General features: G+C 68.7%; 101 protein-coding genes, 2 tRNA genes, 1 other RNA gene and 1 riboswitch (1 of these 105 only partly in view). Of the genes, 44 read left to right on the plus strand and 60 right to left on the minus strand.

Translation table 11 applies throughout. The features are described from left to right. Window positions 1-1,044, plus strand: the 3' portion of a protein-coding gene (locus FHW84_RS02450) for an ATP-binding cassette domain-containing protein (protein ID WP_167252520.1). It extends 819 nt beyond the left edge of the window; 1,044 of the gene's 1,863 nt are visible here — the last part of the coding sequence; the start codon falls outside the window, past its left edge; the stop codon is at window positions 1,042-1,044. A 182-nt stretch (window positions 1,045-1,226) separates the two neighbouring features. On the opposite strand, the gene FHW84_RS02455 is transcribed toward FHW84_RS02450, so the two are convergent. The 3 genes from FHW84_RS02455 to FHW84_RS02465 form a co-directional block, all read right to left on the minus strand. Further along, window positions 1,227-1,835, minus strand: coding sequence for a TIGR00645 family protein (locus FHW84_RS02455; RefSeq protein WP_167252521.1), 609 nt, complete (start codon window positions 1,833-1,835; stop codon window positions 1,227-1,229). Between the two features lie 87 nt (window positions 1,836-1,922). Continuing rightward, window positions 1,923-4,631, minus strand: coding sequence for a phosphoenolpyruvate carboxylase (gene ppc, locus FHW84_RS02460; protein WP_167252522.1), 2,709 nt, complete (start codon window positions 4,629-4,631; stop codon window positions 1,923-1,925). Between the two features lie 223 nt (window positions 4,632-4,854). Beyond that, entirely contained in the window at window positions 4,855-7,335 is a 2,481-nt protein-coding gene (locus FHW84_RS02465) for a prolyl oligopeptidase family serine peptidase (protein WP_167252523.1), read from the minus strand. Window positions 7,336-7,483: 148 nt separating this feature from the next. Beyond that, a riboswitch (S-adenosyl-L-homocysteine riboswitch) is annotated at window positions 7,484-7,588 on the plus strand. A 42-nt stretch (window positions 7,589-7,630) separates the two neighbouring features. Here FHW84_RS02465 and ahcY point away from each other — a divergent pair. The 4 genes from ahcY (at window position 7,631) to FHW84_RS02485 (ending at window position 11,805) form a co-directional block, all read left to right on the plus strand. Continuing rightward, complete coding sequence (gene ahcY / locus FHW84_RS02470; protein WP_167252524.1) at window positions 7,631-9,064, plus strand: adenosylhomocysteinase; 1,434 nt, start codon at window positions 7,631-7,633, stop codon at window positions 9,062-9,064. Window positions 9,065-9,321: 257 nt separating this feature from the next. Further along, window positions 9,322-10,149, plus strand: a complete 828-nt coding sequence (gene metF, locus FHW84_RS02475; protein ID WP_167252525.1) for a methylenetetrahydrofolate reductase [NAD(P)H] — start codon at window positions 9,322-9,324, stop codon at window positions 10,147-10,149. A gap of 48 nt (window positions 10,150-10,197) precedes the next feature. Continuing rightward, a complete protein-coding gene (locus FHW84_RS02480) occupies window positions 10,198-10,779 on the plus strand; it encodes a DUF4124 domain-containing protein (RefSeq protein ID WP_167252526.1) in 582 nt (193 codons plus the stop codon). A 108-nt stretch (window positions 10,780-10,887) separates the two neighbouring features. Further along, complete coding sequence (locus tag FHW84_RS02485) at window positions 10,888-11,805, plus strand: branched-chain amino acid transaminase (RefSeq protein ID WP_167252527.1); 918 nt, start codon at window positions 10,888-10,890, stop codon at window positions 11,803-11,805. 169 nt (window positions 11,806-11,974) lie between these two features. On the opposite strand, the gene FHW84_RS02490 is transcribed toward FHW84_RS02485, so the two are convergent. The 10 genes from FHW84_RS02490 to FHW84_RS02535 form a co-directional block, all read right to left on the minus strand. Further along, a complete protein-coding gene (locus tag FHW84_RS02490; RefSeq protein WP_167252528.1) occupies window positions 11,975-13,264 on the minus strand; it encodes a condensation domain-containing protein in 1,290 nt (429 codons plus the stop codon). Then, complete coding sequence (locus FHW84_RS02495) at window positions 13,261-14,238, minus strand: glycosyltransferase family 2 protein (protein WP_167252529.1); 978 nt, start codon at window positions 14,236-14,238, stop codon at window positions 13,261-13,263. The genes FHW84_RS02490 and FHW84_RS02495 overlap by 4 nt, the downstream gene beginning before the upstream one ends. After that, window positions 14,235-15,569, minus strand: a complete 1,335-nt coding sequence (locus FHW84_RS02500; RefSeq protein ID WP_167252530.1) for a condensation domain-containing protein — start codon at window positions 15,567-15,569, stop codon at window positions 14,235-14,237. The genes FHW84_RS02495 and FHW84_RS02500 overlap by 4 nt, the downstream gene beginning before the upstream one ends. Then, complete coding sequence (locus FHW84_RS02505; RefSeq protein ID WP_167252531.1) at window positions 15,566-16,891, minus strand: glycosyltransferase; 1,326 nt, start codon at window positions 16,889-16,891, stop codon at window positions 15,566-15,568. Before FHW84_RS02505 ends, FHW84_RS02500 begins: the two co-directional genes overlap by 4 nt. Then, window positions 16,888-20,913 carry a non-ribosomal peptide synthetase gene (locus tag FHW84_RS02510; protein WP_167252532.1) on the minus strand — a complete coding sequence of 1,342 codons (4,026 nt, stop codon included), beginning with the start codon at window positions 20,911-20,913 and terminating at the stop codon, window positions 16,888-16,890. The genes FHW84_RS02505 and FHW84_RS02510 overlap by 4 nt, the downstream gene beginning before the upstream one ends. 882 nt (window positions 20,914-21,795) lie before the next feature. Then, window positions 21,796-23,079 carry a HAMP domain-containing sensor histidine kinase gene (locus tag FHW84_RS02515; RefSeq protein WP_167252533.1) on the minus strand — a complete coding sequence of 428 codons (1,284 nt, stop codon included), beginning with the start codon at window positions 23,077-23,079 and terminating at the stop codon, window positions 21,796-21,798. After that, window positions 23,063-23,749, minus strand: a complete 687-nt coding sequence (locus FHW84_RS02520) for a response regulator transcription factor (RefSeq protein ID WP_026633768.1) — start codon at window positions 23,747-23,749, stop codon at window positions 23,063-23,065. The genes FHW84_RS02515 and FHW84_RS02520 overlap by 17 nt, the downstream gene beginning before the upstream one ends. Window positions 23,750-24,059: 310 nt before the next feature. Beyond that, a complete protein-coding gene (rimK, locus tag FHW84_RS02525) occupies window positions 24,060-24,950 on the minus strand; it encodes a 30S ribosomal protein S6--L-glutamate ligase (protein WP_167252534.1) in 891 nt (296 codons plus the stop codon). After that, window positions 24,947-25,399, minus strand: coding sequence for a RimK/LysX family protein (locus FHW84_RS02530; RefSeq protein WP_167252535.1), 453 nt, complete (start codon window positions 25,397-25,399; stop codon window positions 24,947-24,949). The genes rimK and FHW84_RS02530 overlap by 4 nt, the downstream gene beginning before the upstream one ends. A 49-nt stretch (window positions 25,400-25,448) precedes the next feature. Then, a tRNA-Gly gene (locus FHW84_RS02535) sits at window positions 25,449-25,522 on the minus strand. Between the two features lie 240 nt (window positions 25,523-25,762). Here FHW84_RS02535 and FHW84_RS02540 point away from each other — a divergent pair. The 5 genes from FHW84_RS02540 to FHW84_RS02560 all read left to right on the plus strand — a co-directional run bounded on the left by FHW84_RS02540 (window position 25,763) and on the right by FHW84_RS02560 (window position 32,010). Then, window positions 25,763-28,189, plus strand: coding sequence for a FecR family protein (locus FHW84_RS02540; RefSeq protein ID WP_167252536.1), 2,427 nt, complete (start codon window positions 25,763-25,765; stop codon window positions 28,187-28,189). A 72-nt stretch (window positions 28,190-28,261) separates the two neighbouring features. Continuing rightward, window positions 28,262-28,462, plus strand: coding sequence for a sulfur carrier protein ThiS (gene thiS, locus FHW84_RS02545; RefSeq protein WP_026633771.1), 201 nt, complete (start codon window positions 28,262-28,264; stop codon window positions 28,460-28,462). Between the two features lie 31 nt (window positions 28,463-28,493). Beyond that, on the plus strand, window positions 28,494-29,294 hold the full coding sequence (locus FHW84_RS02550) for a thiazole synthase (RefSeq protein ID WP_167252537.1): 801 nt from the start codon (window positions 28,494-28,496) through the stop codon (window positions 29,292-29,294). Between the two features lie 2 nt (window positions 29,295-29,296). Beyond that, complete coding sequence (trmB, locus tag FHW84_RS02555; protein ID WP_167252538.1) at window positions 29,297-29,998, plus strand: tRNA (guanosine(46)-N7)-methyltransferase TrmB; 702 nt, start codon at window positions 29,297-29,299, stop codon at window positions 29,996-29,998. 194 nt (window positions 29,999-30,192) lie between these two features. Beyond that, window positions 30,193-32,010: an SLC13 family permease gene (locus FHW84_RS02560; RefSeq protein WP_167252752.1), complete on the plus strand. Its 1,818-nt coding sequence runs from the start codon at window positions 30,193-30,195 to the stop codon at window positions 32,008-32,010. Window position 32,011: 1 nt separating this feature from the next. On the opposite strand, the gene FHW84_RS02565 is transcribed toward FHW84_RS02560, so the two are convergent. Beyond that, window positions 32,012-32,353: a Rieske 2Fe-2S domain-containing protein gene (locus tag FHW84_RS02565; RefSeq protein ID WP_167252539.1), complete on the minus strand. Its 342-nt coding sequence runs from the start codon at window positions 32,351-32,353 to the stop codon at window positions 32,012-32,014. A gap of 78 nt (window positions 32,354-32,431) precedes the next feature. Between FHW84_RS02565 and FHW84_RS02570 the strand changes: the two genes are divergently transcribed. The 4 genes from FHW84_RS02570 (at window position 32,432) to FHW84_RS02585 (ending at window position 36,199) form a co-directional block, all read left to right on the plus strand. Then, window positions 32,432-32,713 (plus strand): hypothetical protein, encoded by a 282-nt coding sequence (locus FHW84_RS02570; protein WP_167252540.1) that lies wholly within the window; start codon window positions 32,432-32,434, stop codon window positions 32,711-32,713. Window positions 32,714-32,791: 78 nt separating this feature from the next. Then, window positions 32,792-33,649: a methylated-DNA--[protein]-cysteine S-methyltransferase gene (locus tag FHW84_RS02575; RefSeq protein WP_167252541.1), complete on the plus strand. Its 858-nt coding sequence runs from the start codon at window positions 32,792-32,794 to the stop codon at window positions 33,647-33,649. A gap of 148 nt (window positions 33,650-33,797) precedes the next feature. Next, window positions 33,798-34,718, plus strand: coding sequence for a drug/metabolite exporter YedA (gene yedA, locus FHW84_RS02580; protein WP_167252542.1), 921 nt, complete (start codon window positions 33,798-33,800; stop codon window positions 34,716-34,718). Window positions 34,719-34,783: 65 nt separating this feature from the next. After that, the gene (locus FHW84_RS02585; RefSeq protein ID WP_208399576.1) at window positions 34,784-36,199 is read left to right on the plus strand and encodes a TIGR00366 family protein; all 1,416 of its coding nucleotides are present in this window, start codon (window positions 34,784-34,786) and stop codon (window positions 36,197-36,199) included. Between the two features lie 102 nt (window positions 36,200-36,301). On the opposite strand, the gene FHW84_RS02590 is transcribed toward FHW84_RS02585, so the two are convergent. Then, entirely contained in the window at window positions 36,302-37,180 is an 879-nt protein-coding gene (locus FHW84_RS02590; protein WP_167252543.1) for a LysR family transcriptional regulator, read from the minus strand. A 91-nt stretch (window positions 37,181-37,271) separates the two neighbouring features. On the opposite strand from FHW84_RS02590, the gene FHW84_RS02595 reads away from it, so the two are divergent. Then, entirely contained in the window at window positions 37,272-38,696 is a 1,425-nt protein-coding gene (locus tag FHW84_RS02595) for an MFS transporter (protein WP_167252544.1), read from the plus strand. A gap of 48 nt (window positions 38,697-38,744) precedes the next feature. On the opposite strand, the gene FHW84_RS02600 is transcribed toward FHW84_RS02595, so the two are convergent. The 4 genes from FHW84_RS02600 to FHW84_RS02615 all read right to left on the minus strand — a co-directional run bounded on the left by FHW84_RS02600 (window position 38,745) and on the right by FHW84_RS02615 (window position 43,258). Further along, the gene (locus FHW84_RS02600) at window positions 38,745-40,076 is read right to left on the minus strand and encodes an ABC transporter permease (RefSeq protein WP_167252545.1); all 1,332 of its coding nucleotides are present in this window, start codon (window positions 40,074-40,076) and stop codon (window positions 38,745-38,747) included. Window positions 40,077-40,088: 12 nt separating this feature from the next. Then, window positions 40,089-41,252 (minus strand): FtsX-like permease family protein, encoded by a 1,164-nt coding sequence (locus FHW84_RS02605; RefSeq protein ID WP_167252546.1) that lies wholly within the window; start codon window positions 41,250-41,252, stop codon window positions 40,089-40,091. A 12-nt stretch (window positions 41,253-41,264) separates the two neighbouring features. Next, complete coding sequence (locus FHW84_RS02610) at window positions 41,265-41,951, minus strand: ABC transporter ATP-binding protein (RefSeq protein WP_167252754.1); 687 nt, start codon at window positions 41,949-41,951, stop codon at window positions 41,265-41,267. Between the two features lie 65 nt (window positions 41,952-42,016). Beyond that, entirely contained in the window at window positions 42,017-43,258 is a 1,242-nt protein-coding gene (locus tag FHW84_RS02615) for an efflux RND transporter periplasmic adaptor subunit (RefSeq protein WP_167252547.1), read from the minus strand. A gap of 268 nt (window positions 43,259-43,526) precedes the next feature. On the opposite strand from FHW84_RS02615, the gene FHW84_RS02620 reads away from it, so the two are divergent. The 3 genes from FHW84_RS02620 to FHW84_RS02630 all read left to right on the plus strand — a co-directional run bounded on the left by FHW84_RS02620 (window position 43,527) and on the right by FHW84_RS02630 (window position 46,396). Then, entirely contained in the window at window positions 43,527-44,213 is a 687-nt protein-coding gene (locus FHW84_RS02620) for a fumarylacetoacetate hydrolase family protein (protein ID WP_167252548.1), read from the plus strand. A 102-nt stretch (window positions 44,214-44,315) separates the two neighbouring features. After that, entirely contained in the window at window positions 44,316-44,726 is a 411-nt protein-coding gene (mscL, locus tag FHW84_RS02625; protein ID WP_167252549.1) for a large-conductance mechanosensitive channel protein MscL, read from the plus strand. Window positions 44,727-44,953: 227 nt separating this feature from the next. Beyond that, window positions 44,954-46,396 carry a M20/M25/M40 family metallo-hydrolase gene (locus tag FHW84_RS02630; protein WP_167252550.1) on the plus strand — a complete coding sequence of 481 codons (1,443 nt, stop codon included), beginning with the start codon at window positions 44,954-44,956 and terminating at the stop codon, window positions 46,394-46,396. Between the two features lie 687 nt (window positions 46,397-47,083). Here FHW84_RS02630 and FHW84_RS02635 read toward each other — a convergent pair. From FHW84_RS02635 to FHW84_RS02645, 3 genes are all read right to left on the minus strand, one after another. Then, window positions 47,084-50,164, minus strand: a complete 3,081-nt coding sequence (locus FHW84_RS02635) for an efflux RND transporter permease subunit (protein WP_167252551.1) — start codon at window positions 50,162-50,164, stop codon at window positions 47,084-47,086. Window positions 50,165-50,168: 4 nt separating this feature from the next. Next, window positions 50,169-51,302, minus strand: a complete 1,134-nt coding sequence (locus tag FHW84_RS02640; protein ID WP_167252552.1) for an efflux RND transporter periplasmic adaptor subunit — start codon at window positions 51,300-51,302, stop codon at window positions 50,169-50,171. 197 nt (window positions 51,303-51,499) lie between these two features. After that, window positions 51,500-51,964 (minus strand): MarR family winged helix-turn-helix transcriptional regulator, encoded by a 465-nt coding sequence (locus tag FHW84_RS02645; protein ID WP_167252553.1) that lies wholly within the window; start codon window positions 51,962-51,964, stop codon window positions 51,500-51,502. A gap of 114 nt (window positions 51,965-52,078) precedes the next feature. On the opposite strand from FHW84_RS02645, the gene FHW84_RS02650 reads away from it, so the two are divergent. After that, window positions 52,079-52,600 carry an O-acetyl-ADP-ribose deacetylase gene (locus FHW84_RS02650; protein ID WP_167252554.1) on the plus strand — a complete coding sequence of 174 codons (522 nt, stop codon included), beginning with the start codon at window positions 52,079-52,081 and terminating at the stop codon, window positions 52,598-52,600. Here FHW84_RS02650 and FHW84_RS02655 read toward each other — a convergent pair. From FHW84_RS02655 to FHW84_RS02705, 11 genes are all read right to left on the minus strand, one after another. Further along, window positions 52,587-54,263 carry a BatD family protein gene (locus tag FHW84_RS02655; protein ID WP_167252555.1) on the minus strand — a complete coding sequence of 559 codons (1,677 nt, stop codon included), beginning with the start codon at window positions 54,261-54,263 and terminating at the stop codon, window positions 52,587-52,589. The genes FHW84_RS02650 and FHW84_RS02655 overlap by 14 nt on opposite strands. Beyond that, window positions 54,263-56,149, minus strand: coding sequence for a VWA domain-containing protein (locus tag FHW84_RS02660; protein ID WP_167252556.1), 1,887 nt, complete (start codon window positions 56,147-56,149; stop codon window positions 54,263-54,265). Before FHW84_RS02660 ends, FHW84_RS02655 begins: the two co-directional genes overlap by 1 nt. After that, window positions 56,146-57,132: a VWA domain-containing protein gene (locus FHW84_RS02665; protein WP_167252557.1), complete on the minus strand. Its 987-nt coding sequence runs from the start codon at window positions 57,130-57,132 to the stop codon at window positions 56,146-56,148. Before FHW84_RS02665 ends, FHW84_RS02660 begins: the two co-directional genes overlap by 4 nt. Continuing rightward, complete coding sequence (locus FHW84_RS02670) at window positions 57,125-57,652, minus strand: DUF4381 domain-containing protein (protein ID WP_167252558.1); 528 nt, start codon at window positions 57,650-57,652, stop codon at window positions 57,125-57,127. Before FHW84_RS02670 ends, FHW84_RS02665 begins: the two co-directional genes overlap by 8 nt. After that, a complete protein-coding gene (locus FHW84_RS02675) occupies window positions 57,649-58,587 on the minus strand; it encodes a DUF58 domain-containing protein (RefSeq protein ID WP_167252559.1) in 939 nt (312 codons plus the stop codon). The genes FHW84_RS02670 and FHW84_RS02675 overlap by 4 nt, the downstream gene beginning before the upstream one ends. Further along, window positions 58,584-59,579: a MoxR family ATPase gene (locus FHW84_RS02680; RefSeq protein WP_167252560.1), complete on the minus strand. Its 996-nt coding sequence runs from the start codon at window positions 59,577-59,579 to the stop codon at window positions 58,584-58,586. The genes FHW84_RS02675 and FHW84_RS02680 overlap by 4 nt, the downstream gene beginning before the upstream one ends. 202 nt (window positions 59,580-59,781) lie before the next feature. Then, a complete protein-coding gene (locus FHW84_RS02685) occupies window positions 59,782-62,034 on the minus strand; it encodes a type IV pilus secretin PilQ (RefSeq protein WP_167252561.1) in 2,253 nt (750 codons plus the stop codon). 56 nt (window positions 62,035-62,090) lie between these two features. Beyond that, a complete protein-coding gene (locus tag FHW84_RS02690; RefSeq protein WP_167252562.1) occupies window positions 62,091-62,621 on the minus strand; it encodes a pilus assembly protein PilP in 531 nt (176 codons plus the stop codon). After that, window positions 62,618-63,271 carry a type 4a pilus biogenesis protein PilO gene (gene pilO, locus FHW84_RS02695; RefSeq protein WP_167252563.1) on the minus strand — a complete coding sequence of 218 codons (654 nt, stop codon included), beginning with the start codon at window positions 63,269-63,271 and terminating at the stop codon, window positions 62,618-62,620. Before pilO ends, FHW84_RS02690 begins: the two co-directional genes overlap by 4 nt. After that, window positions 63,268-64,047, minus strand: coding sequence for a PilN domain-containing protein (locus FHW84_RS02700; RefSeq protein WP_167252564.1), 780 nt, complete (start codon window positions 64,045-64,047; stop codon window positions 63,268-63,270). Before FHW84_RS02700 ends, pilO begins: the two co-directional genes overlap by 4 nt. Then, complete coding sequence (locus FHW84_RS02705) at window positions 64,047-65,105, minus strand: pilus assembly protein PilM (protein ID WP_167252565.1); 1,059 nt, start codon at window positions 65,103-65,105, stop codon at window positions 64,047-64,049. The genes FHW84_RS02700 and FHW84_RS02705 overlap by 1 nt, the downstream gene beginning before the upstream one ends. A gap of 276 nt (window positions 65,106-65,381) precedes the next feature. Here FHW84_RS02705 and FHW84_RS02710 point away from each other — a divergent pair, with 276 nt between their 5' ends. Both FHW84_RS02710 and FHW84_RS02715 read left to right on the plus strand, forming a co-directional pair. Next, window positions 65,382-67,889, plus strand: coding sequence for a penicillin-binding protein 1A (locus FHW84_RS02710; RefSeq protein WP_167252566.1), 2,508 nt, complete (start codon window positions 65,382-65,384; stop codon window positions 67,887-67,889). 93 nt (window positions 67,890-67,982) lie between these two features. Beyond that, a complete protein-coding gene (locus FHW84_RS02715; RefSeq protein ID WP_167252567.1) occupies window positions 67,983-68,657 on the plus strand; it encodes a hypothetical protein in 675 nt (224 codons plus the stop codon). A gap of 70 nt (window positions 68,658-68,727) precedes the next feature. Here the strand turns inward: FHW84_RS02715 and FHW84_RS02720 are convergent, their stop codons facing one another. The 7 genes from FHW84_RS02720 to rpoZ form a co-directional block, all read right to left on the minus strand. Then, on the minus strand, window positions 68,728-70,023 hold the full coding sequence (locus tag FHW84_RS02720) for a citrate synthase (RefSeq protein WP_167252568.1): 1,296 nt from the start codon (window positions 70,021-70,023) through the stop codon (window positions 68,728-68,730). A gap of 254 nt (window positions 70,024-70,277) precedes the next feature. After that, window positions 70,278-70,523, minus strand: coding sequence for a type B 50S ribosomal protein L31 (locus tag FHW84_RS02725; RefSeq protein WP_167252569.1), 246 nt, complete (start codon window positions 70,521-70,523; stop codon window positions 70,278-70,280). Between the two features lie 93 nt (window positions 70,524-70,616). Continuing rightward, the gene (locus FHW84_RS02730) at window positions 70,617-71,549 is read right to left on the minus strand and encodes a nucleoside hydrolase (protein WP_167252570.1); all 933 of its coding nucleotides are present in this window, start codon (window positions 71,547-71,549) and stop codon (window positions 70,617-70,619) included. Window positions 71,550-71,655: 106 nt separating this feature from the next. Beyond that, window positions 71,656-73,758: an ATP-dependent DNA helicase RecG gene (gene recG, locus FHW84_RS02735; RefSeq protein ID WP_167252571.1), complete on the minus strand. Its 2,103-nt coding sequence runs from the start codon at window positions 73,756-73,758 to the stop codon at window positions 71,656-71,658. Window positions 73,759-73,839: 81 nt separating this feature from the next. Further along, on the minus strand, window positions 73,840-74,223 hold the full coding sequence (locus tag FHW84_RS02740) for a RidA family protein (protein WP_167252572.1): 384 nt from the start codon (window positions 74,221-74,223) through the stop codon (window positions 73,840-73,842). 57 nt (window positions 74,224-74,280) lie between these two features. Then, on the minus strand, window positions 74,281-76,446 hold the full coding sequence (locus FHW84_RS02745) for a bifunctional (p)ppGpp synthetase/guanosine-3',5'-bis(diphosphate) 3'-pyrophosphohydrolase (protein ID WP_167252573.1): 2,166 nt from the start codon (window positions 76,444-76,446) through the stop codon (window positions 74,281-74,283). 136 nt (window positions 76,447-76,582) lie between these two features. Then, window positions 76,583-76,873, minus strand: a complete 291-nt coding sequence (gene rpoZ, locus FHW84_RS02750) for a DNA-directed RNA polymerase subunit omega (RefSeq protein WP_026633813.1) — start codon at window positions 76,871-76,873, stop codon at window positions 76,583-76,585. 209 nt (window positions 76,874-77,082) lie between these two features. Between rpoZ and FHW84_RS02755 the strand changes: the two genes are divergently transcribed. Continuing rightward, on the plus strand, window positions 77,083-77,928 hold the full coding sequence (locus tag FHW84_RS02755; protein WP_167252574.1) for a VacJ family lipoprotein: 846 nt from the start codon (window positions 77,083-77,085) through the stop codon (window positions 77,926-77,928). 59 nt (window positions 77,929-77,987) lie between these two features. On the opposite strand, the gene FHW84_RS02760 is transcribed toward FHW84_RS02755, so the two are convergent. The 7 genes from FHW84_RS02760 to FHW84_RS02790 form a co-directional block, all read right to left on the minus strand. Further along, on the minus strand, window positions 77,988-78,284 hold the full coding sequence (locus FHW84_RS02760; RefSeq protein WP_167252575.1) for an STAS domain-containing protein: 297 nt from the start codon (window positions 78,282-78,284) through the stop codon (window positions 77,988-77,990). Continuing rightward, complete coding sequence (locus FHW84_RS02765; RefSeq protein ID WP_167252755.1) at window positions 78,281-78,949, minus strand: ABC transporter substrate-binding protein; 669 nt, start codon at window positions 78,947-78,949, stop codon at window positions 78,281-78,283. The genes FHW84_RS02760 and FHW84_RS02765 overlap by 4 nt, the downstream gene beginning before the upstream one ends. Before the next feature lie 32 nt (window positions 78,950-78,981). After that, the gene (gene mlaD / locus FHW84_RS02770; protein ID WP_167252576.1) at window positions 78,982-79,854 is read right to left on the minus strand and encodes an outer membrane lipid asymmetry maintenance protein MlaD; all 873 of its coding nucleotides are present in this window, start codon (window positions 79,852-79,854) and stop codon (window positions 78,982-78,984) included. Window positions 79,855-79,912: 58 nt separating this feature from the next. Beyond that, the gene (gene mlaE / locus FHW84_RS02775) at window positions 79,913-80,680 is read right to left on the minus strand and encodes a lipid asymmetry maintenance ABC transporter permease subunit MlaE (protein ID WP_167252577.1); all 768 of its coding nucleotides are present in this window, start codon (window positions 80,678-80,680) and stop codon (window positions 79,913-79,915) included. Next, the gene (locus FHW84_RS02780; protein WP_167252578.1) at window positions 80,677-81,510 is read right to left on the minus strand and encodes an ATP-binding cassette domain-containing protein; all 834 of its coding nucleotides are present in this window, start codon (window positions 81,508-81,510) and stop codon (window positions 80,677-80,679) included. Before FHW84_RS02780 ends, mlaE begins: the two co-directional genes overlap by 4 nt. A 119-nt stretch (window positions 81,511-81,629) precedes the next feature. Further along, a complete protein-coding gene (gene gmk / locus FHW84_RS02785; protein ID WP_167252579.1) occupies window positions 81,630-82,271 on the minus strand; it encodes a guanylate kinase in 642 nt (213 codons plus the stop codon). Next, complete coding sequence (locus FHW84_RS02790; RefSeq protein WP_167252580.1) at window positions 82,268-83,128, minus strand: YicC/YloC family endoribonuclease; 861 nt, start codon at window positions 83,126-83,128, stop codon at window positions 82,268-82,270. The genes gmk and FHW84_RS02790 overlap by 4 nt, the downstream gene beginning before the upstream one ends. 92 nt (window positions 83,129-83,220) lie before the next feature. Between FHW84_RS02790 and rph the strand changes: the two genes are divergently transcribed. The 13 genes from rph to cydX all read left to right on the plus strand — a co-directional run bounded on the left by rph (window position 83,221) and on the right by cydX (window position 96,630). Further along, window positions 83,221-83,952 carry a ribonuclease PH gene (gene rph / locus FHW84_RS02795; RefSeq protein WP_167252581.1) on the plus strand — a complete coding sequence of 244 codons (732 nt, stop codon included), beginning with the start codon at window positions 83,221-83,223 and terminating at the stop codon, window positions 83,950-83,952. Window positions 83,953-83,954: 2 nt separating this feature from the next. Continuing rightward, window positions 83,955-84,563 carry an RdgB/HAM1 family non-canonical purine NTP pyrophosphatase gene (gene rdgB / locus FHW84_RS02800; RefSeq protein ID WP_167252582.1) on the plus strand — a complete coding sequence of 203 codons (609 nt, stop codon included), beginning with the start codon at window positions 83,955-83,957 and terminating at the stop codon, window positions 84,561-84,563. A 1-nt stretch (window position 84,564) separates the two neighbouring features. After that, on the plus strand, window positions 84,565-85,731 hold the full coding sequence (gene hemW / locus FHW84_RS02805) for a radical SAM family heme chaperone HemW (protein ID WP_167252583.1): 1,167 nt from the start codon (window positions 84,565-84,567) through the stop codon (window positions 85,729-85,731). An 89-nt stretch (window positions 85,732-85,820) separates the two neighbouring features. Next, window positions 85,821-88,025 (plus strand): DUF1631 family protein, encoded by a 2,205-nt coding sequence (locus FHW84_RS02810; RefSeq protein ID WP_167252584.1) that lies wholly within the window; start codon window positions 85,821-85,823, stop codon window positions 88,023-88,025. Then, the gene (locus FHW84_RS02815; RefSeq protein ID WP_167252585.1) at window positions 88,022-88,399 is read left to right on the plus strand and encodes a PilZ domain-containing protein; all 378 of its coding nucleotides are present in this window, start codon (window positions 88,022-88,024) and stop codon (window positions 88,397-88,399) included. Before FHW84_RS02810 ends, FHW84_RS02815 begins: the two co-directional genes overlap by 4 nt. 132 nt (window positions 88,400-88,531) lie before the next feature. Then, window positions 88,532-89,824, plus strand: a complete 1,293-nt coding sequence (locus FHW84_RS02820; protein ID WP_167252586.1) for an MFS transporter — start codon at window positions 88,532-88,534, stop codon at window positions 89,822-89,824. Next, entirely contained in the window at window positions 89,824-91,527 is a 1,704-nt protein-coding gene (gene dld / locus FHW84_RS02825; RefSeq protein WP_167252587.1) for a D-lactate dehydrogenase, read from the plus strand. Before FHW84_RS02820 ends, dld begins: the two co-directional genes overlap by 1 nt. A gap of 95 nt (window positions 91,528-91,622) precedes the next feature. Continuing rightward, on the plus strand, window positions 91,623-92,945 hold the full coding sequence (pepQ, locus tag FHW84_RS02830; protein WP_167252588.1) for a Xaa-Pro dipeptidase: 1,323 nt from the start codon (window positions 91,623-91,625) through the stop codon (window positions 92,943-92,945). A gap of 8 nt (window positions 92,946-92,953) precedes the next feature. After that, the gene (locus FHW84_RS02835) at window positions 92,954-93,409 is read left to right on the plus strand and encodes a hypothetical protein (RefSeq protein WP_167252589.1); all 456 of its coding nucleotides are present in this window, start codon (window positions 92,954-92,956) and stop codon (window positions 93,407-93,409) included. A gap of 131 nt (window positions 93,410-93,540) precedes the next feature. Next, a complete protein-coding gene (gene cydP / locus FHW84_RS02840) occupies window positions 93,541-93,768 on the plus strand; it encodes a cytochrome oxidase putative small subunit CydP (RefSeq protein WP_167252590.1) in 228 nt (75 codons plus the stop codon). Next, window positions 93,765-95,342 (plus strand): cytochrome ubiquinol oxidase subunit I, encoded by a 1,578-nt coding sequence (locus FHW84_RS02845; RefSeq protein WP_167252591.1) that lies wholly within the window; start codon window positions 93,765-93,767, stop codon window positions 95,340-95,342. Before cydP ends, FHW84_RS02845 begins: the two co-directional genes overlap by 4 nt. A 10-nt stretch (window positions 95,343-95,352) precedes the next feature. Next, a complete protein-coding gene (cydB, locus tag FHW84_RS02850; protein ID WP_167252592.1) occupies window positions 95,353-96,483 on the plus strand; it encodes a cytochrome d ubiquinol oxidase subunit II in 1,131 nt (376 codons plus the stop codon). Between the two features lie 15 nt (window positions 96,484-96,498). Further along, window positions 96,499-96,630, plus strand: a complete 132-nt coding sequence (cydX, locus tag FHW84_RS02855; protein ID WP_167252593.1) for a cytochrome bd-I oxidase subunit CydX — start codon at window positions 96,499-96,501, stop codon at window positions 96,628-96,630. A gap of 141 nt (window positions 96,631-96,771) precedes the next feature. On the opposite strand, the gene FHW84_RS02860 is transcribed toward cydX, so the two are convergent. Then, on the minus strand, window positions 96,772-98,124 hold the full coding sequence (locus tag FHW84_RS02860; RefSeq protein ID WP_167252594.1) for an aminopeptidase P N-terminal domain-containing protein: 1,353 nt from the start codon (window positions 98,122-98,124) through the stop codon (window positions 96,772-96,774). After that, complete coding sequence (locus FHW84_RS02865) at window positions 98,079-98,648, minus strand: UPF0149 family protein (RefSeq protein WP_167252595.1); 570 nt, start codon at window positions 98,646-98,648, stop codon at window positions 98,079-98,081. Before FHW84_RS02865 ends, FHW84_RS02860 begins: the two co-directional genes overlap by 46 nt. 102 nt (window positions 98,649-98,750) lie before the next feature. On the opposite strand from FHW84_RS02865, the gene FHW84_RS02870 reads away from it, so the two are divergent. The 6 genes from FHW84_RS02870 (at window position 98,751) to rpiA (ending at window position 101,327) form a co-directional block, all read left to right on the plus strand. After that, complete coding sequence (locus FHW84_RS02870; protein ID WP_167252596.1) at window positions 98,751-98,984, plus strand: TIGR02449 family protein; 234 nt, start codon at window positions 98,751-98,753, stop codon at window positions 98,982-98,984. Window positions 98,985-98,992: 8 nt separating this feature from the next. Next, on the plus strand, window positions 98,993-99,298 hold the full coding sequence (locus tag FHW84_RS02875) for a cell division protein ZapA (RefSeq protein WP_167252597.1): 306 nt from the start codon (window positions 98,993-98,995) through the stop codon (window positions 99,296-99,298). A gap of 7 nt (window positions 99,299-99,305) precedes the next feature. Further along, window positions 99,306-99,492: non-coding RNA, 6S RNA (ssrS, locus tag FHW84_RS02880), on the plus strand. Window positions 99,493-99,595: 103 nt separating this feature from the next. Then, on the plus strand, window positions 99,596-100,219 hold the full coding sequence (locus tag FHW84_RS02885) for a 5-formyltetrahydrofolate cyclo-ligase (RefSeq protein WP_167252598.1): 624 nt from the start codon (window positions 99,596-99,598) through the stop codon (window positions 100,217-100,219). Beyond that, window positions 100,216-100,668: an EVE domain-containing protein gene (locus FHW84_RS02890; RefSeq protein ID WP_167252599.1), complete on the plus strand. Its 453-nt coding sequence runs from the start codon at window positions 100,216-100,218 to the stop codon at window positions 100,666-100,668. The genes FHW84_RS02885 and FHW84_RS02890 overlap by 4 nt, the downstream gene beginning before the upstream one ends. 23 nt (window positions 100,669-100,691) lie before the next feature. Next, a complete protein-coding gene (gene rpiA / locus FHW84_RS02895) occupies window positions 100,692-101,327 on the plus strand; it encodes a ribose-5-phosphate isomerase RpiA (protein ID WP_167252600.1) in 636 nt (211 codons plus the stop codon). A 46-nt stretch (window positions 101,328-101,373) separates the two neighbouring features. Here rpiA and FHW84_RS02900 read toward each other — a convergent pair whose 3' ends face one another. From FHW84_RS02900 to rplM, 5 genes are all read right to left on the minus strand, one after another. Then, on the minus strand, window positions 101,374-101,652 hold the full coding sequence (locus FHW84_RS02900; protein WP_167252601.1) for a hypothetical protein: 279 nt from the start codon (window positions 101,650-101,652) through the stop codon (window positions 101,374-101,376). A gap of 178 nt (window positions 101,653-101,830) precedes the next feature. After that, window positions 101,831-102,709 carry a hypothetical protein gene (locus FHW84_RS02905; RefSeq protein WP_167252602.1) on the minus strand — a complete coding sequence of 293 codons (879 nt, stop codon included), beginning with the start codon at window positions 102,707-102,709 and terminating at the stop codon, window positions 101,831-101,833. Window positions 102,710-103,220: 511 nt separating this feature from the next. Continuing rightward, a tRNA-Gln gene (locus FHW84_RS02910) sits at window positions 103,221-103,294 on the minus strand. Window positions 103,295-103,363: 69 nt separating this feature from the next. Beyond that, on the minus strand, window positions 103,364-103,756 hold the full coding sequence (gene rpsI, locus FHW84_RS02915) for a 30S ribosomal protein S9 (RefSeq protein WP_167252603.1): 393 nt from the start codon (window positions 103,754-103,756) through the stop codon (window positions 103,364-103,366). 9 nt (window positions 103,757-103,765) lie between these two features. Then, a complete protein-coding gene (rplM, locus tag FHW84_RS02920) occupies window positions 103,766-104,194 on the minus strand; it encodes a 50S ribosomal protein L13 (protein ID WP_167252604.1) in 429 nt (142 codons plus the stop codon). A gap of 130 nt (window positions 104,195-104,324) precedes the next feature. On the opposite strand from rplM, the gene FHW84_RS02925 reads away from it, so the two are divergent. Beyond that, window positions 104,325-105,527: a (Fe-S)-binding protein gene (locus FHW84_RS02925; protein WP_167252605.1), complete on the plus strand. Its 1,203-nt coding sequence runs from the start codon at window positions 104,325-104,327 to the stop codon at window positions 105,525-105,527. A 14-nt stretch (window positions 105,528-105,541) separates the two neighbouring features. Beyond that, entirely contained in the window at window positions 105,542-106,183 is a 642-nt protein-coding gene (coq7, locus tag FHW84_RS02930) for a 2-polyprenyl-3-methyl-6-methoxy-1,4-benzoquinone monooxygenase (RefSeq protein ID WP_167252606.1), read from the plus strand. A 91-nt stretch (window positions 106,184-106,274) separates the two neighbouring features. On the opposite strand, the gene speD is transcribed toward coq7, so the two are convergent. Beyond that, the gene (gene speD / locus FHW84_RS02935) at window positions 106,275-107,060 is read right to left on the minus strand and encodes an adenosylmethionine decarboxylase (protein ID WP_026633844.1); all 786 of its coding nucleotides are present in this window, start codon (window positions 107,058-107,060) and stop codon (window positions 106,275-106,277) included. A 374-nt stretch (window positions 107,061-107,434) separates the two neighbouring features. On the opposite strand from speD, the gene crp reads away from it, so the two are divergent. After that, the gene (gene crp, locus FHW84_RS02940; RefSeq protein ID WP_208399577.1) at window positions 107,435-108,049 is read left to right on the plus strand and encodes a cAMP-activated global transcriptional regulator CRP; all 615 of its coding nucleotides are present in this window, start codon (window positions 107,435-107,437) and stop codon (window positions 108,047-108,049) included. Window positions 108,050-108,114: 65 nt separating this feature from the next. Here the strand turns inward: crp and FHW84_RS02945 are convergent, their stop codons facing one another. From FHW84_RS02945 to FHW84_RS02965, 5 genes are all read right to left on the minus strand, one after another. Beyond that, on the minus strand, window positions 108,115-109,083 hold the full coding sequence (locus FHW84_RS02945) for a helix-turn-helix domain-containing GNAT family N-acetyltransferase (protein ID WP_167252607.1): 969 nt from the start codon (window positions 109,081-109,083) through the stop codon (window positions 108,115-108,117). A gap of 78 nt (window positions 109,084-109,161) precedes the next feature. Then, complete coding sequence (locus FHW84_RS02950; RefSeq protein WP_167252608.1) at window positions 109,162-109,860, minus strand: HAD family hydrolase; 699 nt, start codon at window positions 109,858-109,860, stop codon at window positions 109,162-109,164. Between the two features lie 11 nt (window positions 109,861-109,871). Beyond that, window positions 109,872-110,666: an indole-3-glycerol phosphate synthase TrpC gene (gene trpC / locus FHW84_RS02955; RefSeq protein WP_167252609.1), complete on the minus strand. Its 795-nt coding sequence runs from the start codon at window positions 110,664-110,666 to the stop codon at window positions 109,872-109,874. A gap of 121 nt (window positions 110,667-110,787) precedes the next feature. After that, window positions 110,788-111,846: an anthranilate phosphoribosyltransferase gene (trpD, locus tag FHW84_RS02960; protein WP_208399578.1), complete on the minus strand. Its 1,059-nt coding sequence runs from the start codon at window positions 111,844-111,846 to the stop codon at window positions 110,788-110,790. After that, entirely contained in the window at window positions 111,843-112,439 is a 597-nt protein-coding gene (locus FHW84_RS02965) for an aminodeoxychorismate/anthranilate synthase component II (RefSeq protein ID WP_167252610.1), read from the minus strand. Before FHW84_RS02965 ends, trpD begins: the two co-directional genes overlap by 4 nt. Between the last annotated feature and the right edge of the window lie 119 nt (window positions 112,440-112,558).

Genomic DNA, 112,558 nt, shown 5'->3' on the forward strand with positions numbered 1-112,558 from the left:
AACGAAGGCCGCGTGCGCGCGCTGAAGGCGCTGCGCCGCGAGCGTGCCGAGCGGCGCGAGCTGGGCGGCAACGCCAGGATCACCCTGGCCAATGCACAGGCCTCCGGCAAGAAGGTGATCGAGACGCGCGGCGTGCACCAGGCCTACGGCGGGCGCGTGCTGATCGACCAGCTCGACACCGTGATCATGCGCGGCGACCGCGTCGGCATCGTCGGCCCGAACGGCGCCGGCAAGAGCACCCTGCTCAAGATCCTGCTGGGCGAACTCACACCGCAGCGCGGCGAGGTGACGCTGGGCACCGGCCTGCAGATCGCCTACTTCGACCAGCACCGCAGCCAGCTCGACGACACGCTCAATGCGCTGGACAACGTGGCCGGCGGGCGCGAATACATCGAGCTCAACGGCCAGCGCAAGCACGTCATCGGCTATCTGCAGGATTTCCTGTTCTCGCCCGAACGCGCCCGCGCACCGATCACCCGCCTCTCCGGCGGCGAACGCAACCGCCTGCTGCTGGCCAAGCTGTTCGCCCAGCCGTCCAACCTGCTGGTGATGGACGAACCCACCAACGATCTGGACGTGGAAACGCTGGAGCTGCTGGAAGAACTGCTGACCGAATACCAGGGCACTTTGCTGCTGGTATCGCACGACCGCGAGTTTCTCGACAACGTGGTCAGCAGCACGCTGGTGCTGGAAGGCGAAGGCCGGGTCGGCGACTACGTCGGCGGCTACAGCGACTGGCTGCGGCAGCGGCCGGTGGCGCGTGCGGTGGAGGCGGTGCCGGTGAGGGCCGCGGAAGCGCCGCGTGCCGCGGAGCCGGAGAAGCCGAAGCGCAAGCTGAGCTACAAGGATCAGCGCGAGCTGGAGCAGTTGCCGGCGCGCATCGAGCAATTGGAAACGGATATCGGCGCGCGTTCGGCGGCGATGAACGATCCGGCGTTCTACCAGCAGGACAACGCGGCGATCCAGCGGCACAACGAGGCGCTGGCGAAGCTGCAGGCGGAGCTGGAACTGGCGTACGCGCGGTGGACTGAGCTGGAAGGCTGAGAACTGAAACTCTTCTCCCCTCCGGGGAGAAGATGCCGGCAGGCAGATGAGGGGTGGGTGCTCGCGGTAGCGCTTCTACGAAGAGAGGAAAAAGCTCTTGAGCTTATCGAGACCCTCCACTCACCGCTCCGCCCGGCCCCTCACCCCAACCCTCTCCCCGGAGGGGAGAGGGAGTGAAAAGCTCAATGCTCCTCGCGCTTCGCGCTCTGCATCAACCGGTCCGTCCACGCGATCCCGATCGCCGACACGATAAACACCAAGTGGATGATGGTCTGCCACATCACGCCCACCGGCGTGAGCGTGGCGCATTTCAGCGCCGTGCCCGGGCCATTCTCGGCAATGCTCGCCAGCATCTCCGCCGAGCAGAACGGCAACCCCGTCAGCGAGCCGGCGGCGATGAACGTCTTCAGCAGGTGGATCGAGGAGATGCCGATGATCGCCATCGCCAGCTTCACCTTCAGCACCGAGGCGTTCACGTGCGACAGCCATTCCGGCTGGTCCGGATGGTTCTCCAGGCGCAGGCGCGAGACGAAGGTCTCGTAGCCGCCGACGATCACCATCACCAGCAGGTTGGAGATCATCACCACGTCGATCAGGCCGAGCACGATCAGCATGATCTCCTGTTCGCCCAGCGACGGCGCTTCGTGGATCAGATGCCACAGCTCCTTGGCGAACAGGAACACGTAGACGCACTGCGCCACGATCAGGCCCAGATACAGCGGCAGCTGCAGCCAGCGGGAGCCGAAGATCAGCCAGGGCAAGGGGCCGAGGCGGCGGGGAGCTTCATGCATGGGAAAAACTCGCGGTCTAAAGCGTCCAGCCTAGCGAGATCGAAAGATTTTGCGCAAGCTCCCGGCAGGCCTCTCCAGCGCGGCCTTTCAACCCGTGTTCTGCAGCCCCTGCGATACGCCGTTCACGCAAGCGACCAGCGCGCGCAGCAACGCATCGTCCTCGCTGCCGCCCGCGCGCCAGCGGCGCAGCAGATCCACCTGCAGCAGGCTCATCGGATCGATATAGGGATTGCGCAGGCGGATCGACACCTTCAGCTTCGGCGCATCGCGCAGCAGTTCGTCCGCCCCTTTCAGGCGCAACACCCAGCGCGTGGTGCGTTCGAATTCCTCGCGGATCAGCGCGAAGAACGGCTCGTGCAGTTCACCGGCCAACTGCGAGAAGGCCTCGGCGATATCCAGGTCGCTCTTGGCCAGCACCATCTCCACGTCGTCCAGCATATTGGCGAAGAACGGCCAGTCGCTTGCCATCTCCGCCAGCGCCTCCTCGCCGAAAGCCGCGGCGCCCTGCTCCAGCGCCGTGCCCAGTCCGTACCAGCCGGTGATGATCGAGCGGCACTGCGTCCACGCGAACACCCACGGGATCGCGCGCAGATCCTGCACGCCGCGCATGCTGCGGCGGCGCGAAGGACGCGAGCCCAGGGTCATGCGCTCGATCACGTCGATCGGCGTGGCGCTGCGGAAGTAATCGATAAAGCCGTCGCGGTCGACGAAGGCGCGATACGTCTTACGGCTGTTCGCCGCCAGCTCGCCCATGCGCTCGCGCCACACCGCCTCGCGCTCGTCCTGCTCGCGCGGACGCAGGCTGGCGCGCAGCACCGCGCCCACGGTCTGTTCCAGATTGCGCAGCGCCAAGGCGCGGATGCCGTACTTGCGATGGATCACCTCGCCCTGCTCGGTCACGCGCAGCACGCCGGCCACCGAACCGCGCGGCGAGGACATCAGCGCCGGCGCGATGCGCGCACCGCCGCGGCTGGCCGAACCGCCGCGGCCATGGAAGAACGACAGCCGCACACCGGCCTCGTTCGCCACTTCCAGCAGCTCCACCTGCGCGCGCTGCAGGCCCCAGCGCGAGGCCAGCGTGCCGCCGTCCTTGCCGCTGTCCGAATAACCCAGCATCACCCACTGGCGGCCGCCGCGCTGGTCGAGATGGGCACGGTAGACCGGGTCGCCGAACAGCGCGCGCAGGGTTGCCGGCGCATTGGCCAGGTCGTCCACGGTTTCGAACAGCGGAGCCACGTCCAGCGGCACGCGGTCTTCCTCGGCCACCAGCCCGCCATGCCGCGCCAGCGCCAGCACCGCCAGCACGTCGGCGGCGGAGCGCGCCATGCTGATGATGTACAGGCCCACCGCATCGCTGCCGTAGCGCTTGCGCGCATCGCGCAGCGTGGCGAACACCGCCTTCAATGATTGCGCGCCGGCATCGTCGCTGTCGCCGAACGCGCGTTCGCCGCTCGCATACGGCTGCAAGGCTTGCGCACGCGCCGCGTCGTCGCGCTCGGGCCAGTCCGCCTCGCCGAACAGGGCGGCGAGCGCATCGTCGTGCACGCGCGAGTCCTGCCGTACGTCCAGCCGCGCCAGGTGGAAGCCGAAGCTGCGCACGCGCCAGATCAGGCGCTGCACCGCGTACGCGCCGGCATGCAGGCCGCGATGATCGAGCAGGCTGTCGGCAATCAGCTGCAGATCGGCCAGCAGGTCCTGCGGCGACGCATAGGCTTCCGGATGATCGTCGTCGTGCGTGGCCTGCAGGCGCGCCTTGACCACGGCGAGGAAGGCGCGGTACGGCATGTCCGCATGGCGCGGCCGCACCTGCGCCGCGGCCTCCGGGAAACGCTGGCGATAATCGGCCAGGCGCCGCGCCAGTCCGTCGTCGACGCCCACGCGCCCCTCGGTCTGGCTGAGCAGCCGCGCCAGTCCGGCGATGTCGTCGATGTAATGCTCCAGCACGTGCGCGCGCTGGTTGCCGAGGCTGGCCGCGATGGTGTCCGCGCCCACGTTCGGATTGCCGTCCATGTCGCCGCCCACCCAGGTGGCGAACGACAGCAGGCGCGGCAACGCCACCGCCACGCCGTAGACCTGCTGCAGCGCATCCGCCAGCGACTCGTACAGCGCCGGCACGATGCGGTAGATCGGATTGGCCAGGTAGAAACCGACGTGGTGATGCTCGTCCTGCACGCTGGGCCGCACGGGTGAAGCTTCGGCGGTCTGCCACGCGGAGGACAGCGCCATGAAGATGCGGTCGTCGTCTTCCTTGCGTTCCTGCGGCGTGCGGCTGGGATCGAAGTTGTCGATCAGCGCGCGCACGATCGCCTGTTCCTTCTCCAGCAGCGAGCGGCGCATCGCTTCGGTCGGATGCGCGGTGAACACCGGTTCCACCCGCAGCCGCGCCAGCCATTCCAGCAGCTCGGCCGCACCGACGCCCTGCTCCTTCAGGCGGCCGAGCGCATCGAGCAGCGATTCGGGCTGCGGCGCATGGTCCTCGCGCTGGTAATCGCGGCGGCGGCGGATGCGGTGCACGCGCTCGGCGATGTTCACCGCCTGGAAATAGGTGGCGAAGGCGCGCGCCAGCGCTTCGGCATGCGCGGTCTCCACACCGGTCAGCGGTTCCGCCAGCAGAGCCAGCGGCGCGCCCTCGTGGCGGCGCGCGATGGCAGCGGTGCGCACGCGTTCGACTTCATCGAGGAATGCCGGCGCCACCTGCTCGGCGAGCATGTTGCCGACCAGGGTGCCTAAACGGCGGACGTCTTCGCGCAGGGGGGCATCGTGCGGAGCGAACTCGGGACTGCGCTGCTGGGCCATCGGAACCTGGGTCGGCGGATGTCTGGACTTCCAAGACTACCCCGAACGAATGGCCTTTTGTGCGGCGCCGCATGAGCTCGCAAAGTTGCTTATGAAACGAATGAGCCGGGGTAGGTTGGGGTGAGCCATAGGCGAACCCCAACATCGGTGCCCTCGTACGCTTCGCGATGTTGGGGTTCGCCTATGGCTCACCCCAACCTACGCCAGGCGTTGGCGCCAAGCGTCAGTGTGCTGGCGGGTTCTTCACATACCGCTCCAGCCAATCGTTGGACTCCGCCAGCATCTGCATGATCGATTCGCGCGCGCGGTACGCATGCGCTTCGTTCGGCAGCATCACCAGCCGCGCCGTACCGCCCAGCCCCTTCACCGCCGCGTACAGGCGCTCGCTCTGGATCGGGAAGGTGCCGGAGTTGTTGTCCTGTTCGCCGTGGATCAGCAGCAGCGCGTCCTTGATGTGGTCGGCATAGTTGAACGGCGACATCGCGCTGTACACGTCCTGCGCCTGCCAGTAGTTGCGCTCCTCCGACTGGAAGCCGAACGGCGTCAGCGTGCGGTTGTACGCGCCGCTGCGCGCGATGCCCGCCTTGAACAGCCGCGTATGCGCGAGCAGGTTGGCGGTCATGAAGGCGCCGTAGGAATGCCCGCCCACCGCGATGCGGCCGCGCTCGGCCACGCCGCGGCGCACCACTTCGTCCACCGCCGCTTCCGCGCTCGCCACCAGCTGCGGCACGTAGGTGTCGTTAGGTTCCTTGCTGCCCTCGCCGACGATCGGCACGGAGAAATCGTCCAGCACCGTATAGCCCATCGCCAGGAACGCCTGCGGGCTCCAGTAGCTGATGCGGTTGAAGCGGTACGGCGAATCGGTGACCTGCCCCGCCGCGTCGGCCGATTTGAACTCGGTGGGATAGGCCCACATCAGCATCGGACGCGGGCCGTCCTTCTTCGGGTCGTAGTGCGGCGGCAGGAACAGCGTGGCGGTGAGCTCGACGCCGTCCTTGCGCTTGTAGCGGATCTGCTCCTTCTTCACGTCCTTCAATTGCGGCGTGGGATGCGCGAAGTGCGTAAGCGCGCGTGGCGCGCTGCCGGAGGCCAGTTCGCGCACGTAGAAGTTCGGCGTCTCCGTGGGCGCTTCGCGCGAGGTCAGCGCGCGCTTACCCTGCGCATCGAGCAGCACCTGCGGCGCTTCGTAGTACGGCGCCTGCGAATGGAACAGGCGCTCGCTCCTGCCGCTGTCCAGGTCGACCTTGTCGATAAACGGACGGTCGCCCTCCGGCGAGGCGCCCTTGCCCAGGCGGAAGATGCCGTGCCCGTCGGCGGTGACGACCAGCCGCTGCTCGCCGTGCTCGTCGATCGCCGTCGCCGGCAGGCCCGGGTCCTTGTAGCGGTCCTCGGAGGAACCTTCGCGCACCAGCTTCGGCGCCTGCTGCGGACGGTCCGGCGCGATGCGCCATTCCTTCACCTGGCGCGTCTTCCACCAGAACTCCTCGATCAGCGCCAGCTCGCCCGAGCCCCAATAGGCGCCGGCATAGCGGCTGCCCAGGCGCGCCAGCACGGTGGGCTCCTGCGTGAACGGCGCCGCCTGCGTCTTCACCAGGTCGCGCACGTCGGCCTGGCGCGCGGGGTCGCCGCCATCTTGCGCCTCGGCCCAGACCAGGGTGGCGGGTGCGTCGGCACGCCACTCGATCTCGCGCACGCCGGTGCGCACGGCGTCGTTGCCGGTGGGCAGGCCGTCGATCAGCGGCTGGTGCGCGATCTCCTTCACCAGCTTGCCGTCCAGATCCAGCACTTCGATCCGGCGCGGGAAGTAATCCACCGGCACCAGGTAGGAGAACGGCCGCTCGACCCGCTCGCGCAGCAGATAGCGGCCGTCCGGCGAGGGCGCGAGCGACAGCGTGAGCGCGGGCTCGCCCAGCCTGGTCACCTTGCCGTCGAGATCGACCAGCGCCGCCTGCGCGCGCAGGTAGTGCTCCAGCACGCGTGCATCGTTCTCGTTGTGCAGCAGATCCTGATAGGTCGGCAGCGACTTCACGCCGCCGCCGGCGCGCGTCTCCTGCACGTTCGGGCCGGTGGGAATGCCGCCACCGGCCGGCGCCTCGCCCTGCCCGTCCGGCCGCAGTTCCACCAGCAGGCGCTTGCTGTCGGACATCCAGCGGTAGCCGCGGCCGGAGACGGTATTGAGCGGCAGTTCGGTCAGGCGGCGTGCGTTATGTGCGGCGACGTCGACCACCCACAGCTCGTTGCGCCCGGATTTCGCATCCACCTGGTTGAAGGCCAGGAAGCGCTGGTCCGGCGACCAGCTGGTGGTGGCGATCGACAGCGGCGCCGGCAGGCCCTGCAGGCGCTGCTCCTTGCCGCTGGCGATGTCCAGCAGCCACAGGTCGGTGCCGAAGGAGAAGCGGCTCTGCGCATAGGTGCGCGGATTGATGCGCAGGCCGGCCAGCTTCAGCTCGGGCTGGGCGACCAGGTCGATGCCGGGCAGAGCAGGGGTCTGGATCAGTGCCAGCAGGTCGCGGTGCGGGCTGATCGACAGCTGCGGCGGGCGCGGTGCATCCACCAGCGCCTGCAGCGGCGCGGGCGGCAGGCGGTAGCCGTCGGCCGGGGCGGCCGCCGCGGGCGGGGCCAGCGGGGTGCGGGCGGAGGTGGCCAGCGGCAGTGCCGCCAGCAGGAAACCAACGAGGGCGAGGCGCCGGAGCGGACGGTTCATGGGGGCAGACGGCCTATGGACGAAGAAACTTGCGACGTTACCGGCCCGGCGCCGGCCGGGCCTAGGCCATCCGTCATGGTCCAGGCCGCCTGGGCACCCGGGCCGGCGTGACGAATCCCGAACGCCGCAGCGGCTATACTTCCGAACTCCCATCGAGGGGCGCTGCGACCGCGGCTGTGTCTTGCCCAGTTACAGGGCGGCACGAGTCCGGCCAGGCTCGATGGTTTTCATCGTCAAACGGCGCCCGGTCAACCGATGCGGCATTCGCTGCCGCACAAATTTCCGGAGCCACACCATGAACGCAGTAAGCAAAGAAGCCGCCGGCCAGGACTTCAAGGTCCGCGACATCTCCCTCGCCGACCTCGGCCGCCGCCGCATCCGCATGGCGGAAGAGGAAATGCCGGGCCTGATGCAGATCCGCGCCCGCTACGCCAAGGAGCAGCCGCTCAAGGGCGTGCGCCTGTCCGGTTCGCTGCACATGACCAAGGAAACCGCGGTCCTGATCGAGACCCTGAGCACCCTGGGCGCCTCGGTGCGCTGGGCCTCCTGCAACATCTTCTCCACCCAGGACGACTGCGCCGCGGCCATCGCCGCCGCCGGCATCCCGGTGTTCGCCTGGAAGGGCGAGACGCTGGAGGAATACTGGGACTGCACGCTGGACATGCTCACCCACCCGGGCATGCAAGGTCCGGAGCTGATCGTCGACGACGGCGGCGACGCCACCCTGCTGATCCACAAGGGCCTGGACATGGAGAACGGCGACGACTGGGTCAACACGCCCAGCGGCAACCATGAGGAGCAGGTGATCAAGGACCTGCTCAAGCGCACCGCCAAGGAGCGTCCCGGTTTCTGGAAGAAGGTCGCGGCCGACTGGAAGGGCGTCTCCGAGGAGACCACCACCGGCGTGCACCGCCTGTACCAGATGATGGAAGCGGGCAAGCTGCTGGTGCCGGCGATCAACGTCAACGACTCGGTCACCAAGAGCAAGTTCGACAACCTGTACGGCTGCCGCGAGTCGCTGGCCGACGGCATCAAGCGCGCCACCGACCTGATGGTCGCCGGCAAGGTCGCCGTGGTGTGCGGCTACGGCGACGTGGGCAAGGGCTGCGCACACTCGCTGAAGGGCTTCGGCGCGCGCGTGATCGTCACCGAGATCGACCCGATCAACGCCCTGCAGGCGGCGATGGAAGGCTTCCAGGTCACCACCGTGGAAGACACGCTCGGCATGGCCGACATCTATGTCACCACCACCGGCAACAAGGACATCATCACGCTGGAGCACATGGCGGCGATGAAGAACAACGCCCTGGTGTGCAACATCGGCCACTTCGACAACGAGATCCAGATCGACCGCCTGAACGGCGCCAAGGACGTGTCGCGCGAGACCATCAAGCCGCAGGTCGACCGCTACACCTTCAGCAAGACGGGCCACAGCATCTACATGCTGGCCGAAGGCCGCCTGGTGAACCTCGGCTGCGCGCACGGCCATCCGAGCTTCGTGATGTCCAACAGCTTCTCCAACCAGACGCTGGCGCAGCTCGACCTGTGGAAGAACAAGGACGTCTACGAGAAGACCGTCTACCGCCTGCCCAAGCAGCTGGACGAGGAAGTCGCCCGCCTGCACCTGGAGCAGATCGGCGTGAAGCTGACCAAGCTGACCCCGGATCAGGCCGCCTACATCGGCGTGCCGGTGGAAGGCCCGTACAAGCCGGACCACTACCGCTACTGAGCGGCGGTCCAGCGGAAACGAAAGGCGCGCGGTGCGAACCGCGCGCTTTTTTTATGCCCGCCACCGCCTCATCGACCGGCGTAGGTTGGGGTGAGCCGCAGGCGAACCCCAACATCGCAGGCTTGGCCAGGCCGCGCATTGTTGGGGTTCGCCGGCGGCTCACCCCAACCTACGCCGTGGTTGCGATCCATCCATATATCGCTTCATCGCGACCAAGAGATATATACTCGCCCGCATCGCCCACCGAGACTCCGACGATGCCGGCCATCAGCTTCGAATTCTTCCCGCCCAAGACCGACGAGCAACGCGACCAGCTCGACCGCACCGCCCGCCTGCTGAAGGGGCGCGGGCCGGACTATGTCTCGGTGACCTTCGGCGCCGGCGGTTCCACTCTCAGCTACACCGGCGAGACGGTGGCGCGCCTGCACCGCGAGCACGGCCTGGACGTGGCGCCGCATCTGTCCTGCATGGGCGGCACCCGCGCCGAGATCGCCGAACTGCTGGACGGCTACCGCGCCGCCGGCTACCGCCGCCTGGTGGCGCTGCGCGGCGACCTGCCCTCGGGCATGGCCTCGCCCGGCGACTTCCGCTACGCGGCCGAACTGGTCGGCTTTATCCGCCAGCACAGCGGGGAGCATTTCCATATCGAAGTGGCGGCTTATCCGGAAACCCATCCGCAGGCCGACGACGCGCTGGCCGACCTGCGCCACTTCAAGAGCAAGGTCGACGCCGGCGCCAATGGCGCGATCACCCAGTACTTCTACAACGCCGACGCCTATTTCCGTTTCCTCGACGACGTGCGCCGCCTGGGCGTGGACGTGCCGGTGGTGCCGGGCATCATGCCGATCGGCAATTTCTCGCAGCTCAAGCGCTTCTCCGATGCCTGCGGCGCGGAGATCCCGCGCTGGATCGCCAAGCGCATGCAGGCGCATGGCGACGATGCCGAATCGATCCGCGAACTGGCCGCCGACGTGGTGGCGCAGCTGTGCCAGCGCCTGCTGGACGGCGGCGCGCCGGGCCTGCACTTCTACACGCTCAACCGCGCCAAGGCGACGCAGGCCGTGCTGGAGCGGCTGTCGATTTAAGCGGCAGGTCGAGCTTTCAGTCAGGCCGCGCGGGTTATCCTGCGCGGCATGCGTCTCTTCCTCGTTGCTTCCGCGCTGTTCCTCTCCCTCTGGCTGCTGCCCGCTCCCGCCAACGCGCAGGAGGGCGTGCACCGCTGCATCGGCCCCGACGGCAATCCGCTGTTCACCGACCAGCCCTGCGCCGCACTGAAAGCCACGCCGGTGCAGGCCGCGCCGAAATCCGCCGCTCCCGCGCCCAACGCGCCGGTGCCCTCCGCACCGCCGCCGATCCTGTGCGCCACCAGCGTGGCCGAGCTGCGCCAGAGCGTCACCGACGCCTTCGCCACGCGCGATCCCAACCGCCTCGCCGGCCTGATGCTGTGGGAAGGCGCGGGGCGCAATGCGGTGGTGTCCGACATCCGCTCCCTGGGTGCGCTGATGAAACGCCCGCTGCTGGATTTCGGCGAACAGAGCGCGGCGGAGCAGACCGGCGGCAACGATCCCGATGCGCCGCCCGCCGAACATCCCGCGCCGCAGGAGCGCCAGCTGGTGGTGCACACCGCCTCGGACGACGCCAGCGGCGAGCCGAAGGAAACACGCTTCGACATCGTGCGCCGCTCCGGCTGCCTGTGGCTGCGCAGCGCCGGCTGAGCCGCGCATCGCCGCGATTCGAACGAGCGCTTGAACCCCTGCAAGGCGGCTGAAAGATGAGGCCGCCCGCCAGCGGTTATCATGTCGCTCATTTTTCGGAGAATCGATATGGCGCAGCAGTATCCCGAATGGATCTGGCAGAACGGCCAGATCAAGCCCTGGCGCGAGGCCACCACGCATGTGATGTCGCACGCGCTGCATTACGGCTCGTCGGTGTTCGAGGGCATCCGCAGCTACGCCACGCCGGACGGCGCCGCGATCTTCCGCCTCACCGACCATCTCAAGCGCCTGTACCAGTCGGCCAAGATCTACGACATGGTGCTGCCCTATTCGCAGGACGAGATCGCCGCGGCCTGCCGCGACGTGATCAAGAAGAACGGCCTGGGCGCCGCCTACCTGCGCCCTGTCGCCTACCGCGGCCTCGGCGGCTTCGGCCTGTCGGCGGAAACGCCGATCGACGTGGCGGTGGCCGCGTGGCCGATGGGTCCGTACCTCGGGCCGGAAGCACTGGAAAGCGGCATCGACGCCTGCGTGTCGAGCTGGCAGCGCTTCGCGCCGAACACCATTCCGGCCGGCGCCAAGGCCGGCGGCAATTACCTCTCCGGCCAGCTGATCGCGCGTGAAGCGCGCCGCCTGGGCTTCGGCGAAGGCATCGCGCTGGCCAATACCGGCCTGCTCAGCGAAGGCGCGGGCGAGAACCTGTTCCTGGTCTTCGACGGCGTGCTGCACACCACGCCGGCCAGCGCCTCGATCCTCACCGGCATCACCCGCCACACGCTGATGACGCTGGCGCGCGAAGACGGCATCGAAGTGATCGAGCGCGACATCCCGCGCGAATACCTGTACCTGTGCGACGAGCTGCTGATGTGCGGCACCGCCGCGGAGATCACCCCGATCCGCTCGGTCGACGGCAAGAAGATCGGCTCGGGCAAGGCCGGCCGCGTCACGCGCCGGATGCAGGAGCTGTTCTTCGGGCTGTTCAATGGCAAGACCAACGACCAGTGGGGTTGGCTGGAGCCGGTGTAATACCGGCTCCCTGCCGCAACTTCCCACTCTCGTCATTCCGGCGCAGGCCGGAATCCAGTGACGATATCGATCGGTTGTCGCGAAAGCCTGGACGTCAGCGCTTTCGCATATCCACATGTTGTCGTTACTGGATTCCGGCCTGCGCCGGAATGACGCTATAGGCAACGCATCAGTCGACCGCCAACGTCACCGCCGGCTCGACCTCGCGCCTGCGATGCGCCGCCTGCTCCCGCAACACCCCCATGAACGCCTGCTCCAGCGCATCCACCTGCGCCGCGCTCATGCACTGCTCCTCGCCGATGAACACGAAGCGCAGCCGACCGTGCAGCGCGAACGCCACCAGGCCCAGCGGACGCACGCCGAAGGAGCGCACCGACAAGGTGAAATCCTCCAGCCGGAACGGCGCCTGCGCCTCCAGCAGATCGATCGGCCCCAGGTTGGAAAAGGAAAACTGATTCCAGTTGCCATTGCGGCTGAGCGCATCGCCCAGCCGCACGATGGCGTTCAACTTGTGCTCCGACGGCGGCTTCAGCATTTCGCAGAAGCGGTACTTGCCGGGAATCGCCAGCAGTTCCTGCTCCATCTTGCCGGCCATCTCGCGATAGATGTCGCGCGCCCGCTCCCACAGGTCCGCGCCGCGCTCGCGCCCCACTTCGATCTTGAAGCTGCCGCCGCCGAAGAACAGCATGTCGTCCTTCAGCTGCGCCAGCCGGCCGCGGCGCGCGTCGATCGGATTGTCGATGCGCGTGGGCGCGCGCTTGCCCAGCGCCGACTGCAAGGCCAGGTCGAGGATCGCCAGCAAGGCCGCATGCATCGACACCTGCTCGACCCGGCAGCGATGCTTCAACACCGCGGTCAGCCCCGCATCCACATGCCATTCCCGCCGCAAGGTGTCGTGGCGCGGCGGCCGGCGCGAGGGCGGGATCGCCGCGATCAGCCCGTTGATCACCGCCGCGACCATGCGCTGCCTGCGTTCTTCCGGGCCGCCCGGCGGAGCGGCGACGTCCAGCGGACTGATCGGCGCATACGGCAGCAGCGGCGCATCGCTGTGCAGGCCGGCCAGCAGTTCGCGCGCCAGGGTGAGGATGCTCATGCCATCGCAGATGCGGTGCGCGGTGGTGATCAGCAGCACACCGCCGCGCGCCGTGCGCAGCCAGGCCACGCGCAGCAGCGGTTCGCCGGGCGCGAAGACGCTGGCCTCCTCGCGCGCGATCTCGCCGGCCAGCACCTGCTCCGAGGTGCAGATCGCCACGCGCAGCGGCACCGGGCCGGCCGCGTCCAGCGCGTAGTACAAGCCATCGCTTTCCTCACGCAGCAGCATGCGCAGCGCCGGATGCTTGCGCTGCACGCGGTCCAGCGCCGCGCGCAGGCGTTCGACCGGCAGCGCGCCTTCGATGGTGAGGCGATAGGTGATATTGCCGTCGATCAGCCGCTCGATGGTGGTGAGCTTGCGCATCATGGCGTCTGCTCCGTGGCGACGGTGGCAGCGCCGGCAAGCGCCCCGCTGCGCGCCGGCTCCTTCTTGCAGAACGCGGCGATGCGCGGATGCAGGTCTTCGAAGGCGCCCAGCCGGCCGCGGCGCCCGTCGACGTAGCCGCAGGCAATCGCCAGCACCTTGCGCAGCTTCTGCGGCTCGAACAGCAGCACGTTGAACGCCTGGTGCAGCGCGAGCAGTCCGCCCAGCCAATGCAGCCCCCAGTGCGCGCGATACAGGCGCAAGGTGTACACGCCGTTGCGTGCGCCGTAGTAGCGGCGCCACGCCGCATGGTTGGTGGTGAACAGGCGGCCGTGGCGCTCGATCTGCCCGGTGGTCTGGCGCATCGTCACCGCCGCGTTCATGCGCACCGGCACACCCTGCGTGTTGGCACGCAAGCCGTATTCGATATCGATGTACTCGATAAAGAAATCCTCGCGGAACGCACCGAGCTGGCGGTATGCCTGCGCCGAGATCGCCGAGCCGGACGAGATCACGAACAAGGTGTCGTACACGCCTTCCGTCGGCTCGCGCATCTTCTGCGGCTTCGGCCAGCGCCGTCCCGGCGGCATCACCACCATGAACTTTTCCAGGTTGATCTCGTAGATCTTCGGCCCGAGGACGAAAGCCTCGCCCGGTTCGCGCTCGCAGGCCTGCATCATCGCGGCGAAAAAGTCGTCGCCGATATCCGAATCCTGATCGAGCAGGAAGATCACCTCGCAGCCGCGTTCGAGCAGCAGCTCCGCGCCGCGGTTGTAGGCGCCGGCCAGGCCGCCGCGATTGGCGTTATGCAGCACCGTGCAGCCCTGCCGCTGCAGCACGTCGTACAGCGCCAGATCCGGCTGCGGCGAGTTGTCGATTGCCACCACGTTCTGCCCCGACGCCGCCGCTTTCTCCAGATGGCGCAGGAAGGCCTCGCTGGGGTGGTACAGCACGAAGATCACGCCATAGCTTTTCATACGCTTTCCACGGGTACGGGAGCGGACAAGCCGGCCGCGGCCGGCGCCGGCAGGGCCGAAGCCGCCTGCAGCAGCTCCATGGCCAGCTGGCGGATCTGCGCGGCCTGCCCGCTGGGCAGCGAGCTTTCGTCAGAGATCAAGGCCAGGTCCAGGCGTTCGGCGAAACCGACGATGGTGATCAGGCTGGCCGGCGTGGGTTCGAGCAGGGCCGAGGGCGCGTGGATCGCTTCCAGGCGGACGCCGCCTTCGTCGCGCGAGGAGTCGTCGAGGCGGCCCAGGTAAGAAAGCGACACACCGCCGCCGCTGCGCTTCGAGCGCGACCACGCGAGCAGCTGGTCGAACAGCGGATGCAGCCGTTCGAGTCCCAGCAATTGTTCGTAGACCGCCGGCCCGAGGCGGTCGATCTGCCGCCGCATATCCTCGTGCAAAGCACGCGCGAGCACCCAGAAATCCGCATCGCGCGACTTGCGTCCGCCGAAGGTCAGCCGCACCGTCGGCGCCATGGTGAACAGGGCGCCGCCCTGCAGCGCCGGCAGATAGCGGCGCGCATCCACCGGCGCGACGAACTTCTCCACGCCGCGGACGCCGCGCACCGACCAGCAGGCCAGCATGAAAGCCGTGCACAGCGCCGCGAACACGCCGACCTCGGCGTCCTTCGCCCGCCGCACCAGCGCCTGCACCGCCGCCGGCTCGATCGACCAGCGCTGCGTATAGGCGGCGCCGTAGCTCACCGGCGCGCCGATGCGCCGCGTGCGGATAAAGGCGCCGAACAGCGCGGCCTTCAGGCGCGCGCGCCGCTGCAGCCAGCGATTGCGCAGGGCTTCGGGCGGCACCACGTCGGCGCCGCCCTGCAGTTCGAAGCGCGGTCCCAGCCTGGCGTCGGGGCGGCCGCACACGGTCAGGATGTCGCGCAGCAGATTCACCGCCGACAACCCGTCGCAGATGCAGTGATGGCAGCTCAGCAGCAGATCGCTGCGCCCGGCGCCGCGCAGCCAGATCATGCGGATCAGCGGCTCGCGCCTGCCGTCGAACAGGCGCTCGCATTCCAGCCGCGCCTGCTCCTGCCAGTCGTCATCGCCCTGCCGATCGACGATGCGCAGCGCGATCGGCGGGGGCGCGTCCTGCTGCACGAACCACGGACGTCCATCGGCGTCGTGCTCCACCAGGCTTTGCAGCACGGCATGCCGCGCCTGCACGCGCTCCAGCGCCAGGCGCAGGCGCGGTTCGTCGAGCGTGCCGGACAGCGTGGCGGGCAGCACCAGCGCCACCGCGCGCTGGCCGTCCAGATACATGCCGCGCTCGAACAGCGCGAATGGCCGGCGCGCGCTCATGCCACGCTCCGCTGCGGTTCCATCGCGGCCTCCATCATTTCAACTTCCTCCAGCAAGCCCCAGCGCCGCAGATGCCGCAGCGCTTCGCCCACGCCGTCCTCGGCACGGATCGCGCGGCCCAGCGCTTCGGCCTCGCGCAGCATCTCCGGCTGCGCCATCGCGGTGAGCGCCGCGGCCAGCGCATCGGCGTTCAAGCTGCGCCGGTCCAGCGCGGCGGGCGCCACGCCGCGGCGCTGCAGGCAGCGCGCCCAGAACGGCTGGTCGCCGTAGAACGGCACCACCGCGGCCGGAATGCCGGCGCGCGCCGCCGCTGCCGTGGTGCCCGCGCCGCCGTGATGCACGGCGCCGGCCATGCGCGGAAACAGCCAGTCGTGCGGTGCCTGGCGCAGGCCATAGATCTGCTCGTCCAGCGCGCCTTCGGCGATCTCCAGCCCGCCCCAGCCCGCCGCCAGCACCGCGCGGCGCCCGCTCTTGCGCACGCCGTCCAGCACGATGCGGGTGAACTCGGCGGCGCGGCTGCTCACCATGCTGCCGAAACCGATATAGACCGGCTTGGGGCCGGCGGCGAGAAACTCGGCAAGTTCCGCCGGCGGCGTCCACGCCGGGGGATCGAAGAACCAGTAGCCGGTGACCTGCGAGCTGTCCGGCCAGTCCGCCGGCCGCGGCAGCACGTGGCGGCTGAAGCCGTTGATCACCTTCTCGTCCAGCGCATGGCGGCCCAGATAAGGCCCATGCCAGGGATAGCGCGGCAGGCCCAGCCGCGGCCGCACGATGTCGTTGATCGCCGGCCGCATCACATGCCACACCAGCAGCCACAGCAGATGATGCGCGGCCAGGCTCACCGGGCCGGGCAGGCGGTCGCGCGAACCGCTCAGCACCATCGGCGGCAGCAGGCGCGAGGGCGTCAACGGCTGCAGGCGCGCGATGGCGAACGGCACGCCGCGCCGCTCCGACAGCGCCTTGGCCAGCAAGGTGCTGTTGCTCACGCCGATCAGCAGGCCCGCGCCTTCGCTCGCCGCCATGCCTTCCTCGGCCCAGTGCTCGGCCCACAGCGCATAGCGCTGGCGGAAGATGCGCGCCATCGCGCGCAGGTTGAGGCCCTGCTCGGCGATGCTGCGGTCGGCTTCCAGCATGGCCTGGAAATCGGCGGTGAGCGGAAAGAATGCCAGCCCCGCTTCGCGCACCAGCGGCTCGAAATTGCCGCTGGTGGCGATGCGCACCGGATAACCCGCGCGCTGCAGCCCCTGCCCCAGCGCCACGCAGGGCCGCACGTCGCCCTGCGTGCCGATGGTGAAGATGACGATCGGCCTGGGCGCGCTCATGCGGCGGCCAGCCCCGGCTGCGGCGCCAGCGGCGTGGCGGCGCCCGCGCGCTCGTCCGGGATATCGAACAGGCGATGGCGCAGCACGGTGCCGATCGTCTCCGCCGGCGCCGGCTCCAGCACCGCCTCGTGATGGCAGGCCAGCTCCTGCACCTCGATGCGCCAGCCGATGAAGGGCCGCCACGCCGAGGGGCGGTGGTCGAGGATGCCGCCCAGGTCGCCCTCGCGCTCGGTGGCGTGGAAGAACAGAAGGTCCACGTTGATCCGGCGCGGCGTGTACTGGCGCGCCAGCTCCAGGTTGTTGCGCATCACCGCGAACAGATGCTCGATGAACTGCGGGTGGCTCTTGATGATCTCCTGCACCAGCGGGATCGAGCGCGCGTTGTAGCTGTGCAGCAGCAGCGAGGCCAGCTCCTTCAGCGTCTGCGGCGCGTCTTCGCCGGCGTGCTGGTGCAGGCCGAGGAAGTTCAGCGCGGCGCGTACTTCCTTGGCTTCCTCGCGCGGGCGCGAACGCTCGCCGGCAGTGAACAGATAGCTGTCGATCATCGCCAGCAGCTCGACGCGCTCGCCCATCGCCAGCAGCTGCTCGGCGATGGCGTGGCCGATCAGTCCGCCCATCGAACGCCCGACCAGGCGGTACGGCCCCTCGGGCTGGATGCGCCGGATCTGCGCCAGATAATCCGCCGCCACTTCCTCGATGCTGCCTGGCAGGCGCAGGTCGCCGCGCAGGCCGCGCGACTGCAGGCCGTACACCGGGACGGCCGGGTCGAGATGCCGCAGCAGCGCGGAGAAGCCCAGGCTCAGGCCCATCATCGGATGGATGCAGAACAGCGGCCGCGCCGGCGCCCTGCCCACTTCGCGCAACCGCGGCGGCGCGCGCAGCACGATCACCTCGCCGAGCGGATCGTCGCTGTCGCCGCCGAGGCGGTCGACGAAGGCCGCCAGGTTGGCCACCGTCGGCGCTTCGAACAGGCTGCCCAGCGGCAGCTCCACGCCGAATTCCGCGGGGAAGCCCACCGCCATCTCCGCCGCGGTGAGCGAATCGCCGCCGAGCTCGAAGAAGTTGTCGTGCAGGCCGACGCGTTCGATGCGCAGCAGGCGCTGCCACAGTCCCGCCAGCTTGCGCTCGACCGGCGTGGACGGTTCCACGAACGCGGCGCGCGCAATGCGGTCGGGCGCCGGCAGCGCGCGGCGATCCAGCTTGCCGTTCGGCGTCAGCGGCAGCGCGTCCAGCAAGGTAAAGCTGGACGGCAGCGCGGGCTCCGGCAGGCGGCGCGCCAGGAACACGCGCAGCTGGTCGGAATCGACGGCGGCGGGCTCGCGCGGCACCACATAGGCGGCCACGGCGAGACTGCCGTTCGCATCGCGGAACGTGGTGACCGCCGCGGCGGCGACGCCGGCGTGCTGGGCCAGCAGGTTCTCGACCTCGCCCAGCTCGATGCGATGGCCGCGGATCTTCACCTGGCTGTCGGCGCGCCCGATGAATTCCAGCAAGCCGTCGTCGCGCCAGCGCACCAGGTCGCCGGTGGCGTACATGCGGCTGCCGTCGGCGGCGAAGGGGTCGGCCGGGAAGCGTTCCTCGGTGAGCTGCGGGCGATGCAGATAGCCCTTGGCCACGCCCGCACCGCCGATGTACAGCTCGCCGATCGCGCCGGTCACCACCGGCTGCCGCGCGGCATCGAGCACGTACAGGCGCGTGTTGAGGATGGGGCGGCCGATCGGCGGAATGCCGGAGCCGATCACTTCCAGCTCGTAGGCGGTGGACCACACCGTGGTTTCGGTGGGGCCATAGAACTGCGTCACCCGCGCCGCCGAGGCCTTGAGCCGCGCGGCGAGTTCCGCGCCCAGCGCTTCGCCGCCCACCATGGCATGCACTTCGTCCAGCCTGGTTTCCGGGCTGCCCAGCAGGATGCGCCACAGCGACGGCGTCGCCTGCACATGGGTGACGCCGCTGGCGCGGATCAGCCGCGCCAGTTCCACCGGCTGCTGCGCGGCGCCGCTGCCGGCCATCACCACGCAGGCGCCGGCGGTGAGCGGCAGGTACAGCTCCAGCCCCGCGATATCGAAGATCACCGTGGTAACGGCAAGGAAGCGATGGCCGGGTACGGGTTCCAGCAGGCGCGCCATGCCCTGCAGGAAGTTGGCGAGATTGCGGTGGGTGACTTCCACGCCCTTGGGGCGGCCGGTGGAACCGGAGGTGTAGAGCACGTAGGCGACGCCGTCGGGATGGCTCAGGTCCGGCTCGTGCACGGCTTCCAGCGCGCGCGCGTCCAGCTGTTCCGGCAGCAGCTGCATGCCGCCGCCCATGGGCAGGCGCTCGTGGATGGCGCGGGTGGCGATCAGCGCGATCGGCGCGGCATCGTCCAGCAGCAGCGCGATGCGCTCGGCCGGGCCGTCCGGATCGATCGGCAGATACGTGGCGCCGGTGCGCATGATCGCCAGCAGCACGATCAGCAGCTGCTCGTTGCGCGGCAGCGCCACGGCCACGATGTCGCCGGGCGCGATGCCGTCGTCGATCAGCTGCCGCGCCTGCGCCACGCTGCGCCGGTGCAGCTCGCGGTAGCTCAGCACGGTGTCGCCCGCGATCACCGCCGGCGCCTCCGGCCGCAGCGCCGCCTGCTGCGCCACGTGCGCGGGCAGGCCGCTCAGTTCGATCGGCGCGGCGGTGTCGTTCCAGGCCACCAGCAGGCGGTGGCGTTCTTCGTCGCCGAGCAGGTCGATGTCGCGCAGGCGCGCCTCCGGTTCGGCCAGCACGCCGTCGATCAGGCGGCACAGGCGGCGGCGGTGCTCGTCCAGTTCGTCCATGTCGTACAGCAGCGGGTTGGCGTCGAGGTCGATGCGCAGGCCGGCATCGGTGCCGCGGTCGTAGACGAAGACCATCAGGTCTTCCGCCGAACTGTTGGACATGTTGTGCGAGGACGTACCCGCGCCGGCGAAATCGAGCTGGTAATCGAACGGCTCGATATTGATGCCCAGCCAGGCCACGGCACGGCCCTGCCCGACCAGGCCCAGGTCGCGGCGCAGGTCTTCGTAGCGGTACTGCTGGTGGCGCAGCGTCTGCCGCACCGCGCGGGAGACCTGTTCGAACAGGCCGCCGGCGGTGAGCTCCGCGGCGAACTGCAGGCGGATCGGCACCACGTTGGCGAAGATGCCCGGCATGCGACGCGCCTCGGCATTGAGCCGCGCCGTCACCGGCATGCCGAACACCAGGTCTTCCGCACCGGTGACGCGGTGGTAATACGCCGCGACCAGGCCGATCAGCACCTGCGGCAGGCTGGCGCCGGTGGCCTTGCCCAGTTCGGCCAGGCGGCGCGAGGTTTCCGGCGGCAGGATCGCCGTGCTGCGGCACAGGCGGTCGGCCAGGCCGGGGCGATGCTGGCGGCGCGACAGCGTCACCGCCTCGGGCAGGTCGGCCAGCAGTTCCTTCCAGTAGTCGCGGTCGCGGCGGAAGCGGTCCGACTCGCGGTACGCGCTTTCCAGTGCACTCGCGGTGGCGGCAGGCGCGAACTCGCACGGCGGCGGCTCGCTGCCCTGCACCAGGGCGGTGTACAGCTCGGCCAGGCGCCGCGCGAGCAGGCCGCCGCCGTAGCCATCCAGCACGATGTGGTGCGCGCGCTGGTACCAGACGTAGTGGTCGTCGGCGAGCTTGAACAGCACGCTGACCCACAGCGGGTCGTGTTCGAGATCCGGGTTGCGCGAGTACTCCTCGTGCATCCACGCCTCGGCGGCCGCGCGCGGATCGGCTTCGGCGCTCATGTCGAAATAGGGAAACTGCCCGCCGTAGACCTGGCGCACCACCAGCAGCGGCTTGCCGTCGCGCTCGATCACGTTGGCGCGCATCATCTCGGCCTCGTAGACGAGGCGGTACAGCGCCTGGCGGAACAGCGGCGGCTGCACCGGGCCGCGGATATCCACCGCCTCGGCGATATTCATGATCGCGCCATCGCCGCCGATCTTGTGGTTCATCCACAGGCCGCGCTGGGCGGTGGTCAAAGGCAGGACTTCGTTGTTCTCGTTACTCATCGCGCATTCCCCATGCAGCGGCAGTTGCCGCTTGCTTAGACCATCGATTCGAACTGCGGCGCGCCTGGCTTGCGGCTGCGCTTCTTTTTGTTCGACAGATCGGAGAGTGCTGGTTACTAAGATAAATCTGAGCCCTGCTTCCGACAGACCCCACGTCACCACCTTTGTTACGCGAAGTCCCGAATCTCACCTGGATCACTGTGAGGAGCCTCGCGCGCGAGCGCGGGCCACCTTCGGCGGCAGGCAGGAAAAAGTCGTCATCGTGCATATCGCTCATGGTTTCTCCCCCTGCGGCCCGCTCAGCCACACGATCCGTTGCAACATGAAAAGCAGGCACGCGTTAGCCGGCGTTAATCGCCCAGGTAATGCATTTGAAATATCGGATAATCGCGACCGAAACGGTCCGCCACGGCCAATACGGCCATGTTTCAAAATGTCGCGTACCATCGATTTTTATGACGCAGACGGCTACCAGCACCGGCATCGCAACGGCCGGGACAAGCTGTGACGGATCTGCTGGGTGACGCGGGTGACGGAATGGGGGATTCCGCATGACGTATTGGAAAATACGCTAAGACTTTTCCCCTACCCTGTTCCCGGCTTCGAGTGTCCATGCCTGAACGGGAGCTTGTCCATCGGGGGAAATGTGCTTCGCATCACAGATTGTGCGGCGCAGCAAGAGTTTGCCAGGAAAATGAGAAATTAATGGCGAAGGATTTGTCAACGACGCGCGGAATTAATGCGGACTATTGCGCCGCATGAAAATCGCGTCAATGCGCGGATTATCTGGCCGCATTATCCGGCCGGTCATGAAATGGCCGTCAATTCACTAATGTGAAATCACGCATCGGCATGACCTGATAATCATGCCGATGTGCCACATCACTGAAACACGATGCAGGCGATCGCCCCGTTGGTATCCGGCCGCGGACGCATCGACACGTCCCAGCCATACAGCTCGCACAACCGCCGCACGATCGCCAGGCCCAGCCCCGCGCCGCTGCCGCCGGCGCCTTCGCCGCGCACGCCGCGCTGGAACAGGCGCTCGGCGTCTTCCGGCTTGATGCCGGGGCCGGTGTCGATCACTTCGATGCGGTCCTTCTCGACCTTCACCGTGACCTGGCCTTCCAGCGTGTACTTGATGGCGTTGCCGATCAGGTTGGTGAGCGCGACCGACAGCACCGAGGCCGGCGCATTGATGCTCAGGCCGCCGTTCACCACCAGCTCCACGTTGAGCGGCTTGTCGCGCATCTGCGGGCGCTGGCTTTCGATCACGTCGGAGGCGACCTTGGCCACCTCGGTGGTCTCGCCGCGCGTGGGGCCGCGGCGTTCCGCGCGCGACAGCAGCAGCAGCGCTTCGATCAGTTCGGTGGCCTGGCGCGAGGCGCGCTCGATGCGCTTCAGGCGCTCGCGCAGCTTGTCGGTAAGGTCGGGCGAACCCTGCAGCAGTTCCGTGGTGCTGGCGATCACCGCCAGCGGCGTGCGCAGCTCGTGGCTCACGTCGGAATTGAATTCGCGGTCGCGCTCCACCATCGAGGTCAGGCGGTTGGCGTATTCGTCCAGCGCCAGCGCCAGCTCGCCCACTTCGTCGTCGGCGAAATGGGGCGCCAGCGGCTCGGCCTTGCCGTTCTTGCGGAACTCGCGCAGGCGCTGGGCCAGTTCGCTCACCGGCTTGAGCACCTTGCGCGACAGCCACAGCCCCAGCGCCAGCGAGATCAGGCCGAACAGGAACACCGCGGCGAGCACCGCGGTGAGCAGCTGGCGCTTGCCCAGTTCGTCGCGCGAGACGTCGTACTGCACGAAGCTGATCACGCCGTCCTTGCGGCGCACGGCCAGCTTGTAATGGTGCGGCTTGCCGTCCGGACCGGTCTCGAACAGGTCGTGCACGCCGGTATCCAGGGCCTGCCAGGACAGCGGCGCCTTATAGATGGTGCGGTCGCTCCAGGATGCCGCCTTGATGATTTCGAACGCAGGCGCCCGGTCCGGGTGGGCCAGGACTTGTTCGTTGAGGCGGTCCACCTCGTCCTGCAAGGCCGAGGTGATGAGCTGGTTCTCGACGCGCTCGCGGATGTTGAGCGCCGCGAAGGCAAACAGGGCGCTGAGGCCGAACCCGAACAGCGCGAAGCTCAGGACCAGGCGAAAACGAAGCTTACGTCTGGACCGCATCCGGGTCGACCATGCGATATCCGATACCGTGCCGCGTGTGGATCAGCGGCTTGTCAAATGGTTTGTCGATCGCCGCGCGCAGGCCGTGGATATGCACGCGCAGGCTGTCGCTGTCGGGCAGTTCCTCGCCCCACACGCGCTGTTCCAGATCCTGGCGGGTGACCACCGAAGGGCTGGCTTCCATCAGCGCCTGCAGCAGCTTCAGGCCGATCGGGTTGAGCTGGATCGACTTGCTGTCGCGGGTGACGGTGAGCGTGTCCAGGTTGTAGGTGAGGTCGGCCACCTTCAGCACGCGGCTCTGCGGGCCCTTGCCGCGGCGCGCCAGTACTTCCAGGCGGGCGGCCAGTTCCTGCAGGGCGAACGGCTTGGTCATGTAGTCGTCGGCGCCGGATTCGAAGCCGGTGAGCTTCTGCTCCAGCGCGTCGCGCGCGGTGAGCATCAGCACCGGGGTCTGCTTGTGCGCCTCGTGGCGCAGCTTGCGCGCCACGTCCAGGCCGTCCATGCCGGGCAGGGTCAGGTCCAGCACGATCACGTCGAATTCGTTCACCACCGCCAGGTGCAGGCCGGTCACGCCGTCGCCGGCGAAATCGACCACATGGCCGCGATCCTCCAGGTAATCGCCGATATTGGTCGCGATATCGCTGTTGTCTTCGATCACCAGTACGCGCATACGCCACTCCGTGTCGCCGCCGGCTTGGGTCCGGCCATGGCGGCAAGCTTAACAATTTGCGCCGGGGAAGGTGGGCGCGAGGCCGGCAGCAGGCTGCAATCTCTTGCGCGGCCGTGAATCGGGCCCAAAAGAAAAGGCCCGGAGGCGCGGCGGGAAGCCGCTCCATCCGGGCCCAAGCTACTGCCCCGATACCGTAATCTGCTGTCACTAGACCATAGCGGTTGAAGTGCCAAGCAAATTGCAGTGGGACCTTTATAGGGGCGGTGGAGTTACGGTGTGGTTAACCCGTACTGAGGCCACCGTTAACCGTTCAGCGTGCGGCGGCTTTCCGCTGATGCTGCTCGAGGTGCTTGATGATGTGCGCCGACACGTCGACGCCCGTCGCCGCTTCGATGCCTTCCAGTCCGGGCGACGCATTCACTTCGAGAATGAGCGGCCCGCGCCTGGAACGCAGCAGGTCGACGCCGGCGATGCCCAAGCCCAGCGCCTTGGCCGCGCGGATCGAGATCTGCCGTTCTTCGGCGCTGAGCGTCGCCGCCTGCGCGCTGCCGCCGCGATGCAGGTTGGCGCGGAAGTCGCCGGGGCTGGCGTCGCGCTGCATCGCCGCCACCACCTTGTTGCCGACCACGAAGCAGCGCAGGTCGCTGCCGTTGGCCTCGCCGATGAACTCCTGCACCAGGAAGTTCGCGTACAGGCCGCGGAAGGCCTCGATCACGCTCTGCGAGGCGCTGCGCTTTTCCGCCAGTACCACGCCGGTGCCCTGGCTGCCTTCGTTGAGCTTGATGACGTGCGGCGGGTCGCCCAGCATGGCCAGCACGTCGGCGGTGTCGTCGGGGTTGTCGCCGAACACCGTCACCGGCATGTCCAGGCCCTGCGAGGCCAGGATCTGCAGCGCACGCAGCTTGTCGCGCGCGCGCAGCACGGCGTCGGAGGGGTTGGGCGTGTATACGCCCATCATCTCCAGCTGGCGCAGCACCGCGGTGCCGTAGAAGGTGCTGGTGGTGCCGATGCGCGGGATCACCGCATCGATGTCCTTCAGCGGCTTGCCCTTGTAGCGGATCGCCACGTCGCCGGGCGCGATGCGCACGTAGCAGCGCAGCGGGTCGAGCACGCGCACCACGTGGCCGCGCTCGCGCGCCACCTCGACCAGGCGCTGGGTGGAATACAGGCGGGAATTGCGCGAGAGGATGGCGATCTTCATGGGACATCCGTGGCCGCGAGGGGATGGCGCGGTTGGGTGTAGGAGAGGGCCGGGTCCACCGCGAAGCGCCCGTGCAGCGCCGTGCGTCCCAGCAACATGGGAAACAGCATATGCCGCCGATCGGTCAGATTGACGTCGACGCTGAAGCTGCGCCCGGCCAGTACCAGGCCGGTGCGGATGAACCAGCGTTCGGTGCGCCTGCCGCCGGTGTCGATGACCACGCGCCGGTCGTGCGCCGGCGCCTCGCACAGCCGGCCCACGCGATGGCCGCGGCCGGTGCGCACGACGAAGCGCAGCCAGGTGGCCCCGTCGCGTTCGAAGGTTTCCAGTTCTTCCACGTGCAGCGCGCTGCTGCGCGCGCCGGTGTCGAGCTTGACCTTGAGCGAGTGAATGCCGAGGTCCGGCAATGCCAGGCGCTCCCGCCAGCCGAGTGTGATCACATCCGCCATCTTCAGCGCACTGATTCGGGAGAGGGGCTCGGTGGGGCGAGGGCGGGAATGGAGCGGGTGAAGGGAATCGAACCCTCGTCAGTAGCTTGGGAAGCTACAGCTCTACCATTGAGCTACACCCGCAACGACGGCGGATGGTAACCGGGAGCCGTGCGCTTGGGAACAACCCGGCGGCGGCTGCCCCGCGGACGCGTCCGAACGCGCGGTGAACCGCAGATGGCGGCCGGCTGAATCGCGCGCGGGACTGAACGAATTCCTTGCGCACGGCGCGCAGCGCGGCATGCACATAATCGGGCCGTCGGCGTCCGGCCATCCCATGCGTTCTTACGGACGTCATCAACGCGCAACGCTCTGGAGAACGTCATGCGTCTTCCCTCTTCCTTCATGGCACGCGCCTGGCCGCTCGCCGCGGCGGCGGCGCTGTTATGGTGCGCGGCCGGCCTGGTCCAGGCCCAGTCGCAGCCACCCGACAGCGACGCCGGCGATCCGCCGTCGCGCGTCGCCCGGCTCTCCTATGAATCCGGCGACCTCGGCATGCTCCCCTCCGGCACGCAGGACTGGAGCGATGCCAGCCTCAACCGCCCGCTCACCAGCGGCGACCGCCTGTCCACCGGCGCCGACGGCCGCGCGGAGCTCGAACTCGGCGGCGGCAGCCTGCGCATGGCGCAGAACACCGATTTCGGCCTGCTCGATCTGAACGACCAGGTCGCCCAGGTGGAACTGACCCAGGGCACGCTCAACCTCGCCGTGCGCAACCTCGGCGAAGGCGAGAGCTACGAGATCGACACGCCCACCGCCGCGCTGGTGATCACCCAGCCAGGCACTTTCCGCGTCGACATCGACCGCGACGGCCACACCACCGACGTCACCGTGTTCCGCGGCCAGGCCACGCTGTACGGCGAGAACAATGCGCAGCGCATGGTCAATGCCGGCACGCGCTACGTCATTGGCGATGCGGCGCTGAACCAGGTGTCGCTGGAGGACATCGGCGACCGCGGCGACGCCTTCGACGACTGGTGCTACCAGCGCGACCAGCGCTATGCGAATTCGCCGAGCCGCCGCTATGTCTCCGACGAAGTGGTCGGCTATCAGGACCTGGACGACCACGGCGACTGGCAGACCGATCCCGACTACGGCGCCGTCTGGTACCCGTCGCAGGTGGCGGCCGACTGGGCGCCGTACCGCGACGGCCACTGGGCCTGGGTCGCCCCCTGGGGCTGGACCTGGGTGGACGACGCGCCCTGGGGCTTCGCCCCGTTCCATTACGGCCGCTGGGCCTTCGTCGGCCACCGCTGGGGCTGGGTGCCGGGGCCGGTGGCGGTGCGTCCGGTGTACGCGCCGGCGCTGGTCGCCTTCGTCGGCGGCGGCAACTGGAGCGTGTCGATCGGTATCGGCGGCGGCGCGCCGGTGGGCTGGTTCCCGCTCGGCCCGCGCGAGGTCTACAACCCGTGGTACCGCGCCAGCCGCAACTACTACACCAACGTCAACGTCACCAATATCTATGTGCGCAACGTCAACCGCACCACGGTGATCAATAACATCAACAACCAGTACAACTATTTCCGCAGCGGACGCCCGGCGCCCAACGTCGCTTACGCCAACCGCGGCGTGCCGCACGCCTTCAGCGCCGTGCCGAGCCGCACTTTCGCCAGCGCGCAGAACGTGCGCCGCAACCTGGTCCAGGCCGATCCGGGCCGCTTCGCCGCCGCGCCGGTGCTCGCCCGCGGCGTGGCGATCCAGCCGACCCGCGCCAGCTTCGCGCCGCCGCGCCCGGCCAATGCGCGGCCGCTGCCGGCGGCCGGCTTCCAGCGTGAAGTGGTGGCGCGCCGCGCACCGCCGGCCAACCCCATGGCGCGCCCGGTGGCCGACGACGTGCGGCCGAACCGCCTCGGCCAACAGCGCCCCGGCATGCCGGTGGCGCCGCCGTCGAACGTGCGCGTGCTGGGCAGCGCCGGTCCGGTGGGCCCGAACGGTGCGAATCGTCCGATGCCAGGCCGCGACACCGCCGCCACCGTGCCGGCGCGCCTGCCGCCGGTCGGCAACCGCCCCGATAACGCCAGCGTCGACAACGCACCGCGCCGCTTCGAAGCCAATAACCGCCCGGACAGCGCCGCGAACGCGCCGAACGCACGCCCGGACATGCGCCCGAACGAACTGCCCTCGGCCCGCTTCGCCCACCCCGACGCCGCCGACCGCGCCGCCTGGCAGAACCGCCGCGATGGCGGGCAGCCGATCGGCAACGACAACGGCCGCGGCAACAACCCGCGTCCTGGCGTGAGCTTCGTCACCAACCCCGAGCAGGACCGTGCCCGCCAGGCGCAGATGCAGCCGCAGCCACAGGCCACCCCGCAGCCGCGCACCCTGCCCGACGTGCAGCGCTTCAACCGCCGCGACGAGCCGGGCGCCGCGCCCGAAGCGCACCAGCCGCGCTACGAGCCGCAGCCCAACCGCCAGGACGACCGTCCGCAGCCGGAGCGCCAGCTGGACCGCCCGCAGCCCATGCCGCAGAACGCCGCCCCGCGCGACTTCCGCCAGGCGCAGCCGCAGCCCTCGTTCCGCCAGGAGCGCAATGAACCGCAGCCGGAGCCGCGCATCGAACGCGCCCCGCCGCAGCGGGCCGAGCCGATGCCGCAGCCCAGCCTGCGCGAAGCGCGGCCTGCCTACGAGCGGCCGAACCCGCCGCCGCAACCGCAGCCGCGCGAACAGGCCCGGCCGCAGCCGCCCCAGAACCAGAACCACGGCGGCGAACACCGTCCGCCGCCGCGCGGCAAGGAAGAGCACCAGAACTGAAGCGCCCCACGAGCCCGGCACACGCCGGGCTCTTTCTTTGGGCATCACGCCGGCAGCGGCTACAATGCCGCGATGCAGATCATGCTCAATGGCAGCCCACGCGACTGCGCCAACGCCATCACCGTCGCCCAGCTGCTGCAGGAAGCCGGCTACGGCGACCGCCGCGTGGCGGTGGAAGTGAATCGCGAAATCGTCCCCCGCAGCATGCACATCCGCTGGGTCCTCGCCGAGGGCGACCAGGTCGAGATCGTGCACGCCATCGGCGGCGGCTGATGCCCCGCCCCTCCCCCGTGTCCGAGACCCCATGAACACCAAGACCCACGACGTCGCCGACCCGCTCGTCATCGCCGGCAAGAGCTACGGCTCGCGCCTGCTCACCGGCACCGGCAAGTACAAGGATTTCGACGAAACGCGCCGCGCCACCCAGGCCGCCGGCGCCGACATCGTCACCCTGGCGATCCGCCGCGTGAACATCGGCCAGGACGCCAGCCAGCCCAACCTGCTCGACGCACTGCCGCCCAGCGAATTCACCCTGCTGCCCAATACCGCCGGCTGCTACAACGCCGTCGACGCCGTGCGCACCTGCCGCCTCGCGCGCGAACTGCTGGACGGCCACAAGCTGGTGAAGCTGGAAGTGCTCGGCGACGAGCGCACCCTGTTCCCCGACGTGGTGGAAACCCTGAAAGCCGCCGAGACCCTGGTCGCCGACGGCTTCGACGTCATGGTCTACACCAGCGACGACCCGATCCTGGCCAGGCGCCTGGAACAGATCGGCTGCGTGGCGGTGATGCCGCTGGCCGCGCCGATCGGCTCGGGGCTGGGCATCCAGAACCGCTACAACCTGCTGGAAATCATCGAGAGCGCCAAGGTGCCGATCATCGTCGACGCCGGCGTGGGCACCGCCTCGGATGCCGCCATCGCGATGGAACTGGGCTGCGACGGCGTGCTGATGAACACCGCCATCGCCGGCGCCAGGGACCCGGTGCTGATGGCGCACGCGATGAAGCTGGCGATCGAGGCCGGCCGCGCCGCCTTCCGCGCCGGCCGCATCCCGCGCAAGCGCTACGCCTCGGCGTCCAGTCCGATCGACGGCACCATCGGCTGAGCATGGGCGAGCACAGCGAAGACAGCGCGCGGTACCTGCGCCGCATCCGCAGCTTCGTGCTGCGCGAGGGCCGCATGACGCCGGCGCAGCAGCGCGCCTTCGACGAACACTGGGCGCGCTTCGGCATCGACTACAGCGCCACCGTGCAGGACTACCCCGCGCGCTTCGGCCGCCAGGCGCCGCTGGTGATGGAGATCGGCTTCGGCAACGGCGAGGCGCTGGCCTGGGCCAGCGAGCACGATCAGGCGCGCGACTATCTGGGCATCGAGGTGCACGGCCCGGGCGTGGGCCGGCTGATGAATGCGCTGGCCGCGCGCGATGCCGCCAATGTGCGCCTGTACAAGCACGATGCGGTGGAAGTGCTCGAACACGAGATCGCCCCCGGCACCCTGGCCGAGGCGCGCATCTGGTTCCCCGATCCCTGGCACAAGAAGCGCCACAACAAGCGCCGCATCGTGCAGCCGGAGTTTGTCGCGCTGCTGGCCTCGCGCATGGCGCCCGGCGGCCTGCTGCACCTGGCCACCGATTGGCAGCCCTACGCCGAACACATGCTCGAAGTGATGGAAGCGGCGCCCGACTGGCGCAACGACGCCGGCCCCGGCCAGTACGCCGAGAAACCCGCATGGCGCATCGAGACCCACTTCGAGCGGCGCGGCCTGAAGCTGGGCCACGGCGTGTGGGATCTGCTCTATCGCCGCGCCTGAGGTGCGGCGTGTCCCCAGGGACGGCTCCGATTCACCAGTGAAGCAGTGGCACCGCCTATACTCGCCGGCCAGAGCAAGCTGACAAAAACAGGGACGAGTCTTCGCAGCGTGACGCAAGCACCGCCCAACGCCATCCACCTTCGCCCTCTGGTCCGACAGGAAGCCAGCTAGTGGGACTCTCGCTCACCCCCGAAATGATCCTGGTGCTCGGGCTGGTGGGCTTCACCATGCTGATGCTGGTGCTGGAGTGGATCCGCGCCGACGTGGTGGCGCTGCTGGTGGTGGTGGTGATCGGCCTGACCGGCCTGATTCCCTCCGACCGCGTGTTCAACGGCTTCGCCGGCAACGCGGTGATCGCCATCATCGCGATCATGATCATGGGCGCGGGGCTCGACCGCGCCGGCGTGCTCGGCCTGACCGCCAACTTCGTGATGCGCATGGCGCGCGGCGTGGAATCGCGCCTGGGCGTGGTGATCAACCTGGTCACCAGCCTGTTCAGCGCGGTGATCCCCAGCCAGGCGCTGGCCGCGCTGATGATCCCGGTCACCAGCCGCCTGGCCGCGCGCACCGGCGTGCCGCTTTCGCGCCTGCTGCTGCCGATGGCGTTCTGCATCCTCACCGCCACCAACACCACGCTGATCGCCAACTCGCCGCTGATCGTGCTCAACGACCTGATCGCGAGCGCGAACGCCAACCTGCCGCCGGGCGCGCACACCATTCCGAAGTTCGGCCTGTTCAGCGTGACCCCGGTCGGCCTGGTGCTGGCGCTGTGCGGCGTGCTGTTCTTCTACCTGTTCACGCCCAAGCTGCTGCCGGAGCGCGAGGACGAGCGCCTGAAGGTGACGCCGGGCCGCACCGAGAGCTACTTCGCCGAGACCTACGGCATCGTGGGCGAGACGGCCGAGCTCACCGTCACCGCGGAAAGCCCGCTGGTCGGCATGAGCATCGGCGAGGTGGAACAGCTGTACGGCGCGCCGCTGATCCTGGCGATCAAGAGCGGCACCGAGGCACGCATGGCGCCGCCGGTGGACCACGTGATCTGGGTGGGCTCGGTGCTGGGCGTGCTGGGTCCGCGCGAGCAGCTCAGCCAGTTCGCCAACAACCAGCTGTGCAAGCTGTCGCCGCGCATGCGCCAGCTGGGCGAGCTGTTCAATTCCAGCCGCGCCGGCATTTCGGAGGCGGTGATCCCGCCCAGCTCGCGCTTCATCAAGCAGAGTGTCGCCGAGCTGCGCCTGCGCAAGCGCTACGGCATCTCGGTGCTGGCGGTGAACCGCGGCGACCAGGTGTTCCGCGACGACGTGCGCGCGGTGAGCCTGCGCGCCGGCGACACCCTGGTGCTGCACAGCAGCTGGCGCGACCTGGGGCTGGCGTCGGAGGACAAGGACCTGGTCGTGGTCACCGACATCCCGAAGGAGGAACAGCGCCCCGGCAAGATCTGGCAGGCGGTGGGCTTCTTCGTGCTGGCCAAGTGCCTGGCCCTGTTCACCCACCTGGATCTGTCGGTGGCGATGATGACCGGCGCCATCGGCATGCTGCTCACCGGCGTGCTGAACATGGACGAGGCCTACAAGGCGATCAACTGGAAGACCATCTTCGTCACCGCCTGCCTGATTCCGCTGGGCTGGTCGATGGACGCCACCGGCACCGCCGCGTGGCTGGCGCAGGAGGTGCTGCAGCACCTCGGCAATGCCTCGCCTTACGTGCTGCAGCTGTGCCTGGCGATCCTCACCCTGCTGTTCTCGCAGGTGATGTCCAACGTCGGCGCCACGGTGATGATGGTGCCGATCGCCATCAGCGTGGCGGTGGCCACCGGCGGCAACCCGTCGGCGTATGCGCTGATCGTGGCGGTGTCCTCGTCCAACACCTTCCTGCTCACCTCCGGCCACCCCGCCCTGATGATGGTGGCCGGCCCCGGCGGCTACCGCGGCAAGGACTTCCTGCGCGTGGGCCTGCCGCTGACCGCGATGGTGCTGGTGATCACCCTGGTGGCGATCAACCTGATGTTCCGCTGAGTCAGCCGAGGCGCACTTCGCCGTCCACCACCTCCACCGCCACCGCGTGCAGGTGCTCGCCGCGGCAGGGGCCGCCGATGCACAGGCCGTCGGCGGTATTGAAGCTGGCGCCGTGCGCGGCGCAGACCAGCACGCCGTCGCGGATCAGGAACTTGCCCGGCGCCCAGTCCAGCCGGCGCCCCGCATGCGGGCAGATATTGAGATAGGCCTGTGCGGCGCCGCCGTGGCGCACCACGATCAGGCTTTCCTCCCCCTCGGGCAGCGCGGCGTCGACGGCGATCGCCTCGCCGTCGATAATTTCGTCGAGGCGGCAGAGTGGCTGGGCGGGGGTGGCTGTATCCATCGGCACTTGTCTCTCAGGGGTGAAAGCCCCATCGTTACGCACGTAAGTCATTGATTTTACCACACGGATTTTTAACACATGCGCTTCACGCTGCCGTCTCCGCGTCGTTCCCGCCACCCGCTGGTCCGTGCCCTGTCGCTGCTGGTCGGCGTGGCGCTGGTGGGCGTGCTGCTGGTGTTCGGTCTGGTCGTGGCCGGCGTGCTGCTGGTCGGCGGCGGCCTGTGGCTGGCCCTGCGCCACTGGACCCGCAAGAGTAATGCCTCCGCCGCGGCGCCGCGCGCCGCCGGCACGCACCAGCCGGAAGTGCTGGAAGGCGAGTTCGTGGTGCTGCACCAGTCGCACCACCACGCCGCGCGCTGAGCGCGTTCGCGCAAGAAGCGGATAGTCCCGCCCATGCCGGATGGCTAGCCTGATGGCATGGACATCCGCACCGCTCCCATGAATCACCGCCAGGGCACCGAAGCCGCGCTCGAACGCGCGCGTGCGCTGATCGAGGACGCCGAGCAGGCGCCCAGCCTGGACACCCTGGCCGAAGCCGCTGGCTTGAGCCCCACTTATCTGCAGCGCGCGTTCCGCCGCCGCTATGGCATGAGTCCGGCCGAATACCACCGCGCCCGCCGCTTCGGCCAGTTCAAGGCCTCGCTGCGCGACGGCGCGGCGGTGACCGACGCGGTCTACGACGCCGGCTTCGGCTCCGGCAGCCGCGTCTACGAGCACAGCAACCGCCTGCTCGGCATGACCCCGGCCAGCTACCGCGCCGGCGGCCTCGGCGCCAGCATCCGCTACACCACCACCGACACCCCGCTGGGCCGCCTGCTGGTGGCGACCACCGCGCGCGGCATCTGCTCGGTGACCCTGGGCGACGGCGACGCCGACCTGCAGCGCCGCCTGCGCGAGGAATTCCCCCAGGCCGAACTGGAACGCGTCGATGCCGGCCGCGAGGAATGGCTGGACGCGGTGATCGCGCGCATCGCTTCCGAACTGGGCTGGACCGACGCCGCCGCGCCGGAGCTGCCGCCGCTGGATATCGCCGCCACCGCGTTCCAGTGGCGCGTGTGGGACGCCCTCACCCGCATCCCCGCCGGCAGCACGCGCAGCTATGGCGAGATCGCCGCGGACATCGGCCTGCCGAAGGCGGCGCGCGCGGTAGGCCAGGCCTGCGGCAACAACCGGGTGGCCCTGATCGTGCCCTGCCACCGCGTGGTGCGCGAGGACGGTTCGATCGGCGGCTGGCGCTGGGGTGTCGAACGCAAGCGCGAGCTGCTGGCGCGGGAACGGCGGCGGGCTTCGGCCTGAGCCTAAAACCGGGTAATTCCGGCTGCGCCTTGATGCTCCCTCAAGGTAGCCTTGCAAACCGCTCGCTACTCGCCGTCCGGGCCACGCATTATCTTGCCGGGTCGCTAGACTAGTCGCCGCGCCCCTTCCCTCCCGCGCCATCCCCGCCATGACCGACCAGTCCGTTTCCAACGCCGCCCGCGCGGCGCAAGGCCCGTTCGCCGACACGCGCGTGATGATTCCGCTCGCGCTGTTCGCGCTGTACATCATCTGGGGTTCCACCTATCTGGGCATCCGCCTGGCGCTGGAAAGCTATCCGCCGTTCCTGCTCGCCGGCATCCGCTTCCTGTGCGCCGGCGTGCTGATGTTCGGCCTGCTGCGCCTGCGCGGCGTGGCCATGCCCACCGCGCGGCAGTGGCGCAATGCCGGCATCACCGGCGTGCTGCTGCTGGGCTTCGGCAACGGCCTGGTGTGCTTCGCCGAGCAGAGCGTCAGTTCCGGTATCGCCGCGGTGGCGGTGGCCAGCCTGCCGCTGTTCGCGGCGCTGTTCTCCGGCCTGTACGGGCAGTGGCCGACCGGGCGCGAAACCGTCGGCCTGGTGATCGGCTTCGCCGGCGTGGTGGTGCTCAACCTGGGCAGCAGCCTGTCGGCGTCGCGCATCGGCGCGATCGCGCTGATCGTGGCGGCGGCGAGCTGGGCCTTCGGCTCGATCTGGAGCAAGCGCCAGGACATGCCCGCCGGCCCGATGAACACCGCCGCGCAGATGCTGGTGGCCAGCGTGGCCCTGCTGCTGGTGGGCTTCGGCACGGGCGAACGCCTGCCCGCGCATCCGACCCTGCACGCGACGCTGGCGGTCGGCTACCTGGTGGTGTTCGGTTCGCTGATCGCCTTCAGCGCCTACCTCTACGTGCTCAAGAACGCGCGCCCCGCCGTGGCCACCAGCTATGCCTACGTGAACCCGCCGGTGGCGGTGCTGTTCGGCGTGCTGATCGCCGGCGAGCACGTAGGCCCGTACGACATCGCCGGCATGGCGGTGATCCTGCTCGGCGTGGCGATCATCACGCTGTTCAAGCAGCGCGCGAAGGGCTGAGACCAAGATCGTATTGCCGCTGTGCGCGGCTTGCGCCACCCTCCCCGCATTTGGGGAGGGCGGTCATGCCGAATGCGAACGAAGGTGCCCTGGCCCGCGCGGCCCTGCGCAGTTCCGCCTGGGCCGAACGCTGGTTTCCCGATGCATGGGTGTTCGCCGCGCTGGGCGTGATCCTGGTGGCCGGCGCCGCACTGGCCTTCGGCGCCACGCCCACGGTCACCGTCAATGCCTTCGGCGACGGTTTCTGGAGCCTGATTCCCTTCACCATGCAGATGGCCTTCGTGGTGATCGGCGGCTATGTGGTCGCCACCGCGCCGGTGGTCGCGCGCTTTATCGAATTACTGGCGCGCGTGCCGCGCAGCGGCCGCGGCGCGGTGTGCTACGTGGGCCTGGTCAGCATGCTGGCTTCGCTGCTGTCCTGGGGTTTCTCGCTGGTGTTCGGCGGTCTGCTGGTGCGTGCGCTGGCGCGGCGCGGCGAGCTGCGCATGGACTATCGCGCGGCCGGCGCCGCGGCCTACCTGGGCCTGGGCGCGGTGTGGGCGATGGGGCTTTCCTCGTCCGCCGCGCAACTTCAGGCCAATCCCAAGAGCATGCCGCCGGGGCTGCTCAACATCACCGGCGTGCTGCCTTTCAGCCAGACCATTTTCCTGTGGCAATCGATCGTGCTCACCGCCGTGCTGATCGCGGTGTCGCTGCTGATCTGCTGGTTCACCGCGCCGTCGGAAGCGAGCGCGCGCACCGCGGAAGATTTCGGCGTGGGCGAAGCCGCCGCCACGCCGCCGCTGCCGCCGCGCACGCGGCCCGGCGAATGGCTGGAATACAGCCCGCTGCTGTCGCTGCTGATCGGCCTGCTCGGGCTGGGCTGGCTCGGCTATGAGTTCGCCAGCAAGCCGGCGGTCACCGCCATCGCCAATCTCAATACCTACAACTTTCTGTTCCTCACCGTCGGCCTGCTGCTGCACTGGCGTCCGCGCAGTTTTCTCAACGCGGTGGCGCGCGCGGTGCCGAGCACGGCCGGCGTGCTGATCCAGTTCCCGCTGTACGGCGGCATCGCCGCGCTGCTCACGCATGCGCCGGGGCTGGGCGGCGACACGCTGGCGCATCGCCTGTCCGGCCTGTTCGTGCACGTCGCTTCCACCGACAGCTTCACCCTGGTGATGGGCGCGTACTCCGCCATCCTCGGCTTCTTCGTTCCGTCGGGCGGCGGCAAGTGGCTGGTGGAAGCGCCGTACGTGATGCAGGCGGCGAACGACCTGCACGTGCACCTGGGCTGGGCGGTGCAGGTCTACAACGCGGCCGAGGCGCTGCCCAACCTGATCAATCCGTTCTGGATGCTGCCGCTGCTGGGCGTGCTGGGCCTGAAGGCGCGCGACATCGTGGGCTTCACCTTTATCCAGCTGGTGGTGCACGTGCCGCTGGTGCTGGGCCTGCTGTGGCTGCTGGGCATGACCCTGACTTATGTGCCCCCAGTGATGCCATAACGCACAGCGCAGGTTGGGGTGAGCGCAGCGAACCCCGACGGATGTCCCGATGTACCCGGGCGCCACATTGGAGTTCGCCTACGGCTCACTCCAACCTGCACATCAGGCTGCGTTGACGCTGGCTTTGAGGGCCGCGGCAAGAATGCGCACCGCCTCGCGCGTGCGCGGGTCGGCGGCGCGCTGGTGCAGCACGATGCGCGTCAGCGGCAAGCGCGGCAAACCCAGCGGCTCGCCCACATCGACGATCGAAGGCGGACATACGCGCCTTGGCAACGGCGCCACCGCCAATCCCGCGCACGCAGCCGCCACAACCGCAGGCAAGCCGCCACCGACGAACACCTCGGTCCACGCCACGTCCGCATCGTCCAGCGCCTTCAAGGCCATCGCGCGCACCGCGCAAGGCGCCGCGAGTGCGGCAAGACGCAGCGGCTCGCCCGCCGGCTGCTTCCAGTCCGGCAGCGCGTACCAGGCATACGGCTCGCTGAAGAGCAGCTCGCCGCCCGGACGCCCGTCGGCGCTGCAGACGATGGCCGCGTCGAGTTCGCCGTTGTCATAGGCGGCCATCACGCTGACCGAGGAACCGATGCGTACCTCGATGCGCAGCGAGCGGTCGTAAGCGCCGATCTTCGCCAGCAGCTGCGGCAGCTCGGTGCCGGCCGATTGATCGCTGATGCCGACGCGCAGGCTGAGCCGCGCTTCCGTGCGCCCATGCAGCGCGCGCTCATGGGCTTCCAGCAAGTCGCGGGCGGCATCGAGAAACGCCGCGCCTTCCTGCGACAGCCGCACGCGCCGCGGCGTGCGCTCCAGCAGCCGCCGCCCCAGCCGTTCCTCCAGCCGCTTGAGCTTCAGGCTGACCGCCGACTGGGTGGTATCCAGCGCCTCGGCCGCACGGGTGAAGCTGCTCAGATCCGCCACCAGCACGAAGGCCTGCACCGCATCGAGATCCAGCGGCCGGATCAATGAACCATTTTCGATCGTCATGATTGAAATATCCGTCGATCAGTTTTTCTTATCTTAAGCCGGTACTACGCTGCACGCCATTCCCACCTCCTTCCCCACCGAGGAGACCGCCATGACCCCGACCGACGCGGGCGACCCGCGCCGCTGGTTGGCCTTGCCCGTGCTGCTGACCGGCGCCTTCCTGCCGCCGCTGGATTTCTTCATCGTCAACGTGGCCCTGCCCTCGATCCGCGGCGCACTGCACGCCAGCGCCGCCCAGACGCAGTTCGTGATCTCTGCCTATGCGGCGATCTACGCCGTCTGCCTGATCACCGGCGGCCGCCTGGGCGACCTGTTCGGCCGCCGCCGGCTGTTTCTCCTCGGCATCGCCGGCTTCGTGATGGCCTCCCTGCTGTGCGGCCTGGCCTGGTCGGCGGATGCGCTGCTGGCCGGCCGCCTGCTGCAGGGGCTGGCCGCGGCCGCGCTGGCGCCGCAGGTGCTCGCCTCTATCCGCGTGATGTTCCCCAGCGCCGAGCAGCCGCGTGCGCTGGCGCTGTATGCGGCGACGTTCGGCCTGGCGGCCACGCTCGGCCAGGTGCTCGGCGGCGTGCTGATCGCGGCCGGCTGGTGGGGCATGAGCTGGCAGTGGATCTTCCTGGTGAATCTGCCGGTGGGCATCGCCGCGTTTGCCGGCGGCCTGCGCTGGCTGCGCGAATCGCGCGAGGCGCAGGCGAAGAAGCTCGATCCCGGCGGCATGGCCCTGCTCTCCATGGCGCTCGCCGCGCTGGTCTATCCGCTGGTGGAAGGCCGCGAGCAGGGCTGGCCGTCATGGACCTGGGCCATGCTCGGCGCCTCGCTGCTGCTGTTCGCGCTGTTCCTGCGCTTCGAGGCGAAGCTGGCGCGCCACGGCGGCGCGCCGCTGGTCGACGTGAGCCTGCTGCGGCATGGCGAATTCATGCTCGGCATCGTCGTTACCCTGGGTTTCTATCTGACCTCGGCTTTCATGTTCACTTATGCGGCCTATCTGCAAGGCGGCCTGGGCCGCGATGCCTTGCATACGGGCCTGGCGACGCTGCCGTTCACGCTCGGCTATCTGTTCGCCTCGGTCACTGCCGCGCCCGTGATGCACCGATTGGGACGCGCCACGCTGCCGCTGTCGCTCGCGGTGCAGGCGGTTGGCTTCGCGCTGATCATCGCCGGCATCAGGAATGCCTCCGCCATGCAGACGGGCCTGATCGTCTCCGGCATCGGCTTCGGCTTCGCGTTCCCGTCGCTGATGCGCGCCGTGCTCGGCAGCGTCGATGCGCGCCACGCCGGCCTCGCCTCCGGCATGGTGATCACCGCGCTGCAGATCAGCGCCGCGCTCGGCGTGGCGGTCATCGGCGGCGTGTTCTACAGCACGCTGGGCGCGGCGCGCGACCCGTCGGCGTACGCGCACGCCTTCACCACCGGCCTGGGCTGCAACGTCGTCGCGCTCGCCGTCATCGCGCTGCTGGCCAGCCTGCTCGGCCGCCACGGCGTGGCGAATGCCAGCGTGCAGGTGGCGCCGGAGGCATAAAAAAAGGGCCGCGATGCGGCCCTTTTTCTCCAACTTCGATTCGGCGCATCACAGCTCGCGCAAGGCCGTCGTCACCGGCAGCCGCGCCGCGCGCACCGCCGGGAACAGGCCGCCCACGAAGCCGATCGCCAGCGCCCACTTCACGCCGGTCCACAGCAGTGCCGGCGAGACGTGGAACTCGAAGGTGAGCTGCCCCACCGAGCCCTGCGCCAAGGTCGAGGCGGTATAGCCGTTGAAGATCAGCCACGCCAGCGCGCCGCCGAGCACGCCGCCGAGCAAGGCCAGCAGCATGGTCTCCAGCATGATCGCCACCACCACCGGCAGGCCGCGGAAGCCGATCGCGCGCAGCGTGGCGATTTCGCGGGCACGCGAAGCCACCGCCGCGAACATGGTGTTGAGCGCGCCGAAGATCGCGCCGATCGCCATGATCAGGCCCACCGTGATGCCGATGATGCGGATCACCTTGCTGGTGCCCTCGGACTGCTTGTTGAAGTAGTCCAGCGTGGTGCTGGTATCGACCTTCAGGCGCGGGTCGGCGGCCAGGGTGGACTCGAACGCCTTGAAGCCGTTCGGGTCGGCCAGCTTCACGATCACCGAGGCGCGGCTGGAGCCGCGGCGGTAGGTATCGGACACCACCGAGGCATCGCCCCACACTTCCGATTCCAGCGCGTCGTCGCTGGCGAACACACCGACCACGGTCCATTGCTGGCTGCCCAGCTTGATCTCCTGGCCCGGCTCCAGGCCGGCGAACTGGCGCTGCGCACCCTTGCCCACCACCAGCTCGCGCATGCCGGGATTGAACTTGCGGCCGGCGACGATCTTGAGGTTGGGCCGCAGCTCCCAGCCTTGCTGGTCGATGCCGCGCAACTGCACGCTGCCCTCGTCGTCGGCGCCCTTGCCGCCCTTCACCGGCAGGTTGGCGGCGACCACGATTTCGGACGACGCGATCGGCTCGCCCTTGGCATTGCGCGCGATGCCCGCGGTCTGCGGAATCACCACCACGCTGTCGCGGTCGAGCACCGACATCACTTCGCTGGCCGAACCGCCGCGCATCACGATGGCGGTATCGGCGCTGCCGGTCTTGCGCAGCGTCTCGGCGTAGCCTTCGCCCATCGCCAGCAGCGCGACCAGCACACCGACCACGCCGGCAATGCCGATCACCACCACCGCGGAGGAACCGAGCCGCGACTTCAAGGTGCTGATGCCCACGCCGGTCACCGAGGCGGCCTGCCTGCCGCGGCGGGTCAGGCCCAGCCAGAGCGCGAAGGCCAGCACCAGCACGCCGACCATGAGCGGCGGCAGCTTGATCCACACCGCCAGGCACACGATCACCAGCACGAAGAGGCCGAAGCCGAACAGGAAATTCTTGGATTTGGACATGGCGTCGGCTCCTCAGCGTCCAGCCAGCGCATCGACAATGTTCAGGCGCATCGCGCGGACGGCCGGCAGCGCACCCACCAGCAATCCGATCAGCACCATGATCCCCAGGCCGAGCATCCAGCTGCCGCCGGTCACGCCGGGCAGGTTGAGCATGCCGCCGCTGCCCTTGGCCACGATCGGAATCAGCAGCGAGGCCAGGCCCAGCCCGATCACGCCGCCGATCAGCAGCAGCAGCACCGACTCGGCCAGCACCATCATCAGCACCGAGGGGCTGGTGAAGCCGATGGTCTTGAGCACCGCCAGTTCCGAGGTGCGCTCGCGCACCGCCTGCATCATGGTGTTGCCCGACAGCAGCAGCAGGGTGAAGAACACCGCGCCCATGATCGCCCCGACGATCAGGCCGATATCGGCAAGTTGCTTCATCCACGCCGCGGCCGCAGCCTGTTCGGTCTGCGTGCGCGTCTCATGGTCGGAGTTGGCGGAGATCGCATCGATCGCCTTGGCCACGCGGTCGGCCTGGTTGACGTCGCTGATGCGGCTCACATACCAGCCGACCATGCCGCGGTTGTACGCGGTGCCTTCGTCGAAGTACTTCCAGTGCATCAGCACGGTCTGGTCGTACCAGCCCGCGCTGGCTTCCTTGGCCTTGAGCGTGCCGACGATGTCGAAGCTCCAGTTCTTGCTGCCGTCATGCAGCGGGAAGATGGTCGACTGCAGCGGGATCTTGTCGCCCACTTTCCAGCCGAAGCGCTGCGCCAGCTTCTCGCCCACCAGGATGCCGGTGCGCGTGTTCTGGAACGCCTTGCGCGCCTCGGGGCTGGCTTCGATTTCCGGGAACTGGTCCAGATAGTTGTCGCTCACCGCGAAGCTGAAGACCTGATTGTGCGGGTCCTGATAGGCGCCGCCGAACCAGTTGGCGAATGCCACCGACTTCACCCCCGGCACCTGCGCGATCTGGCCGTTGAGGCCGGAAGGCAAGGTCTGGATGAAGGACAGGCGCGAGCCGGTCTGCAGGCGCTGCGCGCCGTTCGCGCTCTGGCCGGCCTGGTCGAACGAGGTGCGCACCGCGTCGAGCATGCCGAACAGCAGAAACGCGGTGACGATCGAGACCAGGGTGAGGATGGTGCGGGTCTTGCGCCGGAACAGCGCCGCCCAGATCAGATGAAGATATTTCATCGCGGCATCCCCTCAGGCCAGCGCCTGCTCGACCAGGGTGCCCTTGTCGAGGTGCAGCGTGTGGTTGGCGTAATCGGCCGCCTTGGGATCGTGGGTGACCATCACGATGGTCTTGCCGTGCTCGCGGTTGAGCGTGCGCAGCAGGCCGAGCACGTCCTCGGCGGACTGGCGGTCCAGGTCGCCGGTCGGCTCGTCGCAGACCAGCAGGGTGGGATCGGACACGATCGCGCGCGCGATCGCCACGCGCTGCTGCTGGCCGCCGGAAAGCTCGCTCGGCTTGTGCGTGGAGCGCTCGTCCAGGCCCACCAGCTGCAGCGCGATGGCGGCGTTCTTGCGGCGCTGCGCGGCCGACAGCCTGGTCAGCAGCAGCGGCAGTTCCACGTTGCGCTGCGCGGTAAGCATCGGCATCAGGTTGTAGAACTGGAACACGAAGCCGACGTTGGCCGCGCGCCACTTGGCCAGCGCGCCGGCGCCGAGCTGGTCGATGCGCTGGCCGCCCACGCTGATGCTGCCGCCGGTCGGCGAATCCAGGCCGCCGATCAGGTTGAGCAAGGTGGTCTTGCCCGAACCGGACGGACCCATCAGCGCGAGGAAGTCGCCCTCGGCGATATTGAGGTTGATGTGGTGCAGCACTTCCACTTTCTGCTTGCCGCGCTCGTACACCTTGGAAAGATCGCGGACTTCGATCAGCGTGCCCATGCTCATGCCTGTTCTCCCGAAACTGCGTTGGCTTTCGTCGTGATCTTGCGCGGCACCGGCCGCGCTCAAGGATTGGCCGCGCTCTTTACGCGCATGCCGTCTTTCAGTGCTTCCGGCGGCGAGACCACCACCGTGTCGCCGGCCTGCACGCCGGCCGGCAGCAGGCGCATCTCGCCGTAGGCCTGCGGCGCCGGCTGCACCGCGCGCTCGTGGGCGGTGTCGCCGCTGACCACGAACACGGCGTCGTGACCGTCGCGCTGCGCGATGGCGCCGGCCGGCACCAGCACGCCCTTGGGCGGCTCGGCGGCCTGCTTCGGCGCGGCCTTCTCCAGGAACGAGACGCGCACACCCATGTCCGGCACGATGCGCGGGTCCTTCTGGTCCAGCGCCACGCGCACCTTCACCGTGGCCTTGCCGCGGTCGGCGGCGGGCACGATGGCGATCACGTGGGCGGGGATCTTCCAGTCCGGGTAGGCGTCGAGCACGGCCTCGGCCGGCATCGCCGCCTGCACGCGGCCGATATAGGCCTCGTTGACGTCGACGTCGATTTCCAGCGAATCCATATCGACGATGGTGCCCACGCCGGTGCGGGTGAAACCGCCGCCGGCCGACAGCGGCGAAATGATTTCGCCGACCTGGGCCGCCTTCACCGTGATCACGCCGGTGAACGGCGCGCGCACCACGGTGTAGTCGAAGTTCACCTGCGCCTGCTTGGCCTGCGCCTGCGCGGCTGCCGCCAGCTTGCGCTGCGCATTGAGCTGGGCAGCGGTGGTGTTGACCAGGGTGCGCGCCTGCTCGTCCTGCTGCTTGGGCACCAGACCGCTCGTCGCCAGCGTATGCGCGCGCACCGCGTCGCGGTTGGCCTGGTCGAGCTGGGCCTGCAGCTGCAGCACCTGCGCCTCGGTGGCGCGCGCGTTGGCTTCGGCGGCGTCGAGCGCGGCACGGTAGGCGTTGTCGTCCAGGCGCGCCAGCACCTGGTCCTTCTGCACGCGGTCGCCTTCCTCGATCAGCACCTCGGTCAGCGTGCCGGTGATCTGCGCCGACACCGTGGCCTGGCGGCGCGCGGTGATATAGCCGGTGGCCTGCAGCACCGCGCCGGGGCCGGCCGCGGCGGTGGGCGCGACGGCGGCGGCGGTCTTCACTTCCAGGGCCGGGTGGCCCCACAGCATCCAACCGCCGGCGCCGGCCGCCAGCACCACCACCAGCACGCCGCCCGCAATCCATGGCCAGCGCCCGGGACCGTGCCCATGGTCCTCGCGCTCGTGGCGCTCGATGCGCAATTCCTTCAGCAGTTCCGCGTTCTTCACACCCGCTCCCCAAAAGCCGGTTCCCACCGGCTACCGATGGCCGGCACGATGAAGCAAGCCCGCATGGCTTTGCAGAACGCCTCATCAGCCGATGGCAATGACAGCTGTCATCCGGGCCGAACGAGCCCTGGCGATGACTGCTGCTTCCCTTACGTCGAACGGCGCCGCGCGAAATCGACAGGGGTATAGCGCTCTGCGCGCGCGGGCGATAGCTGACACGGCACGTATCCCTGCCGGGCCGCCCCGCCTAGCTGCTACCCTTCCGCGCATGACCTACGCCATCCCCGCCCCGCTCCAGCCCAGCCTGCCGGTGTACGGCAGCGACCTGCGTTTCCCCGTGCGCCGCGTGTTCTGCATCGGCCGCAACTACGCCGACCACGCCCGCGAGATGGGCGCGGTAGTGGAGAAGGATGCGCCGCTGTTCTTCTGCAAACCCGCCGACGCCATCGTCACCGACGGCGCCGACGTGCCCTACCCGCAGGCCACCCAGGACCTGCACCACGAAGTGGAGATGGTGGTGGCGCTGGGCGCGGGCGGAAAAAATATTCCGGCCGAGCGCGCCGCCGCCCTGATCTGGGGCTATGGCGTGGGCCTGGACCTGACCCGCCGCGACCTGCAGGCGCTGGCCAAGGCCAAGAGCCATCCCTGGGACGTGGCCAAGGGCTTCGACCATTCGGCGCCGGTGTCGGCGCTGCGCCCGGCGGCCGAAGCGCAGCTGTCGGCGGCGACGGGCCTGAGCCTCAGCGTCAACGGCGCGGTGCGCCAGCACAGCACGCTGGGCGAGATGGTGCACGACGTGGCCGGCATCATCGCCATCCTGTCGACCCTGTTCGAATTGAAAGCCGGCGACCTGATCTTTACCGGCACGCCGGCCGGCGTCGCCGCGCTGCAGCGCGGCGACAGTTTCCATGCGGCGCTGGAAGGCGTCGCCACCTTGGACGGCCGCATCGCGTAAACGGCATCGCAACATCGGCGGCGGCAAGCTGGCGCGCGGAATGCGTCGGGCCGGCCGCCCATCGCAGGGGGCAACAACATCCACTGAAGAGGGAGAGCAGCAATGGGCATGATGAAAGAGTTCAAGGACTTCGCCATGCGTGGCAACGTCGTCGACCTGGCGGTCGGCGTGGTGATCGGCGCCGCGTTCGGCAAGATCGTCACCTCGCTGGTCGACCAGATCATCATGCCGCCGATCGGCCTGCTCACCGGCGGCGTCGATTTCTCCGCCATGAAGTGGGTGCTCAAGCCCGGCGACGACAGCGATCCCAAACACAAGGTCGCCGAGGTCGCGATCCAGTACGGCGCCTTCTTCAACGTGGTGATCCAGTTCGTGATCATCGCGTTCGCCATCTTCCTGGTGGTCAAGGCGATCAACCGCCTCACCCGCCGCGAGGAAGCCGCGCCGGCCCCGCCGCCGCCGACCGAGACCCTGCTGACCGAGATCCGCGACTTGCTGAAGAAGCAGCAGTAGCTGCTGCTTCAGAGGGAATAGAGAGTGGGGAATCGGGAATAGGAAGAGCAGGGCGCCGCGACCGTGGGCGTTTTTTGCTCGGGTAAACAGGGCGAATCCGGACATCGGGAGCGCTGTTCTTCCGATTCCCGATTCGCCACTCCCTATTCCCGCCCCAACCGTGACTTCTGGCCTAAGCGGCAGCACCGACCGGCGCCATAATCGGGGTTTACACCGAGGAGTCCCCGATGCGCCGCCTGCCTCTCACCCTGCTCGCCGCCAGCCTCGCCTTCGCCGCGGGCGCCGCTAGCGCCGCCGACAAGGCCACCACTATTCCGCAGTCCGCCGTAAAGACGGCCGAACAGCTGCGCGACAAGGCCATGGCGGACGACACCGGCTACAAGATCGTCGAATCGCTCACCACCGAAGTCGGCCCGCGCATCGCCGGCGGCCCGAACGACCAGCGCGGCCGCGAATGGGCCATCGCCAAGTTCAAGGAGCTGGGCTACGACAAGGTCTATACCGAGACCGTCACCTACCCGCTGTGGGAACGCCACAGCGAGCACGCCGCCATCGTCGGCCCCTACCCGCAGCCGCTGACCGTGATCGCGCTGGGCTATTCGGCCGGCACGCCCAAGGGCGGCCTCACCGCCGAGGTGGTGAAGTTCGACAGCCTCGACGCGCTGAAGAAGGCCGACCCGGCCAGCGTCAAGGGCAAGATCGTCTTCGTCGACGCCAGGATGCAGCGCCACAAGGACGGCCACGACTACGGCATCGGCTCGGCCGTGCGTACCGGCGGCCCGGTGATCGCCTCCAAGATGGGCGCGGCCGCCTTCCTGCTGCGCTCGGCCGGCACCGACGAGCACAGCCGCACGCCGCACACCGGCGTCACCGGCTTCCGCGATCCGAAGGAAGCCATCCCCGCCGCCGCGCTGTCGCTGCCGGATGCCGACCAGCTCGACCGCGTGCTGGCCTCCGGCAAGCCGGTGAGCATCAAGCTGGACCTGGACTGCGGCATCACCGGCACCTACACCGGCGCCAACGTGATCGGCGAGATCACCGGCAAGAAGTACCCCGACCAGATCGTGCCGATCGGCGGCCATCTGGATTCCTGGGATCCGGGCACCGGCGCGATCGACGACGGCGCCGGCGTGGCGATCGCCATGGCCGCGGGCAAGATGATCCTGAGCCTGCCGCAGCGTCCCGACCGCACCATCCGCGTGATCGCCTTCGCCAACGAGGAAATGGGCCTGTTCGGCGGCCGCGCCTATGCCGACAAGCATGCCGCGGAAGTGAGCAAGCACCAGCTCGGCACCGAGTCCGATTTCGGCGCGCGCAAGATCTGGCGCATGACCGCCAGCGTGAAGCCGTCGGCGCGCGGCGCCATCGAGCAGATCGCCAAGGTGATCGAGCCGGTCGGCGTGGCCTACGACCCGCAGCATCCGGGCGGCGGCGGTTCCGACCTGTCGCAGATGCACGCCAAGGGCATGGCCGCGCTCACCCTGACCCAGGACGGCACCGACTACTTCGACTACCACCACACCGCCAACGACACGCTGGACAAGATCGACCCGCGCGAACTGGCGCAGAACGTGGCGGTGTATGCGGCGTTCTCGTACATGGCGGCGCAGGCGGAGGGGGATTTCGGTTCGGCGCCGGGGGCGTTCAAGAATGATGGGGCGCGGGATTGAACGTTTGCTTCATGACATAAAAGAAAGCGGCCGCAAGGCCGCTTTTTTTATTGAGGAGCGGAGCTATCGAACTCTTCTCCCCTGCGGGGAGCACGCGGGGAGCGCACAGGGATGTGCGCGGCTTTGAGGAGCGAGGAAGATGCCGGCAGGCAGATGAGGGGCGGGTGCTCGCGGTAATGCTTCCACGGAGCGAGTAAGAGCTGTTGAACTTACAGCGGCCCTCCGCGCATCGCTCCGGCCGACCCCTCACCCCGGCCCTCTCCCCGGAGGGGAGAGGGGGATGCAGGGCGGCGCGAAAATCCAGCGAAGAGCACGCGGCGCAGCCGCGGCGTTCCGCTTGCGCGCTTTTGCTTTTGATCTTCACGGTCCCCTTGGCGCCGGCGGTGAGGGCTGGACGAAAAGGCCCCCGCAGGGGGGCGAGGACAGGAGTCCTCGCCTTTTTGATCAGGGCATGGATGCCCTGTCAAAAAGCCCGGCCAGCCCTCACGGACCCTCAGCAGCTTGCTGCTGAGGGCGCCAAGCAGGGTGCACTTTCTTCTTGGTTACTTCTTCTTTGTGCACGCAAAGAAGAAGTAACTCGCCTCGCGGCAGCGGGGCGAAACACTCGCCAACGGCGAGACCACCACGCGCCAACGCGACAACCAAGCGCAATCGCCACTGGATCCCGGCCTACGCCGGGATGACGAGCTAAGCCGCAGGCTTCGCAGAAAACCGCGCCTGCACCCGGTCCAGATAGAGGTAAATCACCGGCGTCAGATACAAGGTCAGCACCTGCGACACCGCCAGGCCGCCCACCACCGCCAGGCCCAGCGGCCGGCGCGTTTCCGCGCCCGCGCCGATGCCCAGCGCGATCGGCAAGGTGCCGGCGAACGCTGCCATCGTGGTCATCATGATCGGGCGGAAACGCACCTTGCAGGCTTCGTAGATGGCATGCGCGGGCGCCATGCCTTCGTCGCGCTGACGCTCCAGCGCGAAGTCGATCATCATGATCGCGTTCTTCTTCACGATGCCGATCAGCATCACGATGCCGACGAAGGCGAACAGGTCCAGCGAGGCGTTGAAGATCACCAGCGTCAGCAGCGCGCCCACCGCCGCGGCCGGCAGGCCGGACAGGATCGTCAGCGGATGGATGAAGCTCTCGTACAGAATGCCCAGCACCAGGTAGATCACGAACACTGCCAGCAACAGCAGCAGGCCCATGCCCTGCATCGAATCCTGGAACGCCTGCGCGGTGCCCTGCACGCTGCCGCTGATGGTGGCGGGCAGGCCGATCTTGTCCATCGATGCATCGATGCGCTGCACCGCCTGGCTCAGGCTCACGCCGGGCGCCAGGTTGAACGACACCGTCACCGCCGGCAGCTGGCCCTGGTGGTTCACCGTGAGCACCTGCGGCTGGCGGCGGAACGTGGCCACCGTGTCCAGCGGCACCAGGGTGCCGCTGGCAGAGGTGACGTAAAGGCGCGACAGCACGTCCGGATCGTTCTGCAGCGTGCGCGACACCTGCAGGATCACCCAGTACTGCGTCGCCGCGCCGTAGATGGTAGAGATCTGGTTCTGGCCGAAAGCGGAACCCAGCGCCGACTGCACCTGGGCCATGGTCAGGCCGAGGGTGGCGAGCTTGTCGCGGTTGACGTCGACCATGATCGACGGGCTGTTGAGATCGAGGTCGTTGGTGACGTCCTGGAAACCTTCCAGCTGGGTGAAGGCCTGGGTGATGCGCCCGCTCCAGTCGTACAGCAGCGGCAGGTCGATCGACTGCAGCGTGTACTGGTACTGCGCCTTGGACTGGCGGCCGCCGACCTGGATCGACGGCGGGTTCTGGATATAGGTGCGGATGCCCGGCACCTGCGCGAACTTCTTGCGCAGCTCCTGGATGATGCCATCCGGTCCCAGCTCGCGGTCGTGCGCGGGCTTCAGCAGCAACAGCAGCGAACCGTTGTTCACCGTGCTGCGCGGGCCGCCCGCGCCGACGCTGGACATGTAGCCGGCGATGTTCGGATCGTCCGCCACGATCTCCGCCAGCTTCTGCTGGCGCGCCACCATGCTGTCGAACGACACGTCCTGCGGGCCTTCGGTGGTGACGCGCAGCTGGCCGGTGTCGCCGGCGGGGATGAAGTCCTTCGGCGTCACGTAGAACAGCAGCGCGGTGGCCGCCAGGCTCAGCGCGAAGCCGGCCAGCACCAGCAGCGGACGGTCCATGCACCAGCGCAGGCTGCCGGCATAGCCGCGCTGCACGGCGTTGAAGCCGCGGTCGAAGCCGGCGATCAGCCAGTTCTTGTTCTCGTGGTCGTGCGCGCGGATGAAGCGGCTGCACAGCATCGGCGTCAGCGTGATCGCCACCACGCCGGAGATCAGGATCGACACGCTGATGGTCACCGCGAACTCGTGGAACAAACGCCCCACGATGCCGCCCATGAACATCACCGGGATGAACACGGCAATGAGGGACAGCGTCATCGAGAAGATGGTGAAGCCGATCTCGCCGGCGCCCTTGAGCGAGGCCTCGTACGGCGACAGGCCAGCTTCCATGTGGCGCACGATGTTTTCCAGCATCACGATGGCGTCGTCCACCACGAAGCCGACCGCGAGCGTGAGCGCCAGCAGGGACAGGTTGTCCAGGCTGTAGCCCAACCCGTACATCACGCCGAAGGTGCCGATCACCGAGATCGGCAGCGCGATGGCCGGAATCAGCGTGGCGGAGAGATTGCCCAGGAACAGGTAGATCACCAGCACCACCAGCACGCCGGCCAGCACCAGGGTGAACTGCACGTCGTCCACCGAGGCGCGGATCGACAGCGAGCGGTCGTACAGCGTGTTGAGCTTCACCGACGGCGGCAGGCCGGCGGTAAAGCCCGGCAGCAGCGCCTTGATGCGGTCCACCGTTTCCACGGTGTTGGCGCCGGGCTGGCGCTGGATCGCCAGCACGATGGCGCGCTCGCCGTTGTACCAGCTCGCCGCCAGGTCGTTCTGCACGCTGTCGAAGGCGCGGCCCAGGTCGCGGATGCGCACCGGCGCGCCGTTGCGATAGGCCACCACCACGTCGTTGTAGGCGTCGGCGCGCATCAGCTGGCCTTCGCTGCGGATCGGCAGCTGCTGGCGGGTGCCGTACAGCGAGCCGGTGGCCTGGTTGACGTTGGCCGCGGCGATCGCCGCCTGCACCTGGTCGATGCCCACGCCCGTGCCGACCAGCCGCGCCGGATCCACGCTCACGCGCACGGCATATTTCTGCGAGCCGTACACGTTCACCTGCGCCACGCCGTCGACCATCGACAGGCGCTGCGCCAGTTCGGTCTCGGCGTACTCGTCCACCTGCGACAGGGGCAAGGTGGACGAGGTCATGGTGAGGAACAGGATCGGCGCGTCGGCCGGATTCACCTTGCGGAAGGTGGGCGGCGTGGTCATTTCCTTCGGCAGCTGGCGCAGCGCGGCGGAGATGGCGGACTGCACGTCCTGCGCGGCGCCGTCGATATTGCGGTCCAGCTCGAAGGTCAGCGTGATGCTGGTGGAACCCAGCGCGCTGGTCGAACTCATCGAGCTGATGCCGGCAATGGTCGACAGCTGGGACTCCAGCGGCGTGGCCACCGCGGAGGCCATGGTCTCCGGCGAGGCGCCCGGCAGGCTGGCGCTGATGCTGATGGTGGGAAAGTCGACATTCGGCAACTCGTTCACCGCCAGCCGCGGATACGCCGCGATGCCGAACACCAGCAGCGCCGCCATCAGCAGCGTGGTCATCACCGGTCGGCGGATGCACAGCTCGGGCAGGCTCATGGCGTCAGCCGCCTCCCGCCTTGACCTTGGCGCGGGCGCCGTCGACCAGCAGCATCTGGCCCTCGGTCACCACCTGCTCGCCGGCATCCAGGCCCTTGTCGACCACCAGCCGCTGGCCGGCGGTCGGCCCCGGCGTGATATAGCGCTGCTGCGCCTTGCCGTCGTGGCCCAGCACGAACACGAAGCTGCCCTTGGCCGAACTCTGCAGCGCTTCCACCGGCACGCTCACGGCGTTGGCGATACGCGTGGTCGGCAGGGTCACCTGCACGAACTGGCCGGCGGTGAGGCGGTGGTCGGTGTTCTCGAAGCGGCCCTTCACCACGATGGTGCCGGTGGTGGCATCCACCGCGTTGTCGATGAATTCCAGCGTGCCGGCCAGCGGCTGGCCCTTGTCGCCGGGAATCGCCGCCTGCACGGCGACCTGCCCGCGCGCCTGCGCGGCGCGCAGCGCGGCGAGGCTTTCCTCGGGAATGCTGAAGGCGATGCGCATCGGTTCGATCTGGTTGAGCACCACGATGTCGGTGCTGTCGGCGGTGATCTGCGCGCCGGGCCATACCAGCGGCGAGCCGATCACGCCGTCGAACGGCGCCACGATGCGCGCGTAGTCGAGCTGGGTCTGCGCGGTTTCCTGCAGGGCCAGGTCGCTCTGCAAGGTGGCCTTGGCCACGCCGAGGTTGGCCTGATAGGTGTCGTAGTCGGCCTTGGACACGAAGCCCTTGGCCAGCATGTCGGTGTAGCGCTGCTGGTCGGCCTGCGCCTTCACCCATTGGGCCTGGTCCTTGGCCACGGTGCCGCGCGCCTGGTCGAGCTGCGCTTTCAGCAGGCTGGGATCGATCTGGATCAGCAGCTCGCCCCGCTTCACCTGCGCGCCGGGCTTGAAGGCCAGGGTCTGCAGCTGGCCGGAAACGCGCGAGCGCAAGGTCACGGTGGAAAACGCTTCGGCGCGGCCGACCAGCTTCAGGCTGAGGTCGACGTCGCCGCGCGTGGCGGTGGCCACCTGCACCGGCACTTCGCCGGCCTGCGCGCCGCCGCCCTTGCCCAGCGCAGGCGTGGTTTCTTGGCGGCCGCGGAACACGAGCATGGCGACGCCAAGCAGCGCTACCGCCAGCACGATAAGGAGCAGTTTCTTCCAGGGCATGGGAACTCTCGGACTTGTTCGGCCGGCGCCGCGCTCCCTCCCAGGATCGCGACGCATGCTGACCCGCGATCCTTCGCCGGGACTTCGGAATGGCGGCAACCGTGCACGCCCAAAAGACCCGTACTATGCCGGGAGAATTCCTAAAGTCTCACAAGGACCAATGGCACTGGCATGACCATCGTAAGCATGGCGTAAGGTTAGCCGGTCGCAGGATCTTCCGAGTCGCCGGGCTGGTCCAGCGCCTGAAGGTTGTCCTTGATGCGGTTGAGCACGTCCATGGCCTGCTGCATCTCGTGCAGTTCGATGCCCTTGGTAGCGTCCTTGCGCAGGCCGCGCCCGATCAGCTCCATGTCCGCGATTACCCCGCGCGCCTGCTCGGTCACGTAGAGGCGCCAGGCGCGGCGGTCGCGCGGATCGGCGCGGCGCTCGACGAAACCGGCCGCCTGCAGGCGGTCGATCACGCGGCCCACGGCGATCGGCTCCATTTCCAGGAATTCCGCCAGCTCGGTCTGGCGCAGGCCTTCGCGGTGGTACAGCACCTTGGTCGCGCGCCACTGCGCGCGCGTCAACCCGAATTTCACCGCGCGCCGGTCGAAATGCTTGCGGAACAGCAAGGTGACGTCGTTGAGCAGATAGCCGAACGAGATGTCTTCAGTCTTCATGTGTTTCCCGAACCCTCCGCCCCTGCGGGCGCCCCGGCGGCAAGCATACGGCGCAAAAACCTGCGAAACCACGCCAATCACGACATAGCGGCTTTCGTTATAGCGTTTATCGCCATGGCCATCGAAATCATCATCGCCGATATCACCCAGCTCGATGTAGATGCCATCGTCAACGCGGCCAACCCCGGCCTGCTCGGCGGCGGCGGCGTGGACGGCGCCATCCACCGCGCCGCCGGCCCCGCCCTGCTGGAAGCCTGCCGCGCGCTGCCGCAGGTCTCGCCCGGCGTGCGCTGCCCCACCGGCATGGCGCGCATCACCTCGGGCTTCGCCCTGCCCGCGCGCTATGTGATCCACACGGTGGGGCCGGTATGGCATGGCGGCGGCGCGGGCGAACCTGCGCTGCTGGCGAGCTGCTATCGCGAAAGCCTGCGCCTGGCGCGCTGGCGCGGCATCGCCGGCATCGCGTTTCCCGCCATCAGCTGCGGCGTCTACGGCTATCCGCCGGAACAGGCCGCGGCGGCGGCGATCGCCGCGCTGCGCGACGACCTGCGCGAGCACGGCGACCTGCGTGTCCTGCTGTGCTGCTTCGACGCACGCATGGCCGCGGTGTGGCGCGCCGCGCTCAGTCCAGCTTGAACGGATAAAGCGGCGGCAGGCCGGAAGGATCGGCCGGCGGCGGCGCCGCGGCATGCCACTGGAAGCCGTCGCGGAAGGCCGCAGCAAGCGCCTCGCCGGAAAGCGCGGCGCCGTCGGTCGCGTACAGGCGCTTCTGCAGGGTGGCGATGGCTTCGCGCTGCGGCGCCGAAGCGAGCGCCGCGGCGAGCGCGCCGAGATTCACCAGGCCAGGACGCTCGGCCTGCGCCCACGCAAGCAGGCTGTGTGCCTGGGCCGCCGCGTCGTTGCCGCGCGCGGCGGCGAGGAAGGCGGCACGGCGCTGGCGGTCGCTGGCCGGGGTTTCCGCCGCGGGCTTGCGCTGCGCCGGCGTGGCGCGGCGCAGCGCCCACCAGCCGAGCAAGGTGAGCAGCCACAGTCCGATGCTGCCCAGGGCGATCCAGCGCCACGGCGTGGCGTCTGCCGACGTAGTGACAGCGACCGGCGCTTCCGTCGCTTCCGGTGTCGCCACCGACGCCGCCGTGGCAGGTGCGCCCGCCGCCGGCAGCACGGTGTAGCGATGCTCGGGAATGGTCGCGACTTCGGCCTTGTCGGTCTGCGTATTCCACCAGGTCAGCGTGGTGGCCGGAATCACCAGCTCGCCCGGCTTGCCCGGCACCACCGCGAACGACTGCTGGCGCCGCCCGGACAACCAGGCGCCGTCGACGCGCGTGCCGTTGACCGGCTTGTCCGGATACACCGTGGCGCCGTCGATCCGCGGCAGGCTCAGCGCGGGCAGCGATTCGTACGGCAGGCCGGTGGCCTGCACCGTCATGGTGAGATTGAGCGGCTGGCCGGCGCGCAGCTGGGTAGCTTCCGGCGGCGCTTCCATCGCCAGCGACAGTGCGCGCGCGGGCAGCCAGGCGGTCTTGCCCGCGGCGGCGGGCACGGCGCGCACGTCGATCGATACCGGCGCGGATGCGGCCGACATCGCGCGCGTGCTGCCGAAGAAACTGTTGGGGTCGGCCATGTCGATCAGCTCGCCCTGGAACGAGACCGGGCCGACCTGGATATGCCCCGCATGCTGCGGGATCAGCGCGTAGCGGCGCTCGATCACGTTGTAGCGGCGGCCGCCGCGCTCGGCCTGATAGTTGCTGTCGTCGCCGAGCTTGCTCAGCTCCGCGCCGTCGGCCTGCGGCTCGTCCATCGCGCCGTTGCTGAGGCTGGCGGCGAAAAACAGCCGCACCACGAAGGACATCTGCTGGCCGACATAGGCATTGCGCGGCTCGGCCACCGCTTCGACGAAGACGTCCTTGCCCGCGGCCGCGGCGGCCTGCTGATCGGGCGCCGTCACGTCCAACTGCACCGGCTCGGTGCTGCCGCCGGCGAGCGCGATGGCGGGAATGGTCAGGCGGCCGACATGTCTGGGCCGCAGCGCGATGCCGTAGGTGAATTCCGAAGTGCGCTTGCCGTTGACGATGCTGAGGCTGGAATTGCTCGAGGTGCCCAGCACCTCGAAATCATTGTCGAGCACGGACAGATCCGGCGTGCCGACCGAACCGCCGGAGACCTTCAGATTCAAGGTGACGGTTTCGCCGAGCTGCACGCTGCCGCGGTCGAGCACCGCGCGCACGTCGGCCGCGGAAGCCAGCCAGGGCAGGCAGCACAGCAGCAGGCACAGCCACCAGCGCAGGCGCGACGAAGCCATCAATCTTCCTCCCCGGCGCCGCCATGGCGCTGCCGGTATTCCAGTTCGAACTTGCGGCGCAGCAGTGCGCCAGGGTCGTCGGGTACGCGCTGCAGCGCGCGGCGCACGTCGGCGGGCAGCTTGGCCTGCGGGTCGTCCGGCGACATCGCGCCGAGTTCGTGGGTGCCTTCGCGCTGGCCTTGCTTGCCTTCGCGCAGGGCCTGGTCCATCTGCGCGCTCAGCGCCTTGCGGGCTTCTTCGGCGCGCGCTTTCTGTTCGGCCTGTTCCTGCGCCGAGGGCGGCCTGGCTTCGCCCTGCCCGGGCTTCTCGGCCGCGTTGCCGTCCTGCTTGGCCTGGCCGGAGGCGTCGCGCTTGGAATCGGGGCCGCCGCCGTCTTTCGATTCATTCTGGCCGGGCTTCTGCTCGCCTTCCTTCTTTTCGTCGGGACGGTCGTCGCCCTTGCCGGCCTGGTCCTTGTCGCCGCCCTTGCCGTCGCCTTTCTTCTTCTGCTTGTCGTCCTGCCCGGGCTGGTCCTGCGGCGGATGCTTGCGCAGCCATTCTTCGACGGCGTCGCGGTTGGCCTTGGCGTCGGCATGCGCGGGATCGGCTTTCAGCGCGCGGTCGTAGGCCTCGATGGCTTCCTTGTAGCGGCCCTGTTTGGCCAGCGCGTTGCCGAGGTTGTAGGCCGGATCGGCGCCGGCCTGGTCCTGCCACGCGGCCGCGGCACCCGCGTAATCGCCGTTGCGGTAGGCCGCGGCGGCGCGCAGCGAGGGATCGCGCGCGAGTTCCCGCGCGCGTTTCGCATCGCCCTGGCGCAGCGCGGCGGCAGCTTGTTGATCCGGCCGGCGCCACAGATCGCTCCAGCTGCCGGCCTGCGCGGTGGACGGCAGCAGCGGCAATGCCACCAGCGGCACCAGCAGCAGCCAGCCGCGGCGGAACGCCAGCGCGAGCACCGCCAGCAGCGGCAGCAGCAGCCACGGGCCGCGGTCCTGCCATTCGTCGCCGTGCTCGCCGTCGGCGCGCACGATGGCCTGGGTGCCGGCGTCGCCCGGCTTAAGCGCGGCGATGTCGCGGTTGTCGTCGCTCATCGGCACGTAGCGGCCGTTGCCGGCGGCGGCCAGCGCGCGCAGCGCATCGTCGTCGCGGCGCGTCACCACGACTTCGCCGTGCGCGTCGCGCAGCAGGCCGCCGTCGCCGTCCGGCACCGGACTGCCCTGCGGCGTGCCGACGCCCAGCACGGACACGCTGATGCCCTCGTTGCGCACCTTGCGCGCGGCTTCCTGCGCGGCCGTGTCGGCGGTGTCGGTGATCAGCACGATGCGGCCGCTGCCGGCCTTGGCCGCGCGGATCATGCCGGCGGCGCGCTCGATCGCCGAGGCGGCGTCGTTGCCGTCGGTGGGCATGGTGTCAGGGGCGAGCGAGTCGAGCAGGTCGTCGAGCGCGTTGGCGTCGGAGGTGAGCGGCGCCACGCTGAAGGATTCGCCGGCATAGGCGACCAGCCCGTTGAGGTCGCCGCGGTTCGCCGCCAGCAGGTCGCGTGCCTTGTAGCGCGCGCGGTCGATGCGGCTGGGCGCGACGTCCTTGGCCAGCATGTGCCGCGACAGCGACACCGCCACCACCTGCGCCGCGCGGCTGGCGTACAGCGGCGAGGCCACGCGGTCCCAGGCCGGGCCGGCCAGCGCCAGAAAGCCCAGCACCGCGCCGGAGGCCAGCAAGGCCGCCGGCCAGCGGCTGTGGCCGCCCTGCCCGTACAGCACGTGCGGCAGCAGCTCCGGATCGACCAGCCGCGCCAGCTCGCGCCGCTCCTGTCCGCCGCGCGCGGCCAGCGCATAGGCCAGCGGCGCCAGCAGCAGGCCGAGCAGCCACCACGGATACAGGAAGTGGAAGTCGTGCAAAGCGGCCATCATGCGGCCGCCCTGGCGCCGCTGCGGCGCCGGGTGAGCACGATGGCGAACACGAAACAGACCATGCCGGCGAGCAGCGGGCGGTCGAACAGCTCATGCCGCGGGCGCAGTTCCGGGCCGTGCTGCGGCATCGGTTCGAGCGTGTCGATGGTGTGGTACGCCGCGGCCAGCTCGCTGGTGTCGGTGGCGCGGAAATAGCGGCCGCCGGTCTGCGAGGCCATGGTCCGCAGCATGCCTTCGTCCAGGTCGGCGGAAGGATTCACCACGCGCGAACCGAAGAAATCCGGCACGCGCATTTCGGTGGCGCCGATGCCGATGGTGTACACGCGCACGCCGGCGGCCTTGGCGGCGCGCGCCGCGTCCAGCGGCGCGATGCTGCCGGCGTTGTTGACGCCGTCGGTGAGCAGCACCAGCACGCGCGCCTGTTCCGGCAGCGCGGACAGGCGCTTCACCGCCACCGCCACCGCATCGCCGATCGCCGTCTCGGTGCCGGCCAGGCCGACGGTGGAACCCTGCAGCTGCGCGCTGACCGCGCCGAGGTCGTAGGTGATCGGCGTGACCAGGAAGGCGCGCGTGCCGAACAGGATCAGGCCCATTTCGTCGCCGCTGCGGCGCGCGATGAAGTCGGTGGCGATCGCTTCGACCGCGCCGAAGCGGCTGACCGCCTGGCCGGCGAGCTTCATGTCTTCCAGGCGCATGCTGCCGGACAGGTCGACCGCCAGCATCATGGCGCGCCCGCTGCGCAGCTGCGCCTGCGGCGGACCCACCCACTGCGGCCGCGCGGCGGCGGCGACCAGGCAGATCCAGGCCAGCACCAGCCACCACATGCGGCCGCCCTCGCGCGCGTTCTGCGCGACCACCGCCAGGCGCAACTGCGGATGCGGCAGATGCAGCGCCTGCCCCGGCGCGGCCGGGCGCAGCCAGCGCCACAGCAGCCAGGGCAGCGGCAGCAGCAGGGCGACCCAGGGCCAGGCGAATTCAAGCACGGCTGGCCCCTTGCGCGGCGGCGGTCAGCCGTTTCGTCCGGCGCGGCTGCAGCGCCAGCGCAAGCCAGCGGCGCGTGGCGGCGGCGATGTCGGCGATGTCCGTGCTGCGCGTGGACGGGCGGAACATGGCGTCTTCGAGTGCGATGAGGCGATCCAGCGTTGTTGCATCGACGGGAATCCGTGCGAGGCAGCGGCGCCATGCGTCGCCGCGATGATGCGTGGCCGCCGGATCGTAGGCGCGCGCCGCGCGCCGCAGCAGCTGATGCAATTCGGCGGCAAGGCGCTGCGGCTGTTGCGCATGCGCGCGTTCGAGCGCGTCGATGCCGGCGAGCGCGGCGGCGATGCGCTCGCGCTGCAGGCGGCGCCGGCGCAGCAGCCACCAGGCCAGCGCGCCGGCGCTCAGGAGCAGCGCGGCGAGCATCCACCAGCCCGGTGCGGGCGGCCACCACGACGGATCCGGCGGCAGATGGATATCGCGCAGGACCGGGCCATCCGGCGGCGGCGTGGCGGCGGGCATCATGCGCCGGCCTTGGCGCCGGCCAGCAGCGCGGCGACGGGATCGAGCGGATCGGCGACGGTGTCGATCACGCGGTGCGGCAAGCCGAGCGAACGCGCCAGCGCGGCCAGCTTCATCTGCCCGGCGCCGAGCGCCTGCTGGAAATCGCGGCGCTGGCGATCGCCGAACAGCACCACTTCGCGGCGCAGGCCGCCGTGTTCCAGCGGATAGCGGCCGGGCGGCGCGGAGGCCAGTTCCAGCGCATCGCCGACGATCAGCACGGACACGTCGGTATGACGGGCGAGGTCGATCAATCGGCCCTTCGCGGCTTCGTCGGCGCTGAGGCCGTCGCTGATCAGCAGCACGCGGCTGGCGCCGTGCATCAGGCGGCCGGCGCGCATCAGCGCTTCGGACAGCGGCTCCGCCGCGGCGGCGGTGCTGCGTTCCGCATCCCACGCCGCCAGCGCGCCGCACAGCGCGAGCGCGCCGCGCGTGCTGCCCTGCGGACGCAGCAGATGCCGGCGTTCGCCGAAAGCCAGCGCGCCGACGCGCTCGCCGGCACGCGCGGCCAGCCATCCGGCCAGCGCCGCGGCGCGTGCCGCCTGCACCGACTTGAAGCGGGCGCGGGTGCCGAAGCGCATGCTGCCGTGCGTATCCAGCAGCACCAGCAAGCGGCCTTCGCGTTCTTCCTGGAACAGCTTGGTGTGCAGCTTTCCGCTGCGCGCGGTGAGGCGCCAGTCGAGCCGGCGGATGTCGTCGCCGGGCTGGTAGGCGCGCGATTCGGCGTAGTCCATGCCGCGGCCATGCACGCGGCTGGCCTGCGGGCCGGACGGCGTGGCGCGGCTGCGGCGCGGCGACAGCGGCTTGCGCGCCGCGCGGGCACGCAGGGCGAGCAATTCGGCAAGCGCGACGCTGGCGCGTCCGTCGCCGTCCGCGGCGGGTGGCAGCACGGCGCTCACGGCAGGGGCACGAGCTCCAGCAGGCGCGTCACCACCTGGTCGCTGCGGATGCCTTCGGCTTCGGCCTCGTAGCTGAGCAGGATGCGATGGCGCAGCACGTCGTGGGCCAGCGCGTGCACGTCTTCCGGCAGCACATAGTCGCGGCCGGCCAGCCAGGCCTGCGCGCGGGCGCAGCGGTCCAGCGCGATGGTGGCGCGCGGGCTGCCGCCCCAGGCGATCCAGCGCTTCAGCTGCGGGCCGTAGGCGCCGGCATCGCGGCTGGCCAGCACCAGCTGTGCGATGTAGGACTCCAGCGCCGGCGCCATATGCACCGCCAGCACCGCTTCGCGCGCGGCGAACACGTCGGACTGGCTCAAGGTGGGCGGCGGCTCCGGCTGCGGATGCAGGCTGCGCCGCGCCTGTTCGCGCGCCAGGCGCAGGATGGCCAGTTCCGAGGCGGCATCCGGATAACCGATGGTCACGTGCATCACGAAGCGGTCGAGCTGCGCTTCAGGCAGCGCGAAGGTGCCTTCCTGTTCGATCGGATTCTGCGTGGCCATCACCATGAACAGCTCGGGCAGCCGCCAGGTGCTGCGGCCGATGGTGATCTGGCGCTCGGCCATGGCTTCGAGCAGGGCGGACTGGACCTTGGCCGGCGCGCGGTTGATCTCGTCCGCCAGCACGATGTTGTGGAACAGCGGCCCGCGTTCGAATTCGAAGCTGCCCGACTGCGGACGGAAGATGTCGGTGCCGGTGAGATCGGCCGGCAGCAGGTCCGGGGTGAACTGCACGCGGTGGAAATCCGCCTCGATGCGCCCGGCCAGCGCCTTCACTGCGGTGGTCTTGGCCAGGCCCGGCGCGCCTTCCACCAGCAGGTGGCCGTCGGCGAGCAACGCGACGAGCAGGCAGTCGATCAGGTGCGGCTGGCCGACGATGCTCTGCTGCAGTTCTTCGCGCAGACGCGTGAAGGCCTGCTGCAGCCGCGACGACGCTTGACTCTCGGGCATATCCATCGGGTTTCCATCCGGCTTGATCCGCCTACAGACAGCGGCAGGTTCCGGAAGTTTAGCGAGGCGCAACCGGCGCGGGGGCGCGACTGATGGCACAGCAAGGGCGATGCCCGACGCTCCGCACGAAGAAAAAGGCGACCAGCGGCCGGCGCAAAAAGAAAGGGCGGCCGGTGGCCGCCCTTCTTCGTTCGATCGTCTGCTCCGCTCAGCGCAGGCTGTCGCTCAGGATGCGCGGGGTGACGAAGATCAGCAGCTCGGCCTTGTCGTTCTGGCGCGAGGTCTTGCGGAACAGCGCGCCGAGGCCGGGGATGTCGCCGAGGCCAGGCACCTTGGTGATGGTGTTCTGCTTGGTGATCTCGTAGATGCCGCCGAGCACCACGGTCTGGCCGTTGTCCACCAGCACGGAGGTGTTGATCTCGCGGGTGTCGATCTGCGGCACCTTGCCGTTCGGCGTATCGACGAACTGCGCCAGCGCATCCTTCTTCACGTTGATGGCGAGGTAGACGCGGTTGTCGGCGGTGATGGTCGGGGTGACCTTCAGCTCCAGCACGGCGTCCTTGAACTGCACGGACGCGGTCGGCGCGGTGCCGCCGGCGGTGCCGCCGCTGTTCTGGTAGGTGACGTAGCCGATTTCCTGGCCCTGGCGGATCACCGCTTCCTGCTGGTTGGCGGTGATGACGCGCGGGCTGGAGATCACTTCGCCGCGGCCTTCGGTCTGGGCGGCCGACAGTTCCAGGTCGACCAGGTAGTTGCGGCCCAGGATCGCCAGGCCCAGCTGGCCGGCCGGGTTGGACACCGGAAGGTTGACGTTGTAGCCGTTGTTGCCGCCGGTCTGGTAGGTGATGGTGCCCGGCTTCGGCGGGTTGCCGACGCGGCCGCCGTTGATCCAGTTCTGCAGATCGTAGGCGTACTGGTTGCGGACGTTGCTGGTGTTGATGCCCAGTCCGGAAGCGTTGTCGCCGCTCGGGCTGGTCGAGATCACGTTGCCGCTGTCGGTGGTGTGCGTGGCCTGCACACCCCACTTCACGCCGAGCTCGCGGGTGAAGGTGTCGGTGGCCACCACGATGCGCGACTCGATCAGCACCTGCTGCACCGGACGGTCGAGCACGGAGATCAGTTCGCGCAGCTCGCGGATCTTCTGCGGGTTGTCGTTGATCAGCAGGGTGTTGGTGCGCTCGTCGAAGGAGACGCTGCCGCGCGAGGACAGGAAGCCGCGGCCGCCGCCATTGCCGCCACCGCTGCCGCCGGTACCGGTCATGCTGCCCTGGGTCAGCAGCTTGGCGATGTCCTGCGCCTTGCCGTAGCTGATCGGCACGTAGTCGGTGACCAGCTCGGCGGTGTCCTCGGCCTTCAGGCGGGCCTCGGCCACGCTCTGCTCGTACTTGGCCAGTTCTTCCTGCGGGGCGATCCAGATCACGTTGCCGTTACGGCGCTTGTCCAGGCCCTTGGCGCGCAGCACCACGTCCAGTGCCTGGTCCCACGGCACGTTGACCAGGCGCAGGGTGATCGCGCCGCCGACGGTGTCGGAGGCCACCAGGTTCTGGCCGGACATGTCGGCGATCAGCTGCAGCACCGAGCGGACCGGGATGTCCTGGAAGTTGAAGGTGACGCGATTGCCGCTGTAGGTCGGCTCCTGGCCGCGCAGCGGCTTGCCGTCCGGACCGGTGCCCGGGGCCACCTTCTTCGGCGCGACCTCGACCACGTACTGGTCGCCGGTCTGGTAGGCCGAGGTGTCCACGTTGCCCTTGATGGCGATTTCCATGCGGGCGCCGCCGCGCGTGCCGGCCTTGGTGGTGACCGACTGCACCGGCGTGGCGAAGTCGAGCACGTCCAGGCGCTGGGCGAGGTTGGCGGGCAGGTTCACGTGGTCGAGGTTGACCACCACCTTGTCGCCTTCGCGCTTCATGTCCGCATTGGCGCCGGCGCCGCTGAAGTTGATCAGCACGCGGCCTTCGCCGTTCGGACCGCGGCGGAAGTCGATGTTCGACACCGCGGGACCCGCGGCCGAGGACGGCAGCGCCTTGGACGGGTCGATGGTGGACGCCGTGGTGGTGGTCTGCGCGTCGGTGCCGTTGTTGACGGTGAACACCAGGCTGTTGCCTTCGACGCGCGAGCGGTAGGACGAGTCGCGGATCAGCTCGACCACCACGCGGGTGCGGCCGCCGGCGGCGATCGCCGAGACGCCCATGGTCGAGCCCTTGCCGATGTCGAGATGGCGCGCGGCCGAGTTCTCGGTGTCGGGCAGGTCGATCGCGATGCGCGGCGGATTGCCGGTGGTGAAGATCTTCGGCTCGGGCACGGGGCCCTGGGCGAAGTTCAGGTGCAGCTCGATCTTGCCGCCCGGCAGGGTGTCGTAGCTGATCTCGCGCAAGGTGTTGGTCGCGGCAGCCGCGATTCCCGACCACGCGGCGCCTGCGATCAGCAGTGCGGTGAACAAGCGACGACTCGCATGGCGCATGACACGGCCCTGGACTGGTTTGTTGAGGTTCGTCATTGCATCAGCCCCTGTGATTCTTATTTCTCGCCAAGCGCGATGCTGGCTGAGCGTTCCATCCAACCGCCGTTGCCGTTAGGCACCAGTTCGACCAGCTCGATGTGGTCTTCGGCGATGGCGGTGACGTGTCCGTAGTTCTGGCCCATGTACTCGCCGCGGTGGGTCCGGTGGATCACCCCGGTGGGATCCTTGATGAGCACTTCGATACCGTTGCCGGTGCCGACCGTGCCGACCATCTTGAGGCTGTCCAGCGCGAACGCTTCCAGCGGCTCCTTGGTACGGTCCTGGTCGGGGCGCGGCCCGTTGGAGGCGCCGTTGTCCAGCTCAGCGGTGCTGGGGCTGAACGGGTCGCGGCGGTCCTGGTCGTTGTAGAGGAAGGTTTCGAAGGTCTTGATGACGGGCAGCGGCGGAATCGGCGCACCCTTCTTCTGCTTCTCCTGCGAAACCCAGTCGCGCAGGTCCGACATGCCGCGGGTGCAGCCGGCCAGCATCAGTACGGCACCGATGGCCAGCGCGACGCGTGCGGCGCGGAGGGCTGTGGTCTTGCTCATTTCTGCCCCCCGTTCTTGGCACCGGACGACTTGGCATTGGCGGCCTTGGCCTCCGCGCTTTCGTCGTCTTCCAGATAGCGATAGGTCTTGACCGTGCCCTGCAGCACCAGGGTGCCGCCCTTGTCCTTCGGCGTCAGCGAGACGTCGTGCAGGGTCAGGATCACCACGCGCGGCAGCGAGGCCACGCCGCTGATGAAGGTGCCGAACTGGTGGTAGTTGCCCACCATGCGCAGCTGGATCGGCTTCTCGGCGTAGAAGTCCTTGGGGATCTCGGCGCCCGGCTGGAACAGCTCGGTCTCCAGGCCCGCGGACAGCGCCGTCTGGGAGATGTCGACCAGCAGCTCAGGCATCTCGGTGCGGCTGGGCAGCTGGCGCAGCAGCTGGCGCAGCATGTCCTGCATCTCGTCGAGCTGCTGCTGCAGCGCTTCGAGATTGACCGCCTTGGCCTGCTTCTGGGCGAACTCCTGCTTGAGCTGTTCTTCCTTGCCGGCGAGCTGGGTCAGCTCGTCCTGCTGGTTGCTGATGATCGAGTACCAGCCGATGAAGCTGACCACCGCGAACAGCAGCACGATGAAGGTGATCTTGGCCGACTTGGGCCAGCCGCCGATGTTGTTGCGGTCGAGGTTGCGCAGATCGCTGATGAAACTCATGGCTTGGTCCCCCCGTTGGCCGGCGCACTGGGCGGCGCGTTGGCCGGCTTGGGAGCCTGCGGTGCGGCGGCGGGCTGGGCGGGCTTGGCCGGCGGAGCGGTCAGCGCCTGCGCGGCAGAGCCGAAAGCCTGGCGGGCCGCGGTGCCGGACGGAGCCGGCGCGGCGGGAGCCGCGGCGCTGGCGGCGCCGGCCGGCTGCACCGGCGTGTGCTCGGCGTCCGCGCCCTCGTCGGGCTTGGGCTTGCTGAGCGCGACGTCGAGGCCGAACACGTAAGGCATGCGCGAATCGCCGTGGGTGTTCTCGGTCTTGCGCAGGTCCGCGTGGCCCATCCACGGCGAGGCTTCGAGGTTGCGCATGTATTCGGCGACGCTGGCGTTGGACTGGGCGACGCCGTCGAGCGACATCGACTCGCCGACCTGCTTGAGGCCGCTGAGGCGGGCGCTGGCGGGAATGGTCTTCACCAGTTCGTCGAACAGGTGGACCATCTGCGAACGGTTGGCCTGCAGCTGCTCGATGATCTGCTTGCGCGCCAGCAGGCGCTCGCGGACTTTCTCGAGATCCTTGATCTTGGCGATGCGTTCGTCGAGCTGCGCGATCTCGCCCTGCAGATAGGTATTGCGCTCGTTCTGGTTGCCGATGCGCTGGTCCATCCAGGTCATCCACACCAGCACGAACAGGATCGCCGCGACGATCGCCGCGCCGAGCTGCATGAAGAACTCGCGCTCGCGATGCTTGCGGCGTTCCGCGCGCCAGGGAAGTAAGTTGATGCGTGCCATCAGTCGAAGCTCCTCATGGCGAGGCCGACCGCGATCATCAGCGCCGGCGCATCCTGGGCCAGCTGCTGCGCCTGCACGCGCGGCGACAGCGACATGCGCGCCAGGGGATTGGCCACCACGCAGGACACGCCCAGCTGCTCCTCGAGCATCGGGCACAGGCCTTCGATGGAGGCGCAGCCGCCGGCGAGCACCACCTGGTCGACCTTGCTGTATTCACTGCCTGCGAAGAAGAACTGCAGCAGGCGGCTGATCTGCTGGATCAGCGATTCCTTGAACGGCTCCAGCGCCTCGGTCTCGTAGGACTCCGGCAGGCCGCCCTTGCGCTTGGCGCGGCCGGCTTCCTCGTAGGAGAGGCCGTAGCGGCGCATGATTTCGTCGGTGAGCTGCTTGCCGCCGAACACCTGCTCGCGCGAGTAGATGGTGCGCTGGTTGCGCAGCACCGACAGCGTGGTCATGGTGGCGCCGATGTCGATCACGGCGACGAGCGCGTCGCGGCCGACGTTGAGCTGGTCGGCCACCATCGCGAAGGCGTTCTCCATCGCGAAGGCTTCGACGTCGACCACCTTGGCGCTGATGCCGCCGAGGTCGAGCGCGGCGACGCGCATGTCGACGTTCTCGGTGCGCGACGCGGCGAGCAGCACGTTGTTCATTTCGGGGTTGTCGCGCACCGGACCCAGCACCTCGAAATCGAGGCTGACTTCCTCGATCGGATACGGGATGTACTGGTTCGCTTCGACCTGGATCTGTCCTTCGAGATCTTCTTCGGACAAATCACTGGACATCGGGATGATGCGCGTGATCACCGCGGAACCGGCGACGGCCGCGGCAGCGTGTTTGAGCTTGGTGCCCGAACGGGCCACCGCGCGCCGGATCGCTTCGCCCACCGCCTCGACTTCGACGATGTTCTTTTCGACCACGGCATTGGGGGGCAGTGGCTCGACCGCGTAGTGTTCCACGCGATAGCGGCCACCGGCCTGGCTGAGCTGCAGCAGCTTGACGGCGGTCGAACTGATGTCGACGCCAATCAGCGGCGGCTTCTTGGGTGTAAAGAGCCCCACGATTTTCCCCCTTGCCCCTGGACGCCTGCACCGTATTTGAGTGGTGAGTGCGCGACGGCATTAAATCCAAAAATTAACGTATTGGCAACGGCCTACACGAACTATCTCGACTGTTTTGGCGTGACGGCATCCACAATTAGCGCCAATCACGTCCCGGCCTTTTTTGTGACGTAACAGTGACCCGCAGGTGGGAATCTGCCAGCCGGTACCGTTAAGCAAATGGTGCTACATCTATACTGTGCCGTGTTTTGACTCAGGTCTCGCAATATCCACACCATGCAAATTCTCAAGCGTCTGCTGCGCTGGGTGCTGATCCTTGCTTTCACCGGATTGCTGCTGGCGGTCGCCGCAGTAGGTGTGGCGTATTGGCTGGTCTCGCCGCGCATCCCCTCGGTGGCGGTCCTGAAGGACTATCACATGCAGGTGCCGCTGCGCGTCGTCAGCGCGGACGGCAAGCTGATCGCCACCTTCGGTGAAACCCGGCGCATCCCCGTCGGCATCGCCGCGGTGCCCGACCGGCTGAAGCACGCGGTGCTGTCGGCCGAGGACGGCGATTTCTACCGCCACCCCGGCGTCGACTGGCACGGCATCGCCCGCGCGGGCTGGCACGTGATCGTCTCCGGCGGCGACAAGGGCCCCGGCGGCTCGACCATTACCCAACAGGTTGCGCGCAACTTCTTCCTGAGCCCCGAGAAGTTGTATTCGCGCAAGCTCACCGAAATCTTCATCGCCCTGCGCATGGAGAACGAGCTGAGCAAGGACCAGATCCTCGAGCTCTATCTGAACAAGATGTTCCTCGGCCACCGCTCCTACGGCGTGGCCGCGGCCGCCTCGTACTACTACGGCAAGTCGCTGGACCAGCTCAGCGTGGCCGAGTGCGCGATGATCGCCTCGACCTTCCAGCTGCCTTCGGTGGTCAATCCGATCAACAACCCCAAGCGCGGCCTGATGCGCCGCAACTGGGTGCTGGGGCAGATGCTGGCGAACCGCTACATCACCCAGGCCGAGTACCAGCAGGCCATCGCCGAGCCCAACAACGCTTTCCCGCACGAGCCGCCGATCGAGGTGGACGCGCCCTACCTGGCCGAAATGGTCCGCCTGCAGGCGCTGGACCGCCTGGGCAACGACGCCCTCACCGAGGGCTACGTGATCAAGACCACGGTGCAGAGCGCCCGGCAGCAGTCCGCCGTGGACGCCATGCGCGCCGGCCTGATCGACTACGACCGCCGCCATGGCTGGCGCGGCCCCGAGGACCACCAGGAGCTGGCCGAGAACGCCGGCAACGAGGACTTCGACCGCATCCTGTCCAGCTATACCGACATCGCCGGCCTGCGTCCGGGCGTGGTCACCGGGGTGGGCGCCAGCGACGCCACGGTCTACCTGTCCACCCGCGAGCAGGTGCAGCTGGGCCAGGACGCGGTGGCCTGGGCCAAGCCCTACGTCAACGAGACCCGCGTCGGCGCCCCGCCCAAGAACGTGGCGGCCGTGCTCAAGCGCGGCGACATCATCCGCGTGGCGCGCAATGCCAAGGGCGAGTGGGAACTGGCGCAGATCCCCAAGGTGCAGGGCGCGCTGGCCTCGGTGAACCCGGAGGACGGCTCGCTGCAGGCCCTGGTCGGCGGCTTCAACTTCCTGCGCAGCAAGTTCAACCGCGCGGTGATGGCGGCGCGCCAGCCGGGTTCCAGCTTCAAGCCCTACATCTACTCGGCGGCGTTCGAGCGCGGCTTCACGCCGGCCTCGATCGTCAACGACGCCCCGCTGGCCCTGCCCGACCCCTCGCGCCCGGACGGCCTGTGGACGCCGTCCAACGACGACGACAAGTTCGACGGCCCGATCCGCCTGCGCGAAGCGCTGGTGAAGTCGAAGAACCTGGTCTCGGTGCGCCTGCTGGACGCCATCGGCGTGCGCTATGCGCGCGACTACGTCACCCGCTTCGGCTTCTCACCCGACGCCCTGCCGCCGAATCTTTCGATGGCCCTGGGCACCGCCTCGGTATCGCCGATGGGCATGGCGCGCGGCTATGCGGTGTTCGCCAATGGCGGCTACCTGGTCACGCCCTACTTCATCAGCGAGATCGACGATCGCGACGGCAAGCCGGTCTACGTGGCCAACCCCGCGCGCGCCTGCCGCACCTGCCAGGAGCGCCTGCTCGACACCCGCCCGCCGGGTCCGCCCTCCTCCAGCGCCGCCCCGGCCAACCCGGTGGCCGCCGCCGGCACGCCGGCCGCCGCCGCCACCACGGGCGGCGCGGTGCTGCCGGCCGACGCGCACGAGGGCAACCACCCGCCGACGCTGGCACCGCAGGTGATCGACGTGCGCAACGACTTCCTGGTCACCTCGCTGATGAAGGACGTGATCCGGCGCGGCACCGGCGCGGCCGCCATGGCCCTGGGCCGCGACGACCTGGCCGGCAAGACCGGCTCGACCAACGAGCACCGCGACGCCTGGTTCGTCGGCTTCAACGGCGACCTTTCCACGGCCGTCTGGGTGGGCTTCGACGACTTCGGCTCGCTCGGCCGCGGCGAATTCGGCGCCAAGGCGGCGCTGCCGATCTGGATGGACTACATGGGCGCGGCCCTGAAGGACCGCCCCTCCTCCACCTTGTCGATGCCCCCGGGCATCACTACGGTACAGATCGACCGCTCCAGCGGCCTGCCCTCGGAACCCGGCAACCCCAATGCGATGCCGGAAATGTTCAAGGTGGAAGACGTGGACCGCCTGCGCCAGCAGGCTACCCAGCAGCAGGAGGATCCCGACCAGCAGCACGCGTACGACATCTTCTGACGCGACAGGCGGGTGGCCCGGTCCACCCGCTGCGCCGCGAGGCCGTCAGCGAACGGCCGCACCTCCAACCAACGACCAGGAGGGACCAGGATCATGGCTCGAGGCGAGCATCACCGCATCCACGCGCAGGACCGCGTCCAGCGCAACCGCCTGCGTATCGCCCAGGAGGCCGCGCGCCTCATGAGCGAGCATGGCATCCGCGATTTTCATCACGCCAAGCTCAAGGCCGCCGAGCGGCTCGGCATCTTCGACACCCAGGCACTGCCCCGCAACAACGAGATCGAGGAAGCGCTGCGCGAGCACCAGCGCATCTTCCAGGCGCACAGCCAGCCGCAGCTTTTGCAGAAGCGCCGCGAGGCGGCCCTGGAAGCCATGCGCTTCCTCAGCGACTACGAGCCGCGGCTGGTCGGCGCGGTACTGGAAGGCACCGCGGACAGCCATTCGGCCGTGTGCCTGCACGTTTTCAGCGACGACCCGGAGGCCGTCATCCTGCACCTGCGCGAGCACGGCGTGCCGGTGGAAACGCAGACGCGCCGCCTGCGCCTGAGCCGCGACGAACAGGCCGAGTACCCGGTACTGCTGTTCGCCGCCGACGAACTGCCGTTCGATCTCACCGTGCTGCCGGTGAATTCCCTGCGCCAGCCGCCGCTGGACCGCATCGACGAGAAACCGATGCGCCGCGCCTCGCTGGCCGGGGTGGAAGCCCTGGTCGCCGAGGGCGGCGAAGACGACGACTTCGAACGCAAGCTGGCGTCGGCGCTGCGCTGACGCCTTCCTTCCACGCAAAAGAAAACGCCCGGCATGGCCGGGCGTTTTCGTGTGGCGGGGTCTTAAGCGCTCAGCGCTTGTCGGCCGGCACGTAGTTGCGCACGTCGGCGCCGGTGTAGATCTGGCGCGGGCGGCCGATGCGGGCGCCGGGGGTTTCGTGCTGCTCGATCCAGTGGGCGATCCAGCCGGCGGTACGCGCGATGGCGAACATCACCGTGAACATCTCGGTCGGGATGTTGAGCGCCTTGTAGATGATGCCCGAGTAGAAGTCGACGTTCGGGTACAGCTTGCGCTCGACGAAGTACTCGTCCTTCAGCGCCGCCTCTTCCAGCTTCAGCGCCACTTCCAGCAGCGGGTCGTTGACGCCCAGCTCGCCCAGCACCTTGTGGGTCATCTCGCGGATGATCTTGGCGCGCGGGTCGAAGTTCTTGTACACGCGGTGGCCGAAGCCCATCAGGCGGAAGTTGTCGTTCTTGTCCTTGGCGCGCTTGACGGCGGTTTCGACCTTGTCGGCCGTACCGATCTCCTCGAGCATCTTCAGCACCGCTTCGTTCGCGCCGCCGTGCGCCGGGCCCCACAGCGCGGTGATGCCCGCGGCGATGGAGGCGTACGGGTTGGCGCCGGTCGAACCGACCAGGCGGACGGTGGAGGTGGAAGCGTTCTGCTCGTGGTCGGCGTGCAGGATGAACAGCAGGTCCAGCGCCTTGGCGGCAACCGGGCTGAGGGTCAGCGGCTCGCTCGGCACTTCGAACATCATGTGCAGGAAGCGGTCGACGTATTCGAGATTGTTGCGCGGATAGCGGAACGGCCAGCCGATCGAATAGCGGAAGCAGGCAGCGGCGATCGTCGGCATCTTGGCGATCAGGCGGATCGCGGCCAGCTTGCGGTCTTCGGCGTTATCGACGTCGATATCGTCGTGGTAGAAGGCCGACAGCGAGGCGACCGAGGCGGCCAGCATGGCCATCGGGTGCGCGTCGTGGTGGAAGCCCTTGAAGAAGTCCTTGAGCGACTCGTGCATCATCGTGTGATGGGTGATGTCGTCTTCGAACTTGGCGAACTCGCCCTTGCTGGGCAGCTCGCCGTTGAGCAGCAGGTAGGCCGTCTCGAGGAAGCTCGACTTCTCGGCCAGCTGCTCGATCGGGTAGCCGCGGTACAGCAGCACGCCCTGGTCGCCGTCGATGTAGGTGATGGCGCTCTTGGTGCTGGCGGTGCTGCCGTAGCCCGGGTCGTAGGTGAAGTGGCCGGTGTCCTTGTACAGGTTGCCGATGTCGATGCAGTCCGGGCCGAGCGTGCCGCTCAGCAGGGGCAGCTCGCTGCTGCGTTTGTTCGACTCATCCACCAGCTTGACGGTCTTGGTATCGGACACGGAAACCTCCTTCAGCGAATGTCGCCGCCGGTCACCGGGGGTGGTGCGCCAGGCGGGGGAATTAGGCGCAGCGCGCTGGGGAAGGCGCGATGCAACGCCGGCCATTATCACACATCACCCGGCGAACATCCCTTGGCGAATGGTCGGATGACAGACGCGAAAAAGCATGGGGCGAGCTTGCGCTCGCCCCATGCTCCGTGTACTGGCTTGGCTTTATCGCCAGCCGGAAACCCGGCTGACCGGTCGCGCGAAGATTACTTCTGCGCGTAGCGGCGGCGGAACTTGTCCACGCGGCCACCGGTTTCGATGGTCTTCTGCTTGCCGGTGTAGAACGGGTGGGAGTGGCTGGAGATATCCACCTTGACCAGCGGGTACTCGTTGCCGTCCTGCCACTTGACGGTTTCCTTGGTGGCGATCGTCGAACGCGTCAGGAACGCGAAGTCGGACGAAAGATCCTGGAACACCACCGGGCGGTAATTCGGATGGATATCGGGCTTCATGACGGACTCAAAGCGGTGGGCGAAAGAGCGGCATTATAGCGACCCTTTCGACCCAAGGGCAAGCGCGTCAGTCACTTGCCCCGGGACCGGCGCTCAGGCCGCGCCCAGCGCGCGTCTCACCATGGCCGCGAAGCGCGCCTGGTCCACGTCCAGCACGATGCGCGCATTGGCCGGATGGCCCAGGCGGCCGCCCCAGTCCACCACGGTGGCGCCGCGGGTAAGGCGGCCGTCCAGCTCCACCGCGACGTGGCGCTCCTCGCTGCGGGTGACGATGGAGGGGTCGATCGCCACTGCCATGGCGAGCGCATCGGCCGCGATGATGCCGCGGCGCTTGCTGCTGGCATTGAAGGCGCGGGCGGTGCGGAACACCTGGCCGAAGAATTCGGCGCGCTTGTCGCCGGCGGCCAGCCACTGGTCGAATTCCGCCTCGTCGAAGGCATGGCGCAGGGTGGCTTCCCAGTCGACCAGGTCGAACTGCGGGAAGGCCTCGAACACCACGTGGGCGGCTTCCGGATCGAAGCCGACGTTGAATTCCGCCGGAATGTTGCCGGTATTGCCATGCCCGGTGACCGCGCCGCCCATCACCACCAGGCGCTTCACGCGCTGCGGCAGGGTCGGGTCCAGGCGCAGCGCCAGGGCCACGTTGGTGAGCGGCGCCAGCGCCACCAGGGTCAGCTCGCCGGGGCGCTCGCGGGTGAGCCGCAGCAGGGCCAGGGCGGCCTGCTCCGCTTCGGCCGCCGCGGCCGGTTCGGCGAAGCCGACGTCGCCCAGGCCGTCCATGCCGTGCACGAAAGCGGCGTCTTCCTCCGGCCCGCGCACCAGCGGCGTGGGGCAGCCGGCAAACACCGGCACGCCGCCGCCGACCAGATCGACCAGCGTGCGCGCATTGCGCACGGTATGCCCCAGGCCCACATTGCCGGCGGCGATGCTCAGGCCGGCGATGTCGGCATGGGCATGGGCCATCAGGATCGCAAGCGCGTCATCCACGCCGGGGTCGGTGTCGATCAGGAGCTGGGGCTTGGTCATGGGCTTTCCTTCGGTGAGCCGGATAGCTTAAGACGGGGAATGGGGAGCGGGGAACGGGGACTTGCGCGGTTGCGCGAGGATGGATGTCGCGTTCCCCGTTCCCCGCTCACGCATGCGCATAGCGCGCCGCGCCGCCGATCCAGCGCTCGATCAGCCGCTCGGCCTGGGCGGCGTGGTGGCGCAGCATCTCGGCGCCCACTTCCTGCACCGCCGGCAGCAGGTGCGCGTCGCGGGAAAGGTCGGCGATGCGGAAGCTGAGCTGGCCGGTCTGGCGCGTGCCGAGCACCTCGCCGGGGCCGCGCAGTTCCAGGTCCTTCTCGGCGATGCGGAAGCCGTCGTTGGTGTCGCGCATCACCTGCAGGCGCTCCTTGGCCAGCATGCCCAGCGGCGGCTGGTACAGCAGCACGCAGTTGGAGGCCACCGCGCCGCGGCCCACGCGGCCGCGCAGCTGGTGCAGCTGGGCCAGGCCCAGACGCTCGCTGTTCTCGATCACCATCAGGCTGGCATTGGGCACGTCCACGCCCACCTCGATCACCGTGGTGGCCACCAGCACGGCCAGCTCGCCGGCTTTGAACGCGTCCATCACCGCCTGCTTTTCCTTCGGCTTCATGCGGCCGTGGATCAGGCCTACCTTGCAGTCCTGCAGCGCCGCGGAGAGTTCCGCGTGCGCCACTTCGGCGGCCTGCGCGCGCAGCTGCTCGGTCTCCTCGATCAGGGTGCACACCCAGTACACCTGGCGCCCTTCGCGGCAGGCGGCATGGATGCGCTCGATCACGTCGATGCGGCGCGCGTTGGAAATGGCGATGGTCTGCACCGGCGTGCGGCCGGGCGGCAGTTCGTCGATGGAGGAGACGTCCAGGTCGGCGTACGCGCTCATCGCCAGGGTGCGCGGGATAGGCGTGGCGGTGAGCACCAGCTGGTGCGGCACCTGGTCGCCTTCCAGCCCCTTGTCGCGCAGCGACAGGCGCTGCTGCACGCCGAAGCGGTGCTGCTCGTCGACGATGACCAGGCCCAGCCGCGCGAACTCCACCCCCTCCTGCATCAGCGCATGCGTGCCGATCACCACCGGCGCGCCGGCGGCGACGCGCTCCAGCGCGCGCGTGCGCGCCTTGCCGGTGACCTTGCCGGCCAGCCATTCCACCTCGATGCCCAGCGGCTCCAGCCAATGCCTGAAGTTGCGCAGATGCTGCTCGGCCAGCAGCTCGGTGGGCGCCATCAGCGCCACCTGGCGGCCGGATTCCACCGCGGCCAGCGCGGCCAGCGCGGCGACCACGGTCTTGCCGCTGCCGACGTCGCCCTGCACCAGCCGCAGCATGGGATGCGTCCTGGCCATGTCCTTCGCTACCGCCTCGCTGACGCGCTGCTGTGCGCCGGTAAGCCGGAACGGCAGGCTCTGCAGCAGGCGCTCGCGCAGCACGCCGTCGCCGCCCAATGCCGGCGAGTGCCGCTGCTTCACCGCGGCGCGCATGCGCTTGAGGCTGAGGTGCTGGGTGAGCAGTTCCTCGAAAGCCAGGCGCTGCTGCGCGGGATGGCGGCCCTGGGTGAGCTCGCCCAGGTGCGCATCCGGCGGCGGGCGATGCACGTACAGCAGCGCTTCGCGCAGCGACGTGAGGCCGTGGCCGGCGCCGAGCGCAGGCGGAATCAGCTCCAGCTCGCGGTCGGGCGGCAGCAGCGCCAGCGCCTTGGCGATCACGCCGGCCAGGCGCCTGGTGCCCAGGCCTTCGGTGGTGGGATAGACCGGCGTGAGCCGCTCCTCCACCGCGGGCTCGGCCACGCCCTCCAGGCGCTGGTACTGCGGATGCACCATCTCCAGCCCCTGCGCGCCGTGGCGCACTTCGCCGTAGACCAGCAGCCGCACGCCGGGCCGCAGTTGCTCGGCCTGGGCGCGATGGAAATGGAAGAAGCGCAGCACCAGGGTTTCGCGCGAATCGTCGGTGATGGCGACCTTGAGCTGCGGCCGGTAGCGAAAACCGCGTTCCACCGCCTCCACCACGCCCTCCACCTGCGCCCGCTCGCCGACGTGCAGGTCGGCGATGGTGCTGATCTGGGTGCGGTCCTCGTAGCGCAGCGGCAGGTGGAACCACAGATCCTGCACGCGCTCCAGCCCCAGCTTGGCCAGCGTCGCCGCCAGCGCCGGACCGATGCCGGGCAGCGACGAGACCGGCGCGAGACCGGGAGCGATAGCGGTGGAAGCGGGTGCAGCTGACATTGCGGAAAGCCTAGCGGAGGCGTGCGCCGGCGCGTAGCGGCGATGGAGGCCGCGCGTGTCGGCGCATGCCCCGCCGCCGGGTCAGTCGATCACCAGCACCGCGTCCACTTCCACCTCGGCGCCCTTGGGCAGGGCCGAGACCTGGATGGTGGAACGCGCCGGATACGGCGCCTGGAAATACTCGGCCATCACCGCATTGACCGTCGCAAAGTTGGCCAGATCGGTGACGTAGATGCCCACGCGCACGATCGCCGACAGCGAACTGCCGGCCGCTTCGGCCACCGCCTTGAGGTTGTCGAACACGCGCCGCGTCTGCAGTGCGATATCGCCCTGGACCAGGTTGCCGGTAGCCGGATCCAGCGGGATCTGTCCGGAGAAGTACACGGTGTTGCCGGCACGCACGGCCTGCGAGTACGGGCCGATCGCGGCCGGCGCCTTGTCGGTGGAGATGATGCTGCGGGACATCGCGGGAACCTCGGGCGGGGAAAGCCCGAAGTGTAAAACGGAAATCCCGGGACCGGCCTAGAGCGGGTAGCGGTACGCGCCGCTCACCACGCCGGTGCGGCGCACGCGGCGGATCACGTCGGCCAGGTGCTTGCGGTTCTTCACTTCCAGAGCGAACAGCAAGGTGGCGGCGGCGCTGTCGCGCTCGACGTATTCCACGTTCTCGATATTCGAATTCGCCGCCGCGATGGCCGCGGCCACGGTGGCGAGCACGCCCGGCCGGTTGATGACCTCGATGCGCAGCTCTGCGCGGTAGTCGCCCTGCACGTCGCGGTCCCATTCGATGGCGACGCAGCGCTCCGGCGACTTGCGCAATTCCACCACGTTCGGGCATTCGATCCGGTGCACCACGATGCCCTTGCCGGTGGAGAGATAGCCGATGATCTCGTCGCCCGGCAGCGGGTGGCAGCAATTGCCGAAGCTGAGCACGCCGCGCTCGGCGCCGGTGATGCGGATTTTTTCCACCGCATGCTGGGTCGGCGCCGCACCGCCCTTCTGCTTGCCGCGCGCGGCCAGCAGCTGGCCGGCGACCACGTCGGGCATGCGGTTGCCCAGCGCGATGTCGGCGAGCAGTTCTTCCAGGCGCTTGAGCTTGGCGGCTTCGAGGAAGCGGTCCAGCACGGCCACGGGAATGGCATCGAGGCTGGAGCCTTGCGCATCGAGCGCACGGTCGAGCATGCGGTGGCCGAAGTCGACGGCGTCTTCGTGCTGCAGATGCTTGAGGTACTGGCGAATGGCGGTGCGCGCCTTGCCGGTGACCACCGATTCCAGCCAGGCCGGGTTCGGCACCGCGGACGGCGCGGTGATGATTTCCACCAGCTGGCCCGATTCCAGCCGCGTGCGCAGCGGCAGCAGCTTCTTGTCGACGCGCGCGGCCACCGCGTGGTCGCCGACGTCGGTATGCACCGCGTAGGCGAAGTCCAGCGCGGTGGCGTTGCGCGGCAGCGAGAGGATGTCGCCGCGCGGGGTGAACAGATAGACCTCGTCCGGGAACAGGTCGATCTTGACGTTCTCGATGAACTCGGACGACGACGCCGTATTGGCCTGGCTGTCCGCCAGCGACGACAGCCACTCGCGCGCCCGCGCCTGCGCGCTGTTGGCGGGGCCGCTGTCGGTCTTGTAGGCCCAGTGCGCGGCCACGCCGCGTTCGGCCACGGAGTCCATCTCCGCGGTGCGGATCTGCACTTCGATCGGCGCGCCGAACGGCCCCAGCAGCACGGTGTGCAGCGACTGGTAGCCATTGGCCTTGGGGATCGCGATGAAATCCTTGAAGCGGCGGTCCACCGGCTTGTACAGCGAGTGCACCGCGCCCAGCGCGACGTAGCAGCTCATCGCGGTGTCGACCACCACGCGGAAGCCGTAGACGTCCATCAGCTGGGCGAAGCTCTTGTGCTCGCTGCGCATCTTCGAATAGATGCTCCACGGCGACTTGATGCGGCCGAGCACGCGCGAGGCCAGGTGCTCGCCGGCCAGGCGCGTGGACAGCGCGGCCTCGATCTTGCCCATGGCCTCGCGGCGGTTGCCCAGCGCGGCGCGGATGCGCTCGCTGATCACGCGGTAGCGGTCCGGATGCAGGGCGCGGAAGCCCAGGTCCTGCAGCTCGGCCTTGAACTTGTTCATGCCCAGGCGCTGCGCGATCGGCGCGTAGATCTCCAGCGTTTCGCGCGCGATGCGGCGGCGCGACGCGGCATCCTTGGCGCCGAGCGTGCGCATGTTGTGCAGGCGGTCGGCGAGCTTGATCAGGATGACCCGCAGGTCGCGCGCCATCGCCAGCAGCATCTTGCGGAAGCTTTCGGCATCCGCTTCCTGGCGGCTGCTGAAGCGCATCTTGTCCAGCTTGGTGACGCCGTCGACCAGGTCGGCCACGGTCTCGCCGAATTCGCCGGCCAGCTCGGCGCGGCTCAGCGCGGTGTCTTCGAGCGTGTCGTGCAGGATCGCCGCGATGATGGTCTCGGCATCCAGGCCCAGCTCGGCCAGGATGCCGGCGACGGCCACCGGATGCGTGATGTACGGCTCGCCGCTTTTGCGCGCCTGGCCTTCATGCGCCTGCGCGCCGACCTCGTAGGCGCGCAGCACGCGCGCCACCTGCTCGGGCGGCAGGTAGGCGATGCGCTCCTTGAGCGCCAGTACGTAGGGAGGCAAGGACGACGTATCCACGGGATCGGGATGCGTAGTCGCGCTCACGGGGCGCTGGCCGCCGCTCAGGCAGCCACCTCGTGTCGCTGATCGGGGTGAAGCAAAGAGCCGGCTGGCTGGCGGCCGCGCGCCGCACCGGCGATGCCGGCGCGTGCGGGGCCAGGTTTACAGCCGGCGCCATCCATCAGTCGTCGCCGCCCTTGGAGAGGTCGTCGTCGACTTCGGCCGCGGCCCATTCCAGCGCCTCGCGTTCGGCGCGCTCGCGCTCGGCGCGGTCGATCTCGTCGATGGTGGCCTGGTCGATGCGGCGGTCGGCGATTTCGCGCAGGGCCACCACGGTCGGCTTGTCGTGATCGGGATTGACCGCCGGCTCGGCACCCTTGGCGAGCTGGCGGGCGCGCTTGGTCGCCATCAGCACCAGCTCGAAACGGTTGTCGACTACCTCGAGGCAGTCTTCCACGGTAATGCGTGCCATGTGAAATCCTTAGGGAATAAAGCGACTTATAGGTCGCCAGTGTAGCCAGGGGGCGCTTTCCTGGCAATGCAGCATGGACGTATCATGCGCGGTTCAGCCAGCCTGCAGCGCCAGCGGGCGAGACTCGCCCGCTGTACACAATATAAAAACCAGGCAGTACACTTAATCGTTGTCCCTCAAATCCGCAGCGGACAGGACCCCCGACGCCGATGTCTTCTTCGATCCGACTCTTCCTGCTGCGCCTGCTCCCCCTGGCCGCGATCGCCCTGCTGGCCGGCTGCAGCATCGCCAAGCCGCGCACGGACGATCCGCACGAGCAGTTCAACCGCAAGGTCTACGCCTTCAACGACTCGCTCGACCAGGCGGTGATCCGCCCGGTGGCCGTCGGCTACCGCAAGGTGACCAATCCGCCGGTGCGCCGCGCGGTCAGCGACTTCTTCACCAACATCAAGATGCCGATCACGGTCGCCAACGACCTGCTGCAGGCCCGGCCGCTGCAGGCCGCGCGCAGCACGGGGCGCTTCCTGGTGAACCTGACCCTGGGCGTGGGCGGCTTCTTCGACCCGGCCAGCCAGCTCGGCCTGCCGCTGGAAGACAACGATTTCGGCATCACCCTCGCCCGCTGGGGCGTGCCGGAGGGTGACTTCCTGATGCTGCCGTTCGTGGGCCCGACTACGGTGCGCGACGTGTGGCGCCTGCCGGTGGACAGCTACTTCTTCGACCCGCTCAGCTATTTCTCGCGCAACCACGAATTCCACTACGGGCAGTACTACATCCCGCAGGTGCTGTACCTGGTCACCATCCGTTCGCGCGCGATCGACGCCGAGAGCTTCCTGAAGTCGGCCTACGACCCTTACGTGTTCCTGCGCGACGCCTACCGCCAGCAGCGCATCTACCAGATCTACGACGGCAACCCGCCGGCGGAAGTGATCGAGCAGATGCAGGGCCTGAAGGAAACCAACTTCGACCCGGACGAGCTGCTCAACGAACAGCACCAGTGGGAACAGAAGCAGTCGCAGGAACCGCCCGCGGCGCAGAAGCCCAGCCAGAACTGAGCACACGAAAAAGGGGCCGCAAGGCCCCTTTCTCTTTGCCGCGTTGCCGGCGCGCCGGCTCAGCCGAGCAGCTGGTCCACTTCGCATACCGAGGCGAGCACGCGCATGCCCTCGGGCACGTTGCGCAACGCCAGCGGACGGCCGCTCTCCACCGCCTTGGCCAGCACCGCCAGCACGCAGGCCAGGCCGGCGCTGTCGCTCTGGCTGACGCCGGCCAGGTCGACCTGGCGGCAACCCCCGGCCGCCGCCGCGTCGATCGCGGCCAGCGCCTGCGCCGCCGTGGCGAAGGTCAGCGCGCCGGATACCTGCACGGCATCCGGCGCGGCGCGCGTCACCTGGAAGGCGGCGGCGCTCATCCCTGCTTGCCGTCCTTGTCCATCTGCTTGAGCGCGTCGGCGCCCTTGGTCTTCAGGTCGGAGATGAGGTTGTCCAGGCCGCCCTTCTTGATCTCGGCGTCGACCTGGTTGCGGTAGTTGGTGATGTACGAGATGCCTTCGATGATCACGTCGTAGGCCTTCCAGTCGCCTTCGCGCGACTTGCGGAACGCGTAGTCGACCGACACCGTCTTGCCGTCGTCCAGCACCACCTGGGTGCGCACCACGGTGCGCTTGTCATTGAGGTCGCCGCTGAACGGCAGCACCTTCACGCGGCCCTGGGTGTAGCTGAGCAGGCCTTCGGCGTAGCGGTGGGTGATCGAGTTGTAGAACGCGCGGGCGAATTCGGCGCGCTTCTCCGGCGTGGCTTCGCGGGCGTGCTGGCCGAGCACCAGGATCGAGGCGTAGTCGATGTCGAAGTGTGGCAGGAACACATCGTCGATCACCGAGATGAGCTTTTCCTTGTCCTTCTTCAGCTCGGCCTGGTGGCCGTCGATGGCCTTGCCCAGCTGGTCGACGATGGTCTGGGCGACCTGCTGGGGGGTCTGGGTGGAGGCCGGCGCCTGGGCGGCGGCCTGGGCGTGGACCGGGGCGGCAACGATGCCGGTGAATGCGATGGCGGTGGCGAGAGCCAGACTGCGCAGCATCATGGGGAAACTCCTGGGAAGTGGCGGCCGGCTCAGTGCTTGCCGGCCGGAGAGGAAGAGGAGGAAGCGGGGGCGCCGTCCGGTTTCTTGTCGCCCGAGCCGCTGACCAGGAACTTGCCGATCAGGTCTTCGAGCTGCAGGGCCGACTGGGTCAGAACCAGCTCGTCACCGTCCTTCAGCGCATCCGGCGAGCCGCCGGGCTGGATCGCAACGTACTGCGTGCCGATCAAACCGCTGGTGAATACCGCGGCCGCCGAATCGTCGGGAATCTGCGCGTATTTCTTGTCGATCGACAGCTCCACCAGGGCGTCCAGCTTGACCGGATCGGCCAGCACCGACTTGACGCTGCCGATCGCCACGCCGGCCATCTTCACCGGCGCGCCGGCGGAGAGCGCACCGACGTTGGTGAAGCGCGCCTTCACCGTGTAGCTGCCGCCGAGATTGTCGGCCGCGCCGCCGGCGCCGAAGAACTTGCCGAGCATTTCCTCCAGCTGCTGCGCCGGGCGCGTCAGCGCCAGGGTGCCGCCGTTGGCCAGCGGCTTGGCCGAGCTGCCGTACTGGATGCCCACGTACTGGTCGCCGAGCAGGCCGCTGGTGAAGATGGTCGCCACCGAATCGGTGGGAATCTTGTCGTAGCGCTGGTCGATGGCCAGCTTCACGTCGGCGGTTTCCTTGCCGGGATCGAGCACGATCGACTGCACCTGGCCGATGCGCACGCCCGCCACCTTCACCGGCGCGCGCTCCTTGAGCTGGCCGATGTTGGCGAAGTGCGCCTCGACGGTATAGCTCGGCCCGCGGCTGGTATTGGCCACCGAGGTGGTCTGCGTGGCGAGGTAACCGAGCGCGGCGAAGCCGAGCACGATGAACAGGCCGGTGCCGACGGCATAGGACGGTCTCTGGCTCACGGCACGATCCTCACAGGCGAATGGATGGTTGCAATAGTGATCTGCGTAGTCATGGGCATCACATCAGGAAGGCGGTGAGCACGAAGTCCAGCGCCAGGATGGCGATCGACGAAGCCACCACCGTGCGCGTCGTGGCATAGGCCACGCCCTCGCTGGTGGGCGGCGTGGTGTAGCCCTGGAACACGGCGATCAGCGACACCACGCCGCCGAACACCACGCTCTTCCACAGCACGCCGTTGAGCACGTCCTTCACCAGGTCGACGGTGGCGGTCATGTTCGACCAGAACGTGCCGTTGTCGATGCCCAGCCAGCTCACCCCGACCAGGTGGCCGCCGAAGATGCCCAGCGCGCAGAACACGCAGCACAGCAGCGGCATGGCGATCACGCCGGCGAGGAAACGCGGCACCGCCACGTAGGCGATCGGGTCCACCGCCATCATTTCCATGGCGGCGATCTGGTCGGTGGCGCGCATCAGGCCGATCTCGGCGGTGACCGAGGTACCCGCGCGGCCGGCGAACAGCAGCGCCGTGACCACCGGCCCCAGCTCGCGGTAGATGGCGATCGCCACCACCGTGCCGGTGGCCGAGGTGCCGCCGAAGATCGACAGCACGTCGTACAGCTGCAGCCCCAGCACCATGCCGACGAACAGGCCGCAGACCATGATGATGATCAGGCTCATCGCGCCGACGAACCACAGCTGCCGCACCGTCTCGCGCGCGTGGCGCAGGCTGCGCGGGATCGCCGCCAGGATCTGCAGCAGGAACAGCCCGCAGTCGCCGATCTGGGCCAGCGAGCGGGTGACGATGTTGTCGCGTGGCGCGCTCATGCGCCCCCCTTGAAGCCGAGCGACGCGGCGTAGTCGCCGGCCGGATACTGGAACGGCACCGGGCCGTCGGCCTCGCCGCCGAAGAACTGCCGCGTCCACGGCGAGCCGTCGTCGGCGATGGTTTTCGGATCGCCCTGCGCCACCACCTTGCCGTTGGCAATGAGGTAGACGTGGTCGGCCACCTGCTGCACCGCGGCCAGCTCGTGCGCCACCAGCACGCTGGTGATGCCCAAGGTCTGGTTGAGCGTGCGGATCAGCTTCAGCACCTGGTTCAGCGCGATGGGATCGAGGCCGACGAAGGGTTCGTCGTAGAGGATCAGCATCGGATCGAACACGATCGCGCGCGCCAGCGCCACGCGCCGGGCCATGCCGCCGGAAAGCTCGGTCGGCATCAGCCTGGCCGCGCCGCGCAGGCCGACCGCCTGCAGTTTGGTCAGGACGATATTGCGGATCAGCACTTCCGGCAGTTCGGTGTGCTGGCGCAGCGGAAACGCCACGTTCTCGAACACGTCGAAGTCGGTGAGCAGGGCCGAGTTCTGGAACAGGTAGCCGATGCGCTCGCGCAGCTCGAACAGCTGCTCGCGGCGCAGCGCCGGCACGTTCCGGCCGTCCACCCACACCTCGCCCGACTGGCCGCGCATCTGGCCGGTGATGTGCTTGAGCAGGGTGGTCTTGCCGGTGCCGCTGGGACCCATGATGGCGGTGACCTTGCCGCGCGGGATGTCCAGGTCCATCGCGTCGAAGATGGTCTTGCCGTTGAGCACCGTGGTCAGGCCACGGACGCGCACGATGGCGCTGTCGTCTGGCTTGGCACGAACGGAGTCGGTCATGGGCGAAGCTGCCAGGGGAAAGGCGCCCAAAGTAGCCGAAGACGGCCATGAAGGCTATGCGAGGCCGCGCCCCGCCTCGGTTTGATGGCTGCCGTTCAGGCGAGCCGCCGCGCCCGCCGTTATGCGAGCAACTCGGCGATCAGCGCCTCGTGCCGCCGCCATTGCAGCTCGCTGCGCTGGCGCACCGCCCGCACGATGGACTGCAGGTCGCCCAGCGCCTCGTCGAAGCTGTCGTTGACGATGATGTAGTCGAACTCGTGGGCGTGCGCGATTTCCTCGCGCGAGTTGTGCAGCCGGCGCTCGATCACGTCCGCGCTGTCCGAGGCGCGCCCGCGCAGGCGCCGCTCCAGTTCCACCCGCGACGGCGGCAGGATGAACACGCTGACGCAGTCCGGCTTGGACTGGCGGATCTGCCGCGCGCCCTGCCAGTCGATCTCCAGCAGCACGTCGCGCCCCTGGCACAGCAGATCGGACACCGTGGTGCGCGAAGTGCCATACAGATTGCCGTGCACCTCGGCATGCTCCAGGAAGATCCCGTCGGCGATCTCGCGCTCGAATTCCGCGCGCTCGACGAAGTAGTAATGCCGCCCGTACTGCTCGCCCGGCCGCGGCGGCCGCGTGGTGTGCGAGATCGACAGCGAGATCGCCGGCTCGCGCTCCAGCAGCGCATTGACCAGGGTGGACTTGCCGGCGCCCGAAGGCGCGGCCACCACGAAAAGGGTGCCTTCCGGAATGCCGGCGGCGGTATCGCTCGCGCTCATTCGATGTTCTGCACCTGCTCGCGCATCTGCTCGATCAGCACCTTCAGCTCCACCGCCGCATTGGTGCTGCGCGAATCCACCGACTTGGAACCGAGCGTGTTCGCCTCGCGGTTGAATTCCTGCATGAGGAAATCCAGGCGGCGGCCGACCGGTTCCTTCAGGCCCAGCACGCGGCGCGCTTCGGCGATGTGCGTGGCGAGGCGGTCCAGTTCTTCGTCGACGTCGATGCGGGTGATCTGCAGCACCAGTTCCTGTTCCAGGCGGCCCGGATCGGCCGGCTGCTTGAGGTCCGCCAGGCGCTGCTCCAGGCGTGCGCGCAGGCCTTCGCGGATCTGCGGCATCCAGCCGCGCACGTCGCCGACGATGCGCTCGATGCTGTCCAGGCGCTCGCCCAGGATGGCGCCGAGCTTGGCGCCCTCGCGTTCGCGGGTGGCGGTGAGCGCCTCCAGCGCGTCGTCCAGCACGGCGACCAGGGCGGCCTGCAGCTGGTCCTGGTCCACCTCGGCCTGCTGCAGCACGCCGGGGAAGCGCAGCAGTTCGGTGAATTCGATCTGCAGGCGCGGGAAGCGCGCTTCCAGGTCCATCGACAGCTCCGACAACTTGCCCAGCACCGCATGGTTCACCTGCAGCGCGTCGCCGCGGGCTTCGCCGCGCAGGCGCACGGTGAGGTCGACCTTGCCGCGCGACAGGCGGGCGGCGATGCGTTCGCGCAGGGTGCTCTCGAACACGCGCAGGTCGTCGGGCAGGCGCGGGCTGAGTTCCAGATAGCGGTGGTTGACCGTGCGCAGCTCGCAGCTGAGGGTGCCGACCGGACCGGTGGTCTCGGCGAAGGCGTAGGCAGTCATGCTGCGGATCATCGGAAAATCCCTATCTGCAGCCGCGGGCGGCCGGAAAGGGCGCAATGGTAAACTCTCCCGCCCTGCCTTGCCCAATCAGGCCACCGCCCCTCATGAATGCCGTCAGCCGCCCGAGCGGCCGCGCCAGCGACCAGCTGCGCCCCGTCACCATCGAACGCCACTACACCCGCCACGCGGAAGGCTCCGTGCTGGTCAGCTTCGGCGACACCCGCGTGCTGTGCACCGCCAGCGTCGAAGACCGCGTGCCGCCGTGGCTGCGCGGCAAGGGCGAGGGCTGGGTCACCGCCGAATACGGCATGCTGCCCCGCGCCACCTCCAGCCGCACCCAGCGCGAAGCCGCCCGCGGCGGCCAGGGCGGGCGCACCCAGGAAATCCAGCGCCTGATCGGCCGCAGCCTGCGCGCCTGCGTCGACCGCCAGGCCCTGGGCGAACGCGTCATCACCCTGGACTGCGACGTGATCCAGGCCGACGGCGGCACCCGCACTGCCGCCATCACCGGCGCCTACGTGGCCCTGGTCGATGCGGTCAACGTGCTGATGAAGCGCGAGAACCTGCGCCGCAACCCGGTGTTCGGCGCGATCGCCGCGGTCTCGGTCGGCATCTACCAGGGCACGCCGGTGCTGGACCTGGACTACGCCGAAGATTCCAACTGCGATACCGACATGAACGTGGTGATGAACGACGGCGGCGGCTTTATCGAGGTGCAGGGCACCGCCGAGGGCCACGCCTTCCGCCGCGACGAAATGGACAGCCTGCTGCTGCTCGCCGAGAAGGGCATCGGCGAGCTGGTCGCCGCGCAGCGCGCCGCCCTGGCGCAGGGTTGAACATGGACCGCATCGTCCTGGCCAGCAGCAACCCCGGCAAGCTCGCCGAGTTCAACCAGCTGTTCGCCGGCGTCGGCCTGGAAGTGGTCGCGCAGGCCAGCCTGGGCGTGGCCGATGCGGACGAAACCGGCCTGACCTTCGTCGAGAACGCGCTGCTGAAGGCGCGCAACGCGGCGGCCGCCACCGGCCTGCCCGCGCTGGCCGACGACTCCGGCATCTGCGTCGACCACCTGCGCGGCGCGCCGGGCCTGTATTCGGCGCGCTACAGCGGCGGCCACGGCGACAACGCGGCGAACAACGCCAAGCTGCTGCGCGAGCTGGACGGCCTGCCGGACGAGCAGCGCGGCGCCTTCTTCATCTGCGTGCTGGCCCTGGTGCGCCACGCCGAAGACCCGGCCCCGCTGATCGCCGAAGGCCGCTGGCACGGCCGCGTGCTCACCGCGCCGCGCGGGCCGGGCGGCTTCGGCTACGACCCGCTGTTCCTGCCCGATGGCATGGCGCACAGCGCGGCCGAGCTGGAGCCGGCCACCAAGAACCGCCTCAGCCACCGCGGCCAGGCGCTCGCCGTACTGCATGCGCGGCTGGCCGGCTGGCAGCGCGACCGGACCTGAGATGCCACTGCTCGCGCCGCCGCTGTCGCTGTACGTGCACATGCCTTGGTGCGTGAAGAAGTGCCCGTACTGCGACTTCAACTCGCACGGCCTGCGCGGCGAGCCGCCGCCGTACGAGCGCTACGTGGACCTGCTGCTGGCCGATCTCGACGCCGACCGCGCCGACTTCGCCGCCGCGCTGCACGGCCGCAGCGTGCACAGCATCTTCTTCGGCGGCGGCACGCCCAGCCTGTTCGCGCCGGCACTGATCGCGCGTTTCCTGGACGGCGTGCGCGAACGGCTGCCGCTGGCGCAGGACGCTGAAATCACCCTGGAAACCAATCCCGGCACGGTGGAGCACGGCCGTTTCGACGGCTATCTCGCCGCGGGCGTGAACCGCCTGTCGTTCGGCATCCAGAGCTTCGACGACGACAAGCTGCGCCGCCTCGGCCGCATCCATTCCGCCGGCGAGGCGGAGGCCGCGGTGAAGTCCGCGCAGGACGCCGGCTACGCCAACATCAACCTGGACCTGATGTACGCGCTGCCGGAGCAGACCCTGGACGGCGCGCTCGACGACGTGGCGCGCGCCGTCGCGCTGGCGCCGACGCATATCTCGCACTACCAGCTCACGCTGGAACCGAACACGGCATTTGCCGCCAATCCGCCGCCGCTGCCGGACGACGACCACGCCTGGGCCATGCAGGAAGCCTGCGAGCAGGCGCTGGCCGCCGCCGGCTACGGCCAGTACGAAATCTCCGCCTATGCGCAGCCCGGCCGGCGCTGCGCGCACAACCTCAATTACTGGCGCTTCGGCGACTACCTCGGCATCGGCGCGGGCGCGCACGGCAAGCTCAGCGACGCGGCCACCGGCGAAGTGCGCCGGCGCTGGAAGACGCGCCACCCGCGCGCCTGGATGGAAGCGGCCGCCGGCCCCGGCCGCATCGGCGGCGACCAGGCGGTGGACGCGGCCGAGCTGCCGTTCGAATACATGCTCAATGCGCTGCGCCTGGTCGACGGCGTGCCGATGGCCGAGTTCGAGGCGCGCACCGGCCTGCCCGCCGGGCGCATCGCCCCCGCCCTGGCCCGGTGCCGCGAGCGCGGCTGGCTGGCGGACGATCCCGCCCTTCTTCACACCACCGGGCTGGGCCAGCGCTTCCTCAACGACGTGATCGCCGCCTTCCTGGACTAAGGCGGCCGGCCTGCACCTTCGGCCGATGGCAGCCCCGCCGCCGCGGGCCTAGACTGCGCCCGTCCACAGGGGAAAACGGCGGAACTGCCATGGATGTCGAACAGGGTCGACGTCAACCGCTCGCGCCCGGCCACGGCGCGCAGCCCGACGGCCACGGGGCCTGGAGCCTGCGCGCGCGCCGCCTCATCGAGGAAACCCACGCGCTCTGCGACAGCTGGCTGGAAGCACCCTTGCGCGCCTGCCTGCTGGACGCCGAGCACAAGCTGTTCGGCCAGGCCGAGCAGGCGCGCAACCATCTGGACCAGCAGGTCCACATGAGCGTGCGCCAGCGGCTGCAGAGCCATCGCGACATGCTCGAACAGCGCTTCTTCGCCGAAGTAGCCAAGCGCTTCGAGCGCATCGGCATCCAGCCTGAAGAAACCGCGCCGCTCACGCTGTCGCTGCTGGACGACGGCGAGGACGACGAGCGCGCAGCGCTGGAACAGTCCGGCGTGCGCAGCGAGGCACGCCATGCGCCGGCGCTGTTCGAACTGAGCTTCCGCTTCGGCGCCCTGGCCAGCCTGCCGCCGATGGAGGGCGAGGATCTGCCGCTGGGCGCGCAGGCCTTGTCGCGCTGCTTCCTGGAGGCCTTGCGCGACTGGGAGCTGCCGGTGCGCCACCGCCTGCTGCTGCTCGATGCGTTCGACCACATGGTGGTGCGCCACCTGGCCTCGCTGTACGAAACGGTCAATCAGCACCTGGCCGGCGAAGGCATCCTGCCGCACCTGCACGCTTATCGCGTGGCCCGCCCCGGCGACGCCCGCGGCCTGCGCAGCCCTGCCGCCGCAATCCCCGGCAGCGTGCCGGCCGGCATCGGCGGCCCGCAGGTGGAACTGGGCGAGCACATGCTCGACATGCTGCGCGAACTGCTGTCGCTGCAGCGCGCCGCGGCGCCGCCGCCCGCTCCCCTGGGCCAGGCCCTGAGCGACGAACAGCTGCAGCATCTGCTGGCCGCCCTGCAATTGCCGCTGGCGCAGGCCGCGCAGCAGGTCGCCGCCGGAGGCCAGGCCCTGCGCCTGCGCGAGCAGCTGCTGGCCCTGCTCAATGCCGGCACCGAACATTCCACGCCCAAGCTTTCGCTCAGCCCGCGGCAGGACGACACCGTGCAGCTGGTGGCCCTGCTGTTCGAGCAGATGGCCGGCGGCATGCAGCGCGGCAGCCACGCGCAGCGCATGCTCGGCGAATGGGAAGTGCCGCTGCTGCGCATGGCGCTGGCCGACCGCGACGTATTCGACCAGCGCGAACATCCCGCACGCCGCCTGCTGGCGGCGATGTCCGAGGCCGCGCACGACTGGCTGGATGGCGGCGACGCCGACGTCGACCGCTCGCTCGCCACCAAGCTGGCCCAGCTGGCCGAGCGCGCGCAGCGCGAGCCGCCGAGCGCCGCGCTGTACGCCAGCCTGCTGACCGATATCGAGCACCACCTCTCGCTGCTGTCGCGCAAGGCGCAGGCCACCGAGCGGCGCCAGGTGGAAGCGATGCAGGGCCGCGAGCGCCTGGAGCATGCGCGCCACCATGCCGCCGAGCTGATGGCCGAACGCTTCCGCGCCGCGCCGCCACGCGGGCTGGTGCGCACCCTGCTCGAACGCGCCTGGTCCGACGTGCTCGCGCTCACCCTGCTGCGCAACGGCGAAGAGAGCGACACCTTCGCCGCGCGCCTGCGCATCACCGACCAGCTGCTGGGCCTGGCGCCGATCGACGACCGCAACAGCCTGCTCGACGATATCCAGACCGGCCTGCAGCAGATCGGCATGCAGGCCGAGGAAGCCGCGCAGGTCGCCCGCCGCCTGCTCGGCAACGGTGACGAGACGGCAGCGGACGATGGCCTCACCGCCACCGGCGTGGCGATGAAGCTCAAGCAGCACCAGCGCCTGGGCGAACACCAGGCCACCGAAGCCGCCACGCCGCCGGAACCGGCGAAGACCGCGGTGCCGCTGGACGACGAAGAACGCCGCATGCATGCGCATGTGCTCACCCTGCCCTTCGGCACCTGGTTCGATTTCCTCGACGACGCCGGCCAGGTCGCCCGGACGCAGAAGCTGGCCTGGTACTCGACCGTGTCCGGGCGCTGCCTGTTCGTCACGCGGCGCGGTTCGCGCGGCGACGAGCTGGCGCTGGAACAGCTGGCGCGCCAGCTGGTGCAGGGCCATATCCGCGAGGCGGTGGCGCCGCGCGAGAACCTGTTCGACCGCGCGCTGCGCGCGCTGATGGAGAACCTGCGGCCCGGCGCCGCGCATGCCGGAGGCCGCCAGTGAACACCCCTGCCAGCGCGATCGAACAGCGCCGCGCGCAGCGCAAGCGCGCCAACTACACGGTGGCGGTCACCGACGTCATCAACGACCGCCCGCTCGGCCACCTCGGCAATCTGTCGGCCACCGGGCTGCTGCTGATCGGGCCGGAGACGCCGCGCAGCGAAGCGGTTTACCAGGTGAGCCTGGGCCTGCCGGGCCTGAGCTTCCCCGGAACGAGCGCCGCGGCGCTGAGCATCGAGCTGGGCATCCAGGAACAATGGCACGACGATGCGGCCACGCCCGGCCAGGTGTGGTCCGGCTTCCGCATCGTCTCGATCAGCCCCGCCGACGCCGCCCTGCTGGAAGCCTGGCTGGCCTTGCCCGGCGGCACCGATTGACGCCATCCGGAACGGCCGTTCGGTGCGAATAATCCCAAAGTGAGGCTTTCTGCTGCGCGATAGTGGTGCCGGCCTCGTGCGAAGCACCACACTCGCCGCGATCCCCATCGCGCACGCCGCAGGAACCTCGCCATGCCCCCGCAAGCCTCCGCCGAGCTGGAAACCGCCACCTACGCCAAAGTGACGCTGCGGCTGCTGCCGTTCCTGTTCGTCTGCTACGTGGCCGCCTATCTGGACCGCGTCAACGTCGGCTTCGCCAAGCTGCAGATGCTCAGCGACCTGCGTTTCAGCGAATCGGTGTACGGCCTCGGCGCCGGCGTGTTCTTTATCGGCTATTTCCTGTTCGAGGTGCCGAGCAACATGCTGCTGCACCGGCTGGGCGCGCGGCTGTGGATCAGCCGGATCATGGTGAGCTGGGCGCTGGTGTCCGCCTCGTCGATGTTCGTGACCACGCCGGCGGCGTTCTACGTGGTGCGCTTCCTGCTCGGCGTGGCGGAGGCCGGCTTCTTTCCCGGCATCGTGCTGTATCTCACCTACTGGTATCCGTCGGCGCGGCGCGGGCGCATGAATGCGCTTTTCATGATCGGCATTCCGGTCGCCGGCGTGCTCGGCGGCCCGCTGTCGGGCTGGATCATGCATGCGTTCGGCGGGCTGCACGGGCTGGCGAACTGGCAGTGGCTGTTCCTGCTCGAAGCACTGCCTTCCTTGGCGCTGGGCATCGCCACGCCGTTCGTGCTGCCCAATGGCATCCGTGCGGCAGCGTGGCTGGACGAGCGCGAGAAGCAATTGCTCGAAGCGAACATGGCCAGCGACGGCGATGCGGGCGCCGAAGCGCCGCTGCGCAGCGTGCTGGCGGACGGCCGCGTGTGGCGGCTGGCGGCCATCTACTTCTGCTGCATGATGGGCCTGTACGGCGTGAGCTTCTATCTGCCCACGCTGATCGCCGCGGCCGGGGTGAGCGATGCGCTCGACGTGGGCTTGCTGACGGCGGTTCCGTACGCGGTCGCCGTGGTGGCGATGATCCTGGTCGCGCGCAGCTCCGACCGGCGCAACGAGCGCCGCTGGCATCTCGCCGTGGCGAGCCTGGCCGGCGCCGTCGGGCTGTACGCGAGCACGCTGTACGCGGGCCAGCTGTCGCCCGGCCTGATCGCGCTGTCGATCGGCACGGCCGGCGTGCTGTCGACCATGCCGGTGTTCTGGACCCATCCCAGCCGCGTGCTGGCCGGCACGGCGGCAGCGGCCGGCATCGCGATGATCAATTCGATCGGCAATCTCGCCGGCTTCGTCAGCCCGTCGATCATCGGCTGGATCAAGGATCTGACGCACAGCACGAATGGCGGGCTGGTGGTGGTCGCGCTGGCGCTGGTCGCCGGTGCCGCGCTGGCGCTGACCGGGCGCTCCGCTGCCGCGCCGGGGCGGGCCTGATGCCATCTCTTCACGAAGCAAGCGCAGCACTGCTCGCGGCATGCCGCGGGATCGTCGGCGCGCGGCACGTGCTCACCGGCGATGCGAAGACGCGCCGCTACCGGCAGGGTTACCGCTTCGGTAACGGCAAGGTGCTGGCGGTGATTCGCCCGGGCAGCCTGGTGGAGCAATGGCATGCGCTGGCCGCATGCATCGCCGCCGGCGCGGTGGTGATCACGCAGGCCTCGAATACCGGCTTGACCGGCGGCTCCACGCCCGACGGCGACGACTACGGCCGCGACGTCGTCATCGTCAGCACCACGCGCATCCGCCGCGTGCATCTGCTCGACGGCGGCCGGCAGGTGGTCTGCGTGGGCGGCGCCACGCTGGACCAGCTCGAACGCGCCTTGAAGCCGCTGGGGCGGGAGCCGCATTCGGTGATCGGCTCCTCGTGCATCGGCGCCTCGGTGCTGGGCGGCATCTGCAACAACTCGGGCGGCTCGCTGGTGCAGCGCGGGCCGGCCTACACGGAAATGGCGATCTATGCGGCCGTCGACGCAGCGGGCGTGTTGCGGCTGGTCAATCACCTGGGTATCGAACTGGCCGGCACGCCCGAAGAAATACTGGCGCGTGTCGAAGCCGGTGCATTTGCGCAAGAAGAGATCCAGCCAGGCGCGGCAGCATCGGATCACGCATATGCCAGCCACGTCCGCGATATCGACGCTGCGACACCCGCCCGCTTCAACGCCGACCCGCGCCGCCTGTTCGAAGCCTCCGGCTGCGCCGGCAAGATCATGGTGTTCGCGGTGCGGCTGGACACGTTCCCGGCCGAGCGCGGCGCCAAGGTGTTCTATATCGGCACCAACACGACATCCGCGCTGACGGAACTGCGCCGCCACGTGCTGGCGAATTTCGAGCACCTGCCCATCGCCGCCGAATACATGCACCGCGATGCCTTCGACGTCGCGCACCGGTACGGCAAGGATCTGTTCCTGGTGATCGACCGCTTCGGCACGGAGCGCATGCCTGCGCTGTTCAACCTGAAGACCCGCTGCGATGCCTGGTTCGACCGCCTCGGCTTCCTGCCGGCGCAGATGAGCGACCGCATCATGCAGTGGCTGAGCGAACGGCTGCCGGAACACCTGCCGGAGCGGCTGCGGCTGTATCGCAACCGCTACGAGCATCACCTGCTGCTCAAGGTGCCGGCCGCGGGCATCGACGAGGCGCGCGGTTTCCTGTCCGCACATTTTGCCGGCGAAGACGGCGCGTACTTCGAATGCACGGACGAGGAAGGCCACAAGGCCTTCCTGCACCGCTTCGCGGCGGCGAGCGCGGCGGTGCGCTATCGCGCCGTGCATCCGCGCGAGGTCGAGGACATCGTCGCGCTGGACATCGCCCTGCCGCGCAACCAGCGCGACTGGTTCGAGCGACTGCCGGCGGACATCGAGGCTTCGATACGGCTGAAGCTTTATTACGGGCACTTCCTGTGCCATGTGTTCCACCAGGACTACATCGTGGCGAAGGGCACGGATTGCGCGGCGCTGGAACATCGGATGCTCGAACTGCTCGACCAGCGCGGTGCCGAATATCCGGCGGAGCACAACGTGGGCCATCTGTACCAAGCGAAACCCGCGCTGGCCGGCTTCTATGCGCAGCTCGACCCCTGCAACTGTTTCAACCCTGGCATAGGCGGCACGGCGAAGTCCGCCAGTCCGCACCCTTAAGCGCCCGGACTGGCGGCGGCAGCGCCCGCGCGCGATCATGCGGCGGTTATCCGTCCGCCCCGGCCCCGCGCGGCGGACTCAAGCCAGGAAACCGCATGATCGACCGCCTCGCCCCGCTCTATCCCCAGCACCTGGCCACGGTGCGCCAGCACGCCGACCAGGCGCTTGCGCTGACCGGCCACGACCACCTGCTGATCGCCGCCGGCCTGCCGCCGCGCAAGTTCCTGGACGACCAGGACTACCCCTTTATCGCCAGCCCCCATTTCCGCCACTGGCTGCCGCTGATCGACGCGCCGGGCAGCTGGGTCGTGCATACGCCAGGGCAGCGGCCGCGGCTGGTGTTCCTGCAGCCGCGCGATTACTGGCATGTGGTGCCGCAGGCGCCCAGCGGCTACTGGGTGGAGCATTTCGACATCACCATCGTGCGCACGGTGGAAGAAGCCGTCGCCCAACTGCCCGGCGCGCAGACGCGCCGCGCGGTGATCGCGCCGGCCCAGCCCGCGCTGGCCGGCATCGAGCCGAACAACCCGCAGGACGTGCTCGACATCCTGCACTGGCACCGCTCGTACAAGACGCCCTACGAACTGGCACTGATGCGCGAAGCCAGCCGCATCGGCGCGCGCGCGCACCGCGCCGCCGAGCAGGCGTTCCGCGCCGGCGCCAGCGAGCTGGGCATCCACCAGGCCTATCTGGCGGCAGCCGGCGCGATCGACGCGGAGCTGCCGTACGCCAGCATCGTGGCGCTGAACCAGCACGGCGCCGTGCTGCACTACACGCATTTCGGCCGCGTGGCGCCGGAGTATCACCGCTCCTTTCTGATCGACGCCGGCGCGAGCGCGTTCGGCTACGCCAGCGACATCACCCGCACCTACGCCGGCCGCGGCGAGGACGAGTTCCAGGCGCTGATCGACAGCGTGGAAGCCGCCCAGCTCACGTTCGCCGCCAAGGTGCGCGCGGGACAGAGCTATCCGGACCTGCACATCCACGCCCACCACGTGCTGGCCGGCGTGCTGCGCGAGCACGGCTTTATCCGCATGGCCGCCGAGAGCGCGGTGGAAACCGGCGTGACCGCGGCGTTCTTCCCGCATGGCCTGGGCCATCCGATCGGCCTGCAGGTGCACGACGTGGCCGGCTTCCAGCAGGGCGAGCGCGGCGGCAGCATTCCGCGCCCCGCCGGGCATCCGTACCTGCGCATGACGCGCACGCTGGAACCGGGCATGGTGGTCACCATCGAACCGGGCCTGTACTTCATCGACATGCTGCTCGACGAACTGCGCGATACGCCGGTGGCCAAGGACATCGACTGGGAGCGCATCGAACTGTTCAAGCCCTACGGCGGCATCCGCATCGAGGACGACGTGGCCTGCACCGCCGGCGAACCCGAAAACCTCACGCGCGACGCGTTCGCGCAAGCCTGAGCCACGCCATGGACCCGCTGCCGCCGCTAGGCCCCGCCCCGCTGCCCCCGCCGCCGGTAGCCGCACCGCCGCGCAAGCGCGTGCCGCTGTGGCTGATCCTGCTGGGCAGCCTGATCGTGGCCATCGTGGCCGCGGTCGGCGGGCTGGCCTGGTGGGGCTGGCTGGCATTCGAGCAGCAGGCGGTGGTGGCGATGGCGGCCGACCCGGTCATCGCCGAACACATCGGCAGCATCCGCAGCAGCGAGTTCGACTGGACCTTGACCAGTTCCGAACCCGACGAGGACACCTTCGCCTTTCATCTGAAAGGCGAGCGCGGCAGCGGCACCGTGGTCGCGCGCTTCATCACCGAGGACGCCGACAGCGAGACCATCGACGGCGGCGTGCTGATCATGCAGGACGGCTCGCGCATCCCCCTGCGCAGCCGCGGCACGCAGGACGGCAGCGCAGACGACGAACACGGCTGAAGCCCCGGCGGCCCTGCCGTTTCCTGATCTGGATCAAGCCCCTGCGGCCGGCTGCCGCGCGGCAATGCTTCGCGCGACATGCACGTGAACGCGGCGTATCCTGCCCTGCAGCTGAAGCAGGGGAGCCTCGGATGTCCACGCCGTCGACCCAACCCGGCAGCCGCGAGCCGCAGCGACCGGTGCTGCGCCGGCTGGCCCGCGAGCTGATCCTGATCGTGATCGCCAAGATCGTGCTGCTCACCCTGATCTGGTGGGTGGCGATCGCCCCGCATCCCCGTCCCGATACCCGTCCGGCCGCGATCGAGCATCTGCTCGCGCCGGCCGCTCCGTCCTCCGCCGCGAGCCAAGGCCACCCATGATCATCGACGCCGATGTCGTCACCTTGTCGCGCCTGCAGTTCGCACTGACGGCGCTCTATCACTTCCTGTTCGTGCCGCTCACGCTGGGACTGGTGTGGATCCTCGCCATCATGGAGAGCGTCTACGTCATGACCGGCCGCGAAGTATGGAAACGCATGACCCAGTTCTGGGGTGTGCTGTTCGGCATCAACTTCGCCATGGGCGTGGCCACCGGCATCACCATGGAATTCCAGTTCGGCATGAACTGGGCCTATTACGCGCACTACGTCGGCGACGTGTTCGGCACGCCGCTGGCGATCGAAGGACTGATGGCGTTCTTCCTGGAAGGCACCCTGATCGGCGTGTTCTTCATGGGCTGGACGCGCGTGTCGCCGGTGAAGCACCTGCTGGTGACCTGGTTCCTGGCGCTGGCCACCAGCCTGTCCGCGCTGTGGATCCTGGTGGCCAATGCGTGGATGCAGAACCCGGTGGGCTCGGCCTTCAACCCCGAGACCATGCGCATGGAAGTGACCTCGTTCGCCGAGGTGTTCTTCAATCCGGTGGCGCAGGCCAAGTTCGTGCACACGGTGAGCGCGGGCTATGTGCTTGGCTCGATGTTCGTGCTGTCGATCAGCGCCTGGTACCTGCTGCGCGGACGCAACGTGGACTTCGCCAAGCGCTCGATGACGGTGGCCGCCAGCTTCGGCCTGGCCGCGGCGCTGTCGGTGGTGGTGCTGGGCGACGAATCCGGCTACGCGGTGTCGGAAAACCAGAAGATGAAGATGGCCGCGATCGAGGCCATGTGGGAGACGGAACCGGCGCCCGCTTCGTTCACCGTGTTCGGCATTCCCGACGTCAGGAACCGCACCACGCACTACGCGCTGCAGGTGCCGTGGGTGATGGGCCTGATCGGCACGCGCTCTACGACCAAGCCGATCCCCGGCATCAACAACCTGGTGGAAGACACCAAGGGCAAGATCGACAACGGCATCCGCGCCTACGACGCCATGCTGGTGCTGCGCGAGGACAAGCACAACGCGCAGGCCAAGGAGATTCTGGCCGCGCACGACAAGGATCTCGGCTACGCCCTGCTGCTGAAGCACTTCGTCGAAGACCCGCGCAAGGCCACGCCGGAAGACATCCAGAAGGCCGCCGACAGCACCATCCCGAACGTGCCGGTGCTGTTCTGGTCGTTCCGCATCATGGTGGCCTGCGGCTTCTACTTCATCGCGCTGTTCGCGTATTCGTTCTGGCTGTCCAGCCGGCGCCGGCTGGACCGCAACCGCTGGTACCTGAAGCTGGCCTTCTACAGCCTGCCGCTGCCGTGGCTGGCGGCGGAGCTGGGCTGGATCGTGGCCGAATACGGCCGCCAGCCCTGGGCCATCGAAGGCATCCTGCCGACCTCGCTGGGCGTGTCCAGCGTGAGCGCCGGCCAGGTGTGGACCTCGCTCGGCGGCTTCGTGCTGTTCTACACGGCGCTGGCGGTGGTGGACGTGGTGCTGATGCTGAAGTTCGCTCGCAAGGGGCCGGATGGCTTAGGCATCTGGCCCATGGTCACGCGCGACCCGTCGCTGCGTCCCGCCCTGGAAGATTGAGGAGCCTGCCATGTTCGATCTCGACACTCTGCGGGTGATCTGGTGGGCGCTGCTGGGCATCCTGCTGGTCGCCTTCGCCGTCACCGACGGCTTCGACTTCGGCACCGCGGCGCTGCTGCGCGTGCTCGGCCGCGACTCCGACGAGCGCCACGTGCTGCTGGAAACCATCGAGCCGACCTGGGAAGGCAACCAGGTGTGGTTCGTGCTAGGCGGCGGCGCCGCGTTCGCGGCCTGGCCGATGCTGTATGCCGTGTCGTTCTCCGGCATGTACCTGGCGATCTTCCTGGTGCTGGTCGCCTTCATCCTGCGGCCGGTGGGCTTCAATTTCCGCAGCAAGATCGAGCACACGCGCTGGCAGGGACTGTGGGACTGGGTGCTGGTCGCCTCCGGCACCGCGGTGCCGCTGCTCACCGGCGTGGCCTTCGGCAACCTGTTCCTGGGCGTGCCGTTCCGCTTCGACGACGACCTGCGCATGAGCTGGCACGGCAGCTTCTTCGAGCTGCTGCATCCGTTCGCACTGGTCGCGGGGCTGGTGTCGCTGAGCATGCTGCTGGCTCACGGCGCCGCCTGGGTAGCGTTCAAGGCCGACCGCAGCATCGCCGCGCGCGCCGCCCGCGTCGCGCGCTGGACCTGCCTGGCCTGGGCCGTGCTGTACGTGGCCGCGGGCATCTGGCTGGCCTACGGCATTCCCGGCTATGCGATCGCCAGCGAGGTGGTGCCGGGCGGCCCGTCCAATCCGCTGTTCAAGCAGGTGGCGACGGGCAGCAGCTGGTTCGCCAGCTATATGCGCCATCCGTGGTTCTGGGCGGCGCCGCTGGCGGCGTTCGGCGGCGCGCTGCTGCTGCAGTGGCAGGTGGCCAGGCAGGGCTTCGCCGGCTTCCTGGGCAGCAGCCTGATGGTGATCGGCACCATTCTGTCGGCCGGCTTCGCACTGTTTCCCTTCCTGCTGCCGTCGAGCATCGACCCGCGTTCCAGCCTCACGGTGTGGGACGCCTCCTCCAGCCGCAGCACCCTGCTGCTGATGCTCGGCGCCGTCATGGTGTTCCTGCCCTTGATCGTGCTGTACACCTCATGGGTGTTCCGCGTGATGCGCGGCCGGGTGACCCTGGAACACGTGCGCGGCACGCACCGCAGCTACTGATACGGAGAGCGGACCATGTGGTATTTCAGCTGGATTCTCGGCCTGGGCCTGGCCTGCGCCTTCGGCATCCTCAATGCGATGTGGTACGAGGTGCATGCGTCGGATGAGGCGCGGCAGCGCGAGGACACAAATCCGCCGGAACATTAAAGCTCGTCATCCCGGCGCAGGCCGGGATCCAGTGGCGTCATCGTTCGGTGGTCGCCGGAGACTCAAGAGCCGGGCTTTGGGGTGTGTTTGCTCTTATGGAACTTATCGCTACTGGATCCCGGCCTGCGCCGGGATGACGAGCTAACGTTCCGCGAGCATCGCTTCAATCGCCTCCGCTTCCTTCGGCACCGCGTCGGTAAGCACTTCGTGGCCGTCGCGGGTCACCGCCACGTCGTCCTCGATGCGGATGCCGATGCCGCGCCAGCGCTCGTGCACCGAGCGCTCGCCGGGCGGCACGTAGAGGCCCGGCTCCACCGTCACCACCATGCCCGGCTCCAGGATGCGCGGCTCGCCGTCGATGCGGTAATCGCCCACGTCGTGCACGTCCAGGCCCAGCCAGTGGCCGGTCTTGGCGGGGAAGAAACGCTTGTAGCTGCCTTCGGCGATGGCGGTTTCGGCGTCGCCCTGCAGCAGGCCCAGCGAACACAGGCCTTCGGCGAGCAGATACACGGCCGCCTCGTGCGCGGCGCTGAACGGGCGGCCGGGCCGCACCTCGTCGATGGCGGCCTGCTGCGCGGCCAGTACCACCTCGTAAAGCGCGCGCTGTTCGCGGCTGTAGCGGCCGTTGACGGGGAAGCTGCGGCTGATGTCCGAGGCGTAGCAGTCCAGTTCCGCGCCGGCGTCGATCAGCAGCAGGTCGCCGTCGCGCAGCGGCGCGCGGTTGGCCTGGTAGTGCATGACGCAGGCGTTGGCGCCGGAGGCCACGATCGGCGGGAAGGCCGGCACCGCGCCGCGGCTGCGCATGGTGCGCACCAGCTCGGCTTCCACTTCGTATTCGTGCCGGCCCGGCTGCGCCATGCGCATGGCCGAAAGATGCGCCTCGGCGGCGATGGCGGCGGAGCTGCGCATCAGGCGCAGTTCGGCGCGCGACTTGTACAGGCGCAGGTCGTGCAGCAGATGGCCCAGCGCCACGAATTCCTTCGGCACCACGCCGCCGCCGCGCAGCTGGCGCAGGCGGCGCATCCAGCCGAGCAGGCGGGCGTCGAACTCCGGCTCGCGGCCGAAGTGGCAATACACGCGGCCGCGGCCTTCGATCATGCCGGGCAGGATGTCGTCGATGTCGTCGATCGGGAAGGCGTCGTCCATGCCGTGCTCGGACACGGCGCGCTCGGTGCCGATCGATTCGCCGTGCCAGCGCTCGCGCTCGTCGTCGCGCTCGCGGCAGAACAGCACCGCCTCGCCGTGCAGGCGGCCGGGCAGCAGGGCCAGCACGGCGTCCGGCTCGGGGAAGCCCGAGAGGTAATGCAGGTCGGAGTCCTGGCGGTAGGGCCAGGCGGCGTCGGCGTTGCGGATGCGTTCGGGCGCGGCGGCGACCAGCAGCACCGCGTCCTCGCCGGCCATCTTCATCAGCTGCCGGCGGCGGCGGGCGTATTCGTCCTGCGCGATGCTCAATGCACGGTGTCGCTGTTGGGCTTGTTGCGGCCGCCCACGCATTCGGCGTGCAGCAGCATGGCGGCGACGCGCACGAATTCGTGCAGTTCGATCAGCGCGTCCTCGTCGTCGCGGCTGTCGCCGAATTCGAATTCGGAAGCGGCGATGGTGTTCAGGTCGCGCAGGATCTCCTGCGCTTCGTCGGACAGCTTGCCGAACTTCTCCGGCCCGGCCAGGCCGAAGCCGCCGAGGAAGCCGCGGCACCAGTCGCCCAGCGAGTCGGCGCGTTCTTCCAGCGGGCGGTCGTCGGCGGGGAGCAGCGGCTCGAAGCCCAGTTCCGGGTCGGCCAGTTCCTGTTCGCTCTGGCGCACCAGCTGTTCGAGCAGGGCGCGGTCATTGGCCGAGGGGCTGACCTGTTCGCCACCATCGAGCTGCAACACGGCCAGCAGCGCATCCTTGCCGACGCGGCCGCCGCCGCTGAGATAGCCGCAGAGCGAACCGTGCAGTTCGCTGGCATCGACGGCCAGTTTCAGGCGCGCCGCGACGCCGTCCAGTTCCTCGTGACCGATCAGCTCGGCAGGCGCCATGGAAGTACTCCTTCGGGGTCAAGACGGCAGTTTAATGCAGCCTCCGGAAATGCGCCGGGAGTGGCAGCTGACACGGCCGGGCCTCCTGCTATAGTTCCGCGCATGAGCACCGCCCCGTTCAACGATCCGGTCAAGCAGGAACTTGCCGCGCTAGGCGAGCAGGTCGACCGCCTGCTGGACGCGGTGCGCCGCCTGGCCGAGGAAAACCGCAGCCTGCGCCACAGCCAGGAACAGCTGGCCAGCGAGCGAGCCGGCCTGATGGCCCGCAACGAGCAGGCGCGCAGTCGCGTCGAAGCGATGATCCAGCGCCTCAAGGCACTTGAGAACAACGGCTGAGCACCCAGATGACGAACTCCAGTGAACCCGTCGCGCTGCGGCTGATCGATCGCGAATTCCTGATCGCCTGCGCGCCGGAGGAACGGGAGGGCCTGCTGGAATCGGCCGCCTACCTGGACCGCAAGATGCGCGAGCTGCGCGCCAACGCCAAGACGCCGGGCTTCGACCGCCTGGCCGTGCTGGCGGCGATCAGCATCACCCACGAGTTCCTGGCCCTGCGCAAAACCCATAGCGGAGCTGACCAGAGCGTGGGCGATACACTTGCCGCGATGCGGCGCAAGCTTGAAGCGGCCCTCGACGGGCAACTAAAATAGTCCTCGGCGTTTACTGCGGTGTGCGCCAGCACACTCTTACATTTGCCTTGTTCCTAAATACGGCCCCGGGTCGGCTTTTCATCGGCTGTTGTGCATGTCCGCTGCGTGCGGAAAGCCTTGAGGCCATGTAGCCCTCCCACCTGATCCATCGTGGATCAAGGTCGTTTGGTGGGCAGCGGCACCGCGGTGGACGCCACCTTTTTACCGCTACGGCCGAGCTTGTTCCGACATCGGCCGGGCCCGCGGAAACCGCCCGCAGCGCTTGCGCTGCGGGCGTTCTCTTGAGGAGACCTCGACGTGGACGCCACCGCCCAGCGCCGCGAGCTACGCCAACGGCTGGCCGAACGCCGCCGGGAGCTCTCCCCGCCCCAGCGCATGGCCGCCGCCCAGGGGCTGCGCCGCAGCCTGGAGCAGCTGCCCGAATACCACACCGACGTCCGCGTGGCCGGCTACTGGGCCACCAACGGCGAGCTGCCGCTGAACCTGGCGATCCCGCCCCTGGCCACGCGCGGCCAGCAGTTCATGCTGCCGGTGATCGGCCCCGGCAAGCGCCTGCGCTTCGCGCCGTGGAGCGCCGACCAGGACGTGCAGCCGAACCGCTACGGCATTCCCGAACCGGTCGACCCCGCCGAGCTGTTCGAGCCCTTCCAGCTCGATCTGGTGCTGCTGCCCCTGCTCGCCTTCGACCGGCTCGGCAACCGCCTGGGCTACGGCGGCGGCTATTACGACCGCGGCTTCGCCTTCCTCAAGGACCAGGCGCGCCCCACCGAACCGCTGCTGGTCGGCGTCGGCTACGCCTTCCAGGAACTGCCCGCGATCGAGCCGGCCGCCTGGGACGTGCAGCTGGATTACATCGCCACCGAGCAGGAACTGATCGATTGCCACGCCGACGCGGCCGGCGACGGAGACGCCCACGCATGAACCACTGGCTGATGAAGTCCGAGCCGGACGCCTTTTCCATCGACGACCTCAAGCGCAAGGGCAAGGAGGCCTGGGACGGCGTGCGCAACTACCAGGCGCGCAATTACATGCGCGACGGCATGCGCAAGGGCGACAAGGTGTTCTTCTATCACTCCAATTGCGCCGAGCCGGGCATCGTCGGCGTGGCCGAAGTGGTGACCGAGGCCTATCCGGACCCGACCCAGTTCGACCCCAAGAGCAACTACTTCGACCCCGGCAGTTCGCGCGACAACCCGCGCTGGATGCTGGTCGAGGTGAAGTTCGTGAAGAAGCTCAAGCGCACCATCTCGCTGAAGGAACTGCAGGCCGACCCGGCCTTGGCGGAGATGCCGCTGGTGCGCAAGGGCAACCGCCTGTCGGTGATGCCGGTGGCCGCCGCCGAGTGGCGCCACATCCTCACGCTCGAATAATTCCCTACTGTCCGGACTGCATCATGAGCAACGAAAAACGCCTGGCGGGCGAAGCCGCCATCCGCTACGTCGAGGAAGGCGGCATCGTCGGCGTCGGCACCGGTTCCACCGTGGCGTTCTTCATCGACGCGCTGGCGGACCTGAAGGACCGCATCCAGGGCGCGGTGTCCAGCTCCGAGCAGTCGACCGCGCAGCTCAAGCGCCTGGGCATCCCGGTGCTCGACCTCAACGCCACCGGCCCGCTGTCGATCTACGTCGACGGCGCCGACGAATGCGACCCCTACAAGCGCCTGATCAAGGGCGGCGGCGCCGCGCTGACGCGCGAGAAGATCATCGCCGCGGCCAGCGCGAAGTTCGTGTGCATCATCGATTCCAGCAAGCGCGTGGAACTGCTGGGCAAGTTCCCGCTGCCGATCGAGGTGATCCCGATGGCGCGCAGCCTGGTCGGCCGCGAGATCGTCAAGCGCGGCGGCAACCCGGTGTGGCGCGACGGCGTGGTCACCGACAACGGCAACTGGGTGATCGACGTGCACGGCTGGCAGATCGCCGACCCGGTGGCGCTGGAAAAAGAGCTCAACCAGATTCCCGGCATCGTCACCGTGGGCCTGTTCGCGCAGCGCGCGGCGGACGTGGTGCTGATCGGCGACCGCGAGATGTAAGCCGCTCGGCGAACCGCGTCCGCAAGCGCGGACGCGGTTGCGCCTTTCAGTGGATCGCCGCCTTGCTGATGGCCACGTGCGCGGCGAATGCGCCGGATACGGCGTCGCCGGCCTTGGCGTTGTCGAGCAAGGCACCGTAGACCGCATTCAATTCGCTCTGCAGCTGTTTTTTCGCGGCAGCGGTGAGCGCACCATTCTTGGTTGGACCGCCCATCGGCACGATCACATCCCACAGCGCGGGATTGCGCAGCGCCGCCAGGGCGGCGACACCGTATTTCTCCACCAGCCCTTCCAGCGTCAGGGCCTGCCTCTTCTGCGTAGCCATCGTCGCCTCCTTTCGCGCCCAATGCGCGGTGCGGGCAGGGAAGCTACATCCGGCGTGCCGGCCTCGCAGCTAGCCAGGGGCGATAGGGCTTATTGCCGGGCGTGGCTGCTGGATATGTGCGTCAGCGCACGGCGCGGGCGAGGAATTCGGGGGCGCAATATGCGGTTGCCCGCTCCGTCTACTTCAGGGTCTTGGCCCCGCCGCGCAGCGCGAACGGCGCCAGCGTGGCGGCATTCTTGACGAAGACATCCTCGAAGTTGCGGCCACCCTTGACGTGCTCCAGCGCGCCGCTCACCTTGCTGCTGTCGGCACCGCCGCCTCCGTGCAATTCTCTGCCGCGCTCGGCAAGCATCAGCGTGCCCATCTTGTGCACCCACTTGAGGCCCTTGGCGGTGAGTCCGGCGTTGTCGAACGATTCCTGGGCCTTGTCGTTATGCCCGGCAATCAGGTGCTGCAGGCCTTGGGTGACGCGGGAGCGGCGGTCGGCCGCTTTGATCTTGCTGTCGAAGTAGGTCTTGCCCTTGGCTTTGCCATTGCTCTGCAAGCGCTTGTCGAGCTTGGGGGCGAGATCCGGATAGTCGTAGACCTTGCTGGTGCGGCTATTGGACACCGCGGCGATGTCATTGGCGACGTGCAGCGAATGGACGTCGGACGCGCCCTCGCGGTAGACGACCTGGCGATTGACCGGCTTTACCTTCTTGCGGACCGCGGTGATGTTCTTGTTCCCGCGAACCTGCTGCGACATCTTCAAGATGGCGGGCAGCTCGGTATCGAGTTTGGCGAAATCGAGCCTGGTCAGTTTCGTTACGGCTGCCTTGGTTCGCGGACCGGGAATGCCCACGCCGCCATGCATGTTGATGGTGGGCTGCCGGTTGCCCAAGTCGATCGCCGCGCGATAGGCCGCCTCCGGCATTTTCTCGAGGCGCCGCGTCGAGCGGCGCAGATCCGGCGCCTTGTGCGCATCGATCAGCTTCTTGGGAGGAATGACCTTGTGCTTCTTGTCGGTCGCACTCTTGCCGGCCGCGCTCTTTCGCGGCTGCGTCTTGACCTTGCCCATGACTCACCCCCTGACAGGACTGGAGCAGGCTGTGCCTGGGCAGGCGGGCTGTCAAGGGTATGGGCGCGCAAAAAGGTTACCTGGACTTCCGGGCGTGCTCCGCAGACCAAAAATGAAAAACCCGCCACGAGGGCGGGTTCTTCATTTTTGGCTGGGAGACTAGGATTGCGAGCCCCATCCATGGGGCTCGCCCCTGCGCGCTGCGCGCTCCGGGGCCAGCGCTGCGCGCTGTCCAAATTCGTTCCCGACGAATTTGTCGAACGTGGTTCGCCTCCTGTGCTCCGCAGACCAAAAATGAAAAACCCGCCACAAGGGCGGGTTCTTCATTTTTGGCTGGGAGACTAGGATTGCGAGCCCCATCCATGGGCTCGCCCCTCCGCGCTACGCGCTCCGGGGCCAGCGCTGCGCGCTGTCCAAATTCGTTCCCGACGAATTTGTCGAACGTGGTTCGCCTCCTGTGCTCCGCAGACCAAAAATGAAAAACCCGCCACAAGGGCGGGTTCTTCATTTTTGGCTGGGAGACTAGGATTCGAACCTAGATAAACGGAGTCAGAGTCCGTTGTCCTACCGTTAGACGATCTCCCAACATTCTGCCGATGCGGCGCGCTCTGACCTGCATGCGCTGCATCGTTGAAACGAAACCCCCGAAGGGAATTAGCGCTTCGAGAACTGGGTAGCGCGACGTGCCTTGTGCAGACCGACCTTCTTACGCTCGACCTCACGGGCGTCGCGGGTCACGAAGCCGGCCTTGCGCAGCTGGGTCTTCAGGCTTTCGTCGTACTCGATCAGCGCGCGGGCGATGCCCAGGCGGATCGCACCGGCCTGGCCGGTGATGCCGCCGCCGGCGACGGTGACGAGCACGTCGAACTTGTCGGTGGCTTCGATCAGTTCGAGCGGCTGGCGCACGATCATGCGCGAGGTCTCGCGACCGAAGAACTGATCAAGCGGCTTGCCGTTGACGACGATGTCGCCCTTGCCCTTGCGCAGGAACACGCGGGCGGCGGAGGTCTTGCGGCGGCCGGTGCCGTAATTCTGCTGGATCGCCATGTTGGTTCCTTAGATTTCCAGCGCCTGCGGCTGCTGTGCGGTATGCGGATGCTCGGCGCCGCCGTAGACCTTGAGCTTGCGGTACATGGCGCGGCCCAGCGGGTTCTTCGGCAGCATGCCCTTCACGGCGATCTCGATGACGCGCTCGGGGTGGCTGGCCAGCATGTCCTTCAGACTGGTGGTCTTCAGGTTGCCGACGTAGCCGGTGAAGCGGTGGTACATCTTGTCGTCCAGCTTGGCGCCGGTGACGTGCACCTTCTCGGCGTTGATCACGACGATGTAGTCGCCGGTATCGACGTGCGGGGTGAACTCCGGCTTGTGCTTGCCGCGCAGGCGACGAGCGATCTCGGTCGAGAGACGACCGAGCGTCTTGTCAGTCGCGTCGATCACGAACCAATCGCGCTTGACGCTTTCCGGCTTGGCGCTGAACGTTTTCATTTCGGAATACCTAGTCTGCCGCCACATGGGCGGTTGGCATAATCGGCGGTGCAAAGGCGCGAGATGATAGCGGAGCTTGCATCGATCGCGCAAGCCCACCGTCGGCGGGCTGCGAGCTGGCAATAATAGCATGATGAACCGGTCCGAAGAAAAGCCCCCTACACGCATTGCCGCACTGGCCGACCAGTGCGTGCAGTGCGGCCTGTGCCTGCCCGTCTGCCCCACGTATGCGCTGGATCGCAACGAGGCCGAGTCGCCGCGCGGGCGCATCGCCATCGCCGCCGCGCTCGCCCGCGGCCAGGCGGAACCCACCGCGGAGCTGCGCGGGCACCTGGATCACTGCCTGGGCTGCATGGGCTGCGAGAAAGTCTGCCCGGCCAACGTCCGCTATGGCGAATTGCTGGTGGAGACGCGGGCGTTGCTGGGGCCGGCCCCGGGGCGGCCGGAGCGGGAAATCGGACTTATCCGTCAGCCAATGCGTTGGCGGCGCCTGCGGCAGGTCCTCGGCGGAGTAGGCTTCGCCGGCTGGAAATCGCTGGTGGCGAAAAGCCTGCCCGAGAAGTCCGCGCTGCGCAGCGCCCTGGCGCTGTGGCCGCGCACCCCGCTGCCGGCGCCCTATATCCCGCAACCTGCGTCCGATGAAACCCCGGATGCCGACACCATCGCCCTCTTTCCCGGCTGCATCGCCAGCGTCGAGGACGCCGACGCGCAGCGCGCCGCACTCACGCTGCTGCGCGCCGCCGGCTATCGCGTCGTCGAGCTTCCGGCCTTCTGCTGCGGCGCCATGGATCTGCACGGCGGCGACACGGCCAACGCCAGGCGTGCGGCCGCGCAGGTCGACGCCGCCTGGCGGAGCGCGAAGGCGGCCCACCTGGTGACGATCACTCCCGGCTGCATCGGCACGCTGCGCCACGCCCTGCCCGGCGTGCGCGTGGCCGATCCCGTGGCACTGCTGGCAGCACGCGCCGAGCGCCTGTCGTTCCGCCCGCTGCAGGCACGCGTCGCCGTCCATCTGCCCTGCACGCAGACCAATGTCGCCCGCAGCGACGACGCGCTGCTGCGGCTGCTGCGCCGCGTGCCCGGACTCGACGTCGCCCCGCTGCCCAAGCCCCCGCACTGCTGCGGCGCCGCCGGCACGCACATGCTGGAATTCCCCGAACGCGCCGCCCGCCTGCGCGAAGACGCCCTGCGGCAGGTCGCCGCGTTGGCGCCGCAGCGGCTGTTGTCGTCCAATATCGGCTGTCGCCTGCATCTCGCCGCAGGCATGCAGGGCGCGCGGCAGTGGCCGCACCAGCATCCGCTGGTCCTGCTGGCGCAGCAGCTGGAACCCTAGAGATGGAGGCCGCCATGAATGTCCGTACCCTGTCGCCGCTCGACCGCCTGCTGGTCGGCCTGGAACGCGCCCTGGAAACCGTGGGCGGCAGCCCCGAAGCCGCCCGCCCCTCGCCTTCCGCCGGCATCGGCGAGGCCGAGCTGGACGACGCCGAGCGCCGCCACGCCGCCGGCCTGATGCGCATCAACCACACCGGCGAGGTTTGCGCGCAGGCGCTGTACGACGGCCAGGCCGCGCTCGCCCGCAGCGAGCAGAACCGCGAGCACCTGCTGCACGCCGCCGCCGAGGAAACCGACCACCTCGCCTGGTGCGCCGAGCGCCTGAAGGAACTGGACAGCCGCCCCAGCCTGCTCAATCCACTGTGGTACGCCGGCAGCTACGCGATCGGCGCGCTGGCCGCGCTGGCGGGCGACCCGGTGAGCCTGGGCTTCGTGGTGGAAACCGAGCGGCAGGTGGAAGCGCACCTGGAGGAACACCTGGAAACGCTGCCGGCGCAGGACCAGCGCTCGCGCGCCGTGCTCGCACAGATGCAGGAAGATGAAGTGCGCCATGCGGAGCAGGCGAAGGAACGCGGCGGCATCGAGCTGCCATTCCCGCTGCCCGGGTTGATGCATCTGAGTTCGATGGTGATGAAGAAGGTGGCGTACCGGATCTGAGGCCGCCGAAACCCGCAAAAGAAAGACCCGCCTTCCGGCGGGTGCCACGCTCAAAAGAAAAACCCGCCTTCCGGCGGGTTTTTCATGCACGTCACATCAGGTTGCGCCCGTGGAACAGCTCTTCGATCTCGCGCCGCAGCAGCGACTCGATGCGCTGGCGCTCCTTGAACGACAGATCGTCCGCATGCGCCTCGAACAGGTAGGTGTCGAGGTCGAAGTCCTTGATGTGCATCTTCGTGTGGAACATGTTTTCCTGGTACACGTTGACGTCGAACATCTCGTACTTCTGGCGGATGTGCTTGGCCAGGTAGTCCTGCACCGAATTGATCTTGTGGTCGATGAAGTGCTTCTTGCCCTTCACGTCGCGGGTGAAGCCGCGCACGCGGTAGTCGGCGATCACGATGTCCGACTCGAAGCTGTCGATCAGGTAGTTCAGGGCCTTCAGCGGCGAGATCACGCCGCAGGTGGCCACGTCGATGTCCGCGCGGAAGGTGGCGATGCCGTTGTGCGGATGCGTTTCCGGATAGGTGTGGACGGTGATGTGGCTCTTGTCCATGTGCGCCACCACGGCACCGGAAATGGTGTCGCGGCCGAGCTTCTCCACCACCGGCTCCTCGGAGATGAGGATGGTCACGGACGCACCCTGCGGGTCGTAGTCCTGGCGGGCGATGTTGAGGATGTTGGCGCCGATGATCTCCGCCACGTCCGTGAGGATCTGGGTAAGGCGGTCGGCGTCGTACTGCTCGTCGATGTATTCGATGTAGCGCTGGCGCTGTTCTTCCGACACCGCGTAGCAGATGTCGTAGATGTTGAAGCTCAGGGCCTTGGTCAGGTTGTTGAAGCCCTGCAGGCGCAGGCGCGGGAGGGGTTTCACCACGGCGACTCTCCATGGCCGGGGGGCGGCCAGCAGTAGAGGCGGGTTAGCGACAAGGGTCCCCGCAGAAAAAGAAAAACGACGCGAAGACGTAAGCCTCCGCGACCCTTGTGACCGGGCGGCGACAACGCCGTGACCGAAAGACCGTGAAGTATGCGACAAAATAGGGAGAAACTGAACCTTGGCAGGCTGCGCTGGTTTGCCATAATGCCGCGGGGTCAACAGAAGAACGAACCGAAGTCCAGCCGCCGCCCTCAGGGGCCTGGCGGCTGCCGCCCTCCAAGCTGGGATAGATCGTGGCGCAACTCAAATACCAACTCCAACAAGCTTTTGAACGCTCCCAGGCCCCTGCCAGCTTCGCCCCCGACCCGGCGTCGATGGAGCGCTTCCTGGCCCTCTGCCACCGTCGCCGCTATCCCGGCAAGACGGCGATCATCCGGCCGGGCGACCCGGCCAACACCTTGTATTACATCGTCGACGGCTCGCTGGCGGTCTGCACCGAGGACGAGCAGGGCCGCGAACTGATCCTGGCCTACCTCAGCCGCGGCCAGTTCATCGGCGAAATGGGGCTGTTCGTGGAGCAGGCCCAGCGCGAGTCGATGGTGCGCACCCGCACCCCCTGCGAAATGGCCGAAATCAGCTACGAGCGCCTGTTCCACCTGATGGAAGGCCCGCTGCGCGAGGAATGCCCGAAGATCCTGTTCGCGATCGGTTCCCAGCTCACCCATCGCCTGCTGCGCACCTCCCGCCAGGTCAGCCGCATGGCCTTCATGGACGTGACCAACCGCATCTCCCGCACCCTGCTGGACCTGTGCCAGGAACCGGACGCCATGAGCCACCCGGACGGCACCCAGATCCGCATCTCCCGCCAGGAAGTCAGCCGCATCGTGGGCTGCTCCCGCGAGATGGTGGGCCGCGTGCTCAAGCAGCTGGAGGAGCAGGGCATGATCGACGTGGCCGGCAAGACCATCGTGGTGCGCGGCACCCGCTGAGCGCTCCGCCCCGTCCGATCCCGACGAACCCGGCCCCGGCCGGGTTCGTTCGTTTCAGGGGTGGCTCAACCGGCCAGGCGCTCGGCGGGCGCCCGGTAGACCATGTACACGTCGGCCCGCTCGTAATGCGAACCGGCGCGGGTGGACGGCTGCAGCTCGAAACCGGCCTGCTCGTACATGCGCAGGGCCGTGCGCAGCCTGCTGTTGGATTCCAGGAACAGCTCGCGCCCGCCGCGGCGGTGGAATTCGGCGATGGCCGCACCCAGCAGCTTCCGCCCGGCGCCCAGGCCCTGGAAGCTCTCGTCCACGCTCATCTTCGACAGCTCGTACACGCCAGGCGACTCGTGCAGCAGGGCGCAGGTGCCGATGGCCTGCCCGCCCATGCGGGCGAACAGCAGGGCGCCGCCGGGCGCCAGCACATAGCGCTCGGGGTCGCTGAGCATCTGGCGGTCGATCTCCTCCACCCGGAAATAGCGCTCCAGCCACTGCACGTTGAGGCGGTAGAAATCCGCGGCCAGGGCCGGCTCGTAGGGCACGATCTCCAGCGGCTGGGCCAGCAGGGCCGAGTGCTCGGCCAGGATGGCCGGCACGATCGGGCGCTCCTTCAGCGCCTCCTCGCAAGCCGCCAGCGCCGCCAGCAGCCGCTCGCCCTGCTCGCCCAGCGAGGCGGTGACGCCGCGGCGGATCGCCTGCCAGACCGGCCCCAGCGCGCCCAGCGCCTGGCGCGCCTCGCCAGTCAGCACCAGGATGCTGCGGCGGCCGTCCTGCGGGTCGCGCTCGCGGCGGACCATGCCGGCGGCGTCCAGCTTGTCCACCAATTGGCTGACCGCCGAATGGGTCTGGCCGATCGCCGCCGCCACTTCGCCCACGGTGCCGGGGCCGCTCTCCCACAGATAGCGCAGCACCGGGAACCAGCGCGATTCGATGGAGGCGCCGCAGGCGCGGTAGACCTCGTCGGCCGCGGCATAGAACTGGTCGCTGAGCGCCTTCAGGCGGCTGCCGAGCGCCAGCTCGGCAAGGGTGGACAGGTACATGGGGAACGGGACCGGCGGTGATATGTAAGTACTAACATAATCACCTGGAAGGCCGTCGACAAGGCCTCCGCCGCGGTCTCAGAACCACTCCACCCGCGTCACCGAACGGCCCAGCACCTTCTCCAGCCGCTTGCACACCTTGGGCGTGCCATTGACCAGCACCGCCTCCCCGGCGCCCTTGAGCATGGGGATATCGGCCAGCGAATCGCTGTAGGCCAGCTGCCATTCGCGCACGCCGTGCGCGGTGAGGCGCTCCAGCTTGCGCCGCCCCACGTTGTGGAACTTCACGCGCATGCCGAACGGTCCCGGCTTGAACTCCGAGGCCAGCAGCTCCAGCCCGTCCAGCCCGAGCTGGTCGAGGATGCCGCGCGCCACCGTGCGCTCGCAGCCGGTCACCACGATCACCCGGTCGCCCGCGGCCTGGTGCCGGCGCAGCGCCTGCAGGCCGTCGCGATAGAACTGCCTGGGCCGGCGCACCAGCGCGGCGGCGAAGGCCTGCGCCTCGGCGGTGTAGCGGCGCTCGCCGACGCCGAGCAGGCCGATATGCACCAGGCTGCGCACCACCGTACGCCAGGACAGCGGCCACACCAGCAGCATCCACGGCAGGTTGGCGCAGGCCAGCAGCTTGCGCAGCGGCGCGCGCGCGTAGCGCTCGGTGATGAACACGCGGAAGCTGTCGCCCTGGAACAGCACGCCGTCGAAATCGAACAGCACGGTGCGCGGCGCCACGGCCGCGTCGCCCGCCGTCTCCGGCGAGGTGGAGGTTTCCCCTGTCAACGTCGTCGGCCCTACTGCGCGGCGAACAGCCGCTTGAGTTCGGCGCCCGGGTCCTGCGCGCGCATGAACGCTTCGCCGACCAGGAACGCATGGATGCCGGCATCGCGCAGGCGCTCGACGTCGTCGGGCGTGTGGATGCCCGACTCGGCGACCAGGATGCGGTTGTAGTCCATCAGCTCGCGCAGCTCGATCGAGGTATCCAGCGTGGTCTCGAAGGTGCGCAGGTTGCGGTTGTTCACGCCGATCAGGCGCACCGGCAGCGCCTGGGCGCGCTCCAGTTCCTCGGCGTCGTGCACTTCGCACAGCACGTCCATGTCCAGCTCGGCGGCCTGCATCGAAAGATCCTCCAGCTCGGAATCCTCCAGCGCCGCGACGATCAGCAGGATGCAGTCGGCGCCGATCGCACGGGCCTCGTACACCTGGTAGGGATGGATCACGAAGTCCTTGCGCAGCACCGGCAGCGAGCAGGCCTCGCGCGCCTGGCGCAGGAACTCCTCGCTGCCCTGGAAGAAGTCCTTGTCGGTCAGCACCGACAGGCAGGCCGCGCCGGCGAGCTCGTAGCTGCGCGCGATCGAGGCCGGGTCGAAGTCGGCGCGGATCACGCCCTTGCTGGGGCTGGCCTTCTTCACTTCGGCGATCACCGCCGGCAGGTCGGCTTCGATCTTGGCCTCGACGGCATCGGCGAACGGACGCGTCTCGGTGGCATCGGCCAGGCGCGCCTTGAGCTCGGCCAGCGGCAGCCGTGCGCTGCGCTCGGCGATCTCCTCCGTCTTGCGCGTCAGGATGCGTTGCAGGATGTCGGTCATGGGTCGGCCTGGATGCGTCAGCGTGGGTCGGGGAAACGCGCGGTGCGCGGCCCAAGGTTACACAAGCTTCGGCCGCGCCGCGCGCGGACCGAATGCCTAGGGCGATTGGCCTACCTTGGGCTTACGACGCTGCCGCAAGCCTTCGGGTGGTAGCCACGAAAGCGTCCATTTTTGCACGAGCCGCGCCGCTGGCAATGGTCGCGCGCGCCAATTCGATACCCGCGGCGATCGAAGTCGCGACATCGGCCGCATACAGCGCCGCGCCGGCGTTGAGGCAGACGATGTCGTGCGGCACGCCGCGGCGCCCTTCCAGCGCCTCCAGCAGCATGGCGCGCGACTCGGCCGCGTTCTCCACGCGCAGGTTGCGGCTGGAGGCCATGGCCAGGCCGAAGTCCTCCGGCTCCACCTCGTACTCGCGCACTTCGCCATCGCGCAGCTCGCCGACCAGGGTGGCGGCGCCCAGCGAGATCTCGTCCATGCCGTCGCGGCCCCACACCACCAGCGCGTGCCTGGCGCCCAGCTGCTGCAGCACGCGCACCTGGATGCCGACCAGGTCGGGGTGGAACACCCCCATCAGAATATTCTGCGCACCGGCCGGATTGGTCAGCGGCCCCAGGATATTGAACAGGGTGCGCACGCCCATTTCCTTGCGCACCGGCGCCACCACCTTCATGGCCGGATGATGGTTGGGCGCGAACATGAAGCCGATGTCGGTCTCGCCCATGCACTGCGCCACCTGCGCCGGCGGCAGGTCGATCGCCGCGCCGAGCGCCTCGAGCACGTCCGCGCTGCCCGACTTGGACGACACGCTGCGCCCGCCATGCTTGGCCACGCGCGCACCCGCCGCCGCCGCGACGAACATCGACGCGGTGGAGATATTGAAACTGGAGGCGCCGTCGCCGCCGGTGCCGACGATGTCGACGAAATGCGGATGCGGCGCGGCGTCCACCTTCGCCGCCAGCTCGCGCATCACGCGCGCGGCGCCGGTGATCTCGCCGATGGTTTCCTTCTTCACGCGCAGGCCGGTGATGATCGCCGCGGTCATCAGCGGGCTGACTTCGCCGCGCATGATCTGGCGCATCAGCTCGATCATCTCGTCGTGGAAGATCTCGCGGTGCTCGATGGTTCGCTGCAGCGCTTCCTGCGGGGTGATGGTGATGCTGCGCCCGGCACCGTTCATGCGGCGAGCTTCAGCGGCAGGCCGAGGAAGTTGCGCAGCAGGTCGTGGCCGTGCTGGGTAAGGATGGATTCGGGGTGGAACTGCACGCCCTCGATCGGCAGGGTCTTGTGGCGCAGGCCCATGATCTCGTCGATCGAACCGTCCGCGTGCTCGGTCCAGGCGGTGACTTCCAGGCAGTCCGGCAGCGAGCCCTGCTCCACCACCAGCGAGTGGTAGCGCGTGGCCTCGAACGGGTCCGGCAGCCCGGCGAACACGCCGCGGCCGCGATGGCGCACCGGCGAGGTCTTGCCGTGCATGATCTGCTTGGCGCGGATCACCTTGCCGCCGAAGGCCTGGCCGATGGCCTGGTGCCCAAGGCATACACCGAACACCGGCACTTCCCCCGCCAGCTGCCGCAGCACGTCCAGCGACACGCCCGCGTCGTCCGGCGTGCCCGGGCCGGGCGAGATCATGATGTGCGAGGGCCGCAGCGCGCGGATGCCGGCCACGTCGAGCGCGTCGTTGCGCACCACCTTCACTTCCTGTCCCAGCTCGCCCAGGTACTGGACGAGGTTGAAGGTGAAGCTGTCGTAGTTGTCGATCATCAGCAACATGAGCGCTGCAACCCTATGAATTTAACCGTGTTACGGGCCATGGCCCGGACTTCGCGCCCGCCTGGGCGGGGCGTGGGGAGCGCACAGGATAGCGCGCCTGCCGGGGCATGACGGAACGG

It is taken from the genome of Dyella sp. SG562, assembly GCF_011759495.1.
Taxonomy (GTDB): domain Bacteria; phylum Pseudomonadota; class Gammaproteobacteria; order Xanthomonadales; family Rhodanobacteraceae; genus Dyella_D; species Dyella_D marensis.

Excerpts from the sequence above, each read along its gene's own strand:
- FHW84_RS02500 (WP_167252530.1), bottom strand. The coding sequence starts at position 15,569 with ATGAGCGCGCGCCGGCCATTCGCGCTGTTCGAGCGCGGCATGTATCTG.
- FHW84_RS02550 (WP_167252537.1), top strand. The coding sequence starts at position 28,494 with ATGAACACCAAGACCCACGACGTCGCCGACCCGCTCGTCATCGCCGGC.
- FHW84_RS02715 (WP_167252567.1), top strand. The coding sequence starts at position 67,983 with ATGGCTCGAGGCGAGCATCACCGCATCCACGCGCAGGACCGCGTCCAG.
- FHW84_RS02565 (WP_167252539.1), bottom strand. The coding sequence starts at position 32,353 with ATGGATACAGCCACCCCCGCCCAGCCACTCTGCCGCCTCGACGAAATT.
- FHW84_RS02810 (WP_167252584.1), top strand. The coding sequence starts at position 85,821 with ATGGATGTCGAACAGGGTCGACGTCAACCGCTCGCGCCCGGCCACGGC.
- metF (WP_167252525.1), top strand. The coding sequence starts at position 9,322 with ATGCCGGCCATCAGCTTCGAATTCTTCCCGCCCAAGACCGACGAGCAA.
- FHW84_RS02730 (WP_167252570.1), bottom strand. The coding sequence starts at position 71,549 with ATGACCAAGCCCCAGCTCCTGATCGACACCGACCCCGGCGTGGATGAC.
- FHW84_RS02495 (WP_167252529.1), bottom strand. The coding sequence starts at position 14,238 with ATGAAAAGCTATGGCGTGATCTTCGTGCTGTACCACCCCAGCGAGGCC.
- FHW84_RS02845 (WP_167252591.1), top strand. The coding sequence starts at position 93,765 with ATGATCATCGACGCCGATGTCGTCACCTTGTCGCGCCTGCAGTTCGCA.
- FHW84_RS02480 (WP_167252526.1), top strand. The coding sequence starts at position 10,198 with ATGCGTCTCTTCCTCGTTGCTTCCGCGCTGTTCCTCTCCCTCTGGCTG.
- FHW84_RS02610 (WP_167252754.1), bottom strand. The coding sequence starts at position 41,951 with ATGGGCACGCTGATCGAAGTCCGCGATCTTTCCAAGGTGTACGAGCGC.
- FHW84_RS02585 (WP_208399576.1), top strand. The coding sequence starts at position 34,784 with ATGCCGAATGCGAACGAAGGTGCCCTGGCCCGCGCGGCCCTGCGCAGT.
- dld (WP_167252587.1), top strand. The coding sequence starts at position 89,824 with ATGCCATCTCTTCACGAAGCAAGCGCAGCACTGCTCGCGGCATGCCGC.
- crp (WP_208399577.1), top strand. The coding sequence starts at position 107,435 with ATGGAGCGCTTCCTGGCCCTCTGCCACCGTCGCCGCTATCCCGGCAAG.
- FHW84_RS02905 (WP_167252602.1), bottom strand. The coding sequence starts at position 102,709 with ATGGGCAAGGTCAAGACGCAGCCGCGAAAGAGCGCGGCCGGCAAGAGT.
- FHW84_RS02645 (WP_167252553.1), bottom strand. The coding sequence starts at position 51,964 with ATGAAGACTGAAGACATCTCGTTCGGCTATCTGCTCAACGACGTCACC.
- FHW84_RS02755 (WP_167252574.1), top strand. The coding sequence starts at position 77,083 with ATGTCTTCTTCGATCCGACTCTTCCTGCTGCGCCTGCTCCCCCTGGCC.
- FHW84_RS02875 (WP_167252597.1), top strand. The coding sequence starts at position 98,993 with ATGACGAACTCCAGTGAACCCGTCGCGCTGCGGCTGATCGATCGCGAA.
- FHW84_RS02455 (WP_167252521.1), bottom strand. The coding sequence starts at position 1,835 with ATGCATGAAGCTCCCCGCCGCCTCGGCCCCTTGCCCTGGCTGATCTTC.
- FHW84_RS02670 (WP_167252558.1), bottom strand. The coding sequence starts at position 57,652 with ATGATGCCCGCCGCCACGCCGCCGCCGGATGGCCCGGTCCTGCGCGAT.
- hemW (WP_167252583.1), top strand. The coding sequence starts at position 84,565 with ATGCCACTGCTCGCGCCGCCGCTGTCGCTGTACGTGCACATGCCTTGG.
- FHW84_RS02835 (WP_167252589.1), top strand. The coding sequence starts at position 92,954 with ATGGACCCGCTGCCGCCGCTAGGCCCCGCCCCGCTGCCCCCGCCGCCG.
- FHW84_RS02485 (WP_167252527.1), top strand. The coding sequence starts at position 10,888 with ATGGCGCAGCAGTATCCCGAATGGATCTGGCAGAACGGCCAGATCAAG.
- cydB (WP_167252592.1), top strand. The coding sequence starts at position 95,353 with ATGTTCGATCTCGACACTCTGCGGGTGATCTGGTGGGCGCTGCTGGGC.
- FHW84_RS02515 (WP_167252533.1), bottom strand. The coding sequence starts at position 23,079 with ATGCGGTCCAGACGTAAGCTTCGTTTTCGCCTGGTCCTGAGCTTCGCG.
- FHW84_RS02965 (WP_167252610.1), bottom strand. The coding sequence starts at position 112,439 with ATGTTGCTGATGATCGACAACTACGACAGCTTCACCTTCAACCTCGTC.
- FHW84_RS02510 (WP_167252532.1), bottom strand. The coding sequence starts at position 20,913 with ATGAGTAACGAGAACAACGAAGTCCTGCCTTTGACCACCGCCCAGCGC.
- thiS (WP_026633771.1), top strand. The coding sequence starts at position 28,262 with ATGCAGATCATGCTCAATGGCAGCCCACGCGACTGCGCCAACGCCATC.
- FHW84_RS02870 (WP_167252596.1), top strand. The coding sequence starts at position 98,751 with ATGAGCACCGCCCCGTTCAACGATCCGGTCAAGCAGGAACTTGCCGCG.
- FHW84_RS02465 (WP_167252523.1), bottom strand. The coding sequence starts at position 7,335 with ATGAACCGTCCGCTCCGGCGCCTCGCCCTCGTTGGTTTCCTGCTGGCG.
- FHW84_RS02780 (WP_167252578.1), bottom strand. The coding sequence starts at position 81,510 with ATGACCGACTCCGTTCGTGCCAAGCCAGACGACAGCGCCATCGTGCGC.
- gmk (WP_167252579.1), bottom strand. The coding sequence starts at position 82,271 with ATGAGCGCGAGCGATACCGCCGCCGGCATTCCGGAAGGCACCCTTTTC.
- cydP (WP_167252590.1), top strand. The coding sequence starts at position 93,541 with ATGTCCACGCCGTCGACCCAACCCGGCAGCCGCGAGCCGCAGCGACCG.
- FHW84_RS02890 (WP_167252599.1), top strand. The coding sequence starts at position 100,216 with ATGAACCACTGGCTGATGAAGTCCGAGCCGGACGCCTTTTCCATCGAC.
- trmB (WP_167252538.1), top strand. The coding sequence starts at position 29,297 with ATGGGCGAGCACAGCGAAGACAGCGCGCGGTACCTGCGCCGCATCCGC.
- mscL (WP_167252549.1), top strand. The coding sequence starts at position 44,316 with ATGGGCATGATGAAAGAGTTCAAGGACTTCGCCATGCGTGGCAACGTC.
- FHW84_RS02605 (WP_167252546.1), bottom strand. The coding sequence starts at position 41,252 with ATGAAATATCTTCATCTGATCTGGGCGGCGCTGTTCCGGCGCAAGACC.
- FHW84_RS02790 (WP_167252580.1), bottom strand. The coding sequence starts at position 83,128 with ATGATCCGCAGCATGACTGCCTACGCCTTCGCCGAGACCACCGGTCCG.
- FHW84_RS02740 (WP_167252572.1), bottom strand. The coding sequence starts at position 74,223 with ATGTCCCGCAGCATCATCTCCACCGACAAGGCGCCGGCCGCGATCGGC.
- mlaE (WP_167252577.1), bottom strand. The coding sequence starts at position 80,680 with ATGAGCGCGCCACGCGACAACATCGTCACCCGCTCGCTGGCCCAGATC.
- pilO (WP_167252563.1), bottom strand. The coding sequence starts at position 63,271 with ATGAGTTTCATCAGCGATCTGCGCAACCTCGACCGCAACAACATCGGC.
- FHW84_RS02925 (WP_167252605.1), top strand. The coding sequence starts at position 104,325 with ATGATGAACCGGTCCGAAGAAAAGCCCCCTACACGCATTGCCGCACTG.
- FHW84_RS02600 (WP_167252545.1), bottom strand. The coding sequence starts at position 40,076 with ATGTCCAAATCCAAGAATTTCCTGTTCGGCTTCGGCCTCTTCGTGCTG.
- pepQ (WP_167252588.1), top strand. The coding sequence starts at position 91,623 with ATGATCGACCGCCTCGCCCCGCTCTATCCCCAGCACCTGGCCACGGTG.
- FHW84_RS02650 (WP_167252554.1), top strand. The coding sequence starts at position 52,079 with ATGGCCATCGAAATCATCATCGCCGATATCACCCAGCTCGATGTAGAT.
- FHW84_RS02620 (WP_167252548.1), top strand. The coding sequence starts at position 43,527 with ATGACCTACGCCATCCCCGCCCCGCTCCAGCCCAGCCTGCCGGTGTAC.
- FHW84_RS02630 (WP_167252550.1), top strand. The coding sequence starts at position 44,954 with ATGCGCCGCCTGCCTCTCACCCTGCTCGCCGCCAGCCTCGCCTTCGCC.
- ppc (WP_167252522.1), bottom strand. The coding sequence starts at position 4,631 with ATGGCCCAGCAGCGCAGTCCCGAGTTCGCTCCGCACGATGCCCCCCTG.
- FHW84_RS02760 (WP_167252575.1), bottom strand. The coding sequence starts at position 78,284 with ATGAGCGCCGCCGCCTTCCAGGTGACGCGCGCCGCGCCGGATGCCGTG.
- rpsI (WP_167252603.1), bottom strand. The coding sequence starts at position 103,756 with ATGGCGATCCAGCAGAATTACGGCACCGGCCGCCGCAAGACCTCCGCC.
- FHW84_RS02640 (WP_167252552.1), bottom strand. The coding sequence starts at position 51,302 with ATGCCCTGGAAGAAACTGCTCCTTATCGTGCTGGCGGTAGCGCTGCTT.
- trpC (WP_167252609.1), bottom strand. The coding sequence starts at position 110,666 with ATGACCGACATCCTGCAACGCATCCTGACGCGCAAGACGGAGGAGATC.
- rplM (WP_167252604.1), bottom strand. The coding sequence starts at position 104,194 with ATGAAAACGTTCAGCGCCAAGCCGGAAAGCGTCAAGCGCGATTGGTTC.
- rph (WP_167252581.1), top strand. The coding sequence starts at position 83,221 with ATGAATGCCGTCAGCCGCCCGAGCGGCCGCGCCAGCGACCAGCTGCGC.
- rpoZ (WP_026633813.1), bottom strand. The coding sequence starts at position 76,873 with ATGGCACGCATTACCGTGGAAGACTGCCTCGAGGTAGTCGACAACCGT.
- FHW84_RS02725 (WP_167252569.1), bottom strand. The coding sequence starts at position 70,523 with ATGAAGCCCGATATCCATCCGAATTACCGCCCGGTGGTGTTCCAGGAT.
- FHW84_RS02570 (WP_167252540.1), top strand. The coding sequence starts at position 32,432 with ATGCGCTTCACGCTGCCGTCTCCGCGTCGTTCCCGCCACCCGCTGGTC.
- FHW84_RS02900 (WP_167252601.1), bottom strand. The coding sequence starts at position 101,652 with ATGGCTACGCAGAAGAGGCAGGCCCTGACGCTGGAAGGGCTGGTGGAG.
- FHW84_RS02590 (WP_167252543.1), bottom strand. The coding sequence starts at position 37,180 with ATGACGATCGAAAATGGTTCATTGATCCGGCCGCTGGATCTCGATGCG.
- rimK (WP_167252534.1), bottom strand. The coding sequence starts at position 24,950 with ATGAAGATCGCCATCCTCTCGCGCAATTCCCGCCTGTATTCCACCCAG.
- FHW84_RS02505 (WP_167252531.1), bottom strand. The coding sequence starts at position 16,891 with ATGAGCGCGCCCAGGCCGATCGTCATCTTCACCATCGGCACGCAGGGC.
- rdgB (WP_167252582.1), top strand. The coding sequence starts at position 83,955 with ATGGACCGCATCGTCCTGGCCAGCAGCAACCCCGGCAAGCTCGCCGAG.
- FHW84_RS02595 (WP_167252544.1), top strand. The coding sequence starts at position 37,272 with ATGACCCCGACCGACGCGGGCGACCCGCGCCGCTGGTTGGCCTTGCCC.
- FHW84_RS02655 (WP_167252555.1), bottom strand. The coding sequence starts at position 54,263 with ATGGCTTCGTCGCGCCTGCGCTGGTGGCTGTGCCTGCTGCTGTGCTGC.
- yedA (WP_167252542.1), top strand. The coding sequence starts at position 33,798 with ATGACCGACCAGTCCGTTTCCAACGCCGCCCGCGCGGCGCAAGGCCCG.
- FHW84_RS02520 (WP_026633768.1), bottom strand. The coding sequence starts at position 23,749 with ATGCGCGTACTGGTGATCGAAGACAACAGCGATATCGCGACCAATATC.
- FHW84_RS02710 (WP_167252566.1), top strand. The coding sequence starts at position 65,382 with ATGCAAATTCTCAAGCGTCTGCTGCGCTGGGTGCTGATCCTTGCTTTC.
- FHW84_RS02490 (WP_167252528.1), bottom strand. The coding sequence starts at position 13,264 with ATGATGCGCAAGCTCACCACCATCGAGCGGCTGATCGACGGCAATATC.
- FHW84_RS02685 (WP_167252561.1), bottom strand. The coding sequence starts at position 62,034 with ATGCGCCATGCGAGTCGTCGCTTGTTCACCGCACTGCTGATCGCAGGC.
- FHW84_RS02860 (WP_167252594.1), bottom strand. The coding sequence starts at position 98,124 with ATGCGTGGGCGGCCGCAACAAGCCCAACAGCGACACCGTGCATTGAGC.
- FHW84_RS02865 (WP_167252595.1), bottom strand. The coding sequence starts at position 98,648 with ATGGCGCCTGCCGAGCTGATCGGTCACGAGGAACTGGACGGCGTCGCG.
- FHW84_RS02680 (WP_167252560.1), bottom strand. The coding sequence starts at position 59,579 with ATGGATATGCCCGAGAGTCAAGCGTCGTCGCGGCTGCAGCAGGCCTTC.
- FHW84_RS02540 (WP_167252536.1), top strand. The coding sequence starts at position 25,763 with ATGCGTCTTCCCTCTTCCTTCATGGCACGCGCCTGGCCGCTCGCCGCG.
- FHW84_RS02560 (WP_167252752.1), top strand. The coding sequence starts at position 30,193 with ATGATCCTGGTGCTCGGGCTGGTGGGCTTCACCATGCTGATGCTGGTG.
- ahcY (WP_167252524.1), top strand. The coding sequence starts at position 7,631 with ATGAACGCAGTAAGCAAAGAAGCCGCCGGCCAGGACTTCAAGGTCCGC.
- FHW84_RS02690 (WP_167252562.1), bottom strand. The coding sequence starts at position 62,621 with ATGAGCAAGACCACAGCCCTCCGCGCCGCACGCGTCGCGCTGGCCATC.
- FHW84_RS02530 (WP_167252535.1), bottom strand. The coding sequence starts at position 25,399 with ATGGCGGATGTGATCACACTCGGCTGGCGGGAGCGCCTGGCATTGCCG.
- coq7 (WP_167252606.1), top strand. The coding sequence starts at position 105,542 with ATGAATGTCCGTACCCTGTCGCCGCTCGACCGCCTGCTGGTCGGCCTG.
- trpD (WP_208399578.1), bottom strand. The coding sequence starts at position 111,846 with ATGAACGGTGCCGGGCGCAGCATCACCATCACCCCGCAGGAAGCGCTG.
- FHW84_RS02660 (WP_167252556.1), bottom strand. The coding sequence starts at position 56,149 with ATGATGGCCGCTTTGCACGACTTCCACTTCCTGTATCCGTGGTGGCTG.
- rpiA (WP_167252600.1), top strand. The coding sequence starts at position 100,692 with ATGAGCAACGAAAAACGCCTGGCGGGCGAAGCCGCCATCCGCTACGTC.
- FHW84_RS02635 (WP_167252551.1), bottom strand. The coding sequence starts at position 50,164 with ATGAGCCTGCCCGAGCTGTGCATCCGCCGACCGGTGATGACCACGCTG.
- recG (WP_167252571.1), bottom strand. The coding sequence starts at position 73,758 with ATGTCAGCTGCACCCGCTTCCACCGCTATCGCTCCCGGTCTCGCGCCG.
- FHW84_RS02765 (WP_167252755.1), bottom strand. The coding sequence starts at position 78,949 with ATGCTGCGCAGTCTGGCTCTCGCCACCGCCATCGCATTCACCGGCATC.
- FHW84_RS02700 (WP_167252564.1), bottom strand. The coding sequence starts at position 64,047 with ATGGCACGCATCAACTTACTTCCCTGGCGCGCGGAACGCCGCAAGCAT.
- FHW84_RS02575 (WP_167252541.1), top strand. The coding sequence starts at position 32,792 with ATGAATCACCGCCAGGGCACCGAAGCCGCGCTCGAACGCGCGCGTGCG.
- FHW84_RS02820 (WP_167252586.1), top strand. The coding sequence starts at position 88,532 with ATGCCCCCGCAAGCCTCCGCCGAGCTGGAAACCGCCACCTACGCCAAA.
- FHW84_RS02945 (WP_167252607.1), bottom strand. The coding sequence starts at position 109,083 with ATGTACCTGTCCACCCTTGCCGAGCTGGCGCTCGGCAGCCGCCTGAAG.
- cydX (WP_167252593.1), top strand. The coding sequence starts at position 96,499 with ATGTGGTATTTCAGCTGGATTCTCGGCCTGGGCCTGGCCTGCGCCTTC.